The sequence below is a fragment of the Bradyrhizobium xenonodulans genome (assembly GCF_027594865.1).
GTDB classification, from domain to species: Bacteria; Pseudomonadota; Alphaproteobacteria; order Rhizobiales; family Xanthobacteraceae; genus Bradyrhizobium; species Bradyrhizobium xenonodulans.
Window position 1 is genome coordinate 3,631,392 of record NZ_CP089391.1, and the last position, 106,497, is coordinate 3,737,888.

At 64.9% G+C, this 106,497-nt stretch carries 124 protein-coding genes (2 of these 124 running past the window's edge); 72 read left to right on the plus strand and 52 right to left on the minus strand.

Annotated elements, in window-relative coordinates:
• Together I3J27_RS16870 and I3J27_RS16875 are read left to right on the plus strand one after the other, a co-directional pair.
• Nucleotides 1-1,475: the 3' portion of an NADP-dependent malic enzyme gene (locus I3J27_RS16870; RefSeq protein ID WP_270171453.1), read on the plus strand. The gene continues 835 nt to the left of window position 1, outside the view; the window shows 1,475 of its 2,310 coding nt (coding positions 836-2,310); the start codon falls outside the window, past its left edge; it ends in the stop codon at nucleotides 1,473-1,475.
• Nucleotides 1,476-1,766: 291 nt separating this feature from the next.
• Entirely contained in the window at nucleotides 1,767-2,219 is a 453-nt protein-coding gene (locus tag I3J27_RS16875) for a DoxX family protein (RefSeq protein WP_270171455.1), read from the plus strand.
• A 4-nt stretch (nucleotides 2,220-2,223) separates the two neighbouring features.
• Here I3J27_RS16875 and I3J27_RS16880 read toward each other — a convergent pair whose 3' ends face one another.
• The 4 genes from I3J27_RS16880 to I3J27_RS16895 all read right to left on the minus strand — a co-directional run bounded on the left by I3J27_RS16880 (nucleotide 2,224) and on the right by I3J27_RS16895 (nucleotide 6,288).
• Nucleotides 2,224-2,775, minus strand: a complete 552-nt coding sequence (locus I3J27_RS16880; protein WP_270171457.1) for a dihydrofolate reductase family protein — start codon at nucleotides 2,773-2,775, stop codon at nucleotides 2,224-2,226.
• A 7-nt stretch (nucleotides 2,776-2,782) separates the two neighbouring features.
• Entirely contained in the window at nucleotides 2,783-3,808 is a 1,026-nt protein-coding gene (locus tag I3J27_RS16885; protein ID WP_270171459.1) for a polysaccharide deacetylase family protein, read from the minus strand.
• Nucleotides 3,809-3,972: 164 nt separating this feature from the next.
• Entirely contained in the window at nucleotides 3,973-4,542 is a 570-nt protein-coding gene (locus tag I3J27_RS16890; RefSeq protein ID WP_270171461.1) for a glutathione peroxidase, read from the minus strand.
• A gap of 90 nt (nucleotides 4,543-4,632) precedes the next feature.
• Complete coding sequence (locus I3J27_RS16895; protein WP_270171463.1) at nucleotides 4,633-6,288, minus strand: L,D-transpeptidase; 1,656 nt, start codon at nucleotides 6,286-6,288, stop codon at nucleotides 4,633-4,635.
• Nucleotides 6,289-6,497: 209 nt separating this feature from the next.
• Here I3J27_RS16895 and I3J27_RS16900 point away from each other — a divergent pair, with 209 nt between their 5' ends.
• Nucleotides 6,498-7,046 carry a CreA family protein gene (locus I3J27_RS16900; protein ID WP_270171464.1) on the plus strand — a complete coding sequence of 183 codons (549 nt, stop codon included), beginning with the start codon at nucleotides 6,498-6,500 and terminating at the stop codon, nucleotides 7,044-7,046.
• Between the two features lie 11 nt (nucleotides 7,047-7,057).
• On the opposite strand, the gene I3J27_RS16905 is transcribed toward I3J27_RS16900, so the two are convergent.
• A complete protein-coding gene (locus I3J27_RS16905; protein WP_270171466.1) occupies nucleotides 7,058-7,264 on the minus strand; it encodes a hypothetical protein in 207 nt (68 codons plus the stop codon).
• 420 nt (nucleotides 7,265-7,684) lie between these two features.
• Here I3J27_RS16905 and I3J27_RS16910 point away from each other — a divergent pair, with 420 nt between their 5' ends.
• Together I3J27_RS16910 and I3J27_RS16915 are read left to right on the plus strand one after the other, a co-directional pair.
• Nucleotides 7,685-7,849, plus strand: a complete 165-nt coding sequence (locus I3J27_RS16910) for a hypothetical protein (protein WP_270171469.1) — start codon at nucleotides 7,685-7,687, stop codon at nucleotides 7,847-7,849.
• Nucleotides 7,850-7,884: 35 nt separating this feature from the next.
• Nucleotides 7,885-8,250 carry a hypothetical protein gene (locus I3J27_RS16915; RefSeq protein WP_270171471.1) on the plus strand — a complete coding sequence of 122 codons (366 nt, stop codon included), beginning with the start codon at nucleotides 7,885-7,887 and terminating at the stop codon, nucleotides 8,248-8,250.
• A 4-nt stretch (nucleotides 8,251-8,254) separates the two neighbouring features.
• Here the strand turns inward: I3J27_RS16915 and I3J27_RS16920 are convergent, their stop codons facing one another.
• Nucleotides 8,255-8,500, minus strand: a complete 246-nt coding sequence (locus I3J27_RS16920) for a DUF6719 family protein (protein WP_270171473.1) — start codon at nucleotides 8,498-8,500, stop codon at nucleotides 8,255-8,257.
• Between the two features lie 65 nt (nucleotides 8,501-8,565).
• Entirely contained in the window at nucleotides 8,566-10,050 is a 1,485-nt protein-coding gene (pdxR, locus tag I3J27_RS16925; RefSeq protein WP_270171475.1) for a MocR-like pyridoxine biosynthesis transcription factor PdxR, read from the minus strand.
• A gap of 75 nt (nucleotides 10,051-10,125) precedes the next feature.
• Here pdxR and I3J27_RS16930 point away from each other — a divergent pair, with 75 nt between their 5' ends.
• The 5 genes from I3J27_RS16930 to kynU all read left to right on the plus strand — a co-directional run bounded on the left by I3J27_RS16930 (nucleotide 10,126) and on the right by kynU (nucleotide 15,340).
• Nucleotides 10,126-10,851: a pyridoxamine 5'-phosphate oxidase family protein gene (locus I3J27_RS16930; RefSeq protein ID WP_270171478.1), complete on the plus strand. Its 726-nt coding sequence runs from the start codon at nucleotides 10,126-10,128 to the stop codon at nucleotides 10,849-10,851.
• A gap of 52 nt (nucleotides 10,852-10,903) precedes the next feature.
• A complete protein-coding gene (locus I3J27_RS16935; RefSeq protein WP_270171480.1) occupies nucleotides 10,904-12,181 on the plus strand; it encodes an ArgE/DapE family deacylase in 1,278 nt (425 codons plus the stop codon).
• A gap of 249 nt (nucleotides 12,182-12,430) precedes the next feature.
• Nucleotides 12,431-13,240: a hormone-sensitive lipase gene (locus tag I3J27_RS16940; RefSeq protein ID WP_270171482.1), complete on the plus strand. Its 810-nt coding sequence runs from the start codon at nucleotides 12,431-12,433 to the stop codon at nucleotides 13,238-13,240.
• Between the two features lie 34 nt (nucleotides 13,241-13,274).
• On the plus strand, nucleotides 13,275-14,114 hold the full coding sequence (gene kynA, locus I3J27_RS16945) for a tryptophan 2,3-dioxygenase (protein ID WP_270171484.1): 840 nt from the start codon (nucleotides 13,275-13,277) through the stop codon (nucleotides 14,112-14,114).
• Nucleotides 14,115-14,125: 11 nt separating this feature from the next.
• Entirely contained in the window at nucleotides 14,126-15,340 is a 1,215-nt protein-coding gene (kynU, locus tag I3J27_RS16950) for a kynureninase (protein WP_270171486.1), read from the plus strand.
• A gap of 75 nt (nucleotides 15,341-15,415) precedes the next feature.
• Here kynU and I3J27_RS16955 read toward each other — a convergent pair whose 3' ends face one another.
• A complete protein-coding gene (locus I3J27_RS16955; protein ID WP_270171488.1) occupies nucleotides 15,416-16,282 on the minus strand; it encodes a ferritin-like domain-containing protein in 867 nt (288 codons plus the stop codon).
• Between the two features lie 208 nt (nucleotides 16,283-16,490).
• Here I3J27_RS16955 and I3J27_RS16960 point away from each other — a divergent pair, with 208 nt between their 5' ends.
• The 7 genes from I3J27_RS16960 to I3J27_RS16990 are packed head-to-tail and all read left to right on the plus strand — an operon-like array spanning nucleotide 16,491 to nucleotide 25,437.
• The gene (locus I3J27_RS16960) at nucleotides 16,491-18,794 is read left to right on the plus strand and encodes a NosR/NirI family protein (protein WP_270171490.1); all 2,304 of its coding nucleotides are present in this window, start codon (nucleotides 16,491-16,493) and stop codon (nucleotides 18,792-18,794) included.
• A gap of 21 nt (nucleotides 18,795-18,815) precedes the next feature.
• Nucleotides 18,816-20,765: a TAT-dependent nitrous-oxide reductase gene (gene nosZ, locus I3J27_RS16965; protein WP_270171493.1), complete on the plus strand. Its 1,950-nt coding sequence runs from the start codon at nucleotides 18,816-18,818 to the stop codon at nucleotides 20,763-20,765.
• A 33-nt stretch (nucleotides 20,766-20,798) separates the two neighbouring features.
• Complete coding sequence (locus tag I3J27_RS16970; protein WP_270172824.1) at nucleotides 20,799-22,139, plus strand: nitrous oxide reductase family maturation protein NosD; 1,341 nt, start codon at nucleotides 20,799-20,801, stop codon at nucleotides 22,137-22,139.
• Entirely contained in the window at nucleotides 22,136-23,056 is a 921-nt protein-coding gene (locus I3J27_RS16975; RefSeq protein ID WP_270171495.1) for an ABC transporter ATP-binding protein, read from the plus strand. Before I3J27_RS16970 ends, I3J27_RS16975 begins: the two co-directional genes overlap by 4 nt.
• Nucleotides 23,053-23,880, plus strand: coding sequence for an ABC transporter permease (locus tag I3J27_RS16980; protein ID WP_270171497.1), 828 nt, complete (start codon nucleotides 23,053-23,055; stop codon nucleotides 23,878-23,880). Before I3J27_RS16975 ends, I3J27_RS16980 begins: the two co-directional genes overlap by 4 nt.
• Nucleotides 23,877-24,431 carry a nitrous oxide reductase accessory protein NosL gene (locus I3J27_RS16985; protein WP_270171499.1) on the plus strand — a complete coding sequence of 185 codons (555 nt, stop codon included), beginning with the start codon at nucleotides 23,877-23,879 and terminating at the stop codon, nucleotides 24,429-24,431. Before I3J27_RS16980 ends, I3J27_RS16985 begins: the two co-directional genes overlap by 4 nt.
• Before the next feature lie 10 nt (nucleotides 24,432-24,441).
• Nucleotides 24,442-25,437 (plus strand): FAD:protein FMN transferase, encoded by a 996-nt coding sequence (locus I3J27_RS16990; protein WP_270171501.1) that lies wholly within the window; start codon nucleotides 24,442-24,444, stop codon nucleotides 25,435-25,437.
• Nucleotides 25,438-25,445: 8 nt separating this feature from the next.
• Here the strand turns inward: I3J27_RS16990 and I3J27_RS16995 are convergent, their stop codons facing one another.
• Nucleotides 25,446-26,234 carry a cobalamin-binding protein gene (locus I3J27_RS16995; protein WP_270171503.1) on the minus strand — a complete coding sequence of 263 codons (789 nt, stop codon included), beginning with the start codon at nucleotides 26,232-26,234 and terminating at the stop codon, nucleotides 25,446-25,448.
• 119 nt (nucleotides 26,235-26,353) lie between these two features.
• Here I3J27_RS16995 and I3J27_RS17000 point away from each other — a divergent pair, with 119 nt between their 5' ends.
• Together I3J27_RS17000 and I3J27_RS17005 are read left to right on the plus strand one after the other, a co-directional pair.
• On the plus strand, nucleotides 26,354-26,752 hold the full coding sequence (locus tag I3J27_RS17000; protein WP_270171505.1) for a PaaI family thioesterase: 399 nt from the start codon (nucleotides 26,354-26,356) through the stop codon (nucleotides 26,750-26,752).
• 152 nt (nucleotides 26,753-26,904) lie between these two features.
• A complete protein-coding gene (locus I3J27_RS17005; RefSeq protein WP_270171507.1) occupies nucleotides 26,905-27,516 on the plus strand; it encodes a GNAT family N-acetyltransferase in 612 nt (203 codons plus the stop codon).
• A 78-nt stretch (nucleotides 27,517-27,594) separates the two neighbouring features.
• On the opposite strand, the gene I3J27_RS17010 is transcribed toward I3J27_RS17005, so the two are convergent.
• From I3J27_RS17010 to I3J27_RS17020, 3 genes are all read right to left on the minus strand, one after another.
• Entirely contained in the window at nucleotides 27,595-27,900 is a 306-nt protein-coding gene (locus I3J27_RS17010) for a hypothetical protein (RefSeq protein WP_015686575.1), read from the minus strand.
• 85 nt (nucleotides 27,901-27,985) lie between these two features.
• Nucleotides 27,986-28,285, minus strand: coding sequence for a putative quinol monooxygenase (locus I3J27_RS17015; RefSeq protein WP_270171512.1), 300 nt, complete (start codon nucleotides 28,283-28,285; stop codon nucleotides 27,986-27,988).
• Nucleotides 28,286-28,337: 52 nt separating this feature from the next.
• Nucleotides 28,338-29,024 (minus strand): DUF2161 domain-containing phosphodiesterase, encoded by a 687-nt coding sequence (locus tag I3J27_RS17020; RefSeq protein ID WP_270171514.1) that lies wholly within the window; start codon nucleotides 29,022-29,024, stop codon nucleotides 28,338-28,340.
• A gap of 143 nt (nucleotides 29,025-29,167) precedes the next feature.
• Here I3J27_RS17020 and I3J27_RS17025 point away from each other — a divergent pair, with 143 nt between their 5' ends.
• Nucleotides 29,168-29,515 carry a GrlR family regulatory protein gene (locus I3J27_RS17025; protein ID WP_270171516.1) on the plus strand — a complete coding sequence of 116 codons (348 nt, stop codon included), beginning with the start codon at nucleotides 29,168-29,170 and terminating at the stop codon, nucleotides 29,513-29,515.
• Here the strand turns inward: I3J27_RS17025 and I3J27_RS17030 are convergent.
• Nucleotides 29,512-30,192, minus strand: coding sequence for an SDR family oxidoreductase (locus tag I3J27_RS17030; protein ID WP_270171518.1), 681 nt, complete (start codon nucleotides 30,190-30,192; stop codon nucleotides 29,512-29,514). The two genes, I3J27_RS17025 and I3J27_RS17030, sit on opposite strands and share 4 nt — an antisense overlap.
• Before the next feature lie 119 nt (nucleotides 30,193-30,311).
• Between I3J27_RS17030 and I3J27_RS17035 the strand changes: the two genes are divergently transcribed.
• Nucleotides 30,312-31,103 (plus strand): SGNH/GDSL hydrolase family protein, encoded by a 792-nt coding sequence (locus tag I3J27_RS17035; RefSeq protein ID WP_270171520.1) that lies wholly within the window; start codon nucleotides 30,312-30,314, stop codon nucleotides 31,101-31,103.
• On the opposite strand, the gene I3J27_RS17040 is transcribed toward I3J27_RS17035, so the two are convergent.
• Complete coding sequence (locus tag I3J27_RS17040) at nucleotides 31,048-31,806, minus strand: tyrosine-protein phosphatase (protein WP_270171522.1); 759 nt, start codon at nucleotides 31,804-31,806, stop codon at nucleotides 31,048-31,050. The genes I3J27_RS17035 and I3J27_RS17040 overlap by 56 nt on opposite strands.
• Before the next feature lie 70 nt (nucleotides 31,807-31,876).
• Here I3J27_RS17040 and I3J27_RS17045 point away from each other — a divergent pair, with 70 nt between their 5' ends.
• Nucleotides 31,877-32,188, plus strand: a complete 312-nt coding sequence (locus I3J27_RS17045; RefSeq protein ID WP_270171524.1) for an MliC family protein — start codon at nucleotides 31,877-31,879, stop codon at nucleotides 32,186-32,188.
• 113 nt (nucleotides 32,189-32,301) lie between these two features.
• Here I3J27_RS17045 and I3J27_RS17050 read toward each other — a convergent pair whose 3' ends face one another.
• A complete protein-coding gene (locus I3J27_RS17050; protein ID WP_270171526.1) occupies nucleotides 32,302-32,505 on the minus strand; it encodes a DUF2735 domain-containing protein in 204 nt (67 codons plus the stop codon).
• Between the two features lie 27 nt (nucleotides 32,506-32,532).
• On the opposite strand from I3J27_RS17050, the gene I3J27_RS17055 reads away from it, so the two are divergent.
• The 8 genes from I3J27_RS17055 to I3J27_RS17090 all read left to right on the plus strand — a co-directional run bounded on the left by I3J27_RS17055 (nucleotide 32,533) and on the right by I3J27_RS17090 (nucleotide 38,311).
• On the plus strand, nucleotides 32,533-32,952 hold the full coding sequence (locus I3J27_RS17055) for a hypothetical protein (protein ID WP_270171527.1): 420 nt from the start codon (nucleotides 32,533-32,535) through the stop codon (nucleotides 32,950-32,952).
• Between the two features lie 93 nt (nucleotides 32,953-33,045).
• Complete coding sequence (locus tag I3J27_RS17060; protein WP_008129886.1) at nucleotides 33,046-34,080, plus strand: glutamine synthetase beta-grasp domain-containing protein; 1,035 nt, start codon at nucleotides 33,046-33,048, stop codon at nucleotides 34,078-34,080.
• 196 nt (nucleotides 34,081-34,276) lie between these two features.
• The gene (locus tag I3J27_RS17065) at nucleotides 34,277-34,978 is read left to right on the plus strand and encodes a GrlR family regulatory protein (RefSeq protein ID WP_270171531.1); all 702 of its coding nucleotides are present in this window, start codon (nucleotides 34,277-34,279) and stop codon (nucleotides 34,976-34,978) included.
• An 18-nt stretch (nucleotides 34,979-34,996) separates the two neighbouring features.
• Nucleotides 34,997-35,677 carry a substrate-binding domain-containing protein gene (locus I3J27_RS17070; RefSeq protein ID WP_270171533.1) on the plus strand — a complete coding sequence of 227 codons (681 nt, stop codon included), beginning with the start codon at nucleotides 34,997-34,999 and terminating at the stop codon, nucleotides 35,675-35,677.
• A 32-nt stretch (nucleotides 35,678-35,709) separates the two neighbouring features.
• Complete coding sequence (locus I3J27_RS17075) at nucleotides 35,710-36,531, plus strand: tetratricopeptide repeat protein (RefSeq protein ID WP_270171535.1); 822 nt, start codon at nucleotides 35,710-35,712, stop codon at nucleotides 36,529-36,531.
• 110 nt (nucleotides 36,532-36,641) lie between these two features.
• Nucleotides 36,642-37,109 carry a hypothetical protein gene (locus I3J27_RS17080; RefSeq protein ID WP_270171537.1) on the plus strand — a complete coding sequence of 156 codons (468 nt, stop codon included), beginning with the start codon at nucleotides 36,642-36,644 and terminating at the stop codon, nucleotides 37,107-37,109.
• Nucleotides 37,110-37,166: 57 nt separating this feature from the next.
• A complete protein-coding gene (locus tag I3J27_RS17085; RefSeq protein WP_007591825.1) occupies nucleotides 37,167-37,316 on the plus strand; it encodes a hypothetical protein in 150 nt (49 codons plus the stop codon).
• A gap of 290 nt (nucleotides 37,317-37,606) precedes the next feature.
• Nucleotides 37,607-38,311: a hypothetical protein gene (locus tag I3J27_RS17090; protein WP_270171543.1), complete on the plus strand. Its 705-nt coding sequence runs from the start codon at nucleotides 37,607-37,609 to the stop codon at nucleotides 38,309-38,311.
• A 60-nt stretch (nucleotides 38,312-38,371) separates the two neighbouring features.
• Here the strand turns inward: I3J27_RS17090 and I3J27_RS17095 are convergent, their stop codons facing one another.
• Complete coding sequence (locus tag I3J27_RS17095) at nucleotides 38,372-39,235, minus strand: LysR family transcriptional regulator (RefSeq protein ID WP_270171545.1); 864 nt, start codon at nucleotides 39,233-39,235, stop codon at nucleotides 38,372-38,374.
• A gap of 126 nt (nucleotides 39,236-39,361) precedes the next feature.
• Here I3J27_RS17095 and I3J27_RS17100 point away from each other — a divergent pair, with 126 nt between their 5' ends.
• Both I3J27_RS17100 and I3J27_RS17105 read left to right on the plus strand, forming a co-directional pair.
• Nucleotides 39,362-39,823 (plus strand): GlcG/HbpS family heme-binding protein, encoded by a 462-nt coding sequence (locus I3J27_RS17100; RefSeq protein WP_270171547.1) that lies wholly within the window; start codon nucleotides 39,362-39,364, stop codon nucleotides 39,821-39,823.
• A 136-nt stretch (nucleotides 39,824-39,959) separates the two neighbouring features.
• On the plus strand, nucleotides 39,960-41,582 hold the full coding sequence (locus I3J27_RS17105) for an ABC-F family ATP-binding cassette domain-containing protein (RefSeq protein ID WP_270171549.1): 1,623 nt from the start codon (nucleotides 39,960-39,962) through the stop codon (nucleotides 41,580-41,582).
• Here the strand turns inward: I3J27_RS17105 and I3J27_RS17110 are convergent.
• Entirely contained in the window at nucleotides 41,579-42,553 is a 975-nt protein-coding gene (locus I3J27_RS17110; protein WP_270171551.1) for a glycerophosphodiester phosphodiesterase family protein, read from the minus strand. The two genes, I3J27_RS17105 and I3J27_RS17110, sit on opposite strands and share 4 nt — an antisense overlap.
• Before the next feature lie 136 nt (nucleotides 42,554-42,689).
• Here I3J27_RS17110 and I3J27_RS17115 point away from each other — a divergent pair, with 136 nt between their 5' ends.
• Nucleotides 42,690-43,466, plus strand: coding sequence for a class I SAM-dependent methyltransferase (locus tag I3J27_RS17115; protein WP_270171553.1), 777 nt, complete (start codon nucleotides 42,690-42,692; stop codon nucleotides 43,464-43,466).
• Between the two features lie 114 nt (nucleotides 43,467-43,580).
• Here the strand turns inward: I3J27_RS17115 and I3J27_RS17120 are convergent, their stop codons facing one another.
• Nucleotides 43,581-45,794 (minus strand): alkaline phosphatase family protein, encoded by a 2,214-nt coding sequence (locus I3J27_RS17120; RefSeq protein ID WP_270171556.1) that lies wholly within the window; start codon nucleotides 45,792-45,794, stop codon nucleotides 43,581-43,583.
• Nucleotides 45,795-46,053: 259 nt separating this feature from the next.
• On the opposite strand from I3J27_RS17120, the gene I3J27_RS17125 reads away from it, so the two are divergent.
• Nucleotides 46,054-46,929: an MBL fold metallo-hydrolase gene (locus tag I3J27_RS17125; RefSeq protein WP_270171561.1), complete on the plus strand. Its 876-nt coding sequence runs from the start codon at nucleotides 46,054-46,056 to the stop codon at nucleotides 46,927-46,929.
• 58 nt (nucleotides 46,930-46,987) lie between these two features.
• On the opposite strand, the gene I3J27_RS17130 is transcribed toward I3J27_RS17125, so the two are convergent.
• The 3 genes from I3J27_RS17130 to I3J27_RS17140 all read right to left on the minus strand — a co-directional run bounded on the left by I3J27_RS17130 (nucleotide 46,988) and on the right by I3J27_RS17140 (nucleotide 49,194).
• On the minus strand, nucleotides 46,988-47,236 hold the full coding sequence (locus I3J27_RS17130) for a hypothetical protein (protein ID WP_270171563.1): 249 nt from the start codon (nucleotides 47,234-47,236) through the stop codon (nucleotides 46,988-46,990).
• A gap of 93 nt (nucleotides 47,237-47,329) precedes the next feature.
• Nucleotides 47,330-48,190, minus strand: coding sequence for a dienelactone hydrolase family protein (locus tag I3J27_RS17135; RefSeq protein ID WP_270171565.1), 861 nt, complete (start codon nucleotides 48,188-48,190; stop codon nucleotides 47,330-47,332).
• 41 nt (nucleotides 48,191-48,231) lie between these two features.
• Complete coding sequence (locus tag I3J27_RS17140; RefSeq protein WP_270171567.1) at nucleotides 48,232-49,194, minus strand: alpha/beta hydrolase; 963 nt, start codon at nucleotides 49,192-49,194, stop codon at nucleotides 48,232-48,234.
• A 97-nt stretch (nucleotides 49,195-49,291) separates the two neighbouring features.
• On the opposite strand from I3J27_RS17140, the gene I3J27_RS17145 reads away from it, so the two are divergent.
• Both I3J27_RS17145 and I3J27_RS17150 read left to right on the plus strand, forming a co-directional pair.
• Entirely contained in the window at nucleotides 49,292-49,969 is a 678-nt protein-coding gene (locus tag I3J27_RS17145) for a nitroreductase (RefSeq protein ID WP_270171570.1), read from the plus strand.
• A gap of 184 nt (nucleotides 49,970-50,153) precedes the next feature.
• Nucleotides 50,154-52,175: an FIST N-terminal domain-containing protein gene (locus I3J27_RS17150; RefSeq protein WP_270171572.1), complete on the plus strand. Its 2,022-nt coding sequence runs from the start codon at nucleotides 50,154-50,156 to the stop codon at nucleotides 52,173-52,175.
• A gap of 353 nt (nucleotides 52,176-52,528) precedes the next feature.
• Here the strand turns inward: I3J27_RS17150 and I3J27_RS17155 are convergent, their stop codons facing one another.
• Genes I3J27_RS17155 through I3J27_RS17165 form a run of 3 tightly spaced genes read right to left on the minus strand, consistent with a single transcriptional unit; the run spans nucleotide 52,529 to nucleotide 55,030 of the window.
• Nucleotides 52,529-53,650, minus strand: coding sequence for an HD-GYP domain-containing protein (locus tag I3J27_RS17155; RefSeq protein ID WP_270171574.1), 1,122 nt, complete (start codon nucleotides 53,648-53,650; stop codon nucleotides 52,529-52,531).
• Between the two features lie 57 nt (nucleotides 53,651-53,707).
• Nucleotides 53,708-54,028 carry a PilZ domain-containing protein gene (locus I3J27_RS17160; RefSeq protein WP_270171576.1) on the minus strand — a complete coding sequence of 107 codons (321 nt, stop codon included), beginning with the start codon at nucleotides 54,026-54,028 and terminating at the stop codon, nucleotides 53,708-53,710.
• A gap of 3 nt (nucleotides 54,029-54,031) precedes the next feature.
• Nucleotides 54,032-55,030 (minus strand): DUF2336 domain-containing protein, encoded by a 999-nt coding sequence (locus I3J27_RS17165; protein WP_370691961.1) that lies wholly within the window; start codon nucleotides 55,028-55,030, stop codon nucleotides 54,032-54,034.
• A 399-nt stretch (nucleotides 55,031-55,429) separates the two neighbouring features.
• Between I3J27_RS17165 and I3J27_RS17170 the strand changes: the two genes are divergently transcribed.
• Complete coding sequence (locus I3J27_RS17170; protein WP_270171580.1) at nucleotides 55,430-56,377, plus strand: AraC family transcriptional regulator; 948 nt, start codon at nucleotides 55,430-55,432, stop codon at nucleotides 56,375-56,377.
• Between the two features lie 45 nt (nucleotides 56,378-56,422).
• A complete protein-coding gene (locus I3J27_RS17175) occupies nucleotides 56,423-57,013 on the plus strand; it encodes an NADPH-dependent FMN reductase (RefSeq protein ID WP_270171582.1) in 591 nt (196 codons plus the stop codon).
• 216 nt (nucleotides 57,014-57,229) lie between these two features.
• Here the strand turns inward: I3J27_RS17175 and I3J27_RS17180 are convergent, their stop codons facing one another.
• From I3J27_RS17180 to I3J27_RS17190, 3 genes are all read right to left on the minus strand, one after another.
• Nucleotides 57,230-59,311 carry a methyl-accepting chemotaxis protein gene (locus tag I3J27_RS17180; RefSeq protein ID WP_270171584.1) on the minus strand — a complete coding sequence of 694 codons (2,082 nt, stop codon included), beginning with the start codon at nucleotides 59,309-59,311 and terminating at the stop codon, nucleotides 57,230-57,232.
• A gap of 96 nt (nucleotides 59,312-59,407) precedes the next feature.
• A complete protein-coding gene (locus I3J27_RS17185; RefSeq protein ID WP_270171586.1) occupies nucleotides 59,408-60,193 on the minus strand; it encodes a 2-keto-4-pentenoate hydratase in 786 nt (261 codons plus the stop codon).
• Between the two features lie 15 nt (nucleotides 60,194-60,208).
• On the minus strand, nucleotides 60,209-60,820 hold the full coding sequence (locus I3J27_RS17190; protein WP_270171592.1) for a TetR/AcrR family transcriptional regulator: 612 nt from the start codon (nucleotides 60,818-60,820) through the stop codon (nucleotides 60,209-60,211).
• A gap of 101 nt (nucleotides 60,821-60,921) precedes the next feature.
• Here I3J27_RS17190 and I3J27_RS17195 point away from each other — a divergent pair, with 101 nt between their 5' ends.
• Together I3J27_RS17195 and I3J27_RS17200 are read left to right on the plus strand one after the other, a co-directional pair.
• Complete coding sequence (locus I3J27_RS17195) at nucleotides 60,922-61,404, plus strand: tautomerase family protein (protein ID WP_270171594.1); 483 nt, start codon at nucleotides 60,922-60,924, stop codon at nucleotides 61,402-61,404.
• A gap of 41 nt (nucleotides 61,405-61,445) precedes the next feature.
• A complete protein-coding gene (locus tag I3J27_RS17200) occupies nucleotides 61,446-62,222 on the plus strand; it encodes a crotonase/enoyl-CoA hydratase family protein (RefSeq protein ID WP_270171596.1) in 777 nt (258 codons plus the stop codon).
• A 10-nt stretch (nucleotides 62,223-62,232) separates the two neighbouring features.
• Here the strand turns inward: I3J27_RS17200 and I3J27_RS17205 are convergent, their stop codons facing one another.
• The gene (locus tag I3J27_RS17205; protein WP_270171598.1) at nucleotides 62,233-62,670 is read right to left on the minus strand and encodes a DUF1810 domain-containing protein; all 438 of its coding nucleotides are present in this window, start codon (nucleotides 62,668-62,670) and stop codon (nucleotides 62,233-62,235) included.
• 191 nt (nucleotides 62,671-62,861) lie between these two features.
• On the opposite strand from I3J27_RS17205, the gene I3J27_RS17210 reads away from it, so the two are divergent.
• The gene (locus I3J27_RS17210) at nucleotides 62,862-63,830 is read left to right on the plus strand and encodes a DUF2778 domain-containing protein (RefSeq protein ID WP_270171600.1); all 969 of its coding nucleotides are present in this window, start codon (nucleotides 62,862-62,864) and stop codon (nucleotides 63,828-63,830) included.
• Between the two features lie 80 nt (nucleotides 63,831-63,910).
• A complete protein-coding gene (locus I3J27_RS17215; protein WP_270171602.1) occupies nucleotides 63,911-64,168 on the plus strand; it encodes a hypothetical protein in 258 nt (85 codons plus the stop codon).
• Between the two features lie 129 nt (nucleotides 64,169-64,297).
• Here I3J27_RS17215 and I3J27_RS17220 read toward each other — a convergent pair whose 3' ends face one another.
• Entirely contained in the window at nucleotides 64,298-66,157 is a 1,860-nt protein-coding gene (locus I3J27_RS17220) for a tannase/feruloyl esterase family alpha/beta hydrolase (RefSeq protein WP_270171604.1), read from the minus strand.
• 461 nt (nucleotides 66,158-66,618) lie between these two features.
• Between I3J27_RS17220 and I3J27_RS17225 the strand changes: the two genes are divergently transcribed.
• From I3J27_RS17225 to I3J27_RS17235, 3 genes are all read left to right on the plus strand, one after another.
• Nucleotides 66,619-67,170, plus strand: a complete 552-nt coding sequence (locus I3J27_RS17225) for a MarR family winged helix-turn-helix transcriptional regulator (RefSeq protein ID WP_270171624.1) — start codon at nucleotides 66,619-66,621, stop codon at nucleotides 67,168-67,170.
• A 153-nt stretch (nucleotides 67,171-67,323) separates the two neighbouring features.
• Nucleotides 67,324-68,415: a TRAP transporter substrate-binding protein gene (locus I3J27_RS17230; protein ID WP_270171626.1), complete on the plus strand. Its 1,092-nt coding sequence runs from the start codon at nucleotides 67,324-67,326 to the stop codon at nucleotides 68,413-68,415.
• A 285-nt stretch (nucleotides 68,416-68,700) separates the two neighbouring features.
• Nucleotides 68,701-70,140 carry a YadA family autotransporter adhesin gene (locus I3J27_RS17235; protein ID WP_270171628.1) on the plus strand — a complete coding sequence of 480 codons (1,440 nt, stop codon included), beginning with the start codon at nucleotides 68,701-68,703 and terminating at the stop codon, nucleotides 70,138-70,140.
• A gap of 9 nt (nucleotides 70,141-70,149) precedes the next feature.
• Here the strand turns inward: I3J27_RS17235 and I3J27_RS17240 are convergent, their stop codons facing one another.
• From I3J27_RS17240 to I3J27_RS17265, 6 genes are all read right to left on the minus strand, one after another.
• Nucleotides 70,150-70,932 (minus strand): ABC transporter ATP-binding protein, encoded by a 783-nt coding sequence (locus I3J27_RS17240; protein ID WP_270171630.1) that lies wholly within the window; start codon nucleotides 70,930-70,932, stop codon nucleotides 70,150-70,152.
• On the minus strand, nucleotides 70,920-71,975 hold the full coding sequence (locus I3J27_RS17245) for a dihydrodipicolinate synthase family protein (protein ID WP_270171632.1): 1,056 nt from the start codon (nucleotides 71,973-71,975) through the stop codon (nucleotides 70,920-70,922). Before I3J27_RS17245 ends, I3J27_RS17240 begins: the two co-directional genes overlap by 13 nt.
• Nucleotides 71,976-71,981: 6 nt before the next feature.
• Complete coding sequence (locus I3J27_RS17250; RefSeq protein WP_270171633.1) at nucleotides 71,982-72,803, minus strand: GNAT family N-acetyltransferase; 822 nt, start codon at nucleotides 72,801-72,803, stop codon at nucleotides 71,982-71,984.
• Entirely contained in the window at nucleotides 72,790-73,827 is a 1,038-nt protein-coding gene (locus I3J27_RS17255) for an NAD-dependent epimerase/dehydratase family protein (RefSeq protein ID WP_270171635.1), read from the minus strand. Before I3J27_RS17255 ends, I3J27_RS17250 begins: the two co-directional genes overlap by 14 nt.
• Nucleotides 73,828-73,850: 23 nt before the next feature.
• Complete coding sequence (locus I3J27_RS17260; protein WP_270172825.1) at nucleotides 73,851-74,621, minus strand: ABC transporter permease; 771 nt, start codon at nucleotides 74,619-74,621, stop codon at nucleotides 73,851-73,853.
• 84 nt (nucleotides 74,622-74,705) lie between these two features.
• On the minus strand, nucleotides 74,706-75,353 hold the full coding sequence (locus tag I3J27_RS17265) for a TetR/AcrR family transcriptional regulator (protein WP_270171636.1): 648 nt from the start codon (nucleotides 75,351-75,353) through the stop codon (nucleotides 74,706-74,708).
• A gap of 100 nt (nucleotides 75,354-75,453) precedes the next feature.
• On the opposite strand from I3J27_RS17265, the gene I3J27_RS17270 reads away from it, so the two are divergent.
• The 5 genes from I3J27_RS17270 to I3J27_RS17290 all read left to right on the plus strand — a co-directional run bounded on the left by I3J27_RS17270 (nucleotide 75,454) and on the right by I3J27_RS17290 (nucleotide 78,967).
• Nucleotides 75,454-76,458 (plus strand): ABC transporter substrate-binding protein, encoded by a 1,005-nt coding sequence (locus I3J27_RS17270; RefSeq protein WP_270171639.1) that lies wholly within the window; start codon nucleotides 75,454-75,456, stop codon nucleotides 76,456-76,458.
• A gap of 299 nt (nucleotides 76,459-76,757) precedes the next feature.
• Nucleotides 76,758-77,456, plus strand: coding sequence for a septum site-determining protein MinC (gene minC, locus I3J27_RS17275; protein WP_270171641.1), 699 nt, complete (start codon nucleotides 76,758-76,760; stop codon nucleotides 77,454-77,456).
• Nucleotides 77,457-77,475: 19 nt separating this feature from the next.
• Entirely contained in the window at nucleotides 77,476-78,291 is an 816-nt protein-coding gene (minD, locus tag I3J27_RS17280) for a septum site-determining protein MinD (RefSeq protein WP_270171643.1), read from the plus strand.
• Complete coding sequence (gene minE, locus I3J27_RS17285) at nucleotides 78,288-78,572, plus strand: cell division topological specificity factor MinE (RefSeq protein WP_270171645.1); 285 nt, start codon at nucleotides 78,288-78,290, stop codon at nucleotides 78,570-78,572. Before minD ends, minE begins: the two co-directional genes overlap by 4 nt.
• Before the next feature lie 209 nt (nucleotides 78,573-78,781).
• A complete protein-coding gene (locus I3J27_RS17290; RefSeq protein ID WP_128920679.1) occupies nucleotides 78,782-78,967 on the plus strand; it encodes a hypothetical protein in 186 nt (61 codons plus the stop codon).
• A 22-nt stretch (nucleotides 78,968-78,989) separates the two neighbouring features.
• Here the strand turns inward: I3J27_RS17290 and I3J27_RS17295 are convergent, their stop codons facing one another.
• Both I3J27_RS17295 and I3J27_RS17300 read right to left on the minus strand, forming a co-directional pair.
• A complete protein-coding gene (locus I3J27_RS17295; RefSeq protein WP_270171650.1) occupies nucleotides 78,990-79,241 on the minus strand; it encodes a hypothetical protein in 252 nt (83 codons plus the stop codon).
• A 127-nt stretch (nucleotides 79,242-79,368) separates the two neighbouring features.
• Nucleotides 79,369-79,758, minus strand: a complete 390-nt coding sequence (locus I3J27_RS17300; RefSeq protein WP_270171652.1) for a hypothetical protein — start codon at nucleotides 79,756-79,758, stop codon at nucleotides 79,369-79,371.
• Nucleotides 79,759-79,888: 130 nt separating this feature from the next.
• Between I3J27_RS17300 and I3J27_RS17305 the strand changes: the two genes are divergently transcribed.
• A complete protein-coding gene (locus I3J27_RS17305; protein ID WP_270171654.1) occupies nucleotides 79,889-80,674 on the plus strand; it encodes an SDR family NAD(P)-dependent oxidoreductase in 786 nt (261 codons plus the stop codon).
• Here the strand turns inward: I3J27_RS17305 and I3J27_RS17310 are convergent, their stop codons facing one another.
• Together I3J27_RS17310 and I3J27_RS17315 are read right to left on the minus strand one after the other, a co-directional pair.
• Nucleotides 80,675-80,905 (minus strand): DUF6894 family protein, encoded by a 231-nt coding sequence (locus tag I3J27_RS17310; RefSeq protein ID WP_195798389.1) that lies wholly within the window; start codon nucleotides 80,903-80,905, stop codon nucleotides 80,675-80,677. It abuts the gene before it with no gap.
• Nucleotides 80,906-81,272: 367 nt separating this feature from the next.
• Nucleotides 81,273-82,334, minus strand: coding sequence for a hypothetical protein (locus tag I3J27_RS17315; protein WP_270171658.1), 1,062 nt, complete (start codon nucleotides 82,332-82,334; stop codon nucleotides 81,273-81,275).
• A gap of 359 nt (nucleotides 82,335-82,693) precedes the next feature.
• Here I3J27_RS17315 and I3J27_RS17320 point away from each other — a divergent pair, with 359 nt between their 5' ends.
• The 3 genes from I3J27_RS17320 (at nucleotide 82,694) to I3J27_RS17330 (ending at nucleotide 84,567) form a co-directional block, all read left to right on the plus strand.
• On the plus strand, nucleotides 82,694-83,290 hold the full coding sequence (locus I3J27_RS17320; RefSeq protein WP_270171660.1) for a L,D-transpeptidase: 597 nt from the start codon (nucleotides 82,694-82,696) through the stop codon (nucleotides 83,288-83,290).
• 111 nt (nucleotides 83,291-83,401) lie between these two features.
• Nucleotides 83,402-84,388 (plus strand): hypothetical protein, encoded by a 987-nt coding sequence (locus tag I3J27_RS17325; RefSeq protein WP_270171662.1) that lies wholly within the window; start codon nucleotides 83,402-83,404, stop codon nucleotides 84,386-84,388.
• A gap of 17 nt (nucleotides 84,389-84,405) precedes the next feature.
• Nucleotides 84,406-84,567: a hypothetical protein gene (locus I3J27_RS17330; RefSeq protein ID WP_270171664.1), complete on the plus strand. Its 162-nt coding sequence runs from the start codon at nucleotides 84,406-84,408 to the stop codon at nucleotides 84,565-84,567.
• Between the two features lie 53 nt (nucleotides 84,568-84,620).
• On the opposite strand, the gene I3J27_RS17335 is transcribed toward I3J27_RS17330, so the two are convergent.
• Both I3J27_RS17335 and I3J27_RS17340 read right to left on the minus strand, forming a co-directional pair.
• Complete coding sequence (locus tag I3J27_RS17335) at nucleotides 84,621-85,052, minus strand: COG4315 family predicted lipoprotein (RefSeq protein WP_270171665.1); 432 nt, start codon at nucleotides 85,050-85,052, stop codon at nucleotides 84,621-84,623.
• A gap of 182 nt (nucleotides 85,053-85,234) precedes the next feature.
• Nucleotides 85,235-85,693 (minus strand): MarR family winged helix-turn-helix transcriptional regulator, encoded by a 459-nt coding sequence (locus I3J27_RS17340; RefSeq protein ID WP_270171667.1) that lies wholly within the window; start codon nucleotides 85,691-85,693, stop codon nucleotides 85,235-85,237.
• Nucleotides 85,694-85,796: 103 nt separating this feature from the next.
• Here I3J27_RS17340 and I3J27_RS17345 point away from each other — a divergent pair, with 103 nt between their 5' ends.
• The 5 genes from I3J27_RS17345 (at nucleotide 85,797) to I3J27_RS17365 (ending at nucleotide 90,155) form a co-directional block, all read left to right on the plus strand.
• Nucleotides 85,797-87,719 (plus strand): FAD-binding monooxygenase, encoded by a 1,923-nt coding sequence (locus tag I3J27_RS17345; protein WP_270171669.1) that lies wholly within the window; start codon nucleotides 85,797-85,799, stop codon nucleotides 87,717-87,719.
• Between the two features lie 153 nt (nucleotides 87,720-87,872).
• On the plus strand, nucleotides 87,873-88,889 hold the full coding sequence (locus I3J27_RS17350; protein ID WP_270171671.1) for an SH3 domain-containing protein: 1,017 nt from the start codon (nucleotides 87,873-87,875) through the stop codon (nucleotides 88,887-88,889).
• Between the two features lie 170 nt (nucleotides 88,890-89,059).
• Nucleotides 89,060-89,338 (plus strand): hypothetical protein, encoded by a 279-nt coding sequence (locus I3J27_RS17355; RefSeq protein WP_306417063.1) that lies wholly within the window; start codon nucleotides 89,060-89,062, stop codon nucleotides 89,336-89,338.
• A gap of 218 nt (nucleotides 89,339-89,556) precedes the next feature.
• Nucleotides 89,557-89,763: a hypothetical protein gene (locus tag I3J27_RS17360; RefSeq protein ID WP_306417064.1), complete on the plus strand. Its 207-nt coding sequence runs from the start codon at nucleotides 89,557-89,559 to the stop codon at nucleotides 89,761-89,763.
• Nucleotides 89,764-89,834: 71 nt separating this feature from the next.
• The gene (locus tag I3J27_RS17365; protein ID WP_270171678.1) at nucleotides 89,835-90,155 is read left to right on the plus strand and encodes a hypothetical protein; all 321 of its coding nucleotides are present in this window, start codon (nucleotides 89,835-89,837) and stop codon (nucleotides 90,153-90,155) included.
• Here the strand turns inward: I3J27_RS17365 and I3J27_RS17370 are convergent, their stop codons facing one another.
• From I3J27_RS17370 to I3J27_RS17380, 3 genes are all read right to left on the minus strand, one after another.
• On the minus strand, nucleotides 90,156-90,737 hold the full coding sequence (locus I3J27_RS17370) for a TetR/AcrR family transcriptional regulator (RefSeq protein WP_270171680.1): 582 nt from the start codon (nucleotides 90,735-90,737) through the stop codon (nucleotides 90,156-90,158).
• The gene (locus tag I3J27_RS17375; protein ID WP_014495640.1) at nucleotides 90,737-91,081 is read right to left on the minus strand and encodes a DMT family transporter; all 345 of its coding nucleotides are present in this window, start codon (nucleotides 91,079-91,081) and stop codon (nucleotides 90,737-90,739) included. The genes I3J27_RS17370 and I3J27_RS17375 overlap by 1 nt, the downstream gene beginning before the upstream one ends.
• Nucleotides 91,082-91,297: 216 nt before the next feature.
• Nucleotides 91,298-91,963: an O-methyltransferase gene (locus I3J27_RS17380; RefSeq protein WP_270171686.1), complete on the minus strand. Its 666-nt coding sequence runs from the start codon at nucleotides 91,961-91,963 to the stop codon at nucleotides 91,298-91,300.
• Between the two features lie 99 nt (nucleotides 91,964-92,062).
• On the opposite strand from I3J27_RS17380, the gene I3J27_RS17385 reads away from it, so the two are divergent.
• The 3 genes from I3J27_RS17385 to pdxY all read left to right on the plus strand — a co-directional run bounded on the left by I3J27_RS17385 (nucleotide 92,063) and on the right by pdxY (nucleotide 94,294).
• Nucleotides 92,063-92,695 (plus strand): TetR/AcrR family transcriptional regulator, encoded by a 633-nt coding sequence (locus I3J27_RS17385; protein WP_270171688.1) that lies wholly within the window; start codon nucleotides 92,063-92,065, stop codon nucleotides 92,693-92,695.
• A gap of 102 nt (nucleotides 92,696-92,797) precedes the next feature.
• Nucleotides 92,798-93,439: an FMN-binding negative transcriptional regulator gene (locus I3J27_RS17390; protein WP_270171690.1), complete on the plus strand. Its 642-nt coding sequence runs from the start codon at nucleotides 92,798-92,800 to the stop codon at nucleotides 93,437-93,439.
• A gap of 48 nt (nucleotides 93,440-93,487) precedes the next feature.
• Nucleotides 93,488-94,294, plus strand: a complete 807-nt coding sequence (gene pdxY, locus I3J27_RS17395; protein WP_270171692.1) for a pyridoxal kinase — start codon at nucleotides 93,488-93,490, stop codon at nucleotides 94,292-94,294.
• Nucleotides 94,295-94,298: 4 nt separating this feature from the next.
• Here the strand turns inward: pdxY and I3J27_RS17400 are convergent, their stop codons facing one another.
• On the minus strand, nucleotides 94,299-95,600 hold the full coding sequence (locus tag I3J27_RS17400; RefSeq protein ID WP_270171694.1) for a hypothetical protein: 1,302 nt from the start codon (nucleotides 95,598-95,600) through the stop codon (nucleotides 94,299-94,301).
• Nucleotides 95,601-95,915: 315 nt separating this feature from the next.
• Here I3J27_RS17400 and I3J27_RS17405 point away from each other — a divergent pair, with 315 nt between their 5' ends.
• From I3J27_RS17405 to I3J27_RS17420, 4 genes are all read left to right on the plus strand, one after another.
• Nucleotides 95,916-96,080 (plus strand): Flp family type IVb pilin, encoded by a 165-nt coding sequence (locus I3J27_RS17405; RefSeq protein WP_211385809.1) that lies wholly within the window; start codon nucleotides 95,916-95,918, stop codon nucleotides 96,078-96,080.
• 47 nt (nucleotides 96,081-96,127) lie between these two features.
• Entirely contained in the window at nucleotides 96,128-96,331 is a 204-nt protein-coding gene (locus tag I3J27_RS17410) for a hypothetical protein (RefSeq protein ID WP_270171698.1), read from the plus strand.
• Between the two features lie 149 nt (nucleotides 96,332-96,480).
• Nucleotides 96,481-96,741 carry a hypothetical protein gene (locus tag I3J27_RS17415; protein ID WP_270171700.1) on the plus strand — a complete coding sequence of 87 codons (261 nt, stop codon included), beginning with the start codon at nucleotides 96,481-96,483 and terminating at the stop codon, nucleotides 96,739-96,741.
• 278 nt (nucleotides 96,742-97,019) lie between these two features.
• The gene (locus tag I3J27_RS17420) at nucleotides 97,020-97,166 is read left to right on the plus strand and encodes a hypothetical protein (RefSeq protein ID WP_270171702.1); all 147 of its coding nucleotides are present in this window, start codon (nucleotides 97,020-97,022) and stop codon (nucleotides 97,164-97,166) included.
• A gap of 8 nt (nucleotides 97,167-97,174) precedes the next feature.
• On the opposite strand, the gene I3J27_RS17425 is transcribed toward I3J27_RS17420, so the two are convergent.
• Nucleotides 97,175-97,738, minus strand: coding sequence for a bifunctional transcriptional activator/DNA repair enzyme AdaA (locus tag I3J27_RS17425; RefSeq protein WP_270171704.1), 564 nt, complete (start codon nucleotides 97,736-97,738; stop codon nucleotides 97,175-97,177).
• A 126-nt stretch (nucleotides 97,739-97,864) separates the two neighbouring features.
• Here I3J27_RS17425 and I3J27_RS17430 point away from each other — a divergent pair, with 126 nt between their 5' ends.
• Both I3J27_RS17430 and I3J27_RS17435 read left to right on the plus strand, forming a co-directional pair.
• Entirely contained in the window at nucleotides 97,865-98,281 is a 417-nt protein-coding gene (locus I3J27_RS17430) for a nuclear transport factor 2 family protein (protein ID WP_270171706.1), read from the plus strand.
• Nucleotides 98,282-98,356: 75 nt separating this feature from the next.
• Nucleotides 98,357-99,277, plus strand: a complete 921-nt coding sequence (locus tag I3J27_RS17435) for a DMT family transporter (RefSeq protein WP_270171709.1) — start codon at nucleotides 98,357-98,359, stop codon at nucleotides 99,275-99,277.
• Nucleotides 99,278-99,291: 14 nt separating this feature from the next.
• Here I3J27_RS17435 and I3J27_RS17440 read toward each other — a convergent pair whose 3' ends face one another.
• Nucleotides 99,292-99,642, minus strand: a complete 351-nt coding sequence (locus I3J27_RS17440; protein ID WP_270171711.1) for a zinc ribbon domain-containing protein YjdM — start codon at nucleotides 99,640-99,642, stop codon at nucleotides 99,292-99,294.
• A gap of 168 nt (nucleotides 99,643-99,810) precedes the next feature.
• Between I3J27_RS17440 and I3J27_RS17445 the strand changes: the two genes are divergently transcribed.
• The 3 genes from I3J27_RS17445 to I3J27_RS17455 all read left to right on the plus strand — a co-directional run bounded on the left by I3J27_RS17445 (nucleotide 99,811) and on the right by I3J27_RS17455 (nucleotide 101,605).
• The gene (locus I3J27_RS17445; protein ID WP_270171713.1) at nucleotides 99,811-100,347 is read left to right on the plus strand and encodes a helix-turn-helix domain-containing protein; all 537 of its coding nucleotides are present in this window, start codon (nucleotides 99,811-99,813) and stop codon (nucleotides 100,345-100,347) included.
• A gap of 220 nt (nucleotides 100,348-100,567) precedes the next feature.
• Nucleotides 100,568-101,221, plus strand: coding sequence for a cell envelope biogenesis protein TolA (locus I3J27_RS17450; RefSeq protein ID WP_270171715.1), 654 nt, complete (start codon nucleotides 100,568-100,570; stop codon nucleotides 101,219-101,221).
• A 108-nt stretch (nucleotides 101,222-101,329) separates the two neighbouring features.
• Nucleotides 101,330-101,605, plus strand: coding sequence for a hypothetical protein (locus I3J27_RS17455; protein WP_270171717.1), 276 nt, complete (start codon nucleotides 101,330-101,332; stop codon nucleotides 101,603-101,605).
• Nucleotides 101,606-101,702: 97 nt separating this feature from the next.
• Here I3J27_RS17455 and I3J27_RS17460 read toward each other — a convergent pair whose 3' ends face one another.
• The 3 genes from I3J27_RS17460 to I3J27_RS17470 form a co-directional block, all read right to left on the minus strand.
• The gene (locus I3J27_RS17460; RefSeq protein ID WP_270171719.1) at nucleotides 101,703-102,494 is read right to left on the minus strand and encodes a transglycosylase SLT domain-containing protein; all 792 of its coding nucleotides are present in this window, start codon (nucleotides 102,492-102,494) and stop codon (nucleotides 101,703-101,705) included.
• Nucleotides 102,495-102,634: 140 nt separating this feature from the next.
• Complete coding sequence (locus I3J27_RS17465) at nucleotides 102,635-103,621, minus strand: hypothetical protein (RefSeq protein ID WP_270172826.1); 987 nt, start codon at nucleotides 103,619-103,621, stop codon at nucleotides 102,635-102,637.
• Nucleotides 103,622-103,796: 175 nt separating this feature from the next.
• Nucleotides 103,797-104,027, minus strand: a complete 231-nt coding sequence (locus I3J27_RS17470) for a hypothetical protein (protein WP_270171725.1) — start codon at nucleotides 104,025-104,027, stop codon at nucleotides 103,797-103,799.
• A gap of 152 nt (nucleotides 104,028-104,179) precedes the next feature.
• On the opposite strand from I3J27_RS17470, the gene I3J27_RS17475 reads away from it, so the two are divergent.
• Nucleotides 104,180-104,455, plus strand: a complete 276-nt coding sequence (locus tag I3J27_RS17475; RefSeq protein ID WP_270171728.1) for a hypothetical protein — start codon at nucleotides 104,180-104,182, stop codon at nucleotides 104,453-104,455.
• A gap of 127 nt (nucleotides 104,456-104,582) precedes the next feature.
• Here the strand turns inward: I3J27_RS17475 and I3J27_RS17480 are convergent, their stop codons facing one another.
• Both I3J27_RS17480 and I3J27_RS17485 read right to left on the minus strand, forming a co-directional pair.
• Nucleotides 104,583-105,098, minus strand: coding sequence for a ParB N-terminal domain-containing protein (locus tag I3J27_RS17480; RefSeq protein WP_270171730.1), 516 nt, complete (start codon nucleotides 105,096-105,098; stop codon nucleotides 104,583-104,585).
• Nucleotides 105,099-105,536: 438 nt separating this feature from the next.
• Nucleotides 105,537-106,497: the 3' portion of an ImmA/IrrE family metallo-endopeptidase gene (locus I3J27_RS17485; RefSeq protein ID WP_270171732.1), read on the minus strand. It continues 242 nt past the right edge of the window; only the last 961 of its 1,203 coding nucleotides appear in the window; its start codon lies beyond the right edge, outside the window — the gene reads right to left on this strand; the stop codon is at nucleotides 105,537-105,539.

Below are 106,497 nucleotides of genomic sequence, written 5' to 3' on the forward strand. Positions count from 1 at the left end.
TGGGCGACAAGCCGCTGATCATGGCGCTCGCCAACCCGACGCCGGAGATCATGCCGGAGGAGGCGCGCAAGGTGCGCCCCGACGCCATGATCTGCACCGGCCGCTCCGACTACCCCAATCAGGTCAACAACGTCCTCTGCTTCCCCTTCATCTTCCGTGGCGCCCTCGATGTCGGCGCCAGCGCCATCAACGAGGAGATGAAGCACGCCGCCGTCGAGGCGATCGCGCAGCTCGCGCGCGAGGCGCCGTCGGATGCGGTGGCGCAGGGATTTGACACCGGCGAGACGCAGGGCTTCGGCCCGGGCTCGCTGATCCCGAGCCCCTTTGATCCCAGGCTGATCCTGCGCATCGCGCCGGCGGTGGCGAAGGCGGCGATGGAGTCCGGCGTGGCGACGCGGCCCATCACCAATTTCGACGAGTACACCGCGCTGCTCGAGCGCTTCGCCTTCCGTTCCGGCCTCGTCATGAAGCCGATGTTCGCGAAGGCCAGGACCCAGCCGGTGCGCGTGATCTACGCCGAAGGCGAGGACGAGCGCGTGCTGCGCGCCACGCAGGTCGTGCTCGAGGAGAATCTGGCGCGGCCGATCCTGGTCGGACGTCCGTCGGTCGTCGAGGCGCGCATCAACCGTTTCGGCCTCTCGATCCGCGCCGGCAAGGACTTCGACCTCGTCAATCCCGAGGACGATCCGCGCTATCGCTCCTACGTGCAGTCCTATGTCGAGGTCGCCGGCCGCCGCGGCGTGACGCCGGATGCGGCGCGCACGGTGGTGCGCACCAACAACACGGTGATCGCCGCGCTCGCGGTCACGCGCGGGGAGGCGGATGCCATGCTCTGCGGCGTCGAAGGCCGCTACATGCACCATCTGCGGCACGTCCGCGAGATCATCGGCTTCTCGCCTGATATCAGCGACTATGCGGCGCTGGCGCTGCTGATCACCAGCAAGGGCGCGTTCTTCATCGCGGATACGCAGGTGCGCCCCAATCCGAGCGCGGAAGAGCTCGCCGAGATCGCTTCGCTCGCGGCGGTCCACGTCCAGCGCTTCAACATCAAGCCGAAGATCGCCTTCGTCTCGCATTCGGATTTCGGCAGCTACGACACCGACTCCTCGCGCAAGATGCGGCGGGCGACCCAGCTTCTGAAGGAGAAGCATCCGGAGATCGAGGCCGACGGCGAGATGCAGGGCGACACCGCGCTCTCCGCCGCTGCGCGAAAGATGGTGCTGCCGCACTCCAAGCTGGAGGGCGAGGCCAACATCATGATCATGCCGAGCCTCGACACCGCCAATGTCGCCTACCAGATGATCAAGTCGCTGGCGGACGCTTTGCCTGTCGGTCCGATCCTGATCGGCCCGGCGCGCCCCGCGCACATCCTCACGCCGTCGGTGACGGCGCGCGGCATTCTCAACATGACGGCGGTTGCGGTCGTGGAAGCCCAGGAGCGCGCGGCGCGGCAGCAGCCGACATTGTTTACGTAAGGGCGGCGTCTCTCACCCTCTCCCCCTTGTGGGAGAGGGTGGCTCGCCGCGAAGCGGCGAGACGGGTGAGGGGTATCTCTCCACGAGTCCCTCTGTCTTTTGAGACTGCGGAGAGATACCCCTCATCTGGCGCTTCGCGCCACCTTCTCCCACAAGAAAGGGAGAAGGGAAGGGCGTACGCCGCAACTTTGAATTCCTCGCAGTTAGCCATTTCCCCGTTTGTAAACCGCGGGCGGACTCTTCATAATCCCTCGCGCGTCCTGCGCTTAGCGCTTTGACAAGAGGCCGATCATGCCAGCGTTCGTGACTTTCGGGCGGATCCTGTTCGCCGTGCTGTTCATCTACACGGGCGCGACCAAGCTGTTTGCCATCCAGGCGACGGCTGATTTCATCGCCACCAAGGTCACGGTGCCCGAAGTCGTCGCGCCCTATGCCAAGCAGATCGAGACGGCGACGGCCATGACCACGCCGCAGCTTCTCGCGATCGCGGTCGGCGGGCTCGAGATCATCGCGGGGCTGATGATCGCGCTGAATTTCGGCGCGCGCTTCTTCGCGTTTCTGATGATCATCTACGTCGCGGTTGCGACCGTGCTGTTCGATGACTTCTGGAATCAGGCGCCGCCCGACAACGCCAAGATGGTGGTCGACGCGCTCAAGAACCTGTCGATCATCGGCGCGCTGTTCATGATCACTGGCTACGGCCGCACCACGCGCCCGGCCGAGGCGGCCTACGGGGACGTGTAGGCAGCTACACCCGCCGCCACGGCGTGACGGTCACATCATGCGCTGCGTCGAGCAGATACGGCGCGCCCGGCTTCAATCCGTGTGAGGCCAGCACCTCGTGCGGCGTTCGCTCCGGCACGCCGACAAAACAGCCTTCGCCGCCGGGCAGACGCAGATGCGGAGCCTCCGACAGCCAGAACGTGTCGTAGCGGTCCATGAACATGTCGAACACGACGGGGCCGCCGATGATCGCGACCGTGCCGGAGGCGACACCGGCGAAGGCGCAGGCCTCCTCGACGCTGGCGTGAACCGGATTCCACAGCGTCGCGTTCGGCATCTCGGGGTCGACGGTGAGCGCCTTGATCTTGCGGGTCAGGATCAGCCGCTTGCGCTTCGGCGAATTCGTCTGCTGCTCGTGCGAGTGGCGGCCGTGCACGATCAGCGCGGCGCGATCGAGCGCCTGCTCGAAGAACAGCTTGTCGCCTTCGAACTTCAGGCTGTCAGGCATGACATGGCGTGCGTCGGCAAGCATGCCGTCCGCGGAGACGATGACGTAGCCTTCGAAACGGAAAGACAATGGCCTTCTATTCGGAAACGGTCGTCACCACGGAATTGACCGGGCGCTGGCTCACCGTCGGCAGCTTGACGTCCTTGAGCAGCTCCTGATCGTATTCCGGCAGCGTCGACGCCGGGAATTTGGCGCGCATCGCCACCACCTTGTAGCCGCCGGCCTTCAGGCGCTTGAGCAGCTCGGGCAGGGCTTCCGCGGTGTGCTTCTGGAAGTCGTGCATCAGGATGATGCCCTTGCCCTTGGTGTCGAGCTTTTTCATCACGGTCTCGACCACCTTCTCGGGTTTGGAGGCCTTGAAGTCGAAGGAGTCGATGTCGCAGGAGAAGATCGCCGTGTTGCGGTTGCCGAGATAGGTGACCATCTCCGGCGGGTGCTGGAGCGCGGGGAAGCGGAAGAACGGCGAGGGCGAGATGCCACCGAGCGCCCACTTCACCGCGGACAGGCCTTTCTCGATCTCTTCCTTGCGCTGCGCTTCGGTGAGCTTCTTGTTGTTGAGATTGGCGTGCGACCAGGTGTGGGTGCCGACCGTGTGGCCGGCCGCGTAAACCTGCTTCAGGATCTCCGGCTCATAGGTCGCGTGCTTGCCGATCGAGAAGAAGATGCCGGTGGTGCATTCGTCGGCGAGGGCCTTCAGCACCGCGGGTGTGTTCTTCGGCCAGGGGCCGTCGTCGAAGGTCAGCACCACCTCGTGGTCGCGCAGGAAGTCGAGCTCCTTGAAGTGCTCGAAGCCGAAGCCGGGACCGCCGGTGGTGTCGATCTCGACGGTGCGGGCGACGCCGAGCGCTCCTTGCGTGTTGCAGGCCGCGCGGGCCGGCTGCGGCGCCTGTTTGGGCGGCGGCGGATTGACGAAGCCCGCTGGCGCGGCGGCCGCTGCAGGAGCGGGTGCCGGAGCCGCGGCGGGCGCTGAGGCCGCCGGTGTCACCGCCGGTGCGGCTTGCGTCGCGGCTGCGGGCTTGGCGGCTGGGGTCTGCGACCATGCCGCGCCTGCCATCGCAACAGACATTGCGCTTGCCAAAATCAGTCCTGCCGCCACACGCATGGTGATGTCCTCGAGATTGATCCCGTTGTTCTGCCGCGGCTTTTCGCCTCCGGCAAAACCATCCTGCCCCAGATGATCCTAGCCTAGATGGTGGGCCCTCGCCATTGCAACGGCTGTTTGATGCCCCGCCACAATTGTGCCCAACCGGATGGGGCCGGCGCGCGTCAACTGTCGGCCAATGCCTTGGCAACGGCCGTCTTGATCCGCGTGTCGGCAGGTTCGACGGCGGATGCAAAGACCTCCGCGATATGGCCGTCGCGGCCGATCAGGTATTTGTGGAAGTTCCAGCGCGGAACTTCCCTCGGCCGCGCCTCGGCGGCCCATTTGTAGAACGGATGCGCCTTCGCACCGACCACTACGGCCTTGGCTGCGATGGGGAAGGTAACGCCGTATTGGTGGTGCGCGGTCTCCGTGATTTCGCTGGTGCCGCCGGACTCCTGGCCGCCGAAATCGTTGGAGGGCACGCCGATCACAGTTAGCCCGCGCTCGCGAAACTCGCTCCAGATCTCCTGCAGGCCGGCATATTGCGGTGTGTAGCCGCAGAGCGAAGCGGTGTTCACGATCAGCAGCGGTTTGCCGGTGAAGGTGGCGAGACGGATGTCGTCGCCGGACAAGGCCGGGAAGGAGAACGCGTAGGCCGGGATCCGGCTCATGCCGACATCGGCAAACGCCCGCGTTGTCGGCGCAAATGTACCTGCAAGCGCCGCGGCCAGCATGGTCCTGCGATTCATCATGACGGCATCCCCGGAAATGGATCCGGGCGTACTTTACTCCGCAGGCGCGATGCGCCTCGTCAACACCGCGTTATCGGACGCGACGGAGCTCTAGTAGAGGCGGACAATGAAGTCGGTGCCTTCGCCGGTCTCGCCCTGGTTGATGCCTTGATCGGAGACGATGATCGAGCCACCCGACGTCAGCATCTCGTTGATCTTCGCCATGGTGTCGGCGGGGATCGAGATGCGGTCGAGGGCCTCGGCCGGGCTGTCCGGCATGATCACGGGCTTGGCTGCAACAGGCTTTGCGGCGACGGGGATCACGGCGGCGCCGCGCTGGCGTGTCATGCGGCCGTCATCCTCGCGGGCGGCGGCGCGGACGGAGACCGGCAGCGACACCACCGACCAATGCAGCGCATTGCTGTCGGTCTTGTCGACCTCGGCGGTGAAGACATGCGTGCCGAGCGGCCGGTCGCTCGCGGCGATCGTGACGGGCACCTCGAACAGCGGTGCAAAATTCTGCCGCACGTAGAGCTTGGAATCCTTGCGGCTGATGAAGACGGCGATCTGGCCGGCGCGCTTGGGCGCCTCCGGCTTTGCGGCCGGTGCCGGCTCGGCAACGCGGCTCTCGTCCTTCTTCGCGTCGGGCGAGGCGGCGAGCGCCGGCGCATCGGGCTTCTTGGGGGCTTCGGCCGCTTCAGTCTTGGCGGGCTCAACCTTGGTCGCCTCGACCTTGCCGGCAGGCTTGTCGTCGGTAGTCTCGGTAGTTTTGGGCGCTTCCGCGGCCTCGGCGGGCTTCGCATCGATAGTCGCGGGCTTGGCAGCTTCTTCGGTCTGCGGCCTGGCCGCCTCAGATGCGTCGGCGGTCTTTGTCTCAGACGTTGCCTCGGCGTTCTCAGCTGGAGCTGCGGCGTCCTCGCGGGCCGCTGCATTGCCGGTGGTCACATCCGACATCACGGTGTGGCCGACCGACGAGCGCAGCTCGAGCACGCTGTCCGCACTCGCAGTCTTCGTCTCAAGCGGTTTGGCTTCGGTCACCTTGGCACCGGCTGCGCCCTTGTCGGCCTTGTCGCCGACATTGGTCTGCGGCGCGAGGCTGGCGGCAGGCTGCGGCGGCACGCGCACCGAGGCAAGCAGCGGATGCGAGACGTTTTGCGGCGACATCTGGCCGGGCGTGACGATCACGCGCGCGCCCATCCTGGTCCAGTTCCACATCTTCATCGCGAACGACATCGGCATGCGGATGCAGCCGTGCGAGGCGGGATAACCCGGCAGCACGCCGGCATGCATGGCGACACCGGACCAGGTGATCCGCTGCATGTACGGCATCGGCGCGCCGCTATAGATGTTGGAGTGGTGGAATTTGTGCTTCTGGATGATGCTGAACACACCCATCGGCGTCGAATGGCCCTTCATACCCGTCGACACCGGCGATTCCGCGAACACGCCGTTGGTGTCGTAGACCGTCACCTTCTGCCGCTCGACCGAGACGACGATGACGAGCGGGCCTTGCGGCTTGGTGCCGGCTTCCTTTTCGGCGACGATCTCTTTCTTGCCGGCCACACCGCGCTTCTGCGGCTTCTGGCGGGGGATGTCGGGATGCCGTTCCTGCCGGGAAGAGTAGGATCCGTCGGAGTAGTCGCTCCAGTAGTAAAACGCTGCGTCTGCCTGGCTGGTCGTGCCGATCGCACCTGCCGCCGTCAAAATGGCGACCTGCCACAGCCGCGCTGGCGTCGCAGAAAAACGGGACCCGTTCACGCTATTCATTCCTCGAATCCACAATCCAAATCAGACATTAGTCTCTCAAAGGGAATACGCGTTCACCAGCAAGGCAGTTCTGCCATCAGCTACATTTGTCCAAACCGTAGCAAAAAAGCCTCACGGAGCGGTAAACGGCGGCCGTGTCGGCTTGCCGGTCGTCTTCCTGATCGGGTGCCTCATGCCTACATTGCGGGGACTTGTTACCGGAGAACTTCATGTCATCTCGTTTCCCCGGTCTTTCCGGCATCCGCTTGAAAGGCCTCGCTTTATTCCTCCTGGCTCTGACCACGCCTGCGACCTTTGCCGTGGCTGCCGACGAGCCCGATCTGATCTTTCGCCGCTCCACCGTGTTCAAATGGATGAGCCCGAACGACAAGCTCGCGACCTATGGCCTCGACGACCCCGAGGTCGAGGGCGTGGCCTGTCATTTCACGGTGCCGGAGAAGGGCGGCTTCAAGGGCTGGCTAGGCCTTGCCGAGGAGGTCTCGGACATCTCGCTCGCCTGCCGCCAGGTCGGGCCGATCAAGTTCAAGACCAAGATGGAGCAGGGCGACGACATGTTCCGCCAGCGTCGCTCGCTGTTCTTCAAGAAGATGCAGATCGTGCGCGGCTGTGACGCCAAGCGCAACGTGCTGGTCTACATGGTCTATTCGGACAGGCTGATCGAAGGCTCGCCGAAGAACTCGACCTCGACGGTGCCGATCATGCCGTGGGGACCGGCGGACGCGAACGTCCAGAAGTGCGGCGAGTTCTTTACTCAGTGACGCACGCGCGTTCACTCAGTGATGTGCTCGCGGCTGACGCGCGGCTTTGCCAGATGCGAGCCGGTCAGCCGCACGAACGCCTGTGGCGCCGCCTCGTAGCCGCGGTCTGACTGGTGCGACATCGCACCGACTGGTGCGACGGAGCTGCGAATGGGTTGTTCGGCGCGGTCCGTCCCCAGGTCCGCGTCGCGCGCCGTTGCGCGAACTTGCGCCATCATGATGGCCATCCCTCAAATGAACGCGCCCGGTGATGATCCGGGCGTCTCGGTTTCGATGGCTTGGGTCGCAGCCGACGCGCTCCCGGTTCGACAGGACCCAGCCTTCGTTTGGGCTTCTCTTCAGCAGAAAAACGTAAAATGCATGTGAAGTGCGGAAGGCGGACATGTGACGGTGCGCTGCACGCCAGTTGCTTCCAGGCCCGACTGGCGCTTGCCAGGCGACTTTGAGCGGCGCTGGGACCCATCTGAAAAGATTGGGGTTTTCCGCCGAATGTTTCGTCGGCCGGAACGCGACGAAACAATTCTCGCAAAGACGAAACCATTTTCCCCTTTTGGCGCATCACGCGCGAAACGACGCATGGTTATCAGCTTCACAACGACGACGGCGCACCGCCGGCCACGGAATTGAGGGACAAGACCATGCGCGCGCTCAGCTTCATCCTCGCCTTCACTTTCGTGCTCGCCAGTTCCTCGTTCGCGGGCTCGCCGGATGGCAATCTCCCGGGCGTCGGCACCTTCCAGTACAGCGGCTCGCCGGTGACGACCGCGGCGGTGCAGCCGATCGTGGTCGCGGCACGCTTCTGATCGCCAGCAATAAAAATCAGCCGATAAAGGCCGTCATGATTGTTCGTTTCTGCGCCGCCGCGTTCCTGTCCCTTCTGACGATCAGTGCCGCCGAGGCGCAGGTGCGCGCTCCCTCCAGATTGCCGGATCCCCGCAGCGAGTTCGTGCGCCAGTGTGCGCCCCGCATGCTCGGACGCTGGGAGCGTCCCGAGGCGGTCTGTAGCTGCCTGCACGATCACGCCGCTGCGGCCGTCGAGGACCGCGATCTGCGCGAGGCACTCTTGCGTGGCATCAGCGAGACCGGGGTGCCAACGATCGAGACCGATTGGGTGCCGCCGTCCAAGCAAAGCGAGATCGGGCCGACCTTCACCAGGATCGCCAAGCCAACCCTTCAGTGCATGTTCGATCCGGCGAAGTCTTGAGCCGTCACTTGGATTTCGGACCGAACCGCGAAACGCAGGCGCTGGTCCGCGCCACGCCCTTGTCGGTCATCTTGGCGCCGCGCACCTCCTTGACCTGCCCGGCGGGGCAGGTTCCGTCATCCACCTGCACGCGCTGACCGAGCTTGAGATCGCCGATATCCTGTTCACGTCCGACGGTCACGGCATGCGCCGTCGTCGCGAGCGCAACGGAGATCAGGAGCGAGAGGCAGGCGGCACGGCGGAGAAGCATGGCGAGGGTCCCGACATCGATGCCGCAATGTAGGGACGGGCTCGCGATTCTGATAGTGAACTTCGTCATACCGGCCGAACCGGTTTGCCCTTCGTGCGCAAGGCAGTGCGCGATTCCCGCGCCAACCGTTCCGCCGATGCCACGAGCTTGGGAACTGCGTGCCCGGAAAATCCCAGAACGAACCCGGGCAGGGGACGCGCGCGCGAATAGGTGTCGGCGAGCAGCCAGCCTTCCGCGCCGGCGGCCTGCTTCGCCTGCGCCGCGACCGCAAGATCAATCGACGGATCGAACCGGGCGACAAGGTGCAGCCCTTGCGACGGCACCGGCACCGACAGCACGCCATCGGACGCTGCTTCCAGTGTCTCGGCCAGCGCATCGCGCGCCTCGCGATAGAGCTTTCGCACGCGCCTGAGATTTGCGGCGAACGCGCCGGAATTGAGCATGTCGGCCACCGCACCCTCCATCAGCGTGCCGGGAAAGCGATCGAGCGCGGCGCGCGCGGCGGTCACATCGGAGATCAGGCGCTCGGGCACGGCGCAATAGCCGATGCGCAGGCCCGGAAACAGCGTCTTGGCGAAGGTGCCCATGTAGATCACGCGCTGGAGATGGTCGATCCCGGCGAGCGACATCAGCGGCGCGCCGTCATAGCGGAACTCGCTGTCGTAATCGTCCTCCAGCACGAAGGCGCCGGCCTGCCTCGCCCAGTCCAGCAGCTCGAGCCGCCGCGGCATCGACATCTGCACGCCCAATGGAAACTGGTGCGACGGCGTCACATAGGCTGCGCGCGCGTTGGACCCCGCGGTGCGTCCCTTGGCGACGCGCATGCCATGCTCGTCGACGGGAACGGGCACGGCGCGATAGCCGCAATGCACGATGGTGTTGCGCGCGGCGGGGTAACCTGGGTCCTCGCACCAGACCTGGTCGCCCGCCTTGAGGATCGCGCTCAGCACGATGCGCAGCGCATGCAGCGTGCCTGATGTCAGCATGATCTGGTCGGGGTCGCAGCGCAGGCCGCGCGCCGACAGCAGATGGTCGGCGATCGCGGCGCGCAGCTCGCGGCTGCCGCGGGGATCGCCATAATGCAGGTGCTCGGAGCCGAAGGCGCGCATCCGGCGCCCGAGGAAAGCGCGAAAACGCTGCACGGCGCGCTCGTCGATATGGGTGCATCCCAGCGAGAATGCGCCTTGCCTGGGCGCCTCGACGACGACCTTCGGCTTGTTCGGTTCGGTCGCGCGCGCAGGAATGCGCGCCGCAACGAAGGTGCCGGAGCCGACGGTGGCGTTGGCAAAGCCGTCGGCGATCAGGCGTTCATAGGCGGTGACGACGGCGTTGCGGCGGAAGCCCGTTTGCTTCGCCAGCGTCCGCGACGGCGGCAGCGGCTCGCCGGGTTTTACCAGGCCGGAGACGATCATCTCGCACAGCGCCTGATACAGCCGATGCGCGGCGGAGGCACCTAGCGTGATGTGTGGGCCGGTGAGGTCGAGCGGCAGCTCAGGCTTCGACGGAGAATGCTTGGCGGGCACCGCAGAATTGGTCGAAATTTTTTGCATGGAATTGGAACTATCGCAGACCAAATTGGCCGCTACAACTCTCCTGGAATTGTTCCAATCCCGACAGGAGCGGCCGTGAGCCAGGTTGAGACCCCGAATTCCTACCCGACGTCAGCGCGCAACCAGGTGAAGCGCCGTCACGACCGCGGCTTCTACGATCACGAGACCGTTCATCGCATCCTGGATTCCTCGATGATGTGCCATGTCTCCTATGTCATCGACGGGCAGCCCTATTGCACGCCGACCTTCTTCTGGCGCGAGGGGACGAAGCTTTACTGGCACGGCTCGAGCGCCAGCCGCATGCTGCGCAACCAGACCAAAGGCGAGCGCGTCTGCCTGACGGTCGCCCATCTCGACAGCCTCGTGCTGGCGCGTTGCGGCTTCAACCACTCCGCCGACTACCGCGCCGTGATGGCGTTTGGCACCGCCTATCTCGTCACCGACGCCGATGAGAAGGAGCGCGCGGTGATCGCGATGGTCGACCGCTTCTTCCCGGACCGCACGGCGAGCCTGCGGGCGAGCAACACGCAGGAGATCAAGGCGACCTCCTTCATCGCGATGGAGATCGAGGAGGCCTCGGCCAAGGTCCGCGCCAAGGGTGTCGCCGATGACGACGAGGACTACGAATTGCCGATCTATGCCGAGCGCATTCCGGTGCGCACCGTGCTCGGCGCGCCGGAGCCGTGCTCGCGGCTGCTCGACGGCGTGAGCCGGCCTGCGACGCTGAATGGCTATTCGGAAGGCCGGCTGCTCGAAGATGCATTGCGGGATGCCTATTTTGCACAGTACCCGAACGGCTGAAATCGGCTAGCTTGCGCACTCCTTGAACGATGCGAATGCTTGGAGTTGCCTGATGAATGCCGAAACGCAGCAGAGGATTCTCGACGCCGTCGATGCCGGCTTCGAATCCCAGCTCGCGACCACACGTGATTTCGTCGCGATCCCTTCGACCCGCGGGGCGGAGGGGCCGTGCCAGGACATGATGGGCGACCTCCTGCGCGAGCGGGGCTATGAGGTCGATGACTGGCACATCGATGTCGACGATCTCAGGGATCTGCGCGGCTACGGCCCGATCGAGCATGATTTCTCCAAGGCGCGGTCGGTGGTGGGCACCTACCGTCCGCAAACCAATGGCGGCAGGTCGCTGATCCTCCAGGGGCATTGCGACGTCGTGCCTGCGGGACCGCTGGAATTGTGGGACACGCCGCCGTTCACGCCCGTCGTCAAGGACGGCAAGATGTTCGGCCGCGGCGCCTGCGACATGAAGTCAGGCACGATCGGCGCGCTCTATGCGCTGGATGCGATCAAGGCCGCGGGCCTCAAGCCGACGGCGCGGATTCATGTCCAATCGGTGATCGAGGAGGAGAGCACTGGCGTCGGCGCGCTCTCGACGTTGCAGCGCGGCTATCGTGCGGACGCCTGCTTCATCCCGGAGCCGACCGGCGGCAAGATGGTGCGCTCGCAAGTCGGCGTGATCTGGTTTCGCCTGCGGGTGAAGGGCCATCCGACCCATGTCGCCTTCGCCGGCTCGGGCGCCAACGCGATCATGGCGGCCTATCATCTGATCCAGGCGCTGCAAAAGCTCGAGATCGAGTGGAACGAGCGCGCCAAGGCCGACCGCCATTTCAAGACATTGAACCATCCCATCAACTTCAATCCCGGCATCATCAAGGGTGGCGATTGGGCCTCCAGCGTGCCGGCCTGGTGCGACGTCGACTGCCGGATTGCCGTGTTGCCGGGTTGGTCGATCGCCGATCACCAGAAGGAGATCGCGGCCTGCGTTGCGGCTGCCGCGCGTAACGACCGCTTTCTCGCCAACAATCCGCCGGAGATCGAATGGTCGGGCTTTTTGTCGGAAGGCTATGAGCTGACGGATGCTGCGGCGCCCGAGGCCGCGTTCGGCAGGGCCTTCAACGCCGTCTACGGCGGCACCGTCCAAGATCTCGCCTTCACCGCGCTCACCGACACTCGCTTCTACGGCCTCAACCACGGCATCCCGAGCTTGTGCTTCGGCGCCAGCGGCGGCGAGATGCACGGCTTCAACGAATTCGTCGAGCTGGACTCACTGAAGAAGACGACCAAGGCGATGGCGCTGTTCATCGCGGAGTGGTGCGGGGTGGAGAAGGCGTAGCAGCGGTCGCAGATCTCGTAGGGTGGGCAAAGGCGCACTTGCGCCGTGCCCACCAGCATTCTCGTATATGAACCGAGAGGGTGGGCACGCTCCGCTTTGCCCACCCTACGGCATCTCGGTTGGGGCGACCGCTGCCCGAAACAGCGGCTTCGCCAAATCCTTTAAGCTTAAAATAAAGACTAGGATGCCGCCCTGACCGGTGGCAGACTGGCGCCCGATCGCTAGCCTGAGTCCGCCGAGGGAGCAACGATGCGCGATTGGGATGATGCTTATGCCAATTCGGCCCATATCCCGGGCTCGGACAAGATGCCGGCCCAATGGGCGGAGCGGGCCGCGGCCTACCGGGCCGGGCTGAAGGATTTTCGCGCCGACATCGCCTATGGCGCCGGCGAGCGTCAGCGCCTCGACCTGATCCTGCCCGACGGCGACAGCAAGGGCCTCGTCGTGTTCGTGCACGGCGGCTACTGGATGCGTTTCGACAAGTCGACCTGGACCGATCTTGCCGAAGGCGCGCGGCACCACGGCTGGACCGTGGCGCTGCCGAGTTACACCCTGGCGCCGGCCGCGCGCATCTCCGACATCACCGCTGAAATCACCGCCGCAATTGCGAAAGCGGCCGCGCTGGTCGCAGGGCCGATCCGGCTTGCCGGCCACTCCGCTGGCGGCCATCTCGTCACGCGTATGCTGTGCGACGACAGCCGGCTCGAGGGCGCCGTCTATAACCGCATTGCCGGCACGCTCTCGATCAGCGGCCTGCACGATCTGCGGCCGCTGCTCAGGACGAAGATGAACGAGACGCTGCGCATTACCATGGAAGAGGCGACGTGCGAAAGCGCGGCGCTGCATCTGCCACGCGGGCATTCGCCCGTGACCGCCTGGGTCGGCGGCGGCGAGCGGCCGGAATTCATCCGTCAGTCCGACCTGATGGCCAATGTCTGGACCGGCTTCGACGTGCCGACGCGCCTTGTCGTCGATCCCGGGCTCAACCATTTCACCGTGATCGACGGACTGAAGGATCCGTCGTCGCCGATCACTGCACGCCTGATCGGCCTCGACTGACGAGGCGAGAGACGATCGATCGAAAGGGCCTGTCATGACGTCCAGCGATTACGATCCCGCAAGCGAAGGCGCCGAGACCGATTTCGCCCGGCGCATGTCCTATGGCGACTATCTGGCGCTGGATGCGATCCTCGGTGCGCAGCATCCACTGTCGGAGGCGCATGACGAGATGCTGTTCATCATCCAGCATCAGACAACGGAGCTGTGGATGCGCCTTGCCCTCCACGAGCTCAGCGCCGCCCGCCGCGCGATCTCACGGGACGAGGTGTCGCCGGCGATGAAGATGCTGGCGCGGATGTCGCGCATCTTCGAGCAGCTCAACAATGCCTGGGACGTGCTGCGCACCATGACGCCCAGCGAGTACACGCGCTTCCGCTCGCAGCTCGGCCAATCCTCGGGCTTCCAGTCGCGTCAATACAGGCTGATCGAATTCCTGCTCGGCAACCGCAACCACGCCATGCTCAAGCCGCACGCGCACGATGAGGAGACGACCAAGCTGCTCGAGGCCGAGCTTGCGACGCCCAGCCTCTATGACGAGGTGCTGCGGCTCGCCGACCGCAATGGGCTCAAGATGCCTGCCGCGGTGCTCGCCCGCGACGTCCGCGAGACCCACAGCTTCAACGAGGGCGTGCTTCAGGCGTGGCGCGTCGTCTACGAGGCGCCGGAGACGCACTGGATGCTCTACGAGCTTGCCGAGAAGCTGGTCGACTTCGAGGACTATTTCCGCCGCTGGCGCTTCAACCACGTCACCACGGTCGAGCGCGTCATCGGCTTCAAGCGCGGCACCGGCGGCACCGGCGGCGTCAGCTACCTCAAGCGAATGCTGGAGGTCGAGCTGTTCCCCGAGCTCTGGCGCGTCCGCACCATTCTGTAGAGATGTCCAAGATGTCTACTCGCAAGGCCAGGCTTCGCGTCTATGACGACACCAAAGCGCTGTTCCATCTGCCTGACGGCGTGATCTATCTCGACGGCAATTCGCTCGGCGCATTGCCGTTTGGTGTCGCCGAGCGCGTCAACCGCGTCATTACGGCCGAGTGGGGCAATGAGCTGATCCGCGCCTGGAATAGTGCGGGCTGGTATGCCCAGCCGCGCCATGTCGGCGACCGCATCGCGCGGCTGATCGGTGCGGAGGCCGGCTCCGTGATGGTCGGAGACACGCTGTCGCTGAAAGTCTATCAGGCGCTCGCCGCCGCGCTCGACATGAACGCATCGCGCAAGGTCGTTCTCTCCGACACGGGAAACTTTCCGACCGACCTCTACATGGCCGAAGGCCTGATCGCCACGCTCGGGCGCGGCCATCAATTGCGCCTGGTGGCACCGGAAGAGATCGAGGCTGCGTTGTCGGAGGAGATCGCGGTTCTCTACATCACCGAGGTCGACTACCGCACCGGCCGCCGCCACGACATGGCGAAGCTGACCGCGAAAGCGCATGCGCTCGGCATCGTCACGGTCTGGGATCTCGCGCATTCGGCCGGTGCGCTGCCGGTGGACCTCGCTGGAAGCGGCGCTGATTTCGCAGCAGGCTGCACCTACAAATATCTCAACGCCGGCCCCGGTGCGCCGGCCTTCCTCTATGTCGCGCCGCGCCACGCCGACGGCGTGCGCGCCGCGCTGTCCGGCTGGATGGGGCACGCCAAGCCGTTCGCATTCGAGCTCGCCTATGCGGCCGCGGGCGGCGTCGAGCGCATGCGCGTCGGCACCCCGCCGGTGCTGGCTATGGCGGCGCTGGAGGCCTCGCTGGACATATGGAACCGCGTCGATATCGCGGAGGTCCGCACGCGCTCGCTGGCGCTCGGCGATCTCCTGATCGCGGAGGTCGAGCGCCGCTGTCCGTCTTTGAAGCTTGTCACCCCGCGTGCGCAGGAGCGCCGCGGCTCGCAGGTCTCATTCGCCTTCGACGGCGGCTATGCCGCGATGCAGGCCCTGATCGCGCGCGGCCTCATTGGCGATTTCCGCGCCCCCGACATCATGCGGTTTGGCATCACGCCGCTGTATATCGGCGAAGCCGAGGTGTTGAAGGCCGCGGACATCATCGAGGACGTCATCGTGGGCGAGGTGTGGCGACGGCCGGAGTACCAGGTCGTGAACGCCGTGACGTGAGGAGAGGGCGTCGCCCGCCGATGTGAAGGATTGAAGCGGTCGCCTTCCGGCCTTTCCTGCAAAGCGGCATGTTCGTCAGGCGGACAGGGATCGGAGCCACGCCAGACGGGCTATCGACCGGCCGGCGAGAGCCTGGAGCGTTTCGAGACGTGCCGGGCTATCCGATGTCTCTGCTCCCTCGAGATACGCATCCGTCAGTGCCTCAGCGATCGTCTCGGCATCTCGCTGCTCGAGGCTGGCCGGGAACCGCCCGAATCCATCCGCCTGGCCCGACATCGATCGCGCTTCGTCAGCCAGTTCGCGAATCCTTGAGGCCTGAACCGAGTCAAAGGCACCTTCCAACTGGTCGAGCCGGCCGGCCAACCTGCGCTCCAGGACGCCAGCATCGATTCGCTCCGCCGGTGCCTCACCCGGACGTATCGCATCGGGCTCTTGTCGGTAAGCCCGCCGGCGTGCTTTGCGCAAGGTCGCCACGTGCCCGAGCTCCTCGGCAGCCATCGCCTCCGCGGCCGCCTTGATCTCGGAGTCGGCCGCAAACGCCGCCAGGTACGACCAGAACGCAAAGGCGCGTTCCTCGTTACGGACGGCCATTGCGAGCGCGCGGTACGGCGTCATCAGCTTCGAAGCCTTGATTTCGGCCGTGGCGCTGCTGTCGAACGTCTCGGGCGCCTCCCACCGAACGAGGGTGGGGTCCGGCAGCTTGCCGCGGCGCGACTGCGACCAGCGTTGCACGCTATCGACGTGTTCGCGCTCGGCTGCCGCGAGTTCCCTGAACACGCCGACCAGGTCGGCACGATCTTGCCGTTGCATTTCTTCGGCGAGTTCCGCGTATTTTGTCGCGGCCTCCTGCTCCATGGCATTGGCGAGCGCGAACAATTCGTCGAGTGACTGCAAGGTACCAGCGGGCTCGGCCCGCAGAAGCGACGTTCGCAACAACGGCATGATCGACTTTCCTTCCGCTGTTTGTTGCAGCGCAAATTTTCACTCGCTGCTTATCACTAGATAGCCCGTCTTGACGTAAATCAACTTGCGTTGGCTCAATCCGTCCTTCTATCCGGCACCCGGCATCAACGGCGATTCCGAAACATCAAACATCAAGATTCGCTGGAATACGCGTGCTCGAGCAGGCCGTTCCGCTTTGAGGTACTCCATGGCCGGGAGTCTAATCGTCGCCAAACGAGCTAAGCCTGCATCCGCCTACGTCGTCATCCTCGCTTTTCTGGTGACGGTGTGGGCGCAAGCGGTGTATGCGGCCAGCGATCTCGCCAGTTACCTGCCGAAGGTCGCGCCTGCCGACTTCTTTCCGGCCGCCGACCGGTTCGGTTCGCCGCAGGGGGAACCGCCGATCCTTCCAGTCTACCGCGGCGATCAGTTGCAAGGATACGTCTACCTCAATTCGGACTTCGCCAACGCCACCGGCTATTCGGGAAAGCCGATCAAGCTTCTGGTCGGGATCGATCCGAAGGGCGTCATCACCGGCCTGAAGCTGGTCGATCACAAAGAGCCGATCGTGCTGGTCGGGATTCCCGAGAAGCGCATTCTCGATTCCGTCAACAAGTTGATCGGCATCGACATGGCAAGCGTGGCGCGCGGCGCTGTGCCGGCGCCCCAGGTCGACATCGTCAGCGGAGCAACGGTCACCGTGCTGGTGATCGGGGACAGCATCGTCCGTTCCGCGACCAAGCTGATCAAGAGCGGCCGGATCGGCGCGCAAGGCAATGCGGCCACCAGCGCAGCGCCACAGGCGTCGAAGGCCATCGATCCTCAAAAGAGCGAGCTTCGCGACTGGCAGAGCCTCGTCGGTGACGGCTCGGTCCGGCGCCTGTTTCTCTCGGTCGCAGACGTCAATCAGGCCTTCGAAAAATCCGGCAACGCCGCAGCAGTCGCCCATCCGGAGCAAGGCGAGCCGGACGAGACGTTCATCGATCTCTATGTCGCCGATGTTGCGGTGCCGACCATCGGCCGCAGTCTGCTCGGTGACGAAGGCTATAACCGGCTTGCCGGTCGTCTGAAGCCGGGTCAGCAGGCGCTGATCGTCGCCGGATCCGGCCGCTATTCGTTCAAGGGGGCCGCCTACGTTCGCGGCGGAATCTTCGACCGCATCGAGCTGGTCCAGGAGACCAACAGCGTCCGCTTCCGCGACCGCGATCACATCCGGCTGGGCAGCCTTGCCGCCGAAGGTGCGCCCGACTTTCCGGAAATCGCGCTGTTCACGGTGCCGCCCGAGCTCGCCCTCGATCCGGCCGAACCCTGGGTGCTGCAGCTCCTGGTCCAGCGCGTGGTCGGCGCCCGGGACAAGGCCTTGGTGACGTTCGCCATCGGCTACACGCTTCCCGACATTTACCTGAAGCGCGAGGCGCCGCCAGCGCAAGCTGCACCCGCGAAGTCGTCGGCCTTCCCGGCGGCCGGGACGCGCGAAGTCGGCACGCCGCCGGCCGCGTCTGACGACGAGCCGCTGTGGATGCGGATCTGGCGCGCCAACACCGTCAAGGTCGGCTTGACCGTGGCGGCGCTCGGTGCGCTCACCCTGATCTTCTTTTTTCAGAACTTCCTGGTTCGCCGTCCGACGGTGTACGCCTGGGTACGCCGTGGCTACCTGCTCTTCATCCTGGTCTGGCTGGGCTGGTACGCGAACGCGCAGCTCTCGGTCGTCAACGTCCTGACCTTCGCCAACTCGCTGCTGACCGGATTCAGCTGGGAATACTTCCTGTCCGCACCGCTGATCTTCATTCTCTGGGCCTCGATCGCGGCGGGCCTGCTGTTCTGGGGACGCGGTCCGTTCTGCGGCTGGCTCTGCCCGTTCGGCGCCTTGCAGGAGTTGCTCAACAACGCCGCGCAGGCGCTCAAGGTGCCGCAATTCAGGGTGCCCTGGGGACTTCATGAACGGCTCTGGCCGATCAAGTACATCATCTTCCTCGGCCTGTTCGGCATGTCGCTGTACTCGACTGCCTTCGCCGAGCAGCTTGCCGAGGTCGAGCCGTTCAAGACCTCGATCATCCTGAAATTCGGGCGGGAGTGGCCGTTCGTCGTCTACGCGCTGACCCTGCTCGCAGCGGGCCTGTTCGTCGAGCGGTTCTTCTGCCGTTACCTGTGCCCGCTCGGCGCCGCGCTGGCGATCCCCGGCCGCATCCGCATGTTCGAGTGGCTGCGGCGTTGGCCGGAATGCGGCTCGCCGTGTCAGCGCTGCGCCAACGAGTGTCCGGTCCAGGCGATCCATCCGGAGGGGCACATCAACGTCAACGAGTGCATCTACTGCATGCACTGTCAGGAACTCTATTTCGACGACCATCGCTGCCCGCACATGATCCAGGTGCGGCTGAAGCGGGAGAAGCGCCAGGCGATGTCGTCGCCATCGATGCGCGCGGGCGGCAAGGGCCCGGCCACCGTCATCACCGCCGGGGGCAAGCCCGTCGGTGTGTCATCCGTCGATGCCATCACTCCACCCGCAACCTGAAATCGAACCGAGGAGACAGTCATGAGCGAAAACGAAAACGGAAAGGGCGTCAGCCGACGAACCTTGCTGGGGACCACGGCCGTAGCTGCGGGCGTTGGACTTGCCGGCGGCGTCACGCTGAAGGACGGCGGCGCGTTCGTCTCGACGGCGGACGCCCAGACCAAAGCTGCCGCACCGAAGGCACCAGCGGCCCGGCCGGCCGTGCAGAAGGCGGAGGTCGCGCCCGGCGAGCTCGACGAATACTACGTGTTCTTCTCGAGCGGCCAATCCGGCGAAATGCGCATCGTCGGGCTTCCTTCGATGCGCGAGCTCATGCGCGTCCCGGTCTTCAACCGCTGCAGTGCGACCGGATGGGGCCAGACCAACGAAAGCCTGAAGGTCCTGACGGAAGGGCTGCAGCCGGCAACCCGCGAGCTGCTCAAGAACCGCGGCGGCACCTACATGAACGGAGATCTGCATCATCCGCACATCTCGTTCACCGACGGTACCTATGACGGGCGCTACGCCTTCATGAACGACAAGGCCAACAGCCGTGTGGCGCGGGTGCGGCTCGACGTCATGAAGTGCGACAAGATCATCGAGCTTCCGAACCAGCATACCGTCCATGGTTTGAGGGTGCAGAAATATCCGCGCACCGGTTATGTGTTCGCCAACGGCGAGGACGGGGTGCCGATGCCCAACGACGGCAAGATCCTCGACGATCCGAAACAGTATCGTTCCATCTTCAGCGCGATCGACGGCGACACGATGAAGGTCGCCTGGCAGATCATCGTGAGCGGCAACCTGGACAACGTCGATGCCGACTACCAGGGCAAGTACGCTTTCGCGACCTGCTACAATGCGGAGGAGGGCGTGACCCTGGCCGAGATGACGGCCAACGAACAGGATTGGGTGGTCATCTTCAATCTCAAGCGGATCGAGGAAGCGGTCAAAAAGGGCGACTTCAAGGAAATGAACGGCGTGCCCGTCCTCGACGGCCGGAAGGGCTCGGCGTACACGCGCTACGTTCCGGTCTCCAACAATCCGCACGGCATGAACACCGCGCCCGACGGAATCCATATCGTCGCGGCGGGCAAGCTTTCGCCGACGGTGACCGTGATGGACGTGCGGCTGTTCGACCAGTTGTTCGACGACAAGATCAAGCCGCGCGATGTCGTCGTTGCCGAGCCCGAACTTGGGCTCGGACCGTTGCATACAGCCTACGACGGCAAGGGCAACGGCTACACCACCCTGTTCCTCGACAGCCAGGTCTGCAAATGGAACATCGAACTGGCCAGGCGCGCGTTCAAGGGCGAGAAGGTCGATCCGATCATCCAGAAGCTCGACGTCCACTACCAGCCGGGTCACAACCATTCCTCGATGGGCCAGACCAAGGAGGCCGACGGAAAATGGCTGATCTCGCTGAACAAGTTCTCCAAGGACCGTTTCCTCAATGTCGGGCCGCTGAAGCCGGAGAACGATCAGCTGATCGACATTTCGGGCGACCAGATGAAGCTGGTTCACGACGGTCCGAGCTTCGCCGAGCCGCATGACGCCACCATCGTTCACCGCTCCAAGATCAATCCGATCTCGATCTGGGACCGTGCGGATCCGATGTTCGCCGATGCGGTCAAGCAGGCCAAGGCCGACGGCATCAATCTCGAAGCCGATTCCAAGGTCATCAGGGACGGCAACAAGGTGCGGGTCTACATGACGTCGACCGCGCCGGCGTTCGGGCTCGAGCAGTTCCAGGTCAAGCAGGGCGACCAGGTCACCGTCTTCGTCACCAACATCGATGCGGTGGAAGATTTGACCCACGGCTTCTGTATCGTGAACTACGGCATCCAGATGGAGGTTGCGCCGATGGCGACGGCCTCGGTTTCGTTCACGGCCGACAAGGCGGGAGTCTACTGGTACTACTGCTCCTGGTTCTGTCACGCCATGCACATGGAGATGAAGGGCCGCATGTTCGTCGAACCGAAGTCGGTCTGATAGGGGATCGGCTTGGTGCGTCTTCTTCGACATATGTTTCCGGCGGCGCTCGTCGCCGCCGGATTATCGGCCTCCGCCAACGCGGAGACACTGACGGCTGCTCCGAACCAGCCGCTACAGGCGCTGCTGGACGGCGCGCGTGCCGGCGATGTCGTCGAGCTGGCTCCAGGCGAATACCACGGCGCGATCCGGATCGACCGGCCTCTGGTGTTGGCCGGACGTCCGGGCGCCGTGCTCGATGGAGGAGCCGCCGGCAATGTCGTCACGGTGAGCGCGCCCGATGTGACCATCCGCGGCGTGACCGTGCGGGGATCGGGCCGGGATCTCCAGGCGATGAATTCCGGAATCTTTCTTCAGAAAACGGCGGAGCGGGCGACCATCGAGAACAACCGTTTGGTCGGAAACCTGTTCGGTGTCTACGTGCATGGCGCGGCCGGCTCCAGGGTCGTGGGAAACGTGATCGAAGGTCTGCGAGGCGGGCGTCTCAGCGAGGCGGGCAACGGCGTCTCGCTCTGGAATGCGCCGGACGTCACCATTGCGGACAACACGATCCGCTACGGACGCGACGGCATCTTCACGATCTCCAGCCGGAAGGACCGTTTCGTCGGCAACCGCTTCGAGCAGGTCCGCTTTGCGGTCCACTACATGTATACCAATGACAGCGAAGTCAGCGGCAACGTTTCCATCGGCAACCATGTCGGCTATGCCATCATGTATTCGAACAGGTTGGCGATCCGCGGCAATGTCTCCGATCGCGACCGTGATCACGGTTTCCTGTTCAACTACGCCAACTATTCCGAGATCGACGGCAACCGGGTGACAGGGGGCCCCCTGGATGCGGTCATTGGCAAGGTGGAGGAGGGGCCGGACGACGAACCGGGCATGATTCCGGAGGCGAAGCGTCGGCAAGTTCTCCGGAGCGGGCCGGAGAAATGCGTGTTCATCTACAACACGAACCACAACAAGTTTCGCGACAACTGGTTCGAGCGCTGCGACATCGGCGTGCACTTCACGGCGGGATCCGAGGGCAACGAGATCACGGGAAACGCCTTCGTCGGCAATCGCAATCAGGTCAAATATGTCGGCACGCGCGATCTCGATTGGTCCAAAGGCGGCCGCGGCAACTACTGGAGCGACAATCCCGCTTTCGATCTCAATGGCGACGGTGTCGGCGACACGGCCTACCGTCCCAACGATCTCGTCGATCGGGTGCTGTGGACCGCACCCTCGGCGAAGGTGCTGATCAACAGCCCCGCCGTTCAGGTGCTGAGATGGGCCCAAGCCCAGTTTCCAGCGCTGCTGCCGGGCGGGGTGGTCGACAGCCACCCGTTGATGGCTCCGCCTTTGCGCCGTGAGGCCGGGAACGCACGATGACAGGGACGGTACGAATAACCGATGTCACCAAGGAGTACGGCCGCATCAAAGCCGTGCGCGGTGCTTCGTTCGAACTCGGCCAGGGCGAATTGGTGGCTCTGATCGGGCACAACGGGGCCGGAAAGACCACGCTGATGAAGCTGATGCTCGGCCTGATCCGCCCGACTGGCGGATCGATCGAGGTGCTCGGCGACAATCCGGCCGCCGGCGAGTTCACAGGGCGTCGGCAGCTTGGCTATCTGCCGGAAAATGTCTCGTTCGATGCCGCCCTGACCGGCGGCGAAACACTGGCCTTCTATGCCAGGCTGAAGCGCGAGCCGGTGACGAAGGCGCTCGAGCTGCTCGACATGGTCGGACTGGGGGCGGCGAGTCGACGTCGCATCGGCACCTATTCCAAGGGCATGCGCCAGCGGCTTGGACTTGCGCAGGCGCTGATCGGCCATCCGAAAGTGCTGCTGCTGGACGAGCCGACGACCGGTCTCGATCCGGAGCTGCGCCAGACCTTCTACGACCTCATCGAGCGGCTTGCCGCCCAGGGCGCGACCGTCCTGCTGTCCTCGCACGCGCTCACTGAACTCGAGGAGCGAGCCGGCCGGGTGATCATCATGAACCGCGGCGTCAAGGTCGCGGACGGATCGATCGACCGGTTGCGCAATATCGCACGATTGCCGACAAAATTGCGTCTGAAGGTGGCCCCCCTTGCCCCTGACGAGATGCCGTCGTGGCTGCCGGCCGGCGCGCTGTGCCGGCGCGTGAACGGCCACGTCATCGAGATCGATGCCGCGCCGGAGCGGAAGCTCGAGCTGCTGCACCGGGCAACCGCGTCGGGAACGTCGGTCGAGGATATCGACATGCTGCCGCCGACACTGGATGAACTCTACGCGCACTTCCTGCGCCAGGCGGAGCAAGCATCATGAATCCGCTCATCATCGCACGCAAGGAGATCCACCAGGCGGTCCGGAATCGCTGGGTGCTGGCCTCGACGCTGCTGCTCGCCGGTCTGGCGCTGTCGCTGACCTTCCTCGGCAGCGCTCCGACCGGCAGCGTCGGCGTCCGCGCGCTCGATGTCGTGATCGTCAGCCTCTCCAGCCTCACCATCTTCCTGATTCCGCTGATCGCGCTTCTGATCTCCCACGATGCGATCGTCGGTGACATGGAGCGGGGGACCATGCTCCTGCTGCTGAGCTACCCGGTTGCCCGCTGGCAGGTCCTGCTCGGCAAGTTCATCGGGCATGTGGCGGTGCTCGCTTTCGCGACCTGCCTGGGCTACGGCATCGCCGCGGCGGCGCTGAGCGTTTCTGGAAGCCGGATCGGTTTCGACAGCCTTGTGGCCTTCGCCGCGATGATCGGCTCCTCCGTGCTGCTCGGCGCGGTGTTCGTTGCCATCGGCTATCTCGTCAGTGCGCTGGTGCGCGACCGGGGCACGGCCGCTGGCGTCTGCATCGGTTTGTGGCTGCTGCTGGTGCTGATCTACGACATGGCCCTGCTCGGCATTCTCGCCGTAGACCAGGGGCGCAGCATTTCCGCGTCCGCGGTGGATGCGCTGCTGCTGCTGAACCCGACCGATGTCTACCGGTTGTTCAATCTCACCGGCTTTGCCAACGTCAGCAGCTTTGCCGGCATGGCGGGGCTCGCTCAGAGCACGACGTTGTCGGGTCAGGTGCTGCTGGTCGCGCTGGTGTCCTGGACGCTCGTCCCGCTCGGATTCGCCGCGCTCGCCTTTTCCCGGAGGGAGCTATGAGAGGTCGGGCCACCGCATTGGCACTGCTGCTTCCGCTCGCGCTGCTCGGCTGCGAGGAGAAGCAAACGGCGCAAGCACCACCGCCGCTCAAGATGACCGCGGAGGTGATCGGACACTATTGCGGCATGAACGTGCTCGAGCACCCGGGGCCGAAGGGCCAGATCGTCGTGGCAAGTCTGATCGAGCCGGTCTGGTTCTCCTCGGCGCGCGACACCATCGCCTTCACCGTGCTGCCGGAAGAGCCGAAGGACATCCAGGCGATCTACGTGTCCGACATGGGCAAGGCGCCGAACTGGGACAAGCCGGGCGCGGACAACTGGATCGAGGCGCGCAAGGCTCTGTTCGTGATCGGCAGCCGCGCCAGGAGCGGCATGGGCGGCAACGAGGCCGTCCCGTTCTCGGACCGCGCCGCTGCCGAGACGTTCGTTGCCGAGAATGGTGGGCGTATCGTCCCGTTCTCGGAGGTACCGCGCGAATACGTGCTCGACTCGGACGGTGAGAGGACGGGGGCCGCCGACGAGGGCGGAGCCGACCGCGGGCCGATCAACTGAGGAGGACGTGATGACAGGCGCGATGTCGCGACGACGTTTCATCCGGATCAGCGGTGCTGCGGCCGGGCTTGCGCTTGCGCCGTTGGGACGCGCGGCAGCTTCGAATCGGGACGTGGTCGTCTGGCGCGGCACGATGCTGGGCGCGGTCGCGACGATGCAGATCCACCACGACGATCGCAGCGAGGCGGAGCGCTTGATCTCGGTGGCTTGCGCCGAGGCACGCCGGCTGGAGCGGCTGTTCAGCCTGTACCGGGACGATTCCGCCTTGGTCGAATTGAATCGGACCGGCGTGCTGGTCGATCCAGCCGCCGACATGGTCGAACTGCTGTCCATTTCGCAGCATTACGCCGAACTGACCGGTGGGTTGTTCGATGTGACGGTGCAGCCGTTATGGGAGCTCTACGCCGGCCATTTCTCTCGAGAGGATGCGGACCCTGCGGGCCCGCCACAAACGGTGATCCAGGCCGCGCTCGCGCGTGTCGGATCTGGTCGGCTGGCGGTGCGCCGCGATCGGATCGCGATGCCGCGCGGCATGGCCGTGACCCTGAACGGAATCGCGCAAGGCTACGTGACCGACAAGGTCGTCGACCTGCTGCGAGCTCACGGCATCGCCCACAGCCTCGTCGACATGGGCGAGACCCGGGCGATCGGATCGCATCCGGACGGCCGCGCCTGGGAGGTCGGCATCACCGATCCAGAGTTGCCCGGACGGATGCAGTGCGTATTGCCCGTCGTCGACCGTGCGCTCTCGACGTCCGGCGGCTACGGCTTCCAGTTCGGTCCGCAGGGGCGATTCAACCATCTGTTCGATCCCGCGAGTGGTGCCTGCGGACACCTGTATCGAAGCGTCACCGCCGTCGCCGCAACCGCGACGGCCGCGGATGCGCTGTCCACGGCTTTCAGCCTGATGGACCAAAAGCGGATTCAGGCGTTGATGTCGGTCGCCGGCATCGAACGTGTTCATCTGATCGAAGCCGCGGGAACGAGCGTCGATCTCATCGCGTGACGCCGAGTTCACTCGGGCTCACCCCACAGCGCTGTCACGATCGCATCAAGCCCATCTGTCAGCGCCGCCGGTCCCGGCTGCAAGATGATCGGCGACTTGATCTCGACGATGCGATTGTTGCGCACGGCTGGAAGCTCGTTCCAGCCATCACGCGCGCCGATGCGGGCAGGCACGACTTTCTTCCCGCACCAGGATGCGAGGATCACGTCGGGCAATGCCTCGCGCACCGCCTCGGGCGATACGATCCGATCCTTCGCCGCCTGCCGATGGCGCAGCTCCGGAAACACGTCCGCACCGCCGGCGATCCCGATCAGCTCGGAGACCCAACCGATGCCCGAGATCAACGGATCGTCCCACTCCTCGAAATAGACTCTTGGAGGCGGCGAGGGGCGGGCCGTCGCAGCGATCGCGGCAAGGCGCCGCTCGAAACCTTGCGCGAGATCCTCCGCGCGTCCGGTCGCGCCGACCAGCGCGCCCAGCGTGCGGATCATCGCCAAAATCCCGGCGACGTCGCGCTGGTTGAAAACATGGACGTCGACGCCGGCGCGGACGAGGTCGGCGACGATGCCGGCCTGGAGATCGGAGAAGGCCAGCACCAGATCTGGTTCCAGCGCCAGGATCTTCGGGATGTCAGCGGAGACGAACGCCGAGACCCGCGGCTTCTCGCGCCGCACCTGGGGCGGGCGGACGGCATAGCCGGAGACGCCGACGATGCGGTCCTGCTCGCCGAGCAGATACAGCGTTTCGACCGTCTCTTCGGTCAGGCAGACGATGCGGCGGGGCGGGAAGTGACGCATGGGGGGAGCATATGCGCAAATGTGGGCGCCGATGTCAGCACGGCCATTACCTCAGACGTCATTGCTTTGCCGCGCGAAGCCATTCACGCTGAGACAACAATGCATTGGGAGGAGATCTGATGACGCCGCTCGAGAAACTTAAAGCGATGAAGATGCCGTTCGCCGAGCTCAAGGGCGTCGAATTCGTCGAGGCCGACAAGGACCGTGTGGTGGCGCGGATGATGGTCCGCCCCGATCTCTGCACGCTCCATCACACCATTCATGGCGGCGCGGTGATGGCGCTCGCGGATTCCGTTGGCGCGGCCGCGACCGTGATCAATCTGCCAGAGGACGCCAAGGGCACCACGACGCTTGAGAGCAAGACCAACTTCATCGGCGGCGCGAAGGAGGGAACCACTGTCATCGCCACGGCTACCCCGGTCCACCGGGGGCGGCGGACCCAGGTCTGGACCACCCGGTTGGAAACCGAGGACGGCAGGCTCGTCGCCTTGGTGACCCAGACACAGTTGATCCTGTAAGACTACGGGACCTTGATTTTGTTAACGAATTAGTCGCTCCCGATGCCCGAAACTTGGGCAGGTTTCCGCCTTGAAAAACTTGTTGCGATGCACAATATAGGAAGCCTAGGGATTCGAACGCCTCCTCGAGGGACACCAAGAGGAGTTTTGACGTGGTACTTGAAGACACCGTCCGCACGCCGACCATGCCGGGCTATGTGCGGACCCTGAGCCAGCAGGAAGAATTGCCGCTTCTGCGCGATCATCTGCTGAGGCTCGATGCCGCAAGCCGGCACGACCGTTTCAACGGCTTTCTCGACGACAGCTTTATCGAGCGTTACGCCGCCCGTTGCGCCGAGGACGGAACCGTGGTCGTCGCCTACATCGTCGACGGCGTGGTCCGTGGTGCGGCCGAGCTGCATCCGCCGGAGGGTGATTCGCTGCCCGAGGTTGCCTTCAGCGTGGAAGCTTCGGCACGCCGCCAGAATGTCGGCACCGTGCTGTTCAGCCGCCTGATCGCGGAAGCGCGTTGGAAGGGTTTCAAGCGCCTGCGCATCACGACCGGCGCGGAGAATCACGCCATGCGGGCGCTCGCCAGGAAGTTCGGCGCGCATCTGCAATTCCGTCATGGCGAATCGACCGGCACGATTGATCTCGCCAAGACGCCGGAGGCCGAGCTCGCTGATCTCGCTGCCTCGCCGTTCACCGCTGGCCGCGCGCTCCTCAGCCTCAACTCGACCTGCTGGAAGATCATCTCCGCCATGTACGGCAATCGCGCTGCCTGACCATAAACGCGGACAGGAATCAAAAAGCGGACCGGCAAAACCGGTCCGCTTTCGTTTTGGGCTAAGAGATTTAAGCGCTCAGGTGCCGGTGCGCTTGTCGTTGCCGAAACGACGGACGACGCGGCGTTCGACCACCACCGAGCGCTGCGCACCCTGTTCGCCGGCAATCACGCGCGTGGCGGTGATGCGGCTGTTGGTGCGGGCCTGCTTCTTCACCTCGGCCTGCACGACATCGAGCGGCATCCCCATCAGCGCTGCGGCGATCTCGGCCTGCTGCTCCTGATCGTCGGTGATCCCGACGGCGGCGAAGATCGCCTCGTCCAGGGTCGGCGGATCGTGGCGCACGCGCCGCGTGCCATATTTGGTATTCCAGTCTGCGCTCATAACGGCCTCGTTTCGATGCCGGGATACCTAGTGCCGTCGATGTTGCATTGCAATATGAATTTGGTGTGGCATCTCAGCTATGCACTCACAGCTTCTCGAGCCTGCTTGCGTCGTAAAGTTCAAGCGTGGCCGGCCCTGTGGCAAGTGAGCGCAAGGTGCGGGCGAACTCGCCGGACGCAGGTACCGCAAAGTGGGTGGCGAGGGCGGCGCGGTCGGCCCATTGCTCGAAGAACACCAGCCTGAGCGGGTTCTCGCAGTCGACATGCACGGCATGCGAGATGCAGCCGGGCTCCTGCCGCGACCGGTGAACATGCTCGAGGCTCAGGCGGCGCGCCTCCTCGAACGTCTCGGGTCGGACCGTCACGCTGCCAGTTACAACGATCATGCGACGTCTCCCGATGTGCCGTTAGGGCGGTGATGCCTCGCGGCTGGTGCCGTTAGGGCGGTGATGCCTCGCGGCTGGTGCCGTTGACCGGAGCCTGCGGCCAGCGTTTCAGCGCCGCGCGTCCGGCCTCGGTCAGCCCGTAGATTCCCCGCTCAGTGCGTTCGAACCAGCCATACACGTTGTTAAGCATAATCTTGCCGACATCGGGACAACGTTGGCGCAACTCACGCACCTTTCGCGGCCCATCGGCCAGTTCCGACGCGCACGCCAGCGCCTGCTGGCGATAGGCGGTCATGATCGGTGCGCGCGTGCTGCCGCCCAGCACCGGATCGCCCTGGCGGCGCTGATGCTCGGCGACGAGGCGCGAGCGGACCTTCGGCTCGCGGCGCGGCGCGGCCGTCGGCGGCTTCACCAGCACTTCGACCTGGCCGCGGTCGGTCACCCCCAGCATGCCGAAGCCGAGGCGGCGGCAGAGATTGCGATAGCGCGCATCGCTCTCGCGTCCCTTGCCGCGCGCTGACATCCTTGCGGCAATCCAGACCTCGTCGCCGGCCGGCGCACGGTCGACCGCCTGGAGGATCAGCTCGAGATTGAACGCGAGCTTGAGCTCGCCGATCACCACGACCGGCGGATCGCCGGCGCTGAGGCCGACGAGATCGCAGCCGCCGATCTCACCCTTGACGGTGAAGCCGAGCTCTTCGAGGAAACGTTTGACGGGCAGGTAGAGCGTGGTTTCCAAGGAAAGCTTCCGAGTCTTGCGTTCGGATCCGAGAATCAGTTGCTGGCAGTGTAGCCCGGATCGGACTCGGAGCTCTGCGCCATTTGATCGGGAACCCATGGTGCGGCTATTCTGCGGACGGGACAGCCGGGCGGCTTGCAGCCATGACAATCAGGAACGGGCTCTATCACATCCGGATCGAGATGCTGGATGCCGTCCAGGGCGGCAACCAGGGCGTCATGGTGCTGCGCGACGGCGCCATGCGGGGCGGCGATTCATTTTTCTTCGCCTACGGCAGCTACACCTCAGCCAACGGCAAGTGGAAGGGCGAGCTGACCAACGAGGAACACTCACCCTCGTTCGACGAGCGCCCGGTGTGGGGCCGCAAGATCGTGACCATCGGCTTCAGCGGCACCTATAATGACGAGACGGCGTACGGCGAAGGCATTGCGCTCGCCGGAAAGCAGAGCATCCGTTTCAAGGGCAACTTGCGGCTATTGGTGCCGGACTAAACCCGCCCGCCGACCGGGATCAGCGCGCCGGTGATACCGCTCGCGGCATCGCTCACGAGGAACAGGATCACCTCCGCGAGCTCGTGCGGCGTCACCCATTTGGAAAAATCGGCTGTCGGCATGTCGGCACGGTTGGCCTGGGTGTCGATGATCGAGGGCAGCACCGCGTTCACCGTGACCTTGCCTTTCCACTCGCTGGCAAGTGCCTCGGTGAGGCGATGCACGCCGGCCTTCGACGCGGCATAGGGGCCCATGCCGGAGCCGGCCTGAAGCGCGCCCATGGCGCCGATGTTGACGATGCGGCCGGCGTTGGAGGAGGCCAGATGCGGCAGCGCCGCGCGCGATGTGTTGAGCGCGGTCAGTACATTGAGCGCGTGCATACGCTGCCAGGTCTTGACGTCGCCGTCGCCGACGGTCTCGAAGGCAAAGCCGCCGGCAATGTTGATCAGCGCGTCGAGCCGGCCGAAATGTTTTGCAGCAGCTTCGACCGCCGCCTTCGCCTGCGCCGCATCGGACAGGTCGACGCCGCCGATCTCGATGCTTTCAGCCGTTGCAGAGACTTGCGAGGGCGCATGATCGACGCCGGCAATGCGCGCGCCGCGTGACTGCGCAATCTCGGCGACCACCTTGCCGAGCGCTCCGAGCGCACCGGTGATGACGATGACTTTTCCTTGCACGACGCTCTCCGTCGGTTCAGTTCACGTCGACTATTGCTCTCCGTGAACTGGACTTGCAATGGCGGCGGCCCTGCAATTGGGCTATAGATGCAACTTTAGATCGTAGAGGAGGTTGTTTCATGCCTGACAATTTTCCAACCCTCGAATTTCCCGCCTCGATCGTTGACCTCAAACATCCGCTGGACAATTTTCGAGCCGCGCTGGCCGGAACGGGGCCCGTACGCATCGTGGCGATGGGGTCGTCTTCGACGGCCGGACTCGACAATGTCGTTGCCTATCCCGCACGGCTCGAACTGTATTTGAGAAAACACTTCAAGGAACACGATCAGCGTCCAAACATCCGGATCGACGTGTTCAACCGGGGCAAGGGCGGCGAAGAAGCGAACCTGGAAGTGCCTCGGTTCAACGACGACATCTTTGCTGACAATCCATCGCTGGTGCTCTGGCAGGTCGGAACCAACGCCGTCTTCCGCCAGAAGGAGTTCAACTTCAATGAGGTGGTTCGCAAAATCGCAGAGGGATTGAAACTCCTGCGCGACCATCCGACCATCGATGTCGTGCTGATCGATCCGCAATACACGACGGCCATGCAGTACGACGACAACGCCGAGCTGGCCGAAAAGATGGTTTCAGCGATCCGAGCCGCTGCGCAAGACGCCGAGGTCAACCTGTTCCAGCGCTGGGCGCTGATGCGGCATTGGCACGTCTACAACAAGGCGTCGTTCGAACAGCTCGTTGCTCCGGACGATGGGCTGCTGCTGCACCAGAGCGACTGGAACACAATGCACGTCGCCCGCGCCCTTCGATCGGCGCTCCTCAAGGCCACCGGAGCCACGCAGAAATGCGGGTGCTTGATTACGACTGCAGATAACGCGCCCGCAGCGCCTCCCGCTCCGGTGGGCCAATCTTGAGCCCGTCGCGCAGATAGGTTTCGAGATCGCCGTAGTCCTTGCCGACGGCTTCGAACGCAGCCGCAAGGTAAGAGGCCTCGACGCTGCCGATGGCATTGCGTACGTCCTCGGGCAGGTCGGTGGCCGCCGCCGCATCGCGCTTGTAGTGCTGATTGGTCAGCAGATAGTCCTCGGCGATGATGTCGTCCGCGACGCCGAGCGCATGCAGGATCAGGGCGCTGGCAAAACCGGTGCGGTCCTTGCCGGCGGTGCAGTGAATGACGAGCGGCGCGCGGTCTTCGAGGAGATGACCGAACAGCGTGCGAAAGCTCTGTGTGTTGTGGCGGACATAGTTGCGGTAGGATTCGCGCATGAGCTCGAGCGCGACCGGCGCAGTCAGCGCGCCCCTGGCGAGCTCGGTGCGCAGCGCGGCGACGACCGTCGGCTCGATCGGCAGCGAATACACGGCGATCTCGTTCACCACGCAGACCCCTGCGGCGCGCTCTTCGACGCCGCGGAAGTCGAAGGCGCATTTGACGCCCAGCGCTCGGACGATCTCGACATCGGCCGCGGTGAGGTGGCCGAGATGGTTGGAGCGGAAGATGTGCCGCCAGCGCGTGGTGCGGCCATCCGAAGTCGGGTAGCCGCCGAGGTCGCGGAAATTACTGGCGCCTTGCAGGGCGAGGTGGCGGGCAGGGGAGTCTTTTAGCGAGGAGTCTGGCATGAGATCAGCTTGGGTTATGTTTCCATCGGACGCACGGCGGGCGTCCTTGGGGTCTATACAGGGGGCGATCATGGGCAGGCACAAGGCCATTCTTTTGGCGATCACCATGCTGGCGGGCGGAATTGTCAGTGCAGGGCTCGCCGAGGCGCAGACGTTCCGGACCTATCGCTGCGCCGATGGTACGCAGTTCATCGTGGGGTTTTATGACGACGACAAGCGCGCCTTCCTCCAGATCGACGGCGAGCCCGTTACCCTCGCCAAGCGGCTGGCGGTCTCCGGGATCCGCTATTCGGGGGCGGGGATCACGCTTGTCATCGGCAAGAGCGGGGCCACCACGGTCAAGCATCTGAAGCGGCCGGCGACGGCCTGCGCGGTGGTCTGAACGGCGGCGTTGCCGCAAGAATCAAAAAGGGCCGAAACCTCGTTGTTTCGACCCTTTTTCAAGTTGCGCCGACCGCTCGAGAGAGCGCGGCTTTATCAAACCAGCCACAGGCATCACCGATCCCATTTCGGCTTGGCTTCGTCGACCGCGTCCTGGTGGTACCAGCTGTCGCTGCAGATCGAGACATTCGCGGGAAGCGACGTTTGATCGGCGGGAAGGCGGGTCTCGCCATAGCGGCGTCCGGCGAGAGCCGCGCGGCCCCCGGCGGGGAATTGGTAGATCTGTGCAGATCCGTGACTCAGACCATTGTTCATCATTGCGATTTGCTCCTGGGTCGAAGCGCCTTGGCCTCCATGGTGCGCCCGACTCGTTCGATTGTGGTTACTGGAATCCCCATATCGGCCGCGCATCCCGGATTGGAAAGTGCTGAAAAGGAAATCAGTTGCCGCCCAATTTGTAGGCAAGTGACGGTCTGCATCCCCCAAGGCAGCGGGTCGGTGACCAACGCCTGGGCCATTCCAAAGGTTGCTGGGCAGGTGGCGGGCGCTTTGCGAAAATTGCCGGACGTTGATGCGCGTTTCATCGGCAACTCCGGCACCGATCTGGCTGCTCCAGAATCAGGCGTTTTTCGCAGGCTTTTTGCGGTGCAGCTTCACGCGATGGTGCGCGGCTATGACGCACGCGGCCGCGGGCGTTTGCCCGCCACCGGACAGGTCCCGGCCGCGACGGACAACCTCCCGCGCTGCGGCCTTTTGGCACGTTAAATGCTTGTAAAGGGCCGGCCGATGATGGCCGGGTACAAAATGTGCGGGGGCCTCCAGGCCCCCAACCTTTCGCATCATCTACAGAGAGGCTCAATGACCAAGTATAAGCTCGAGTACATCTGGCTCGACGGATATACGCCGACTCCGAACTTGCGCGGCAAAACCCAGATCAAGGAATTCGCGTCGTTCCCGACGCTCGAGCAGCTTCCGCTCTGGGGCTTCGATGGCTCCTCCACCCAGCAGGCCGAAGGCCACAGCTCCGATTGCGTGCTGAAGCCGGTCGCTGTGTTCCCGGACGGCGCCCGCACCAACGGCGTGCTCGTGATGTGCGAAGTCATGATGCCCGACGGCAAGACCCCGCACGCCTCCAACAAGCGCGCCACCATCCTCGACGACGCCGGCGCCTGGTTCGGCTTCGAGCAGGAATACTTCTTCTACAAGGACGGCCGTCCGCTCGGCTTCCCGGCTTCGGGTTATCCGGCGCCGCAGGGTCCGTACTACACCGGCGTCGGCTTCTCGAACGTCGGCGACGTCGCCCGCAAGATCGTCGAAGAGCATCTCGACCTCTGCCTCGCGGCCGGCATCAATCATGAAGGTATCAACGCGGAAGTCGCGAAGGGCCAGTGGGAATTCCAGATCTTCGGCAAGGGCTCCAAGAAGGCCGCTGACGAAATGTGGATGGCCCGCTATTTGATGCTGCGCCTGACCGAGAAGTACGGCATCGACATCGAGTTCCACTGCAAGCCGCTCGGCGACACCGACTGGAACGGCTCGGGCATGCACGCCAACTTCTCCACCGAGTACATGCGTACGGTCGGCGGCAAGGAGTATTTCGAGGCGCTGATGGCCGCCTTCGACAAGAACCTGATGGACCACATCGCCGTCTACGGCCCGGACAACGATAAGCGTCTGACCGGCAAGCACGAGACCGCGCCGTGGAACAAGTTCAGCTACGGCGTTGCCGATCGCGGTGCTTCGATCCGCGTTCCGCACTCCTTCGTCAACAACGGCTACAAGGGCTATCTGGAAGACCGCCGTCCGAACTCGCAGGGCGACCCATACCAGATCGCTTCGCAGATCCTGAAGACGATCGCGTCCGTCCCGGCCGACAAGAAGGCCGCGGCCTAAGATCCTCCCGGCCCGGGCTGGGGGGCTGGCCCGGGTTGGACTTCAATCCGCCGGAGCTGCAAGGCTCCGGCGGATTTTTGCGTTCTGACGACGGTCGTTCCTGTGGCCTGCCGACCTCGGCCCGTGCGAAACTTGTCCGTCGTCATCGAAAGCGGGATACAGTACTCTTGGATGCGCGCAGGGCCGGGGACGGCTGGTGTTTGAAGGCTTCTACAAGACGAGATTTCAGCTCGGCGGCGCCGTCGGCCGAAGCGTGATGCATGCCGGCAATGGCAAGATGCTCGGCGGCAATTCGGCCTTCGCCCATATCGGCACCTATGAGAGGACCGAGGGCGGCGTCGACATCGTCATCAAGACGGTGCGCCACAACCCCGACCCGAACTACCGCGCCATGGCGGGCACCGACGATGCGACGCTGATCGCGAAGGGCTGGGCCGAGGGCGATCTCTATCATTTCAAGGGCGAGCTCAAGGAGCTGCCCGGCGTGCCTTTCCAGTCATTGATGACGCCGATCACCGAAGACGAAGTGCCGATCGCCGGCGGCGTCGGCGAGGCCGGGATCGCGGACGGCCTCTACTCGATCCATCTACGCATGCTCGATGGCGTCGACGGCGGCCTCACCGGCGTGATGCTGCTCAACCAGGGCCGCATCCTCGGCGGTGACGCCTCGTTCTACTATCTCGGCAGCTACACGGCCGCGAACGGACGCTGGAAGGGCCAGATCCTCAACCAGGAGCACACGCCGGCCAAGGACGATCCGATCTTCGGCGGCCACGAGGTCGGCATCGGCTTCTCCGGCACCTATGACGGCGAGGAGGCGGTGCTGGAGGCCACGGCGCTGGCCGGCAAGCGCTCCTTGCGCCTCACTGCCGCGCTCAAGCTGATGCACCGCGCCTGATCGCGACAGGAATAGCCCATGGACAAGGTTCGCATGCTCTCGACGCTCGGCCTGATGGGCGCGATGCGCAACCTGTCCTCCGCCTTCGAGACTGCGACAGGCATCCATGTCGATGCCGATTTCGCGCCGACGCTGGCATTGTTGAAGCGGCTGCGCGGCGGCGAGCCTGCCGATCTCGTGATCCTCACACGCGAAGGGCTCGACGAGATGATCGCCGAGGGCCGGGTCGCCGACGGCGCGGCCGATCTGGCGCGCTCCTATGTCGGCATTGCCGTGCGGGCAGCGGAGGCGCACCCCGACATCGCCAATGAAGCCGCGCTGTGCAAGACGCTGCTCGCGGCGCGATCCGTTGCCTATTCGCGGCTGGGCGCGAGCGGAGTGTACTTCGCCCAGTTGATTCAGCGATGGGGCATCGCGGCCGAGATCAATGCCAAGGCGACGATCGTCGAGCAGGGATTTACGGCGGAGCGGCTCGTGACCGGCGAGGCGGACCTTGCCGTGCAGCAGATCAGCGAGCTGAAGCAGGTCAAGGACATCGAAGTGGTCGGTCCCATTCCACACGATTTGCAGACACCGGCCGTGTTCTCTGCCGGCCGTATGGCGAACGCGAAACATGTCGACGCTGCCGAGCGGCTGCTGCGCTATCTGGCATCGCCTGAAGTCGTATCCGTGCTGCGGCAATCGGGACTCGAGCCTTGAATTTGCCGGGACGGGGACGCAACCTAGTGGCCATGCGGATATACCTCCTTGCCATCCTCTTTGCGCTGGCCGCGCCCTTGGCGGCGCAGGCGCAATCGGCCGATCTCGTGCTGTGCGACCGGGTCGCAGCCGATCCCAGCGATCCCGACAAGCCGGCCGACGTGCGGGGCGTCGGCGAGATCGCCGCCTCCGATGTCGCGACCGCGATCAAGTTCTGCAAGCAGGCAGCAAGCTCCTCGCGGCGCGCGATGTTCGCGCTCGGCCGCGCCTATGCGGCGAACCGGCAGACGGGCGAGGCGATCGCCGCCTGGCGCAAGGCGGCGGACAAGGGATCGAGTGCGGCGATGGTCGAGCTCGGCGTCGCCTATGGCACCGGCGCCGGCATTGCGAAGGACGAGGCGCAGGCGCGAAAGCTGTTCGAGAAGGCGGCGCAGGCTGGCAATCCCCGCGGCATCAGCAATCTTGCCGCGCTGGGCGGCACCGGCGGTGGCGCGCCGGCCGATCCCGCGCAGGCACGTACGCTGCTCGGCAGGGCCGCCGAGACCAATGCGGAAGCGCAGTACCAGCTCGGCCTGATGCTTGCGAACGGCAATGGCGGGGAGAAGGACGATGTCGCGGCACGCGCTTTGTTCGAGAAGGCGGCCGCGCAAAACCATCCCGGCGCACTCGAGCGCATGGGCGAGTTCGCGCAGGACGGCCGCGGCGGACCGAAGGACAAGGACGCTGCGAAAGCCTACTACGAGCGCGCCGCCGCGCTCGGCGACGAGGACGCCAAGAAGGCGCTGGAGCGCATCCGCTGTCCCTATGCGATCAAGGACAAGGCCGGCAAGCTCGTCACCACGCTGTGCTTCTGATCGACGGCGCAGGCCTGCGTCCGAGGGTTCGAAGCCGGCCTTGATCGAGCGCAACGCCAGTCGAGGCTACGTCGGCCTAAACTCGGTCTCTATGGGAATGGAGACTTGCAATGAAGCTTCGGAGATGGATGCTGGCGCTGGCCGGCCTGGGTGTGGCGACTGCCGTGGCGGCACAGGATCTCAAATCGCCATCCGCGGACCAGTACGTGCCGCGTCTCGGCGACATCATGAGCGCCGCGCAGGCGCGCCACCAGAAGCTCTGGCTGGCCGGTAAGGCGAAAAACTGGGAGCTTGCGGCCTACGAGCTGCGCCAGCTCAAGGCGAGCCTGGTCGAGGCCGCCTTGCTCTATTCGGGCATTCCCGTCGGCAACGTCACGACGCTGGAGCCGTCGCTGCGGTCGGTGTCGGACGCGATCGATGCGAAGGACGGTCGCAAATTCGCAAAGGTCCTGGGCGAGCTGACCGAGGGCTGCAATGCCTGCCACCGCTCGATGAGCCGCGGCTTCGTCGTGATGAAGGTTCCGTCCGATCAGCAGCCCTTCGCCAATCAGCAGTTTGCGCCGGCCGCAAGGCCCTGACGGAACGGATCGCGCGCCGCGCGGGTTGCATCCGGAAGCACGACAGGAGGCGCAAGCATGATCCGCAAGCTCGCATCCGGCGAATACCGGCTCTATTCGCGCAAGGTGAATCCCAAGACGGGTAAGCGCCGCAACCTCGGCACGTTCAGGAGCAGAGCTGCGGCCGAGAAGCACGAGCGCGAGGTTCAGTACTTCAAGCGTCACTGACGCCTGAGGAGGACCGTCCGGCACCGGCCAAAACAAAAAAGTCGAAAAACAACCCCATGCACAGTAGCCAAGCCGTTGAAATCACTTGGCTGCTGAAATCACCTTTGGGATGAAATCGCAAACTACGGATTTTGCGAAAAATCTTGCTCCGTCGGGCAAAACAGGGGCATGATGGCATCTTGCGGCGCGTGGGCCACGGGCAGCGCCTGCGCGGAAAAGCCGGGTGGCCTTGGTGCGGCGAGGGTGCTAGGTAGCCGCAATTCTTTTCCGATTTTTGCGGGTCATTTGCGTTGCTGGACGGGCTCTACAAGGTTGAATACGGCATCCACGATGCCTTCGGGCGCAGCATCATGTGCCTGCATGACGGCAAGATGCTGGGCGGCAATTCGGCCTTCGCGCATCTTGGCACCTATTCCGAGCAGGACGGCGAGATCGTCGCCGAAGTCATCACCGAACGGCACAACGAGGATCCCCATTACAAGCCGCTGATGGGCGCCGACGTCGCCAGGATCGGCGCACGCGGCCGGCTGAACGGCAACCAGATCCGTCTTCAGGGCAGCGCGGACACCATGCCGGGCGGCAACTTCTGGGCCATTCTCACGCGGCTCGATGATGGAGCGCTGCCGCCACGCGGCATGATCGGAGAGGGCGGCATCGCCAACGGCCTCTACGGAATGAGCCTGCATGCGCTCGATGGCGTCGATGCCGGACTCTCCGGCGTGATGCTGCTGATCGACGGCCGCATCCTCGGCGGCGATGCGTTCTTCTACTATCTCGGCTCCTATTCCTCTTCGGACGGCCGCTGGAAGGGCGAGATCCTGAACCAGGAGCACACGCCGGCGAAGGGCGAGAACCCCGTGTTCGGCGGCTATGAGGTCGGCATCGGCTTCTCCGGCACCTGCACCGAAGACAGCGGCGAGCTCGAAGGCATCGCGCTCGCGGGGAAGCGGAGCTTGCGGCTGGCGGCGTCGCTCAGGCTGATGCGAAGGGCTTGAGCTTCACTTCGCTTGATCACGTTTGAGATGTTGATGCGGCCGTCGCGGGGAGGCTGCAGATCATATCCGCTGGGCGGAAAGGCGCGCCACGAGGAATTCGATCGCGGCGCGGACCCGCCGAGGCATCGCGTCGGCGCCCCGCTTGGGCCAGACGATCTGGAGCGGGATGGGCGGGGGCTCGTGGCCGACAAGGATCTGCTCGACGATCCCCTGATCGATCAGCCTGCGCACCTGCCAGAGCGGGGCGAGCCCGATGCCGAAGCCGGATGCGACGGCTGCGTTACGTGCCGCGGCACTTTCTGACCGAAAACGACCATCGACTTCGATGCGCCGCCTTTTGTCGCCAAAGGCCCATCGGTCGTCATCACTCGCTCGCAGCACGCACGCATGACCGGACAGATCTCGCGGATGCTCAGGACGACCATAGGCGGCGAGATAGGCCGGCGAAGCGAACACGGCCCAGCTCAGTCCACCGAGCCGGCGAATCCGCAAGTTCGAATCCGGCAGGTTGCCGATGCGAACCGCAAAATCGAGCTTCCCGGCGACGAGATCGACACGCTCATCGGACAGAACGAGTTCGAGGTCGATGTCGGGATTCCGCGTCAGGAATTGACCGAGGACGGGAGCCACATATTCCGGGCCGAACAGGCTCGATGCGCCGACGCGGATTGTGCCCGCAAGGCGCCGATCGCTGGCGAGCAGATCCTCACGCGCAGCGTCGATGGTTGTGAGTGCAAGGCGGATGCGGCCGGCAAATTCGAGCCCCGCTTGTGTCGGATGCAGGCGGCGCGTCGTTCGCGAGACAAGCTCCACACCAAGATCATCTTCGAGCCGCGCAAGCGAACGGCTCACGGACTGTAGCGATCTGGCAAGACGTGTTGCCGCGGACGTCAGGCTGCCCTCGTCAATGACAGCCAGAAACACTGCATAATCTGCAAGCGAGGCCAGCGCTACTCTCCCGAAATGTGAGATAATATATCCATATCGTAGGGTATTATCATCACAAGTGCGATGTGTTGGGAATGGGCTCCCGATGATTTGGAGCGTCCCATGATGAAACCGGATTCCTGCGCAACAAAAGCCCCTCTGACGGCCCTGACGCCTCTTTACGGCACCCCGATCACACTCGATGAAGCGACGCGCGTGGCTGACGCTGCGCGCGCCGAAGCGGAACGTCACGGCTGGCCCATGGTGATCGCCATTACCGACAGCGGTGGCCATCTCGTGCTGTTGTACCGTCTCGATCAGGCGCAGCATGGCAGCGTGCTCGTCGCGCAGCAGAAGGCAAAGACCGCCGTCGATTTCAGGCGGCCGACGGGCGCGTTCGAATCCGCGCTGGCAGAGGGAGGCCTTCACTGGCGACTGCTGGGCATGACCAACCTCACTCCTCTGGAGGGCGGAGTTCCGATCCTCCGTGACGGCGGGGTCATCGGAGCGATCGGCGTCTCGGGCATGCAGTCGACCCAGGATGTGCAAGTCGCCGCATCAGGTCTTGCGGCTTTCCGAGCGTGACGGCTCGATGCCGGCCGCGGCGCGGAACGGCAGCTCCGCGCGCCCGGCAGCGGCGGAATCCGTACCCCGCCGGGCTTCCCCTGACAGCCCGCATGGCCTATGACGCTGCAACGCAAAATTCCCCCGAAAAGACCTCATGATCCGCCTCGACAACGTCAGCAAGCAAGCCGGCCACCAGATCCTGTTCATCGAAGCCTCCGCCGCCCTCAACAAGGGCGAGAAGATCGGCCTCGTCGGCCCCAATGGTGCCGGAAAGACCACCCTGTTCCGGATGATCGCCGGCGAGGAACTGCCCGACGAAGGGCAGGTCTCGACCGATCGCGGCATCACCATCGGCTATTTCAACCAGGACGTCGGCGAAATGTCCGGCCGCAGTGCCGTGGCCGAGGTGATGAATGGCGCAGGTCCCGTCAGCGAGGTCGCGGCCGAGTTGCACGAGCTCGAGGTCGCGATGGCCGACCCTGACAAGGCCGACCAGATGGACGAGATCATCGCGCGCTATGGCGAGGTGCAGCACGCGTTCGAGGAGCTCGACGGCTATGCGCTCGACGGCCGCGCGCGCGAGGCGCTGTCCGGCCTCGGCTTCAGCCAGGAGATGATGGACGGCGACGTCGGCAAACTCTCGGGCGGCTGGAAGATGCGCGTGGCGCTCGCCCGTATTCTCTTGATGCGTCCCGATGTCATGCTGCTCGACGAGCCGAGCAACCATCTCGATCTCGAAAGCCTGATCTGGCTCGAGAAGTTCTTGCACGATTACGAAGGCACGCTGCTGATGACCTCGCATGACCGCGAGTTCATCAACCGCGTGATCTCCAAGGTGATCGAGATCGATAGCGGCTCGCTCACGACCTACAGCGGCGATTACGAGTTCTACGAGCAACAGCGCGCGCAGAACGAGAAGCAGCAGCAGGCGCAGTTCGAGCGTCAGCAGGCCATGCTCGCCAAGGAGATCAAGTTCATCGAGCGCTTCAAGGCGCGGGCCTCGCACGCGGCCCAGGTGCAGAGCCGGGTCAAGAAGCTCGACAAGATCGAGCGCGTCGAGCCGCCGCGCCGCCGCCAGACCGTCGCGTTCGACTTCCCGCCGGCGCCGCGCTCGGGCGAAGACGTCGTGGCGCTCAAGAATGTCTACAAGGGCTATGGCAGCAAGCGGATCTATGACGGCCTCGATTTCATGATCCGCCGCCGGGAGCGCTGGTGCGTGATGGGCGTCAACGGCGCCGGCAAGTCGACGCTGCTCAAGCTCATTGCCGGTGCGAGCGAGCCGGACGAGGGCACGGTGTCGGTCGGCGGCAGCGTCAAGATGGGCTATTTCGCCCAGCATGCGATGGATCTGCTCGACGGCGAGCGCACCGTGTTCCAGTCGCTGGAGGACCAGTTTCCGACCGCGGGGCAGGGCTCCTTGCGCGCACTCGCCGGCTGCTTCGGCTTCTCCGGCGACGACGTCGAGAAGCGCTGCCGGGTGCTGTCAGGCGGCGAGAAGGCGCGCCTCGTGATGGCGAAGATGCTGTTCGACCCGCCGAACTTCCTGGTGCTGGACGAGCCGACCAACCATCTCGACCTCGCCACCAAGGAAATGCTGATCACGGCACTGGCGGATTTCGAAGGCACCATGCTGTTCGTCTCGCATGACCGCCACTTCCTGGCGACGCTGTCGAACCGCGTGCTGGAGCTGACGCCGGAGGGCATCCACCAGTTCGGCGGCGGCTACACGGAATATGTCGCGCGGACCGGGCAGGAGGCGCCGGGGCTGCGGAGCTAGTTCTTGCTCTCGGTGGCGATGGCCGCGATCTCGTTGGTCCAGATCCCGCCGGAGTAGCCCCGCGGGAGCCGCGCGAACAATTCGGACGTGTCGATGCCGGTGGAGAATTCGCCGCCGCTGTAGGGGCCGAGCACGAACACCGCGCTGTTGGCGTCGGCCATGCGATTGAGGAAGCGGTCGGGCCAGCCCCATAACCAAGGGGCGGCGTTGATCGGCACCAGCACCATCGCGTTGCGGCACGAGGCTGGCACCAGGCCGGTCCAGCCATAGCCGATATAGCGGATCAGACAGCTTCGGATCGCCGCGCGCGATGTCGTGCGGACGTCCGGCGTGAGACGGCGGATCGCGTCGATCGGCTCGTCACCACCATAGACCATGATCATCCGACGTCGCTCGGCCGGCAGCGCGGTCAGCACGGCGGCGAGCTTTTCGCCTTCGTTCGCGTCGCGGCTCTTCACGTTGATGAGGAGTTGCCTGTCGGGGAAGGCGGCGAACACCTCGGACAGCGTCGGCATCATCCCGATGCCCTTGCCGCGAAACGGGAAGGTCTTGCCGCCGTCGGCGGTATAGCCGTAGCCGATGTCGAGCATCTTCAGCTTCGCCATGCTCTGCTCGCGCGTGACGCCCTGGCCGTCGGTCCGGCAGTCGACGGTCCAGTCGTGGAATACGACGAACTCGCCATCGGTCGTCGGGTGCACGTCGAGCTCGACGATATCGGCGCCGGCCTCGAAGCCGGCGCGCATCGAGCGGAGGGTGTTCTCGAGATAATCGTGCGTCGGCGGCAGCATCCGCGCGGCGGTGCAGGTATCGTTCTTCACATCGCGCTCATCGAAGCGTTGCGCGATGCCGCGATGGGCCAGCAACACCGGCTTGCCGTCGCGATGCGGTGCCAACAGGCTCGTGTTGTTGAGATAGATGCCCACGGCGACGGAAAGGATGGTCGCTGTCGCGAATCTGAGTGCTTTGCCCACCAGTTATTTCCCATTCCGTGATCAGCGTCGGAGATGTTTGAGGTCGATTTGCGGCGTGAAACGGTCACGGCCGCGCAAGCCTCGCGCAACCCTCGCGGGCGATTGTCCGCGCGGGGCGAGGGCTGCGGAACCGGGCATGATCACCAAATTGAGGCAAGTTTCCACGGCGCCTTTGCCGTGCAAGATTTGCGGCGGGGAGTCCGCCCTGTTTGGCGTGGTCGATTTCGCCAAGCATTGCAGCGAAGCGCGCGTCAGGCGGTTTCCGCTGACGGGAGCGCCGGTCTATTACCACCGCTGCCAGCTTTGCGGATTCCTGTGTACCGACGCCTTTGACGATTGGAGCGAGGCGAACTTCAAGACCGAGATCTACAACGACGGGTATGTCGAGGTCGATCCCGACTACAAGGAGGTTCGACCGATCGGCAATGCGAGACTGGTGCAGGATCTTTTTGGAGCGCGGAAGGCCGAGCTGCGCGTGCTCGACTATGGCGGCGGCGACGGCCTGCTGAGCACGACGTTGCGCGGCTCCGGCTTCCTCGAGGCGCAGACCTTCGATCCCTTCGTCGCCGACTTCGCGGAGCGGCCGCAGGAGAAATTCGACATCGTCACCTGCTTCGAGACGCTGGAGCATATGCCCGATCCGATGGCGGGCATCGGCTCGATCGTATCCAGCACGAAGGAGACCGGGCTCGTGCTGTTCTCCACGCTGCTGCAGCCGCCCGATTTCGAGCTGCACGGCGTCAATTGGTGGTATGTCGGCCCGCGCAACGGCCACGTTTCGATCTTCAGCCGCACAGCGCTCGTCCGCGCCTGGCAGCACTACGGCTATCAGACCGCCTCCTTCAACGACAACCTGCACATGGCTTTCCGCGCGTTGCCCGAATTTGCCCGGCACCTGCTGAAGCAGGCATGACGGACATCCGACGCGCCGATCCCGCCGAGAGCCCGGCGAGACTCTTGCGGCCGCACGGCATAGGCGCTGGTGTGCGCCTATGCCGCCGTTGGGGTGGCGAGCGACCTTCCGCCGCTACCGCAGGATCTCGCGCAGCACCTCGCCATCGACCTGGTGCGGCCTGACGCCCAGGATCTGCATGATGGTCGGGGCCACGTCGACATTGCGCATGCGCCGGATCGTCGTGTTGTTGCGGATCTGCGGGCCGGCGGCGATGAAGGTCGCGCTCATCACCGGCAGCCTGGGATCGTGGCCGTGGGCGCCGTAGAAATTCGGCATCGACAGCGTGGTCGTCGCCGCGTTGAACGCCGCATCGCCGAGCCGGGCGATGCCGGGGTTCTGGATGCCGTCGAAATTGTAGCCGGGCGCCATCAGCGCGAACACGTCGCCAAAATCCTGGCCGATGGTCTTGCTGGTGCACTGCCCGAGTCCGGCCTCGCATTGGAGCGGGCGGGTCTCGACCACCGTGAAGAGCCGCCCGCCTTCGAGCGAGCCGTTGAATTTCGGGTTCGGGTCGACCGCATTCTTCACGGCGTCGGTGATCTGCGTCACCAGAGCCTGGTAGGTCGCAGGATCGACGGTGCCACCCTGTTCGCGTTGCTGGAGGTTGACGTAGATGTTGACCGCCGGACCCGAGGTGCGGATCGCGACCTTGGTGGTGTCGATGCCGGCGTTCTTCAGGATGTTGGTCATGCTGACCGAGGTGTGGAACGGCGCAAAACCGTGGTCCGACACGACGATGACGTTGCTGTCCGGCCCCGCCGCCTCAGTGATCTGCTTCACCGCCTTGTCCGCGGTCTGGTAGGCGAAGCGGATGTAGGATTTGTAGCGGGCGACCTTGGCAGGGTCCTGGCCGGCGCCGATCGAGTTCGGGTCCTTCGGATTGGTGCCCTGGCGCGGGTCGGTGAGCAGGAACTGGTGCTCGGAGCCGTCGGGCTGCTCGATATAGACCATCACGAGGTCGGCGTCGGGATGGTTCTTGATCGCGCGCTCGCCGATGTCCGCCTGGTAGCGCACGAAGGTCTTGACCATGTCCTCGTACATCGCCTCGATCTCGATGTCGGGGAAATTGGTGAAGCCCGGGCTGAGCCGCTCCGGAATGCGGAAATCGGCCTGCGGACGCCAGAAGCCGATGCTGTTGTTGATGTCGTCGACGTCGGCCAGCACCGGCGCGTTGCGCGGAATGAAGTTGGCGCCGTAACGGGCGAAGCGCACCACCGACAAATCAGGCGCGAGCTGCGAGACGAAGTACGCAGCGCCAACCTTCGCCCCGCTGCCGTCGAAGAAGAACGGCGCGTTCTCGCCGCCGAATTTGACATAGGCCGGTCCCGTCGACGGCGGCGCGAACGGTCCTGCCGTAATGCCGCGCGTGGCGTCGAAGAAGACCAGGGTGTCGTAGTTCACCTTGTTGTCGTTGGTGGTGTCGAGCGCCGCAACGCGGATCGCATATTTGAGGTCGAGCGTTGCCGCGCTGGTGCAAGTTGAGGTCGAGGCTGACGCGCACGAGAACGTCTCGATCGGTGTCGCTGTCGCCAGCACCGGGCTGAACGAGAAGCGGCCGGCCGACTGGAGCGCCGTGGCCACCGCCGGATCGGCGGTGAAGTCGCTCTGGGTGAGCGTAAAACCCTGGGCACCGAGGCCGCCGAATGCGCCGAACGGCACGGTGTAGTCGGTGACGCGGATCGGCTGGGCCGGTTGCACCACCGTGCCGTTGATCGAGATGTCGGCGCCGTCGCCGCCTGGCCACGTCGCGGTGACCACCTTCTTGCCCTGCTGGCGCAGCTGCACCCAGAGCGGCGAGGCCGTCGGGTGCGGCGAAGGTCCGAGCGGGCTCTCGCGATAGCCGCCGATCGGCGCCGCGAAACCGCTGAGGCTCGACGTGACAGGCCCGACGATCGCCTGGAAGGTGTTGGAGGGAATGTCGTTGTGGACGGCGGTCGAGCCGGTGGCGATCTCGATATGCGAGACCGCGGTGAGCGACGGTGAGGCCGTGATGTTCTGCACTGCCACCGCGCCATGGCGGCTCAGTCGCGCCAGGCCGCCATCGCGCGGCAGCACGCCTTCGTCGATGAATTGCTGGATGAAATCGGGCTTTGCACCGTCGAGCGAGATCAGGACCACCGGCGGCGACCGGTGTCCGTGATGGCCGTGACCGTGACCACGGAAATCGCCGGAATCGCGGCCGCGACCGTTGTCATCCTGATCGGCGTGGACGGGCGCTGCTGCACCGACCAGCGTTGCTGCGAGCGATACCGACGATATGAGGGAGAAGAGCCTTTTCTTGTCCACGTGCTGCCCCGTGATTTTTCTTGCTGCACAATCAGTGCGCGCTTCATTTGAAATGACACGTGGAGTATCGAGCACGGCCGACGACGCGCGTATGACGCCTGAGCGACGCATGCGCGTCGTTGCGTGAATGCTGTCGCGAGAGTCCAACCGATCTCTCCGTCACGCCGGCGATGGGAACTCGTCGGCGCAGGCCTGCGCCCGTGCGGCTTGAACGCTGCGAACTCGTTCGCTACGCTTGAGAAAATCAGGGGGAGGGCGCGTGAAGCAGCTCAGGGTCGGCGACATCACCGTCGACGCGGTGATCGAGCGGGAGGGGCCGTGGCGGCGGCCGCAAGATTTTTTTCCGGCTTATGACGACAGCGTATTCAAGCGGCATCTACCGACCATGGAGCCGGAGGTGTTCGACGCCGCGCGCGGCATGATGGTGATCACCTATCAGACCTTCGTGGTGCGGACGCCGCGTTACACCATTCTGGTGGACACCTGCACCGGCGAGGACAAGGGCCACCCGCCGCCGTTCGATTTCCCGGGCAAGGCGCGCTGGCGCAACGAATTGTTCGCGCTCGGCATCGGCTTCGGCGAGATCGACTACGTGTTCTGCACGCATCTGCATATCGACCACACCGGCTGGAACACGACCCAGCGCGACGGACGCTGGGTACCGACGTTTCCGAACGCGAAATACGTCTTCCACAAGGGTGAGTATGCGGCCTGGGAGGCCGAGCATGCCAAAGGCAACAATCCACCCGGCACGGTGTTTCGCGACAATTGTCTGCCGATCGTCGAAGCCGGGCAGGCGCTGCTGGTGGATGACGACTACGCGCTCGATGACACCGTCACGCTGACGCCGACGCCGGGGCACTCGCCGTGTCATTGCTGCGTGAACATTTTTTCGAAAGGGCAGCGCGCTGTGGTCGCCGGCGACCTCATGCATCACCAGATCCAGTGCCGCGAGCCGGACTGGTCGGCGAGGCCGGATTGGGACGCAAAACAATCCGCGGTGTCGCGGCGAAAATTCTTCGCCTCGGTTGCGGACACGGACACGCTGATCCTGCCGGTACATTTTCCGGCGCCGACGGCCGGATGGATCAGGCCGCTGGATGGGGCGTTTGATTATCGGTTCAAACGGGAGTGAGGTGCTGTCTTCACCTCGCCCCGCAAGCGGGGCGAGGGAGGAGAGGAATCGCAGCGCCTTACGCGCCCATCTCGCACTTCTTCATAAAGCTGTTCTTGGCGGCACCGGCGAGCGGCTTGCCGTCGGCGCTGACGGCCTTGGGCATGCAGGCGTCGGCCTTGCACTTCTTCATGAACGAGGTCTTGGCGGCGCCGGCCAGCGGCTTGCCGTCCTTGCCGACCGCCTTGCTCTCGCAGGTGTCCTCCGCGAAGGCCAAACCGGCTGCAAAGGTGGCAACGATCGCAGCGAGGAAAATCCGCTTCATCATGGGTGTCTCCCTAAACCAAAAAGATGGCGCGTGAATTGGAGACTGGAATCGTGGCGCAATCAAGCAGGATCGGCGCCGACGTGTCTTCGCGGTTCAATTTTTCCAGCGGTCGAGGGTGGCAACGGCCTTGACGAGCACGTCGTTCATCGCCGCCTGATTCCCGGGCGTGGACTGCCGCCGGGACGAGGGCTCGTCGAAGCCGTGGGTTGCCCCACGATAGACGGTGACGTCGATCGGGCTTCCGGCCTGCCGTGAGCGGTCGGCGAATTGCTGGCAGGTCTGCGGCGAGACCTCTTCGTCGTCGGCGCCGAGAAACATCGCGATTGGTGCGGCGCTGGAGATGATCGGCGCCACCAGTGCTTTCCGTCCGCAGCCCGGATAGAACGCGAGGGCGCCGCGATAACCGGCTGTCTTGTCGCCCTGCCGGATCATCACGTTCAGTGCGGTGCTGCCGCCATTGGACCAGCCCTGGAGAAAGGCCCGGCTTCCGATCACGTCGCCGCGTCCGCGCAGGTAAGCGAGCGCGCCCTCGGCATCGAGCGGGCGCACGGTCAGCTCATTGACATCGGCACGGTCAGGATCGTCATGGGTGTAGCGGCCGAAGCCGTGCGCCTTGCCGCGTGAGCCAAAACTGTCCGGAAGCAACGCCACGTAACCGTGCGCCGACCAATATTCGCCCCACATCCTGTGGCGCCTGGACAGGGTGGCGGCGCTGCAGGGCGAGGCGATACCGGCGCCGACCGACGTGCAGTCGGAACTGTCGTTGCTGGAGTAGGGACCGCCGCGGCCGTGCAGCATGACGACTGCAGGCCAGGGGCCCGGCGTCGTTGGCTGGAACAGGTACCCGACGAGCGCGGTGCGGTCGTCGGCGCTGCGAAAATACACCGTCTGCGGCGCGGCGGAGACGGCCGCGACCGGCAGCAGCGAGGCGATGAGGCCGATGAACAGACGCATGAGATGAGCTGGCAATTCGGTCGAGCCTGATCGCAACGTGATCAGACGCCGCGCGCGAGTAGGGCCTTGAAGTCTGCCCGTGCGCGCTGCGCCTCGGCGCGCGCGACGTCGGAGGCATCACCGAGGCCGAAATAGCCGTGGATGAGGCCGGGGCCTTCATGGTGCTTGACCGGGACGCCGGCGACTTCCAGCGCCTTGGCGTAGGCGGCGCCCTCGTCGCGCAAGGGATCGAACCAGGCGGTGGTCACGATCGCCGGCGCGACACCCGCAAGCGATGCGGCGCGCAGCGGCGAGACGCGCCAATCCGCGGCATGACCGGGATCGGCGAGGTAGTGGCCGGAAAACCATTCCATCGTGGCCCGCGTGAGGAAGTAGCCGTCGGCATTCTCCGCGCGTGACGGATAGCGCGCGTTCTCACGCGCGTCGGCATAGAGGCCGACGACGTCGGTCACGGGGTAGACCAGGAGTTGTGCGGCGAGCTTGATGCCGGCATCGCGGCAGGCGATTGCCGTCGTGGCGGCGAGATTGCCGCCGGCGCTGTCGCCGGCCACACCGAGGCGTTTTGCATCGCCGCCAAATTCCGCGACGCGGTTGAAGATGTCGCTTACCGCGGCGAAGGCGTCCTCGAACGCGCCGGGGAAGCGCGTCTCCGGCGGACGTCGATAATCGACGGAGACGACGACCGCGCCGGTCTCGATTGCAAGGTTGCGCGCCTGCCGGTCATGGGTTTCGAGATCGCCCGCGACCCAGCCGCCGCCGTGGAAGAACACCACGGTCGGCGCGGGCGCGGTGCCATTCCGGTAGAGACGCGCATCGCGCGGGCCGGCGCCGCCTTTCACCTTGATATCCTGCACGGTGTCGACCGGCGGGGGCGGCACGGCCGCGCGCGCGGCAGCCAGTGCACGCAAGGAATCGCGGGCGCTCTGTGGCGTCATCGTGGTGGGATCGCGCAGCGGCAGCAGCGGAATGATCTGGGCGACGACGGGATCGAGCGGCGCGGCCATGGTGTGTCCTCACAGGGTTCTTGGTCTTGCTTGCGGGTTAGCATAGATTCTGCGCGCCGCATCGGCAACCGGTGGAACGGGCAGGGAGGTCTTTGAGGTGGAATTCGAAACGCTGGTCCAGTCGCGCCGCAGCGTGCGCGGTTTCAGGAACGAGCCGGTGCCGCGCGCGGTGATCGAGGCGATCATCGAGAGTGCCAAGCGCGCGCCGTCGTCGATGAACACCCAGCCCTGGCATGTCCATGTGCTCACGGGCGGCCCGCTGGAAGAGGTGCGCCGGCGCAACATGGAAGAGATGATCGGCGGCGCCATAGTCAAGCGCGACATCGTCAGCCATGGCGAATACCAGGGCATTCACCGCACCCGCCAGGTCGACATCGCCAAGAAGCTGTTCGGCGCGATGGGGATCGCGCGCGACGACAGGCCGATGCGGCAGGACTGGGTGCTGCGCGGCTTCCGCCAGTTCGACGCGCCGGTCTCGCTGGTGCTGACCTATGACCGCGTGCTCGACCCCGGCGCGGTCTGCCATTTCGATCTCGGCGCACTCTGTTACGGCATCGTGCTGGCGGCCTGGGACCGCGGCCTAGGCTCGGTCATCAACGGGCAGGGCATCATGCGCTCCGACATCGTGCGCGAGGTCGCCGAAATTCCCGAGGACGAGGTCATCATGACCTGCGTCGCGATGGGCTATCCCGACGACGGCTTTGCGGCGAATGCCGTTCGCTCCGATCGCGAATCGAATGGCGACTTCGTGCGCTACGTCGGCTTCGCCGACTAGTGCAGATTTGATCCAGATCAAATGCGCGGACACGATCGGTATCATTCGCCCGCAGTGCCGTAGTCGTACGGTGTCGATCCGCGGCACGAACGCAACTGTGCCGCGCGTTTCATAACCGAATGGCAATGTCGAATCCGTATTTCATTCCTTTGCGACGCGTGATGCGTCGAACAAGGATATTGCCATGCTCTCGTTGTTTTCCAAGGCAAGTCACAAGCAACCAGCTCCGTCGATCGTTCCGGAAGTACATGACGAAACGCCGGCCTTCCATGAGGCCTGCGCGATTCGCGTTCTGGAGAGCGATGACCGGCTGCAAAATATTTCCACAGATGACTTCGTCGTAGCAGGCGCACGCGCGCCGCTCGCCCTCGCGTTCATCTCGCCGCACTGCGATTTCGCGCGCGTGGTGGCGTCGCTGCAGCGGCTGGCGGGCTCGACGCCGGTGATCGCGATGTCGACCGCTGGCGAACTGTGCTCAGTGGGGCAGTCGCTCTACAAGCCGACGGGCACGAACTGGTCGTCGGTGGTCGTGCAGGTCTTCCCGGCCGATCTGTTTCAGTCCATCAGCGTCCATGGCGTCCGGCTCCACAATGACGACATCCGCATGGGGGAGCCGTCGAAGGCACATGACGCGCGCATCGAGGCGATCACACGCGAGCTCGGCGCGATCAGGACGCCGTTCGCCATCGACGTGCGCGACACGATCGCCTTCGCGCTCGTCGACGGCGTCTCGGCGTCGGAGAACTATTTCATGGAGGCCGTGTACAGGAGCGGCAGGTTTCCGTGCGCCTTCGTCGGAGGCTCGGCCGGCGGCAAGCTCGACTTCAAGAACACCTATCTCTATGACGGCCGGCAGGTCCTCGAGAACCACGCTCTCATCGCCTTCCTGAAGCTGGCGCCGGGACGTGCCTACAGCATCTTCAAGACGCAGAATTTCAAGAAGACCGGAAAATCCTTCGTCGTCATGGGGGCCGATCCGGACCGCCGCACCGCCTCGGGCGTCATGGATGCGGATGCCAACGAGATCAGGCCGTTTGCGGCCGCGGTGGCGAAGGCGCTGAACACGACGCCGTCCAACCTGATGGCGATGATGACGAAGCATTCCTTCGGCATCGAGGTCGGCGGCGATCTGTTCGTGCGCTCGGTCGCCGGCATCGATGCGGAGAGCGGTGTCGTCTCCTTCTTCTGCGATGTCAATTCGGGCGACAGGCTCGAACTGCTGGAAGCCACCGATTTCGTCGACCAGACCCGGCGCGACCTCGAGACGTTCCTGCGCGGCAAGCCGCCGGCGATCGGCGCGATCCTCAACGACTGCATCCTGCGCCGCCTCAACAACGAGAGCCAGCTCCGTAACATGGGCGGCATGTGGCCGATGCCGGTCGCGGGATTTTCGACCTTCGGCGAGCTGTTCGGGATCAACATCAACCAGACGCTGACTGCGATCGTGTTCTTCGACGTCAGGGAAAAACCGCTGAACGATCCCTTCATTGAGACGTTCCCGATCCACTACGCGCATTTCGTCGAATATTTCACCCGCACGCACCTCAACCGCATGGTGCTCCTGAACCGGATCAAGGACGGCATCGTCCATCGCCTGACGGAATATCTGAGTGCCAGCGCCACGCTGAGCGGGAAGGTCGAGGGTGCGTTGAAGCAGACGGCCTCGATCAACGCGATCGTGGAGGAAATCCGCTCCGTCATCATGACGAGCGCGCAGTCGGCGGCGAAGGCGACCGACACCACGGCACTGTCGCAGGAGTTCACCGGCCTCACTCAGGCCATGAACGGCTTGCGGGACATCCTGAAGATCATCGACACGATCGCGGGGCAGACCAACCTGCTCGCGCTGAACGCGACCATCGAGTCGGCGCGGGCCGGCGAGGCGGGACGGGGTTTCTCGGTGGTGGCGACCGAGGTGAAGAAGCTCTCGCAGGACACCAGAAACAGCCTCACGCGCACCCACGCCTCGATCGGAGGCATGGAAACCTCGCTCGAGTCGCTTGGAGCCAATATCGAGAACACCCGGGGCCAGCTGATCCAGACCCAGGAAGGCTACAACAGCATCGTGACGCAGATCGAGGAGATGTTCAAGAATCTTCAGATGGTCAACACGGTGCTGGCGGACCTCGAAAGCTTCGTGCGGGACCGCAACGGGGCATTGACGAGTGCCATGAACGACATCGAGACGTTGAAACGGATCGGGTAGGCGGCAAAGTCGGGCGCCTCGCAAATTTCGGTGACGACCTCTCAGTTCGGTCTTGCAATCCCGTCGCGCTGGCAGGAACAATGTGCCTCGTGAGAGGTTTGTTGCTGGCGCGAGGGAATTGACATGCGGCGGCTGGCTAGCCTGGTTCGGCGGTTCTTCGGTCCGCGAGTGCGGCGCCCGATTGATGATGATCCAAGTCTTCCCTTCACTCCCGAGGAGTTTGGCCGGCTGATCCGCAGCGGCAGGCACGAGGACATGAAGCTGCTGGCTGATGGGCTCACCGGCCGGTCCTCCCCGCGACGCGCCAGTTATCGCGCGACGCATTAGGTCGGGTCAGGGCAGGGTTCTTGCGCTCAGCGCGTGAGGGCGACCTGCTTGAATGAAGCCACCAGCGCCTTCTCCAGCTTGCCGTTCATTCCACAGAGAATGTTGTAGGCTTCCGCGCGCGGCATCGTCGGCTTGTAGTGCCGATGCTCGATCAGTGCGGCGAAAATGTCGGAGATCGTGAGAATGCGCACGATGTCGTTGATGCTCTCGCCGCAGAGTGCATCGGGATAACCGCTGCCGTCGAGATATTCGTGATGATGGCGCACGGCGTCGAGGACCTCCGGCGAAATCCTGTCGTGGCCTTTCAGAAAATCATGGCCCGCGACGGGATGAGTCTCGATCATCGCGCGCTCCTCGGGATCGAGCCGCCCCGGCTTGTCGAGGATGGCCAGCGGGATCCGCGCCTTGCCGATGTCGTGGAACATCGCCGCCGTATACAGGCGCTCCAGGTCAGTGCGCCCGACCCCGAGGCTCAGGCCGAAGTTGACGGCAACGCCTGTGACCAGCAGGCAATGCTGATAGGTGCCCTCGTGGTGCCGCCGCACCGTCGTCAGCCATTCCGACAGGCCGTGCTGGGTGATGCGATCGGCGATCTGGCGGCCGGCTTCCCTGGTGCCGTCGACATCCAGGGGCTGGCCGAGGGTGACGGCCGTGAACATCGATGCGATGGCGGTTGCCGCGGCCTCGACGGCATTGTCGGGCCGGGCCCGGTCGCCCGACGAAGCGGACGCCGTGTCGGCAGGATCAGTCAATGCCGCCAGCAATTTGATCCGGTTGACGGCCCCGGGCAGGACCTGCGTCGCGCCGAGCGCGTAGGCCTGCGACACCCCGACATGAGAGGTGTGCTCGAGCAGGAAGATGCGCTTCCGGGCCTTCGCCAGCCTGGCGGCTCTCTTCTTGATGGCGGCGATATTGTCGACGTCACGCAGATCGGCACGGATGACGACGGCGAATGGCGCTTGCGATATCTTGGCTTCGGAGTCCAGCCGTTCGCCCGCGACGGTAAAATTCTCTCCCAGGATCGAGCAGATGCCCGACAATTTGTCGGATGTATCCGCCAGCACATGAATGAATGGGCGGGCCGCGTTCCTCTCCCGGATGCCGCCGTCGCGATCGACGGGGCTTTGGATGGCTCGCGGGCTCTGCACGGTCTGACCTGGGACTTTGACTTGACTGGGTTCAATGCGGGGGATGAATGATCGGGGCTACTTGCTCTGGGCCGCGATCTCGGCCTGAAGCTTCGGCCTCTTCTTGCTGTCCGCGCTGACGAAATGAACGCCGGCCATGGTGCCGTCGATCCAGACCAGCTCGCAGCGCCGGTAGGCAAGACCGGTCGACGACAGCAGCATGAAGAACTCCTTGGCCTGGAGCACGTCCAGCGTGCCCTCGACCTCGATCTTGGCGCCGTTCTGCGAGACGTCCAGCAGCACGCAACTGCGGCGCCACGTGCCGTCGGAGCCCATCAGGTTGACCGGCTGCTTGTGGTCCATTTTCACGCGAGATGCTTTGCGACCGTCGAACTTCATCGGCTAACCCCCATTTTTCGCGCCGCGATTTCCCGGATCGCTTGTGTTGGCGCTTGCTGCGATTTCCCCCCAGCGCACCGTCCATTGGCTGGTCGACAGAAGAAGCGTCTCGAAGATGTGCTGCGCGCGTTCGCGCTCGGCAAAGGACAGCCGCGTGTCGCTGCGGTTGCTCACGATCGCAAGCGTGGTCTGCCAGCTCAGCCGTGAGGCGCGGCAGGCCGCGACGAGACCTTCGCAATCGTCGTCGGCCATCACGTGCTCGACGATCTCGATCGGGGCGCCCGACAGAACCGACAGTGCCGTGAACAGATTGGCGGTCTCGCCGCGGATCGCGAAGCGGTTCACCGTGGAATCGTTGAGCTTGCCGACGCGGTTGAGGGCGACGATCTCCGGCCGCGCGTTTGCATAGTCGGCCGAGGAGGGCGGCTTCGGTGGCGCCGGCGCGGCTGCTTGCGTGGGCGAAGCGGCCGACGCAGTGGGCTTGGCCTTCGCTGCGGGCGAGGCGGAGAGCAGCCTCCGCACGACCGGGTCGGGTGTGCCGGGCCGGAGCACCAGGGCCTTCGCTATCTCGCCGTCCTCGTCGGCCCTGGCGATCAGCGCGGCATACGAAGCGTCGGAAAACCGGGTCCCCGGATTCCTGATCAGCGCGAGGCAGATCGGAGTGCCGCGCTGGATCAGCGCTTCGGTCACGGCCGGCTCGATGAGGTTGCGCGCCGCGATCGCGCGTTGATGACGCTCGCCGCCCGAGGCTGCGACCTCTGCGAGATCGGCTGCGGTGAGCGCCTCCGATTTGAGCAGGACAGGACACGCCACGTCCGGGTCGTCGTGTGAGGCGAGACGCCGCAAGGTCTCCGGCGGAGCCACCTTGAGCTCGGCAAGGGTGGCGCTGAGCTGAAGCAGTGCGCGGGTCTCGACCCGTTCCGTCAATCGCAGCAGGACGCCGTCGACCACACCGGAGAGCAGCTCCTGGGACCGGTCGCGGCTGCCGGTGAGCAGTTGCACAATGCCTTCGAGGATGCGAGCGCAGCGGTCCAGGGGACACGTTGCGACCGCCTCTTCCAATTCAACCAGAATTTCGGCAGGCGAATTTGCCATCATGGCAGGGGCCTGTACTCAAAATAAATTTCAACTATCCAACGACCGTCATTGCATCCTATACGTGTTAATTAGAAATTTAGACCTTGAGTATTCGGGTATCAAAGCACCTCTGACATTGCCGGAAACGATATCGAAATTTGGCGAGGCTCGATGCGGCGACTTGTCCTTTGAACGGGACGCTCGCCAACTGACTGCGTGTCATTAGGATGATTCTTTCGGTCTGATGGGACAACCGAAAGGGGGGAACTCAGTCGGCGCTATTGCCGGGCGCGCGTCGTTTTCTGACGCGGTTTTTCATTTGTCATGAACAGCAATGATGATGCGCCCGGGTTGGCGCCAAAGATATTTCGCTTCTCCGATGTCGACGAATTTCGGAATGCCATACGCGGCTTGAACTTCGAGTTCACGCCGTTCGTACGGAAGATTTCGGCTGAGCAGACCATTTTGTCGCTGCCCGGCTGCGACGTGAATCTGACCAGGGCGTTTCCCCGGGTGGTTGACGCGCAGCTCGTCGAGAATTGCACGGCGATCGGGTTCACGATGGACGACCTCAACGTGCCCATCCGCTTCAATGGTTCGCAACGCGCCCGGCCGGTCGTCGTCATCGGCAGCGGCGGCGCCGCCTACACCACCATCGAGGAGGTGCAGCGGATACTTGCCTCGGTGGTCTTCAGGCCGGAGGTGACGGATCGCGGCTGGCCTCGCGCAGTCTCGAGCTTCAAGATTTTCGAAACGACGGCCGCGGGCCTGAACCGTCTGCGCGGCGTGGTCCGGGAGGTGCTGGCGGCTGCGTCGGACCCCATCGATGTATCGGATGTGCCGTTGAGGGGCGCGGCCATGAAGGAGTCCCTGCTGGGCGCCGTCGACGATGCGTTCGAGACGGTCGTTCCCGCGCGATGGACCCTGCGTCCCAATGACGAGCGGAACTTCAGGATATTCCAGGACATCCGCGCGCTTCTGTCCGACGACCTGTCGCAGCCCATCTACAGCGAGGAGATCGCGCGCAAGCTTGGCCTGTCCGTCCGCACCCTGCACGACGTCGTCCGCCGCTATCGCGGCATGAGCCTGCACCGCTATTTGCGCCTGCGCCGGTTGTGGCTGGTACGCCGCCGCCTGCTTGCGGGGGCCGACAGCGTCAAGGCCGTCGCGCTGGCGTACGGTTTCTGGCATCTCAGCGACTTCTCCAGAAGCTATCGCGACCAGTTCGGCGAGACGCCGTCGCAGACGCGGGAGCGCGGCCGGGGCCGGTAGCAAATGGATGGGGCGAGCCTCTCGTTTCGTGCTAGCCTGCCGGCCATGAGCAACCGCATCCTCGTCCTCTACGGTTCCTACCGTTCCGACCGCATGGGCATCCGCCTTGCCAATTTCGTCATCGATCGCCTGCGCGGCCGCGGCGAGGAGGTCGAATTCATCGACGCCAAGGCGATCGGCCTGCCGATGCTCGACCGCATGTACAAGGAATATCCCAAAGGCTCGGCACCCGAGGCGCTCGAGAAGCTGGCGGGGCAGATCCGCGGCGCCGACGGTTTCGTCTTCGTCACCGGTGAATATAATTGGGGCATCCAGCCCGGCCTGAAGAACCTCACCGACCACTTCCTCGAAGAGTGGTTCTGGCGCCCGGCCGCAATCGTGAGCTATTCGGCCGGCCGCCTGTCCGGCGCGCGCGCCGCGACCGCCTGGCATGGCACGCTGTCGGAGATGGGCATGGTGGTGGTGTCGAGCACCATCGGCGTCGGCCCGATCGCGCAGACATTGTCGGACACCGGCGAGCCGGTCGGCGACGGCGGCAAGGCGCTGGAGCGCGCGTTCCCGCGCTTTGCCGATGATCTTTCGTGGTGGATCGAGGCCGCCAAGGCACAGCGGTCGCGCAAGGCGCCGCCGTATTGAGCGGGGCAATCGCATGCCACCCTCGGCGGCGCCCGAGCGCGCGCCTCGTCCTTCGAGATGACCGCTTCGCGGTCTCCTCAGGATGAGGCTAAGCTGCATCGGTGCTCGTTGAAACTGCTGCCGCGCACTCCTTCCTCATCCTGAGGGCCCGCCAGAGGCGGGCGTCTCGAAGGATGGCCGCAGACGAACTGCGATTATCCTGCCGTATTCGGGGGCTTACGCGGCCCTGACTTCGCCGAGGAAGCGGTCGAACTGTCCGGCGAGGTCGCGCGACTGGGTCGAGAGTTGCTCGGCCGCGCCCAGCACTTCCCTGGCCGCGGTGCCGGTGTCGTCGGCGGCACGCTGCACGCCTGAGATGTTGGTGTTGACCTCCTGGGTGCCGCGGGCCGCTTCCTGGACGCTGCGGGCGATCTCCTTGGTGGCGGAGCCCTGTTCCTCGATCGCAGCCGCAATCGCGGTGCCGATCTGGTCGATCTCGCCGATGACGTCGGCGACATTGCGGATCGCGGCCACGGTCTCGTCGCTCGCGGCCTGGATCGCCGAAATCTGCTCGGAGATTTCGGTGGTGGCCTTGGCGGTCTGGCCCGCCAGCGACTTCACTTCGGACGCAACCACCGCAAAGCCGCGGCCGGCATCGCCGGCGCGGGCGGCTTCGATGGTCGCGTTCAGCGCCAGCAAATTGGTCTGCTCGGCGATGCTCTGGATCAGCGTGACGACGTCGCCGATCTTCTGGGCGCCCTCGGCGAGCGCGCGTGCGGTGTCGCCGGTGCGGCGGGCGTTGTCGACGGCGCGCGCCGCGATCTCGGTGCTTTGCGCCACTTGACGGCCGATCTCCGCGATCGAGGAGGTCAGCTCTTCCGTGGCACTGGCAACGGTCTGCACGTTGGTCGAGGTCTGCTCGGAGGCGGCGGCGACGACCGCCGCCTGGCTGTTGGTCTGGGCCGCCGTCGAGGTCATCGACTGCGCCGTGCTTTCCATGGTGGATGAAGCGCGGGACAGGCCGCCGACGAGCTCGGTGACCTTGGCCTCGAACGCGCGCGTGAGCCCGTCGAGCGCCTGTGCGCGGCGCATCTTGCCGTCGTTCTCGGCCTGTTTCTCGGCCGCGAGCCGGTCGGCCCGGATCATGTTGTCCTTGAACACCTTCACGGCGGCGGCCATCGCGCCGACCTCGTCGGAGCGCTCGGCGCCGGGGATGCTTTCCGCGACCTCGCCGTCGGCAAGCCGCGACATCCGCGTCGTCAGGTCGACGATCGGCGCGCAGACGCGGCGACGGACGATCACGACGAGGCCGATGCTGGCGATCAGCACGGCGGCAAGGCCGAGCAGCGCGATGGTGAAGCTGGTGCGTGCCGCCGAGGAGGCGCCGGCGAGAATGTGTTCGGCGTTGTCGTAGAACGCGTCGCGGACCTCGATGATGGTGCCGAGGCCGCGCTGCGTGGCGGCGTAATAGGTGTCCATGTCGTGTTCGTACTTGCCGCTGACCGCACCGTCCTTCACCAGCTTGAGCTCGCGGCCGAACTCCTCGACATAGATCGCGTTGAACTTCTCCAGCGCCGCGGCGACGTTCGCCGGAGTTGCCGGATTGCCGCGCAGCTCCTGCAACGACATCACGATCTGGTCGTTGCGGCCCTGCGAGCGGGCGATGTCGCTCTTCTCGGCGTCGGTCGCCGGTTTCTTGCCCCCGACGAGATTCTTGTGCAGGCTGGAGTTGAAGCCGCCCACGTCGCGCAATGTCATCGCGATGTTGGCATAGCTAGCCTGCCGGTAGGCATCGCCGTTGAGGATGGCCATGCGTCGGACCTGCTCGTTGAGCAGCGCGGTCACGCCGCCGTTGAGCACGGCGTTGTCGGCGACGATCTTCTTCGCCGCGTCCTTGCGCGCCTCCGGCGGTCCCGCCATCGCCTTGTCGATCGCCTCGCGCAGCGAGGTGAATTTCGAATTGATACCGTCGATGCTGCCGCCGATGCTGTTGCCGTCGTCGAACGGGCCGGGCAACTCCTTGCGCAGCGCATTCATTCTGTCGCGGGCGCCGTCGGTCTGCTTGCGCAACTTGTCCTGCTCGGCGAGCAGCGCCGGGTCGATGGTGGCAGGACCATAGAGGATGTTGGTGGAAAAGCCGCGCTCGGGGTTGAGATAGCGCGGGATGTCGCTGACCGCGCGGACGATCGCGAGCCGTCCCTGCGCTTCGGTGATCCGCTCCATCGTCTGGTATTTCGTCACGGCGACGTAGACGGCAAGGCCGCCGCCGACGGTCGAGAGCGAGACGATGGCGGTGGTCAGGAGCGTTCCGATTTTCATGATCTGTCCGGCAATTGGCGCGGGAGAATTATTTGCTCGGAACATAGGCAGGCGACGTTAATCCCGGGTTTACGCTCTTCGCCGCCGGATCCGGCCTCAGTTGTAGGTCGCGCTCACAGTTCCCAGCGGACCGAAATCGGCGACATAGGTCTCGCCCGCCTTCGGCCGCAGCATGCCGGTGAGCGTGCCCGTGCTGATGGTCTGCCCCGCCTTGAGACCGATGCCGGTCCGCGACAGCTCGTTGGCGAGCCAGGCGAGCGGCACCAGCGGATGATCGATCGCCTCCGCCGCGCGGCCACGACGTCGCTCGGCGCCGTTGCAAGTGAGAACGACGTCCTGATTGGCAATGTCGCGGCTGCGCCAGTTGGCGATGGGCTCACCAAGCACGATCGTTCCCGACCCGGAGCCATCGGCCATGATCGCGGGCATCGGCGGAAACGCCGCGTCGTGAACGAAGCGGCATTCGGCGAGCTCGATGCCGGGATGCAGCGAGGCGACGGCATCGCCGACCTCGTCCACCGTATAGGGCGTTGCGCGCGGCGGCAGGTCGGCGCCGAGGCGTGCCTGGTACTCGACCTCCGGAATCGGGCTGCATTGCCTGGCGTGCTCGACGCTTGCGGGCGACGGCTTGATCAGGGGCGCGAACACCCGCCCGTAGATCGGCGCAGAGATGCGAAGCTGGCGCTGGAGCCCGGACTTCATGCCGGCGATCTTCCAGCCGACGACCTCCCAGCCCAATTCCTCTTCCACCATCTGCGCGATGCGGTACGCGGTGTCGGCGTCCGGTGGCACCAGCCGTCCCTCGAGGCCGCTTTGTTGCCGGCCCTCGCGGCGCAGATCGGCGAGATGGCGGGCGAGCTCGCGCTGTCGGGACAAATCCATCGGTTTCGTCTCCATCTATCCGGTCGTGCGGGCGAGGGCGGTGGACAGGACCGTCTCCAGCTCTTCGTGAACCTGATCGAGCGCAGCCGCGCTGCGGCTTGCGCGGCACATCGCGACCGTGCCTTCGATCGAGGCAACGACGAGCGTTGCGAGCCGATCGGCCCGCTCCGCGGCGAGCCCTTCGCGCAGCAGGGCGGCGCGCATGATCTGGCGCCAATCGGCGAACACGCCGTCGGCGAGGTCGAGCAGATGCTGCTGCGCCGTCTCGTCCTCCTTGCCGGAGGCTTCGCCGACATAGCGGTCGACGGCAACGGCGAGCACCGGGCAGCCGGCCTCGAAGCCGGTCGCTTCCAGCCGACGCCGCCATGATGCGACGAAGGCCCTCAAGCCGCCCATGACGCCGCGTTCGCTCATGGCCTTCTCGAGGGGAATGGACACCTGCTGGCCGGCAAAGGTCACGGCATCGGCGATCAACTGCCGTTTGCCGTCCGGAAAGTGGTGGCTGATCGAGCCGCGCGGCGTCGCCGTGTGACGAACGACGTCGCGCATGCTGGTGGCGTTGATGCCGCGCCGGCTCATCAGGTCGGCGGCGCCGGCGATCATCTTCTCACGTGTGCTGGCGGTCATGGGAGATCCTGCATGTGGCTTCCTTTCCTAGACTATGACGCTTGACATAGGCAAGCGATCCTGAATATGACACTCGTCATAGTTCGTGGGAGGGACGTCAGTTGACCATCATCACGGTAACCGCACCCGCCGGACGGCTCGGCCTGGCGCAGCGCCGACGCCTTGCCGAAAGCCTGACCGATGTCGTGCTCGAGCCTGAAATCGGCCAGCTTCTGCCGGCTGCGCGCATGGGCTTTCAGGTCCATTTCCACGATCTGCCGGCCGATTGCATGGCGATCGGCGGCCGGCTTCTGTCCGACCAGGACACGCCACGCGACATCATCACCATCACGATCGCCGTGATGAACGCGGCGTGGCCGGCGGAGGTGCGGTCCGAGGTGATCCGCAACGTGCTGGCCCGGCTCGCGGAAGCCTGCGACATGCCGGCGCCGGCCCCGACCTGGTGGGTAAATTTCGAGATCATCGAGGAGGGGAGCTGGGGATCGCGGGGCGGCGTGCTCTCGATCCTCCAGCTCCTGGAGACCGGTGTGTTCACGCCGGAGCGGGTCAACGCGATCCGCGCGGCGCTTCAGCCGCAGGCCTGACGCGCCGCCAACACCAAGCGATCAATCATGGAGAGAAGCGTATGAGCGAGGGATGCATTCGCACCGAGGTGCACGGCCACGTCCTCAAGATCATCGTCGACAATGCCGCGAAGAAGAACGCGTTCACCCCGGCGATGATGGAGCAACTGTCCGATGCGCTCACCGAGCTGCACGACAGCGAGGCCTACCGTGTCGGCGTGATCTGTGCGGAAGGTGGGGATTTCACCGCCGGCCTCGACATGCCGAAATTCTTCGGACCTGCTGCTGAGAAGCGCAACGTCAAGGAAGGCAATGTCGATCCGTTCGGACTTGCCAAGCGCTGCCGCAAGCCTGTTGTCACCGCCGTGCAGGGCGTCGTGTTCACCATCGGCATCGAGCTGATGCTCGCCGGCGACATCGTGGTGGCGGCTGCGGATTCGCGCTTCTGCCAGATGGAGGCGAAGCGCGGCATCGCGCCACTGGGCGGCGCCCATTTCCGCTTTCTGTCGCGGGCCGGCTGGGGCGATGCGATGTACCATTTGTTCCTGTGCGACGAGTTCTCGGCGGAGCGCGCGCTCGCGATCGGCCTCGTCCAGGAGGTCGTGCCGCCGGGAGAGCAGGTCGAGCGGGCGATGGCACTCGCCGCCATCATCGCGCGCAATGCGCCGCTCGGCATCCAGGTGACCAAGGAAGCGGCGGCCAGATATGTCGAAGGCGGCGAGCCGGCCGCGATCGCCTACATTCCAAAAATTCGGGACCGCGTGCTCGGCAGCGCTGATGCGAAGGAGGGCATTCAGTCGTTCATCGAGCGTCGCGCGGCGGTCTTTCAGGGACGCTGACCCGGCGCGTCTAGGCGAGGCGATCGAGCCTGGCGAGGATGTCCAGCGTCGCGCGGTCGCGGTCGCCTGCAAAATATCGGGCGAGTGCCTGATCGAAGGCGGGCTGGTCGGACACCGCGCCGAACAGCGTCATCGACGAGCGGAATTTGGCGTCGTCGGGCGCGCCGAGGATCGCGTTGATGGTCCGTCCCTCGACGGCGAGGACGAGCGCGGTGCATTCGATCAGGCGAGGACCGAGGACGGGATGGGCGAGGTAGGCTTCGGCCTCCGCCCGCGAGCCGATGGCATAGCGCTGCGACATGGCGCTGAAGCCGAGCCCGGCGATCTGCGGGAAGACGAACCACATCCAGTGGCTCTGCTTCCGGCCCCGGGTCAGCTCCCCCAGGACGGCGCGAAAAACAGGGTTTTGGGCCTGGACGAACCGGTCTAGATCGAAAGGATCGGTCATTGGATACCCTAGGGGTGCTTTGCCGGCCGCGATTATGCCTAACTTTTGGCTCCCAATGTGGTAGCTGGTATAGAGTCTCCGGGCGGGGGTTGGGCCCCCCGGGGGTCGATTTTGGGGATCTGATGGTTTCCGACCGCGCACGCGCCGAGAGGGTGTTGTCGCGCCGCCGTATTGGGCGAGCGGAGACGATATTGCTGTCTCTGGCTGCCGTCGCGCTGGCACTGGGCGCTGCCGCGTGGGTCGCAGATATGGGCGATTCGACCCCGCTGATCACTGCCGCGCTGCCTCCGGCCAATCCCACCAACACCAATGGCCCTTCGTTCGACGACCGTTTCGCCTCGCTGTCCGGCAGCCAGCCCGCCCGTGACACCGGCCTGCGGGGACTGGAGCGCTCCGCCGTGAACGCGGTCCAGCTCAAGCTGCGCGACGCCAGGGCGATGCTGGCCCAGAAGCTCCAGGGCGACGACTGGCGCTCGACCCTGACCGAGGACGACCGGCACGTCGTTGACGAGACGAGGCCGTCGCAGCAGCGTGCCGATGCCATCCCGATGCCGCGCTCACGCCCGGCCCAGGCGGACTTCTCCGCCCAGATCGCCTCCAGCCAGGCCTATGCGGAGACCAACCCCAGGGTCGACAACCGCAACTTCTTCGAGAAATTCACCGACAAGATCAAGCTGGCCTCGCTGACGCCCGGCGACGGCCTGTTCGCCAAGGCCCCGGATCTCGCCGCCCTCGGCTACGATTCGCGGACGGCGGTCTACGACATCAAGGCCAAGGCGCTTTACCTGCCGAGCGGCCTGGCGCTGGAAGCCCATTCGGGCATGGGCGCGCTGATGGACGACCCTGACCATGTCGACCAGCGCATGGTCGGTGCGACCCCGCCTGCGACCTACGATTTGAAACCGCGCGAAAGACTGTTCCACGGCGTTCGCGCACTGCGCCTGACGCCCACCGACGGCACCAGCGCGCTCGGCCGCGTCGGGCTTCTCACCCACAATTACATGCTCGGGCCGCGCGGCGACTCCAACGGCTGCGTCTCGATCAAGGACTATGATCGCTTCCTCAAGGCCTGGGACAACGGCGAGTTCAACCGCCTCGTCGTGGTGCCGAGCCTGAGCGGATCGGCGACGGCCTCGCAGCGCGCGAGCACCGATTCCTGACATTCGATATCCGACGTCTGCCTGCTGCGGCGGGGTTGCCGTTTCCCCTTCGTTAAGCCGCCCTCGTCCAGAAGCAGCCCATGAGTGATCCCCAAAGTTCCGAGACCCCGCTGCGTACCACGTTCAAGATCAAGCTGAACGGTGATACGCTGGCGATTGCGACCGTCGGCCAGGCCTATCAATTCCTCACCAACTTCAAATCGGTCGAGTGGATGGAATTCCGCTCGCTGCATGAGGACGCGGTCGCTGCGCTCGAAGGCGCCGCCGACAACGCCATGCTCGTCGTGCAGGCGACCAACGCCGTGCGCGCGCTGTTCGTGAGTGCGAAGCTGCTCTGAGAGCGGCGCCCTTTCCATCGCCACGCCGAGCGATGTTTCCACGGATTGGGGCGCCGGTCTGCACGATCCTCATACGGCGCGCGGCAGAACCGCGCGCCGGGCTGGTTTGGCTTGTTGCAGAAGTCCCGGTCAGGGCCTGTGGTCGTCGCCGCGCCCGTCGTCATCGTCGTGGAAGTCGTGGTCGCCGCCGTGCTTGAAGCCGGGATCGATGCAGGCAAAGCTGCCGGCATCGTTGGTCAAGCCGCTGCCCTTGTAGGCCGCGATCTTCGGATAGACGCAGAGTGGCCGCGTGCCGCCGGTCGGGAAGTTCTGGGCGACGCGCGGATCGAACAATCCCCCCGCGGGATAGGGCGAGGTGGCGTTGGTGTTGGTCGCGACGATGCGGTCCGGCGCGATGTCCTTCTCGACCCAGTCGGTGATGGCCTTGAGCTGGTTCGTCGCGAAGCTCGCGGTGGCCGCGCCGCCGCCGCAATGGGCCATGTTCGGCACCATGAACAGCCGCGCGAAATCGATCGCACGGCCGCTCATGCGGCGGTCCATGTTGCGGTACCAGCGGGCGATCGCGGCGCCGGAGAAGATGCCGTCATTGACCGAGGAGGAGACGATCAGCTTGCCGCCGCGCGCCCTGAACGGCCGCAGATCGGTCGAGACCGCGGCCATGAAGTCCATGCTGCTTTCGGGATAGGCCGCCGTCCTGGTGAAGATCTTCGGCGCGTCGGTGTCGAAGTTGAATTTGAACACGAAGGCTTCCTGGCCGTTCGGTCCGTTGACGGGCGTGACCACCGGCGGCGTCTGGAAGATCATCGGGATCGCGCCGGCGCCGAGCGTCAGGTTGATCGCGGTGTTGACGCCAGGCACCGGCGCGGTGACGACGTTCCAGAGTTGCCAGCCCGCGCCGGGCGCGGTCGGCGGCGTCCAGATGCCGGCGTCCCAGAACCAGTTCGAATAGAGCCGCTGTCCCTTGCTGTTGACCGGGCCGGCATAAATCTTCTTGAGCGCGTCGACTTGCGCGCCGGTCAGGCAGGTGCCGCCATGCGGCGTGCTGCCGTGCGAGCCGGAGCCGCAGGTGTAGCTGGCGAGCGCCGGATACACCTTCTTCGCCGTGCAGGCGTGGTAATTGTCGATGATGCCGTCGACGAGGCCATCGAGCGCGTCGCAGGCGCTCAGGATCGCGGCTGAGGCCACCTGGAGATCCTGCACGGGAAACGTGTCCGGAATGAACGGCTGTCCATTGACGTCGTTGCTGGTTGCGAGCGTGCCAAGCACCTGCTCGTTCCAGGCTTCCGCGAGGCCCGCCTGCGGCAGGTTGAAGCCGGGATTTTGCGAGATCACGCCGTCGAACAGCCACGGAAAGCGCTGCGATGCCACCATGGCGTCGCGGCCCCCGTTGGAGCAGCCCATGATGTAGGAATAGGCGGTGTCGAGACCGTAGAAATAGGAGATGATCTGTTTGGAGATCGTCGCGGTCTTCTCGATGCCGTTGTAGCCGTAGTCGCGGCGCGCTTGCGCGTCGATGGCGAAATGCGCGGAGCCGCCGGCATTGGCGTCATCATCCTGATGTCCGCCGACGACATTGCTGGCGCTGTCTTCGTGGCCGCCATCGTCAGCGGCGACGGCCCAGCCCTGGCCGAGCTCGGTGCCGGCGGCGCCTTGCGGATCGGGATTGAGGCTGCCGTCGGTGCCGCCACCGCCCATCATCTCGAAGCGGCCGTGCCAGGTGTTGGGCAGGTTGAGCGCAAAGCCGATGCCGTAGGTGAAGTGATCGGGATCCTGCGTCGAGACGCGCTTGTTGATGATGCCGACCACGTTGCAATAGCCCGTCTTCTGGGTCGCGCTCAGGATCTGCGTGTTCGGCAGCGTGAGGCCGGTGAGGGCGGTGCAGGAGGCGCGCGGCGCGACGCCGCTCGGCGGAAATCCGTGCGCAATGGCCTGCGTGCCGAGCGCCGCGCAACCGGCCATGATGGTCGAAGCGAGAAGTCGTCGTTTCATCTCAAGTCCCTCCCAGTTTCACGATTGATGATCGAACAAAACGCACCGACGCGATCGCCGGCCGGCGAGGCGTTGAGTGGTCAGATTGACGTGTGAGATTGCTGTTTGGGGACATGCGCCCATAGCCGCGATGAGCGGCAGCGCAGCTTCGCCTGCGCAAAACCATGCCGCCGCGATGCGCGATGGCATGCGGATCGGCGCCACCCCCAGATGACGGCACGGACGTTCGCTCCCCTTGAACCCGCTCGTGTCGCGACAGGCTCTCGACGATCCTTAGGCGAGCGATGTTGCCGTGTCAACATGACGCATCGCGCGATATTGCCGTGCAACCTGTCGTGGAAGCTGTATGCGCAGAGCGAGGTTGCGTCCGGCTTCTCGATCGAGCCGCGTTGCGTTAGACTTCCTGTCCGAATCCTCACCCCGCCGGATGCAGCTCGACCGGCCTTGCGAAAGATGCGTCGATGCAGCCAGGCAAGGCCCAAGCCGGGAAACGGGTCACGCGACCGCGGCGCGCGCCCCGCGCGACGAAGCCGCTGCGAGCGCCGCCGCGCATCGTGTCGAGCCCGAAGCCCGCGCGGGCGAAACCGCTCGCGCTGGGTGACCTTTCCCAGCTGCTCGGCTACGGCATCCGCCGGGCGCAGCTCTGGATCTTCAAGGAGTTCAGCCGGCAATTGGCGGTTTTCGAAATCAGTCCCGCCCAGTTTTCCGTGCTCTGCGTGATCGACGCCAATCCCGGCGTCAACCAGCTTGCCGTCGCGCAGCTGTTGTCGATCGAACGGGCCGGGCTTGGCAGGCTGGTGGACCATCTGGAAGGTCGTGGCCTCGTGCGTCGCACGGCATCTACGATCAACCGCCGCTATTACGTGCTCTATTTGACCGAAGCCGGGACGACGCTACTGGGCCGGCTGCGGCCGGCGGCAGCCGAAAGCGACAAGGCGCTCGCGGCCAGGATTGGACCGCGCGCCTACAAGGATTTGCGGCGCGCGCTGTCGAGCTTTGTCGAGGATAGCTGAGCGGTCGCCCGCCCTGCCGCGGATGTCGTCATTTGGCAGGTCGCCCCATCTTTATCATGGCTTGAACTGCGTGCCGGGAGCGGGCAAACGGTCCGGGAAGACCGTAGCCTCAGGCCATCCATTTCAAGCCTTGATTTAGGGAGAGTCCCCACCATGAAACGCCGTACATTCCTCAAGGGCGGCGCGGTCGCCGGCGCGACGACGCTGGTTGCTGCACCTGCGATCGCGCAAGGCGCGCCCGAGATCAAATGGCGCCTGACCTCGAGCTTCCCGAAGTCGCTCGACACCATCTACGGCACGGCGCAGACCTTCGCGAAATATGTTGCCGAGGCCACCGACAACAAATTCCAGATCCAGACCTTTGGTGCTGGCGAGATCGTTCCCGGCCTGCAGGCCCTCGATGCCGTCAGCACGGCCTCGGTGGAGATGGCGCAGACGCCGCTCTATTTCTACATCGGCAAGGAGCCGGCGCTGGCCTACGCCACCGGCGCGCCGTTCGGCATGAATCACCGCCATCAGGAATCCTGGTGGCATTTCGGCGGTGGCGCCGACCTCACCAACGAGGCGCTGAAGCCGTTCAAGGCGCACGCCATCCTCTGCGGCAATTCCGGCACCCAGATGGGCGGTTGGTTCCGCAAGGAGATCAAGACCGTCGACGATCTCAAGGGCCTCAAATTCCGCATCGCCGGCATGGGCGGCCACGTGCTGGCCAGGCTCGGCGTCGTGCCCCAGCAGATCGCGGGCGGCGACATCTATCCGGCGCTGGAGAAGGGCACGATCGACGCGGTCGAATTCGTCGGCCCCTATGACGACGAGAAGCTCGGCTTCCAGAAGGTTGCCAAGTACTATTACTTCCCCGGCTGGTGGGAAGGCGGCGCCATGCTGCACATGATCGTCAACGACGAGAAATGGGCGAGCCTGCCGAAGCAGTACCAGGCGATCGTCAACCAGGCTGCATCCGCAGCCGGCGCGTGGATGCTGGAAAAGTACGACAGCGTCAATCCGGCTGCGCTGAAGCGGCTGCTCGCCAATGGCGCGGAGCTGAAGGCGTTCCCGCAGCCGGTGCTGGAGGCCTGCTACAACGCCACCCAGGAGCATCTGAACGAGCTCGCCGCCAAGAGCGACCTGTTCAAGCGGACCAAGGAAAGCCACGACGCGTATATGAAAGAGCTGCTGTTCTACACGCAGATCGCGGAAAACTTCTACGACAACTATCTGCTCAGCAAGATGCGCAACAAGACCTGAGCGCGATCAGGGGCGCGGTAACCACGCCGCGCCCCGCTCTTGTAGGGTGGGCAAAGGCGCACTTGCGCCGTGCCCACCACTTGCTTGTGGTGGGCACGCTGTCGCTTTGCCCACCCTACGAGTTCTGAGGGCGTAGCCCTCGCTATGCGCAGCGATGCATTCCAGCAACATCCCGCCGAAAAGCGATAGCGGGATGGGACCGCTCATACGTCTTCAACCGTACGGTTGATGTGCGCTTCCACCCATTCCTCCAGACCTTGCAGCAAGCAGGGAATGGAGTCGAAAATGACCTCAACGAACGGCATTATTGGAGCGGCTGGCAGGAGAAACCTCAGGCCGATCGCGCCGCTCCTGGCTCTTCTCCTCGCGACCACGTTCCTCCACACCGGTTCGGCGATGGCGGCCGACTATTCGGCCGGCGGCGGCGTCAACAACGCACCATCCGGCTTTGCCACAGCGGTGGGGCCGAGCTCGACCACAGAGGGTATCTTCGCCTCTGCCTACGGCTACTCATCCAGCGCAAACGGCAATGCGGCGGTTGCCGTCGGCTCCTCGTCGAACGCGACCGGCGATAACGCTACCGCAATCGGCCTTGCCGCCGCTGCAACCGGACCCTCGGCCAGCGCCTTCGGCGACAACGCGACTGCGACCGGCGAGGGCGCCACAGCAGCCGGTACACACTCCAGCGCGATCGGTGCCAGCGCAACCGCGATCGGCCAATCAGCATTCGCAAGTGGGGCGACGGCCACGGCGACCGGAGCAAGCAGCGCGGCATTCGGCACGGCTGCAACCGCGTCGGGGGCGAGCGCGAACGCCCTCGGCAACAACGCGACCGCAACCGGCGCCAGCAGCCTGGCCAGTGGCGACTTTGCGACCGCGACCGGCCAGAACAGCAAGGCCACCGGCCAATACGCCACCGCGACCGGCACCAACAGCACGGCCAATGGCGCGGCCGCCAGTGCCTACGGTCAGGGCAGCAAGGCAACGGGGACCCTTGCGACGGCCATTGGCGACACCAGCGTCGCCAACGGCAATTCCGCGACGGCGCTCGGCGGCAACTCGATCGCCACCGGCACCACCGCAACGTCGGTCGGCGTCTTCAGCAACGCCAATGGCGAGGCGACGACCTCGCTCGGGACGTCCGCCAACGCAACCGGGACCGGCGCCACCGCACTCGGCGCTTCGGCCGTGGCCAACACCGGCGGCACGGCGCTCGGCAGCAGCTCACGGGCGGATGGCACCAATTCGCTGGCCCTCGGCATCAATGCGACGGCGTCGGCAACCAATTCCGTCGCGATCGGCGCCGGCTCGGTCGCGACCGCGGCCAACACCGTGTCGTTCGGCACGGCCGGCAACGAGCGGCGCCTCACCAATGTCGCGGCCGGCGTTGCCCCGACCGATGCCGTCAACATGAGCCAGCTCTCCGGCATCACCTCCGGATTCCAGTCGCAGATCGGTTCGCTCCAGGCGCAGATCGGCAACAATCTCACCGAGGCCAGGCGCGGCATTGCCGCGGCGGTTGCAGCGGCAAGCGCACCGATGCCGTCGGCGCCGGGCAAGACGACCTGGCAGGTGCGCGGTTCGGCGTTCCACGGTGAAGGCGGCTTCGGCGTAGGTTTCGCGCACCGGCTCAACACCGCCATGCCGCTCACCGTCGTTGGCGGTTACGGCAATGGCGGCGGCACCGAGCACACGGCCTATGTCGGTGTCGGCGGAGAGTTTTGAACGTTCGCGTCAGGCGGCGGCGAGGCCCAGCCTGGCATAGATACGCCGCGCATAGGCGCCGAACGCGTCCGTGGTCTTGAGCGGGAGGTCGCGCGGGAAGGGCAGGTCGATCGGGAAATAGTCGGCCATCTTCGCCGGCCCCGCCGTCAGCACGGCGCAGTGCGAGGACAGGAACACGGCTTCCTGGATCGAGTGCGTGACGAAGATGATGGTCTTGCCGCTCTCGCGCCAGATCCGCAGCATCTCCAGGTTCATCTGCTCGCGCGTCAGCGCATCCAGCGCGCCGAACGGCTCGTCCATCAGGATCAGCTTCGGATCGTGAATGAAGGCGCGCGCGATCGCGGTGCGCTGCTGCATGCCGCCCGACAGCTGCTGCGGATATTTCTGCTCATAGCCGGCAAGCCCGACGAGGTTGAGCAGATCTCGTGCCCGCTCGTGCGCCGCCTTGATCGGCAGGCCGACGATCTCGGCCGGCAGCAGCACGTTGTCCAGGATGGTGCGCCATTTCAACAGCAGCGCCTGCTGGAACACCATGCCGATGTCGCGGGCCGGATCGAACGGGCTCTTGTCGTTGCCGATCGTCACGGTGCCGCCGTCGGCGCCGTGCAGGCCGGCCAGAATTTTCATCACCGTGGTCTTGCCGCAGCCGGACGGGCCGACCAGCGAGACCAGCTCACCTTCCTGCACGTCCATGGTGACGTCGGACACCGCCAGAAACTCGGCGCCGCCGCTGCGATAGACCTTGCGGACGCCTTGCAGGCTGATGAAGGGTTTTGAGCTCATGCCAGCCATTTGTTGAGGTTCGCCGCGACGAAGGAATCGTCGCTGAGGTCGGCATGCTCGCGGCAGACGCGGTCGATCTCGTCTTGCTGGCCGGGGCTGAGGCCCTCGGTCGGGTCGAGGCACCACAGGCCCTGCATCAGGCCCTGGCGCCGCAAAATCTCATGGCAGCCGGCGATGCAGCCGTGAAAATTGTTGGCGACGTCGAAGAAGGCACTGTTGCAATCGGTAACACGGGCATCGAGCGCGAGAAGGTCGGCCGGCACGCTGTCCTTGTGCCGCGCCGCCTTGCAGCGCTCGAATTGCTTGATGGCGCTCGCGGTCCAGACCGACCAATGGCCGAGCAGGCCGCCTTTGAAATAGGTACGCGTGGTGACGCCCTTGTCGCGCAGGTCGAACGGCAGCATCAGGTCGAGCAGGATGTGGTCGTCATTGCCGGTATAGAGCGCGACGCGGTCGAGCGCGCCGGCGGCCGCGACGCCGCGGAGCACGTCGAGCGTGCGATAGCGGTTGAACGGCGCGATCTTGATCGCGATGACATTGTCGATCGAGGCAAAGCGCTGCCAGAATCGGCTCGACAGGATGACGCCGCCGACGGCCGGCTGGAGGTAGAAGCCGACCAGCGGGATCTCGGCGGCAACCGCCGCGCAATGCGCGATGATCTCGTCCTCGGAGGCGTTTTTCATCGCGGCGAGGCTGAGCAGGCCGGCGTGATAGCCGATGTCGCGTGCGGTGCGGGCCTCAGCGGTGGCCTGCCGGGTCGGGCCGGCAAGGCCGGCGACCATCGCCAGCGGACGTTTGGTCCAGCTCGCGGCGGTCTCCGCTGCAAGCTCGAGCACGGGACGATAGAGGCCGACGTCGCGGATCGCGAATTGCGTGGTGTGGACGCCGACCGCAAGGCCGCCCGAGCCGGCATCGATGTAATAACGCGTCAGCGCGCGCTGATGCGGCTTGTCGAACTGACGCCCGGCGGTGAGCGCGAGGGGATGCGCCGGCAGCACGGTGCCCTCGGCGATCAGCTTGCGGATGTCGGCGTTGATCTGGCTGTGGTGCATGATGTCCTATCCGAATTCAGGGCCGGCGACGGCGAACGGCACTTCCTCGGCCATGGCTGTGGCGGGGCCGAACCGCATGCGCTGGAACGGGCGCTCGATGGTCCACCCCGAGGCGGTCAATCCTTCCAGGAACGCGGCCTGCGAGGCGATGGCGTCGATCAAAAGCGGACCGGTCTCGGATCGTGCGATCGCATCAACCAGGGCTAACGCCGTTGCGGCGTGATCGGCAAATAACGGGCCGATATGGCGGGCGGTCCGGCCGTCGCGAACCAGCGCGATGGCTCCATTCGCGGAGACGATGCGCGAGCCGTAGCGCTGTGCGAAGGCGGAGAGCAGGGCGCTCCGGTCGAAACCGGTGGCCCGCCGGTCCCGCGCGCGCAATGCGTCGATGGTCGCGGATGAGGATGGTGGCGCTTCCGCTCGCGAGGGCCTCACCAGCTTCAGCCGGCGCAATTGCAGCGTCGGCGTGAACCCGAGCGGGCCGTAGACGGCCGCACCGTCGGGCGTCGCGTCGAGCCAGCTCGTCAGGCCGTTCCTGCGCGCCGTTTCCAGGCAGGCATCGACGAGGCGTGTGGCAAAGCCGCGGCGGCGGTGCGTGCCTGATACCAGCACCATGCTGATCCAGGCGTTGTTGCCGGAATAGGGCAGCAGAGCGGCGGTCGCGATCAGCCGCACGCCGTCGCGGATGCCAAACACGACCCCATCGCGCAGGAAGATGCGCCAGTCGTCCTCGGTCTGGTTCCAGTGCGCTTCCGTCGACAGCGCGAGTCCGGCGATGGCATCCTCGATGCCGAGCTTGAGGACGGGCGGACCGTCAGTAGCGTCCATCGCGCACCTCGTATTTGGTGGGCTTGCCGAGGCTCGGCATGGAACGGGAGACCCAGTCCGCGGTCCAGGCGATCAACTGCTCGGTGTCGACGACCGGCAGGCCGAACAGCTCGACCGCTTTCGACGTGTCGGTCAGCCACGCCGTCGGCTCTTCCTTGCCCGTCAGCACCGGTGCGCGGCCGAACCTTGCGCCGAACTTTTGCGCGAGGTCACGCACCGCGAGGATCTCGTGGCCGCTGACATTGATCGGCGAGGTCGGCGTCGTGCAATGCGCCAGGCAGCGCAGCGCCTGCGCGGACGCATCGCCCTGCCAGATGAAGTTGACGTGGCCCAGGCTGACGTCGATCGGGGTGCCCGTCAGCACTTTTGTGGCAATGTCGTGCAGCACGCCGTAGCGCATGTCGATCGCGTAGTTGAGGCGGAACAGCCGGCCGGGCGTTCCAAACTTGCGCGAAAAATATTCGAACATGCGCTCGCGGCCGACGCAGGACTGGGCGTATTCGCCGGGCGGGTTCGGCGCCATGTCCTCGGTCGCGCCTTTGCCGTCGACGGGGACGAAGGGATAGATGCAGCCGGTCGAGAACGCCACGATCCGCGACGACGGGAAGGCCTGCGCGACCAGCGCCGGCACATGCGCGTTCATCGCCCAGGTCAGCGACAAATCGCCCTCGGCGCCGAACTTGCGGCCGGCCATGAAGATGATGTTGGGCACCTTGGGTAGCGATTGAATGGCGATCTCGTCCATCAGATCGCAATTGATGGTCTCGACGCCGCGCCCATGCAACCAGTCCTCCACGCCGGCCTCGCTGAAGCGAGCGACGCCGATGACGCGGCGATCGGGCACGGCTGACTTGGCGAGCCCGGCCAGCGTCGGGCCCATCTTGCCACCGACGCCCAAAATCATGATGTCGCCATCGACCTTCCTGAGGTCGTCGATCAGCGCCTGCGTCGGCCGGCACAGGAGATCGTCGAGCGCCGCGATGTCGGGGATGGTCTTCGGCAGTGTCTGGCGGGTGAGCAGCATGGGCGGTCCTTAGTTCTGCCGTTTCAGGTTTGTCTTGCATCGCCGACCACGAACATGCGTTCGAGGACGAGGACCAGGCCGTAGAGCGCGACGCCGAGCAGGGTCAGCAGCACGACGGCCATCACCATCGCAGGCGTATCGAGCGAGGACTGAACCTGGATCATGAGGTAGCCGAGCCCGCGCTCGGAGGCGATGAACTCGCCGACGATGGCACCGGCGACCGCAAGGATGGCGCCGACCTTCATGCCGGAGAACACATAAGGCAGCGATCCCGGCAGCTGGATCTTGCGGAACAGGGTCCAGCGCGAGCCGCGCAGCGATCTGACGAGATCGAGCAGGTCGGGCTCGACCTCGCGCAGGCCCCGCGCGGTGGTGAGCAGGATCGGGAAGAAGCAGATGCTGAAGGCGATCAGGATGTTCGGCACGATGCCGTAGGAGAACCAGACGATGAACAATGGGCCGAGCGCGACCTTCGGGATCATGTTCAAGGTCACGAACAGCGGCAGCAGCATGAGGCTCAGCAGCGGCGCCCAGCTGAAGATCACGGCCAGCGCAACGCCGACGAAGGCGCCGAGCGCGAAGCCGCCGACGATCTCGATCGCCGTGACCAGCGTGTTGGCGCCCCAGGAATAGCTCGCTGTTCCCAGCGTCTGCACCGTCGCCAGCGGGGAGGGCAGGATGAATTTCGGGACGTGGAAGGCATCGACCGCGACCTGCCACAGCACGAGCACGGCGAGGTGCACGATCAGGATGATCGCAAAGCTGCGCGAGGCGCGTGCGCCGTCTCCCGTCACCATTTGCTCCCTGTTGTCGGCAGCGACGATGCCGCCGGGGGCGAGCTTAACCGTCCCCGCGGGAAGTTTCAACCAGTTGGTTGATTACGGCCGGAGCGAATGCAGCACGAGATCGACGACATGGCGGCGGCGGGCGCGCTTGGCGGCCCGGCTCGACAGGTCCTTGCCGAAGATCGCCGACAGCGTCGGCGTATTGGAGAGATAGAAATAGCCGAGGCCGGCGATGGAGATATAGAGCTGGATCGGGTCGATCCCCTTGCGGAACACACCCGTTCGCACGCCCTCATGGAGAATGTGGGACACGCTCTTCACCAGCGGCGAATGCATGGCTTCCAGCCGGGTCGAGCCGCGGACGTGGCGGGCGCCGCCGCGGTTCTCGTCGTTCAGCAGCACGATGAAATCAGGGTTGTTGGCGAGATAATCGAACGAGGCCTCGATCAGCTTCCGGATCGCCTTTTCCGGCGGCAGGCCTTCGAGATTGAGCTGGCGCTCCTGCTCGCGGATATCGGCGTAAACCCATTCGAGCACGGCGAGATAGAGCGCGTCCTTGTCGCCGAAATAGTGGTAGACGAGCTGCTTGTTGACGCCGGCGCGCATCGCGATCTCGTCGACGCGGGCACCCGCAAAGCCGTGGCTGGCGAACTCCTGGCGCGCCGCGGTCAGCAGCTTCTTGCGGGTGGCGACGGGGTCGCGCCGCTGCGGCACGGTGTCGCCTGAACGTTTTGCGGGCATTTCCAACCAAACAGTTGACAAGTGGAGGGCGGGCTTGTTGCATTGGTATCCTCACACGGGGAGAGCGACAAGCCGGGTCGCTGGCATGAGGAGAGATGCGATGAAGCGTTTGCAGGCGGCTGTTGTGGCGCTCATGCTCGGTCTGCCGGCGGTGCCGGCGAGCGCTGGCGAGGCGGTCAATCTGATCCTGAACTGGACGCCGACGGCCGACCATTCGCCGTTCTATTACGCGAAGGCGCAAGGCTGGTACGAGAAGGCGGGGATCGACCTGACCATCGAGGTCGGCAAGGGCTCCGGCGTCTCCGCCGCCAAGGTCGGCTCCGGCGGCTCGCCCTTCGGCATCGCCGATCTCGCCACCATGCTGGTGGCGAAAAGCAAAGGCGCGGACGACGTCGCGCTGATGAGCATCTACGCCAACACCGGACAGACGTTCTACTGGCTGAAGAGCTACGGCGTGAACGGCGTGAAGGACTTTGCCGGCCACAAGATCGGCAATCCGCCCGGCGATGCTTCGCGCGTGATGTGGCCGGCCTTTGCGAAGGCCGCAGGACTCGCGCCCGATGCCGTCAGCTTCGTCAATATCGGGCCGACCGCGAAGATCGCAGGCTTGAAGAGCCACACGGTCGACATCATCAGCGACTTCTACAACGAGCACGATCTGAAGGTGATCGAGTTCGGACAGGACCTCGGCTACGTCAACTGGAAGGACATCGGGCTCAATCCTTACGGCAACTCGCTGATCGTCAACGGTGCCTATCTCCAGAAGAATCCGAAGCTCGTCGAGGAATTCGTGCGCATGTCGCAGAAGGCCTTTGCGGCCTGCGTCGCCGACGCTACGCCGTGCCTGGAGGCGCTGCTCGACCAGGTCTCCGGTCTCGACCAGGCCAACCAGGAGCGCCAGTGGGAGCGCATCAAGTATTTGATGACGGACGAGTTCACGACCACCAAGGGTCTCGGCTGGATCGACGGCGAGCGGATGAAGAAGGATTACGAGCTGGTCCAGACCTATCTCGGCATGGAGAAGCCGTTCGACGTGACGACGGTGTTCACGACGAAGATGCTGGACCCGAGCGTCAAGATGGATGCGAGCAAGGTGAAGAAGTAGGGGGCGCTCGCCCACACACCGGTGTCATGCCCCGCGCCGGCGGGGCATCCAGTACGCCGCGGCCCATCGGTTCAATCACAACCGTCTCGGAGTACTGGGCGGATTCGCCCGGTCAAGCCGGGCGGTGACAGCTGTCCGCTGGGCGTGGGCCCCCGTCGACTATCGGCCAAGGCCGTTGCGCTCGGCGAGCCCGCCCCAGCTGGCCCATCCCCCACGTAACCCCACGGAGAAATTAACCGGCCGTTAACCATATCCGCCGCATCGTTAACCATTCAATAACAGGGAACGAGTCGGCCGCTATGGAGGCTGCAGCAAAAGTCCAACGCCAAATGGTGCGCCTGCGCGGGCGCTCCTATGTGGCCTTCGTGTTCGTGCCGACGGTTCCGATCCAGGACTGGCTGCAGGAAATCGACACCACCATCGCCCGCTCGCCCGGCTTCTTCGCCGGCCGGCCCGTGGTGATCGACCTGTCCTCGGTCGATCTCAGCCAGTCCGGCATCGGCCATCTGCTCACCAGCCTTCAGGACCGCAACATCCGCGTGCTCGGCATCGAGGGCGTGGAGGAGGGCCGTCTGACGCCGATGATGCCGCCGCTGCTGTCGGGCGGGCGCAGCTGCGTGGTCGAGCCGAGTGCGCCGAAGAAGGCCGAAGCGAAGGCCGAGGCCAAGCCGACCTCGCTGCTGCTCGAGACCCCCGTCCGCTCCGGCCAGACCGTGATCTTCCCGGAAGGCGACGTCACCATTTTGGGCTCGGTCGGCTCCGGCGCGGAGGTCGTCGCCGGCGGCTCGATCCACATCTACGGCGCGCTGCGCGGCCGCGCCATGGCCGGCGTGAACGGTCACACGAGCGCGCGCATCTATTGCCAGAAGATCGAGGCCGAACTGCTTGCAATCGATGGGTTTTATCAGACTGCCGACGACATCGATGCCGCCTTGCGCGGCCGGCCTGCCCAGGCCTGGCTGCAGGGCAACACCATGCGAATTACTGCGCTGAACTGACCAGAAGGAGATATTTGAGATGGCCAAGGTACTGGTCGTGACATCAGGCAAGGGCGGCGTCGGCAAGACCACGACGACCGCCGCACTAGGAGCTGCCCTGGCGCAGCGCGGCGACAAGGTCGTCGTCGTCGATTTCGACGTCGGCCTGCGCAACCTCGACCTCGTGATGGGCGCCGAACGCCGCGTCGTGTTCGACCTCATCAACGTGGTGCAGGGCGTCGCCAAGCTCCCGCAGGCGCTGATCAAGGACAAGCGGCTGGAGAACCTCTGGCTGCTGCCGGCATCGCAGACCCGCGACAAGGACGCGCTGACCGAAGAGGGCGTCGGCAAGGTCATCGACGATCTGCGCAGCCGCTTCGACTGGGTGATCTGCGACAGCCCGGCCGGCATCGAGCGCGGCGCCTCCATGGCCATGCGCTTTGCCGACGAGGCCGTCATCGTCACCAATCCGGAAGTTTCCTCGGTGCGCGATTCCGACCGCATCATCGGCATGCTCGATTCCAAGACCGTGCGGGCCGAGAAGGGCGAGCGGGTCGAGAAGCACATTCTCATCACCCGCTACGATCCCTCCCGCGCCGCGCGCGGCGAGATGCTGACCATCGAGGACATCCTCGAAATCCTCGCAACGCCCTTGCTCGGCATCATCCCCGAGAGCCAGGACGTGCTGCGCGCCTCCAATGTCGGCACGCCGGTGACGCTGTCGAACGCCGAAGGCGCACCCGCGCGGGCCTATATCGACGCGGCGCGGCGGCTGTGCGGCGACACCGTGCCGATGCAGGTGCCGACCGAGCGCAAGGGCTTCATGGATCGTCTGCTGCGACGGAGGGCTGCATGAGCATGGGTCTGCTTCGGCTTCTCCGCGGCAACAAGGCCTCGTCTGCTCCCGTCGCTCGCGAACGGTTGCAGATCCTGCTTGCGCATGAGCGCGGCATGCGTGGCCAGCCCGATCTGCTCGGCGTGCTGCGTGAGGAAATTCTCGCCGTCGTGTCCAGGCACGTCACGCTGGATCCGACCAAGGTCATCGTTCGTCTCGAGCGCGGCGACGAGGTGTCGACCCTGGAGGTCGACATCGAGGTGCCCAACGATTTCGAGCGCAAGCGCGTGGCGGTCGCGTAGGGGACGCGGCTGACGACGGCCCATTTTGGGGTGGGTGAGAAGGCGGTCCGCCGGGCATGGCGGGCCGCCTTCGTCGTTTGGCTGTTCAAGTTCCCAGGGCGCCGATGTGATCGGCGGAGGGCGGAACGGGACCTGCGGCGAGATCGTTTTCAGAGACCCGTGGAGCGCCGAGCCGGGCGCCGCGGTGTCCTTCAAGCGGGAGAGCGCCCATGATGTCCGAGGTCCAGGTCCACACCGTCGCGCGGCAGATGCTGGAACAGCACGGTTTTGCGGCGATCGCGAAGGCTGCCGAACAGGCACAGGCTTGCGAGGGACGCGGCGAGGCCGACGAGGCCAGGGAATGGCGTCACATCGCCGACGCGATGAAGATCATACGCGGTCCGCATCAGAGCTGACACCCGCGGAGCCCGAGCGCGCTCAGCGCTCCCCGCGATTCTCGCCTTGCTGCGAAGTGCGATTCCGCGTCTGCGGCTGGCCGCGCTCGCCCATCTCCTTGCAGGGGAGCGGCTCCCACGATCCATCAGGCGCCTGCTGATAAGCGCTACACGATGACGACGAGGTCGATTTGTCCTCGCCCTTCTGGGCGTCGGAGTTCTTTGCCAGTGCCGGGGCGGTCAGCGCCATGGCGGCTGCGAATGCGCCGGCGAAAACGACATGGATAATCCGCATGAGGTTCTCCTTTTCGATTTCGAAGAGGCCCCGCATGCTGGCAAAAATTGTGACAATTGTTAGCCACGACGGCGCGTCCGCCGTCGCGTGCTTAACGCTGAGAAAACCGGCTTGCTAGCCGCCCTTGTTAGCCGCCCTTGGCGCGGATCAGGCCGGCGAGGTTGACCTTCTGCGCCTCGCACCAGCCGGGCATGCCGAGGCGGCGCTGGTCCATGTCGGTCGCCTGGGTCGCGACCGCGACCTCGGCCATCAGATCGTCGTCCTGCTTCTCGCCCATCTTGCCGCCGGTGTGCATCCAGGCGATCGCCTTGCGCACCTTTTCCGTGGTGCCGTCGGGCAGCTGCATCTGCTGCGCCTTCTGCACGAGGTCCTGATAGACGAGATCGGTGTTGGGGCACTCGACCCTGGCGGCGAAGGCCTGCAAGACCATCGTCACATAGGTCGAGCGCGAATGGTCTGCCGCCTGGGCGGGGGCGGCGAGCAGTAACAGGCCTGCCATCAGGAAACGGGTGCGCATCCTCGGTATCTCCTCCATTTTTTTGGGAGGCTAGCGTCCGGCGGGCCGCTCCGCAATGGTGCCGGGACTGATTTGTCGCGCCCCGCTGCGGTGCGCTATCGTGGCCGTCCCCGGCCATCCGGAGAGCGACATGAGCCTGTTCAGCACGCCGTTCGATCCCGCAACCGACACGGCGCTCGTCACCGGCGCGGGCAACGGCATCGGCCGTGCGATCGCGCAGGCGCTGATCGGCGAGGGCGTCCGGACCGTGTTTGCCGATGTGAGCGCGGAACGGGTGAGTGCCGCGATCGCGGCGAGCAGCAGGCCTGAACTGGCCGTGCCGTGGGTCGGCGATCTCGCGAGGCTAGAGGCTTGCGATGAACTGCTGGCCGCCGCACAGGCGGCGCTCGGCGAGGTCTCGCATTTCGTGCACAGCGCATCGCCGCCGCGGCGCGAGGCCGACCACGCGCTCGCGGTCGATCGCAAGATCTGGCAGGAGATGCACGCCGTCAATCTCGACGCCGGATTTCACCTGGCACGCGCGATCGCCAAGCGCCTGATCGCGGCGAAACGGCCCGGCTCGTTCCTGTTTCTCACCTCGCTGCATACGGGCACGCCGCGCAACCTGCCGCATTACTCGACCGCGAAGGCGGCCATGGCGATGCTGGTGAAGGAGCTCGCGAAGACGTTCGGACGTCACGACATCCGCGTCAATGCGCTGGTGCCCGGTGCGATCGCGGCCGGCGGGTTCGTGGCGGATGCCTCTTTGGCGATGCACATTCCGCTCGGGCGCCTCGGCGAAGCCGAGGACCTCGCGCCGATGGCGCTCGCGGTGCTCTCGAACAAGCTGTCAGGCTACGTCACCGGCGCAGCCTTCGTCGTCGACGGCGGATTGTCGCTGACGAACTGGTTCGAGCCGCCGATGCTGGAAGAGTAGTTAGCGCTGCCAGGCCGGCACGGGATCGAGCGGGGTGCGATAGACCTCGTTGTGATCGCGATCGGTGACGCGCACCGCGCAACCCTTCTGCTGAAGCTCCGGCTTCACCTGCGACAGCTCGGTCGCCAATTGATCGGCGCGATCGGAAGCGACCTCGATGTCTTCGAGGATGATTCCACCCTGGTTCTTGAACTCTTCACCAACCACGAGATCGAAGGAATAGTAAGGCATCCGAATTCCCCGGTGTGACGATCTGAGCTTCGGTGGAAGTCTCAGCACATGTCGAATGGTACCACTGAGTCGATATCTATCGAAGGAACGGGCCGCGGAATCTCTGTGCTTATGGCGCAGAAATGATGTGCAACGGGCGGGTGCTTTAAGATTTTATTAAATATGTCGGCGTGATCATAAGGCATGGAATTGCAGCAGAACCGGGCTCCGGGAACCGGCAGCTGCAAGAGAAGGCCGCCGGCATAGATCCCGACGGCCTTTTCTCTTGACGGAAGACGATCGAGGCATCGGTCTCCGTAGTCACCCGGACTCAACGCAACTTATCGAGTCGGACAGCTTGCGCGATGTTGCGACGGTGCGTCGGCGTCTAGCGCAACGGCATCGGCGGACGCACGACCGGTCCGTCATCATCGGCGACGGCCTGCGTCGTGGTCACAGGTGCGGCCGGCGGCGGGACTGCGGCAGCCTGTGACGGCGGAGGTGCGAGCGGTGCGGGCGCGAGCGGTGCAGGCGAATAAGCCGGCATGTAAGTGTGCGACACGACCGGCTTCGGCTTGCGAACCGGCGGCGGCGCTGGCGCCGCAGCTCGCGGCGGGAGCGCCGATGTGCGCGCGCGCGGATCGACAGGCTTGACCTCAGCCGCCGGCTTCGGTGCCGGGGGCTTTGCCATTTCGCGCGCCATCTGCTCCTGTCCGGCTTTCAGCTCGGCAATGTTCGCCTTGAGCGTTTCGATCTGCTGCGCCATCGCGGCGAGATCGCGCGTCATCGATTCCACCGACTGCGCTGTGTCGGGCAGAGCTGCGGCGGGCGCGGCTGCTGCAACCTGAGTCGCAGGCGGCGGCGCAGGTTGATCGGCTGGAGTTTGCGGCGCAGACGGCTCGACCGTTTGATCCGTCGCAGTCTGCTCCGTCGGCGCAGCCTGTGCGGCGGCGACCGGCGCGGTCTGCGATGTCGCAGGCAGCAGCGACGTCAAGGCGGGCGTCCATTGCGCAAGCATCTGCTTTGCGGTGTCGCCGTGCTTCTCCCAGGCGATGGTGGCGGCCGCGCTGCCGCCCGCGAACAGGAACGTGACGAATGCGCCGCGCAGCCACTTGCGCGCGGCGGATCGCTTCCGCCTGACCGGGCTATCGCTTGCTGCAACACGCACGGCGGTGTCGAAGGAGGGCGCCGCCGCCTGAGGCTCGGCGACAGGACTGAATTTCGGCTCCGGATTTGCTTTGGGCCCCGGCGCGAATTTCGGCTCTGCACGGCTCACGATTTGCGGCGCCAGCGCGGGCGCAACGCTGATCGGGCGCGAGGTCAGCACCATGTCGGGCGGAATCTGAACTGCGTCGTGCGGATCGTTGTCCTTGTCGTGCGGATCGTTGCCCTTGACCGTGTCCTTCACGATCTCATCGACGATTTGCCTGGAGTTCAGCGTCGCGAGCATCGCAGCTCCCTTATGAAGACCTGGTGTTTCAAGTGTAGGTCGTCCGCATTGGCGCGAGCCGATCTGTTGAGGTGAGTCCACCCAAAAACTGCTGAGGTTGGCCCCATGGCGCACGAGTCCAGCCGCGTTTGACCAAAGCAAGGCGAGGGGATGGAGATGATGCGACGCTCTTCTGCCGTTTGTGGTGATGGAACCCATTTTGTCGAACACGCGCACGTGTTCCGCGCTGCCTTGTTTCCAGCACGATTTGGGCAGAATCTGGCGAGGCTGGGGGCGCTGCCATTAGCTATCGGGGGCCGGTGGTGCCAAGATCCTTATTCGCCTTATTCGTCGTTGCCTTGCTGCCGCTCGGGGGCTGCATGCAGACGACGCTTTCTCCATCGACGGATGCGAGCATGACGGCGCGCGACCGTCAGTTGCTGGCGCATACGCCTTACGCGAAGGCCCAAGTGCCCGAGCAGTTTCTCCGCCACATCGTCGATTATCCGCGCAAGGAGCAGCCGGGCACGATCCTGGTCGATACCGATGCGCGCTATCTCTATTTCGTGCTGCCCGAGGGCAAGGCGATCCGCTACGGCGTCGCGGTCGGCGAGGAAGCCATGGCCTTCTCGGGCGTCGCGCGCGTCGGGCGTCTGGCGGAATGGCCCGACTGGGTTCCGACGGCGGACATCCAGGCGCGGCTCGGACCGTATCCGGCGCGCGTCGCCGGCGGCCCCGCCAATCCGCTGGGTGCGCGCGGTATTTATCTCTATACCGGCAACAAGGACACGCTCTATCGCATCCACGGCACCAACCAGCCCGAATATATCGGGCAGGCGATCTCGTCCGGCTGCATCCGGATGCGCAACGAGGACGTGATCGATCTGTTCGACCGGGTGAAGCTGAATTCGATGGTCGTGGTGCTGCCGCCCGGACAGAGCGCGCAGGTCGAGGCAGGCCGAAGTTGGCGCGGGTGAGGCGTGCGGGCGTGAAACGCCCGGCGCGCTGCTTGCCGACAATTTTATCTATTGTCTTGCGCGGGCCGTAACGGTTCGCCTCTAGCGTGCAGCGAGCAAGGGGTTGCTCGCATGTATCTCGTCAAGAATTCGCCGCGCGCGCTGTTCGCCGCGCTGATTCCGCTGGCCATCGTCGAAGCCGTGCTGATGGTCTTCGCCATCGCGGGCGGGCAGGTGACCGATCCCGCAGGCGTGCCTGCGCCAGATCAGATCGCGATGCTCTATGCGGGACGCATGGCGATGAACGCGGCCTTCCTGTTCGCCGGGCACATGGTGCTTCGGCAGTGGACGATCTCGAGCCGGCTCGCCTACGGTCTCATGGGCGGCGTCATGGCGGCGGCGAGCTATAGCATCGCGATCCGCAACCACATCCAGCTGGCCGCGCCCGGCGACGGTACGGTGGTGACTATCGGCCTGTTGCCGACGATCGCGGGAATGATCGGCGGCTTCCTCTATGGCCAGTTCGCCGGCCTTAGTCCGGCTGCCCGTGCGACCGGCGTAGCCTCCGCCGCCAACGCACCGGCAGCGCCGCCGCCCATCGTATTCGACGGACCGGTCCGGGTCCGCACGTCGGTCGCCGGCATCGCGATCGCGGCCCTGATGCCGACGGTGCTCGCGACGCTTCTGCCTTACACGCTGCTGCCGCTCCTGATGAACGGCTTCGCGGACAAGAGCACGGCGCATATCTTCGCGGCCGTGATCCCGGCGCAAACCTTCATGGTCATGATGGTGATCTCGGTCATTCCTTCGAGCATCTTCATGCTCTGCGTGCACCATGTTGCGCGAGCGATGAGCCGCCGCGGCGCGTGGGAATACGCGGCGATCGGCGCCGTCGCGGCATTCGCCTGTATGCTGCTGCTTGTCCTGGTCGTGCCGATCTTCGCTGCGCTGCTGGTGCCGGCGGCATTTTGCGGAGCCGTTATGGGCGCACTCTATCGCCGCTTCGCCGGCCTCGAGCCGTTGCCGTTACCGGAAGCCGTGATTGCAACCGATCCGAACGCGCTGGTCGGCGCCGATCATCCGTCGCGGCATCAGCACGGCGTCATTCTCAGCAACTGATCGCGAGGGACGGAAACATGAAAGCATTTGCAGCGCTTGGCGCGGCAATTGTGATTGCCTCTGTGGCGGCGGTCTGGTTCTTGACCGGGCCCGTGGTGGTGAATGCAGAGGTCAAACCGCTCCAGCCCAGCGCTAAAATCCCGACGTTCAAGCCGGTGCCGACGGACCTGGCGCGCTAGTCGACTGACAGCGAAGGATTTTGGACACACCGGACACGCGCGCCGTTCTCGCCTTACTCCGCGGGCCGCGCAATGCGCCATTGCAGCGTCGTGGCGTTGCCGTTGGCATCGCCCGGCGCCTTGTCAGCCGGTGAGGTATAGAGCGGGCGATAGCGGTATGCCCACATCTTGCTGCCGTCGTCGCGATTGATCACGGTGAAATCGCCGATGGCCTTGGCTTCGGCCGTTGCGGGCAGCGGGACCCAACTCTGGGCGCACTTGCCGTTGCAGTTCGACGTCTTGCCCGTGGTGTCGCGCTCGTAAGTGTAGAGCGTCATGCCCTTGAGATCGACCAGCTTGGGACCCTGCTTGGTCAGGACCACCTTGGCCGGCGCGGTGGTTGCTTCGGGTTTCGGCGGAGGAGGGTCACCGCCACCATGGCCGTTCGCGAGCGCAGGACCGGTCGAGAGCGCGATGACGGCAGCCGCAACGTGGAACCTGAGCATCCGATACTCCAGACCGGCAAAGTTAATCGCGCGTTAAGCGCAGAATGTTGCCGACCATAGCAGCCGAAGGTTAGTACCTGGTTTCGCAGGCCTACGAAACATACTGATAGAAATACGGGGTTTGGCTGCTGTTTGATGCGTCTTCTTGACGCGAACCGGTATCCACTTCGCTCGAAACCGCTTTAGGCCTCGCGCAGGGGCGCGCGGCTTAGCTCGTTGCCGGCGGCGATGGCCTTGCGCATGAGCCGCATCAGCTCCTCGCCTTCCTTCGCGCTGAGACCGCGCAGCATGATGCGCTGGGCGGACTCCACTGCCGGCGTGATCTTGCGCAGCGCGCGCCGGCCCTCGTCGGTGATCTCGAGCGCGCGGGCACGGCGGTCGCGGGGACTGGCACGGCGCTCGATGAGGCCCTTCTGCACGAGGCGATCGATCACCCCGGTGATGGTGGTGCGGTCGTAGGCGATCAGGCCTGCGAGCGTCACCTGGTCGAGCCCCGGATTGGCCTTGATGGTCGCGAGCGCGGCGTATTGCACCGGCGTGAGGTCGAAGCCGGCATCCCCGACCTCGGCCAGAAACACCGCCACCGCGATCTGCTGGAACCGGCGCGCCAGATGCCCAGGCATGTCGTTGTTGTCTTTCACCGAATTCTCCGTTGGGAGCAGGGACGGTGCGGATCGTTGACAAGTATACTGATAGTCAGCATACTGAGCAATATCCAAACAGAACGTTGCGGGAGAGGTGCTCATGCAATTCCATCTCAATGGATTTCAGCCGGGCGATCCCGAGATCGCCGATCCCGCCGCGCGCATTCAGCCTTCGGGCGCTCAGGGTCCGGTGCCCGAAGAGGTCGATGTCCTCATCGTCGGCTGTGGACCGGCGGGCCTGACGCTCGCCGCCCAGCTCGCGCAATTCCCTGACATAAAGACCTGCATCGTCGAGCAGAAGCCGGGCCGCCTGCTGGTCGGGCAGGCCGACGGCGTCGCCTGCCGCACCATGGAGATGTTCCACGCCTTTGGTTTCAGCGAGCGCGTGCTGAAGGAGGCCTATTGGGTCAACGAGACGACGTTCTGGAAGCCGGACGAGCGGGCGCCCGAGATGATCGTGCGCAGCGGGCGGGTGCAGGACGTCGAGGACGGCCTGTCGGAATTTCCGCACGTCATCCTCAACCAGGCCCGCATCCATGACGGCTTTCTCGACGTGATGCGCAAAGCACCGGCGAAGATCGAGCCCCATTACAGCCGCCGCCTGCTCGACCTTCAGGTCGATCCGGCTGCGGGGCCGGCAGACCATGCCGTGACCGTACGGCTCGAACGTGTCGATGCCGGAAACGAGGGCAAGGTCGAGACCATCAGGGCGCGCTATGTCGTCGGTTGCGACGGCGCGCGCAGTACGGTGCGCAAATCGATCGGCCGCGAGCTGCACGGCGATTCCGCCAACCACGCCTGGGGCGTGATGGACTTGCTCGCGGTGACCGATTTTCCGGATATCCGCTTCAAGGCCCTGATCCAGTCGGCCAGGGACGGCAGCCTGCTGATCATTCCGCGCGAAGGCGGCTACATGGTCCGCCTCTATGTCGAGCTCGCCAAGCTCGATATCGGCGAGCGCGTCGCGAGCCGCAACATCACCGCCGATGACGTGATCGCCAAGGCGCAGCGGATCCTGAAGCCGCATACGCTCGAGGTGAAGGAGATCGCCTGGTGGTCAGTCTACGAGATCGGCCAGCGTCTGACCGACAAGTTCGACGACGTGCCGGAGGCCGAGATCGCGACGCGCCTGCCGCGCATCTTCATCGCCGGCGATGCCTGCCATACCCACAGCCCGAAGGCCGGGCAGGGCATGAACGTCTCGATGCAGGACGCCTTCAATCTCGGCTGGAAGCTCGCCGCCGTGCTGCGGAAGCAGGGCGCGCCGAGCCTCCTGCATTCCTATTCGGCCGAGCGCCAGGCGGTGGCAAAGGAGCTGATCGATTTCGACCGCGAGTGGGCGGGGATTCTGGCGTCCGCTGCCAAGAGTGGCGGCGCCGATGCCGCCAAGACGCAGGACTACTTCGTCAGGCACGGCCGCTATACGGCAGGGACCGCGACGCATTACCGCCCATCGATCCTCACGGGGGCAGCGACGCATCAGCATCTCGCCCAAGGCCTCGTCATCGGCAAGCGCTTTCACTCCGCGCCGGTCATCCGGCTGGGAGATGCAAAGCCGGTTCATCTCGGGCATGCGTCGAAGGCCGACGGTCGCTTCCGCATCTACGCGTTTGCGCCGGCGGAAGATCCTGCGGCGGCCGGCTCGGCCATTCGTGGCTTGTGCAATTTCCTGACCGAGGCGCGGGAATCGCCGCTCAGGCGCCATACGCCCGTCGGTGCCGACATCGACAGCGTGATCGATTTGCGCGCGGTCTTCCAGCAGGACCATCGCGCGCTTGCCGTGGAGGCGATGCCGGCGCTGCTGCTCCCGCGGAAGGGGCGGTACGGCTTGATCGACTACGAGAAGATGTTCTGTCCGGATCTCAAGAGCGGCCAGGACGTCTTCGCCATGCGCGGCATCGATCGCAAGGCCGGCTGCATGGTGGTGGTGCGGCCCGACCAGTATGTCGCGAACGTGCTGCCGCTCGACGGCTTTGCTGCGCTTGCGTCATACTTCGACGGCTTCATGCTGCAAGCGAATTGACGGTGCGTTGTTGCCGTCGCGCGCTGCGCCGATGAACGGCGAATGAATATTGAACCGCGCGCGGCGCGCATCTCGATCTTTCGACGGATGCGACCATTGTGCGCGGAACGCTCATTCCGCCCGCGCGTTCCGCCTTTAGAGGAGGAATACGCCATGAAACTCAGAAGCGTTTTGATTGCCGCATTATTGCTTGCCCCGACGGCCGCGCTGGCCGCGCCGGGCATGGTCACCGTGTCGACCGGCTTGCGGGCCGGACCGGGCACGGGCTTTCCGCTGGTCGAGCGCATCCCCGAGGGATCGCGCGTCAACATCCATGGTTGCCTGCGCGGCAATGCCTGGTGCGACGTGAGCTTCTCAGACGATCGCGGCTGGGTGTCGTCGCAATACCTCGAATATCTCTATCGCAACCATTACGTCTATCTCCCCGACTATGTCGACGAGATCGACGTGCCCGTCGTCCCCTTCGTGCTGACCTCCTACTGGTCGAGCTATTATGGCGGGCGGCCCTGGTATCATCGCCACGCCTACTGGAATAGTTACTGGACCTCGCATCAGCGAGTTGCGGCGCGAATGACGATCGATCCGCGTGCGGCCCGCATCGGCCGTGCGGCGACACGTGACGCTGCGATCGCGTTGGGACGTGAGGGCGTGCGTGGCAAGGGTGATGTCAGGGGCGCTGCCACGATTACGGGCCGTGACGCTACAACGGCACGGCACGACGCCGCCGTCGCCAGGCGCGATGCTGTGATCGCGAAACGCGATGCTGCGGTGACAGCCGACCGGACCCGCGCCGGACGGACTGAACGTATCGCCCATGAGCGTACCAACGTGCAGACCCGCAATCCGCGCGACGCACAGGCGCGCATGATGCACGAGCAGGCGCAGAGCCGCGCTGCGGTGCGTGCGCAGCCAATGCCGCGTGCGCATGAAACGCCGCGTGTCTCGGCCGCGCCAGCACGTCCGGCAGCACCGCAGGCAGCACCGCACATGGCTCGGCCTAACGTCAGTCATGGTTCGCCGATGAATGCGCGTGCGCAGATGCCTGCGCCGCGTGCGGCCGCGCCTGCGATGCCGCATGGCGGCGGCGGTGGCGCTCCGCAGATCAACGCCGCGCCGCGTGGTGGCGGCGCGCCCGCCGGCGGCCCCGGTGGCGGTCACCAAAAGCACTAGCGTTGCGAACGAAAGCCCGGCCCTCGCGCCGGGCTTTCTGTTGGGCTGGATCCGGGTTCCGTGCGCGTACAATTTAAGAAAGTTCTTCGCGGGCAGATTTCATCGATCGTAATATGTGTACTCAAAGCTGTAAGCATCCACTCGGGGCAGCGGGGCACGGGAGGATGATGATGAGACAGAGCCAGGCGGAGACGCGCCGCCAAAATGTCGCGAAGAAGTCGATGACCAAGGAGGCCAAGCAACTGACCGGCCTGATCGCCGGACTGCGCAAATCCCTCGACGTGATTCACAAGGAGCGGACGAGCACGAAGCTCACGGGTGCCGAGATGGGCATGCTCGATGAGCGCCGTAACAATCTGCTGCTCACGATCGCAGCCCTGGACGATCGTCTCTCGGCGGTACAGGGACTGATTGATCTTGGCCGTCCGCATATTATCCGCGTGCACTAGGCACGGGCGCTAGCGGTTCCGTCGCGGCGGCGATGGACCCGAGCCCGGCCGCGGTTCTGCATGGCATAGGGTTGGCGTAGCACCGGGCGGATTGCCCGGATGCCTGCGCTGCCGTCGATGCCCGGTTGGAACCAAAGCACGTTGCGGCACATGGATGGCACCAAATTGCCACGCTCCCGGCGAATTGCCGCCAAAGCCCGCTGCCACGAGAGGAGCGGGTGCGGGGCAACGCAAGGGGATGCGCATTGGCCTATAAGATGATCGCAGAACGCGACAACGAGAAGTGCAGTTTTGCCCGCGAGAGCCGGTTGCTCATCGTGGCGAAGGCAAAAGTCTGGGCGAGCGAGGGGTGGCAGGTCGTCATCACCGACCAGGACGGCAAGGCCTATACTCCGCCCGAATTCGATCAGCTATCGGCGGCGTGACCGCGCGACGGGGCCAGGGGACGACATTGACTTCGCCAAATCGACCGGGGCGCGATCTGATCGCGCCCTTCATGACTCTTGCAGCGGCCGCCGCACTGACGGCGACGGTCGCATCCGCGCAAAACCTCGACGCCGGCAAGCCGCCCGCAAAACTCTTCGCGGACGGCTGCGCGACCTGCCATCGCAGTCCGCGGGGCTTGGCGAAGGGGCGCTTCAGCCTGACGCTCACCTGGTTCCTCCGGGATCATTACGCGACCAGCTCCGACTCTGCCAAGGCGCTCGCCGCGTACCTGGAATCGGTCGATGGGCCGCCTCCGCGCGCTGCGGCCAAGCCCGGAGCAAAGCCGTCCAGATCTGCGCCGCGGCCGCCCAAGCCGGAGCAGAGCCGGTAGCTATCGTTCCGGCTGCTGGCGCCGATAGGTCTGTGCGATCAGCCGGTCGTGCACGGCCCGCAGGTCGGCGCTCATGCGGGTCTGTCCCGTCGTGACATAGGACAGCCACGCGCCGTCGGCAGCGAGACGGACGACATAAAGCTCGGGCGCGGCATCGGTCGCACGGTGGCGCTTCAGGCGGGCCTTCATCCAGTCGTTCCAGAGCCGGCGCAGCGACGGATCGGTGACGACGACCATGCTCAGCGCCGCCCAGGGCGTGGCGAAGCCGAACGCCTTCCCGGTGAACACCGCATTGACATAGGCGCGCGTAAAGCTGCCGCGCGGTTTGGGATCGGCTTCGACGGCAGCGTCGATCTCGGCATCGACGCGGGCGAGGAGATCGGCGAACAGGCCCTCGATCAACGCCTGCTTGCTGCCGAAATGGTGAAACAACCCGCCCTTGGTAACGCCGGCCGCTGCCGCGACCGCCTGCACCGTGACGCCGGCGACGCCATGGTCCGTGGCGATGGCCGCTGCGCAGTCGAGCAGGGCGCGCCGCACCTGCTCGGGCTGCTTGGCGCGGGTATAGGCGCTCGCCGGCATCAATGCGCCGTGGTTTGCGAGAACAGGTTGATGACCACGACCCCTGATACGATCAGCCCGATGCCGACGAAGGCGGCGGCGTCCAGCATCTGGCGGAACAGCACGAAGGAGACGGTCGCGGTCAGGATGATGCCGACGCCGCCCCAGATCGCATAGGCGATGCTCAAGGGGATGACCCGGATCGCGACCGACAGCGCGTAGAACGAGGCGACGTAGAACAGCACCATCGCCAGCGTCGGCCACGGCCGCGTGAACTGTGCCGATTGCTGCAGGAAGGCGGACGCGGTGACCTCGAAGACGATGGCGAGGGCAAGCGCGGCGTAGGCGTTGAAGGCGGAGGTCATGATCGGCTCAGGCACATTTTCGAAAGATACCGCGCGGTAGGTATGTTTAGCACGCGGAACGTGGCTTTTGCCGGCAGGCAATATCACGTGTGAGTGACGAGCCTGCGACAGGGGCTGATGCCATGGGTTGGTCGACGTTTCGCCGCATTCCCCGACAAAACGAAGGCGCCGCACGATGCCACGTGCGGCGCCTTCGTTTTGCGAGATTCGACTGCGTCAGCCGATCCGCACGGACAGCTCGACGTCTTCGGCAAAGGGCGTGGACATGTAGCCGTTTCCAGGATCGCGCACGCGCGCCAGATAATCGGGGCTGTCATCGGCGTTGTCGGCGACGATGATCGCGCCCGGCTCGAGATGGCCTTCGACCAGATCCAGGATCTCCGGGTAGAGCGCCTTGGCGCCGTCCAGCAGCACGAGATCGATCGTATCGGGCAGATCGGCGCTGAGCGTCTTCAGCGCGTCGCCTTCGCGGATTTCGACGAGATCGATCAGCCCGCCGGCCGACAGGTTGTCACGCGCCCGCGCCGCCTTGGACGGCTCGAACTCGCTGGTGATGAGCCGGCCGCCGCCATTGTCGCGCAGGCCCGCCGCAAGGTGCAGGGTCGAGATGCCGAACGACGTCCCGAACTCGACGATCGTTGTGGCGCGGGAGCTGCGCGCCAGCATGTACAGCAGTGCGCCGGTCTCGCGCGAGACCGCGAGCGGTGCGTCCTTCAAGCGACCATAGAGGTCGCGGTAGTCGGTCTTGCTCCGCATCATCCGTGCGCGGTCGGCGTCGGAGAGGTCGGCCACGGCAGCGTGCGTTGCGCCCCATGCTGATTCCGCCTCGAGGAACAGGCGATTCAGCAATGGCGCAAGCGATGTGATGGTTGGGGTGGTCATTCAAGGTCTCCAGAATTCGCGGCGAAGCGCCGTGCTTGCGTGGAAGTCGAAATACGACTAATTCGTCGCATTTCCTATTCGCATTGCCGGGATGCCCGCATGGCCGATCGTCGAAGTCGTTCAGTTTCCTCACGAAAACAGCCGCAGCAGGCTCGCTCCAACGATCTGGTGGCCGCCATTCTGGATGCCGCTATTCAGGTTCTGGCGAAGGAAGGGGCGCAGCGTTTCACCACGGCGCGGGTCGCGGAGCGGGCCGGGGTGAGCGTCGGATCGCTCTATCAATATTTTCCGAACAAGGCGGCGATCCTGTTCCGCCTCCAGAGCGACGAGTGGCGGCGCACCAGCGAGCTTTTGCGCGATATCCTCGCGGACCGGGCGAAGCGGCCCTTGGTGCGGCTGCGCGCGCTGGTCCACGCCTTCATCCGCTCCGAGTGCGAGGAGGCTGCAATCCGCGTCGCGCTCAGCGACGCCGCGCCGCTCTATCGGGACGCGCCCGAGGCGCAGGACGCGCGGGCGGCCGGCGAGGGCATCGTCACGGCTTTCATGCGGGAGGCGCTGCCCAAGGCCTCGGATGCGACGCGCGTCCTTGCCGGCGAGTTGATCGCGACGACGTTGAGCGAGGTCGGCAAGACTTTTTCGGAAGAGACGCGAAGCGAGGCGGAGATCGCCGCCTATGCCGGTGCCATGGCCGACATGTTCTGTGCCTATCTCGAAAAGCTGGCGCGGCGCTGAGGCATTGCCGACATCGGCGTTTGCGGGCGAATTATCCTTCAGCTTTCGCCGGATCATGGGTTAGCTTCGCCCCGTCCCACATCCAGCCTCGAGCGCTGCCCCATGCACGTCCTTCGGCCCCAGTTTCGCATCGAGGAGCAGCGCGCGCTTGAATTTGCCGGGCAACGGGGCTTCGGCGTGATCGTGGCGGCGGACGAGCGCGGGCCGCGTGCCTCGCACGTGCCGTTCGTGCTGGGCGAGCGCGATGGCCACGCCATCGTCCAGATCCATTTCACGGCAAAAAATCCGCTCGTTCCGCTCGCGGACGGCGCGCGGCGCTTCCTGCTGATCGTTGCCGGCGATGACGCCTACATCTCCAACGACTGGTATTCGTCCCGCGACAACGTCTCGACCTGGCTCTACGAGGCCGTGCACCTGTCTGGCGTGGCGCATCTACGCGAGCTTGACGAGAACCGCAGGCATGGCGATACGCTGCTCGCGGTGTCCGAGGCGCGCCTGCCGAAGCAGCCCTGGGATCTCGCGCAGATGGAGCCGGGCAAGCGCGAGAGCATGCTGGCTGCGATCCGGGTCGTCGACCTCGTGGTGGATCAGATCGAGGGACAGGCCAAGCTCAACCAGCACAAGAGCGACGTGGACCATGTCGCGGTCGCCGACCGGCTGGCGCGGTCGGAGGAGACGGGGCACCGGCGGCTGGCGCGGAAGATGCAAGCGCTGCGGCCGGGACTTCGGTACGATGTTTCGTGATCCGGGCTATGCTTTCCACATCCAGCATTTAATCTTACGGACCCGCCCATGCTCGTCATCTCCATTCAAAGCCAGGTGGTCCACGGCCATGTCGGCAACAGCGCGGCCGCCTATGCCATGCAGGCGGAGGGCGTCAACGTCGCGGCGGTACCGACGACATTGCTGTCGAACCATCCGCGCTATCCGAGCCTGCGCGGACGGGTGCTGGAGACCGAGCTCGTCGCGGATCTGCTGAAGGGCGTCGAGGAGCGCGACCTCGTCGACGAAGCCGCTGTGCTCGTCACCGGCTATCTCGGCTCGCCCGGCAATGCCGCTGTGATCGCCGACTTCGTCGAGCGGGCGCTGACGCGGAATTCGAAACTTGTTTATCTCTGCGATCCCGTGATCGGCGATGACGGCCGCGTCTATGTCGCTGACGGCATTTTGGACGTGGTGCGGCACCGCCTGCTGCCGGCTGCGAACCTCGCCACGCCGAACCAGTTCGAGCTCGAGTTGCTGTCAGGTGTCCCGATCGCGGATACGCAAGGTTTGCGCGCGGCCTGCGCGGCACTGGCGGGGCAGGGCGACGTCGTCGCCACCGGTTGCGCGCTCACCGATACGGCGGACGGGCAGGTGGAGACGATCCTGTGCGCGGACGGGCAGTTGTCGCGCTTTGCGACACCGCGGCTGCCGATCCGCCCCTACGGCACCGGCGATCTCCTCACCGGCCTGATCGCGGCACATCTGGCGAAGGGCAAGGCAATGGAGGCCGCGGTGCGGCTTGCGGTCGAGACCATCTTTGCGGTGCTGGTGCGCACGCAGGAGGCCGCTACGGCCGAGATGCGCCTCGTGCCGCTGCCGGGGCGCAAGTCGTAACGGTTCAGGTCGCGCGCTTTGCGGCTGATTGCGCCGACTTCTGCGGCCTGGCCTTCTGCTCGCGCGCGATCTGTGCCTTCGCCTTGGCGCCGGCCACGACCCGCGCCTTCTTCGGCTTCACGCTGGCGACGTCCTTGCGGTCGCTCGTGCCGCGCTTCGAGATGTATTCCGCACCGTCGATGGGGCCGACATGCGGCGGATCGCGGCCGAGATAGGGCCGGCCGATGCCGAGCGCCTTGCCGTTGGCATCGACCCACTTCCACAGTATCTCGGTCGAGACCCAGCGTTGCGCGCGGTTGTTGCCGGCGGTCGAGACGATATCGGCCGCCATGCCGTGGCCGTAGCCGCCGCGCGTGCTGCCGCCGTGATAGGAGCGGTCGGAGGCGGCCTTCAGGCCGCTCGCGATCGATTGCCGATAGTCGTCGCGGAACGCGCTGGTGATGCCCGGCGACAGGCCTGCGGCTTCGGCGGCGAGCAGCGTGCGAAACAGTTTTCGCTTGAAGCTCTTGTCCATCCCGCCGATCACGTAATCCATCATCGACATGCCGGCGTGCTCGGCCGCCTTCGGGTCCTTCCAGCCAAAATCCTCATCGACCAGCTTGGTGAAGCTGCGCATCACCGTGATCGTCTTGCCCTTGCGCTTGACGGTGACGGGGCGGCGGTCCTGGACCTTGATCGAATCTTCCTTCGCGGTGCGCTGATAGAGCGCCCAGAGATAGCGATCGATGCAGGCATCCATGACGAAGCATTCGTCGAGCACGGCAATGGTGTCGGCCGGCGGCGAGGCCTTGCTCGCGGCGGGCGCAGGGCCGGTTGCGATCGCCGCGGGAGACAGCGCGTCCGTCGTGACGATGTCCGTGGGATCGGCGGATGCGAGTTTGATCACGGGCTCCGGCGCCGGAGCCGGTGCGGCCTCGCTGACAACGGGCTCTGGTTCGGGCGAGATCTGCGGCGCGGGTGGCGCTTCCGCAGGCAAGATCAGCGCAGGATCGGCCGAGGCGAGCTTGATGGTGGGCGCCTCGGGTAGCTCGGGCGGGACAGCCTCGGCGATCGCCAGACTCGGTGTCGCTGCGACAGCAGCCGCAATGTCGGCGGTCAACGCGATGCCGTCCTCGATGGCCGCAGCGCGCGGGACATCGGCGAGATCGAGGCGGGTGAGATCCTTGGCGCGAGATACCGCAGCGGCATTGGCGCCGCCGTTCTCGATGAGGGCCGGAGCGTAGGCGGACAGCGAGAGCGCCACCCAGCCGGCGAGAACGGCCGAGGGGCACGAGACCGCCACCAGAAGAGACCGCCGATCGTTCATGATCCCTGCCTCCAAACGGTTCTGTTCGAACCAATCTTGCACAGCCAGGCACGCAGCCCCTCGATTGTTCGGAGGATGGTGTGGCGGCGCAATGGCGCAAATCGGCGAAAACGGGCTTTTCGAGGGGGTGTTGCCGACGAGCAACTCGGGTTCCCTGCGGTTCCCGGGGCAGCGCGGGCTGAGGGGCCCTGCAAAACGCAACGTTCATTGTCATCAAATTGAGGCGGTTGAATTTACTCAATCTTGGATTGCGGATCGGTATCTCTCCCATGCCGGCAACGTCCGGTAGCGTTGGGAAGGACACGAGTTGTGAAATTGAAATGCTTGTTGGCCGAATTTGCCGCCGATGAATCCGGCGCCACCGCGATCGAATACGGCCTGATCGCAGCCGGTATCGCGCTCGCGATCATCGAGATCATCTATGCGCTCGGCACCAATCTCGTCGCCAAGCTGCAATCGCTGGCGACGGCGTTGAAATAGCGGCGCATCTCGCGGCAACCTTGCCGCCGCCCGTGCGTTGGTCGACCATGACCCATTCCTCGCTTCGTCCCATGGACGCCTTCGACCCCACCGAGCCCGCCATCCTGTATGATCGTGTCTCCGGCACGATCATCACCTGGACCGCCGATCAGGCTGACGATTATCGCCAGGCCAGCCGGCCGCGCGGCGATGGAACCGTGGTCTGGAAGGCTTATGTTTTCGATGGCTGGGGCAATGTGATGGGCGGCTGAGCCGCGGGCAGTCGCGCCGAGTCGCCAAATGCCGGCGCATTAAACATATCGCCATGCATGGCACGCGATATTGCGATGCAGCAATGCATATCGCAACGCAGCAAATCAGCATTACATGTGCTCCGAACCACCTTCCAGGAGCATCACCAATGAACAAGAAGACTTTGTCGATCGCAGCCGCCGCCCTCCTCATCGCGGGCTCGACTGCCACCTTCGCCGCCGAGCTGCCGGCCTATGAGGTCAATGGCATTCCGGCTTCGCCGATGCAGGTTCGCGTGCTCGGCGCCGCCCATGTCGAGCAGCAGGTGACGGCGCCCGCCACGAGCGTCACGGCACTCCAGGCCAGCGTGCTGACGCCGCGCAAGGTGAAGACCGCGACCGCGACCGTGACCACGGGCTCTGCCCGCTAAGACTGAAAATACATAGCGCTCGTCATGCCCGGGACAAGCCCGGGCATGACGAACCTTCGACGACATCGCGTGCGTGTTTCATCTCATGCTGCGCATCGATGCGCTGGCTGAGAGTCTTTCAGACGAAAATTTTCGCGTGACGGGCGGTTTGTGTACCGCCGTTCAAAGCGAGTGTGATCTCTTTAATAGTTGCTTTGCAGATCGCGGCGCCTGATGCGGGCGCCGCTTATTGGCGGCCAAGAAGCGGTTTGAGAATCGTTTTCATTATGGAGGCCGTTATGCCCGTTGCGCAAAAAGCCGTTGTTGTCGCCACTTCGCCGCGCGAGTTCATCCTCCGGCATCTCGCATTGTTCGCGGCCGCCGTGCTGTTCGTGTTCGTGCTGAGCCTGACATATGGGCTCGATCTCAGCCCCGGATTTTTCTGAGATTCGGACTATGCGCGCTTCGACGAGCGCAGGCTCGACGGCGATCGTCCATAGAGCTCGGCGAAGGCGGCGTTGAATCTGCGCAGGCTGCCGAAGCCGGCCTGAAACGCGATATCCGTCATGGTGTGATCACCGGCATCGAGCAGGCGCTTGGCGCGCTGGACGCGCAGCGTTTTTGCGAGCTGCTGCGGCGTCGCGCCGACATGGCGTTCGAACAAGCGCGCCAGATGGCGCGAGGAGATGCCGAGCCGCATCGCGAGCGTCACCACCGTGTCCTCGTCGAGCGCGCCGTCATTGATCAGCTTCACCGCGCGAGCGACCGTCGAGCGCGTGCCGTTCCAGGCCGGGCAGAACGGTGCGGTCTCGGGCCGGCAGCGCAGGCAGGGCCGGAACCCCGCAGCTTCTGCCGCGGCCGCGGTCGGATAATAGGCGACGTTGCGCGTCAGCGGATGCTTGGCCGGGCAGACCGGGCGGCAATAGATGCCCGTGGTCTTCACCGCCGTGAAGAAGCGGCCGTCATAGCGGGGATCGCGGCGCAGCCGCGCGGCGTTGCAGATCTCGAAACTCAGCATGGCCGGATGATAGCGCATGCGGGCGTGGACGGAAGGGTCGTGGGATGACCGAGTCCGATTGTGGCGAGCCGTCATGCGCGCGGCGGCCTAGAAGGCGGCCATCAACGCCAAGCAGGGAAGCGCATCGTGACCAGCCCGAAAGACATCGTCCTCAACGCCTGGAAGACTTTTTCATCGCGCGACGCAACGCGTATCGCGGCGTTGTTCACCGACGACGCCGAATGGATCGCGCAGAAGGGCAACGCCACCGCGGTCGCGCTCGATCATGCCGACCACATGATCGGCGCGCCGCAGATCGCGCGCTTCATCGCGCAGGAGATGCACAAATTGTATTCGCAGGTCGATATCGCCTTTCGCGGCGTCTATGCCGACGGCGATGTCGTGATCGTCGAGGAGCGGATGCGCGCCACGCTTCCCGGCGGCAAGCCGTACGAGAATGACTATTGCTTCGTGTTCACGGTGGCTGGCGACAAGATCCGCGAGGTCAGGGAATACATGGACACGCGCAAGGGATGGCGGATGGTGTTCGGTGAAGGGGCGTGACGATCGAGCCACCGCGTGCCAGCCCTGCAACCGCGTGGGTTGAGCCGCATCCCGCGCTGACATAGAGCTTGCCCCATGGATCAGCGAACGAGCGGCGCTGACGCTCTCAATCGAACGAACGATGCGGCGCCGGCGCTGCTCGGCGTGGTCTGCGGCCTGGCGGCGGCGCTGTTCTGGGCGCTGGGCTTTGCCGGCACGCGGCATGGCTTCAAGGTCGGCTTCACGCCGGTCGATCTCCTGGTGCATCGCTATGTCTGGTCGGGCATCGCGTTCCTGCCGCTGGTCCTGCGCGCCGGCATCTCCGATCTCTGCGGCATCGGCTGGGGCAGGGGCCTTGCGCTGATGGTGCTCGGCGGCCCCGTGATGGCGCTGATCTCCTACACCGGCTTCCTGTTCGTGCCGCTCGGCCATGGCAGCGTGATCCAGCCCTCCAGCGCGACGCTCGGCGGCCTGCTGCTCGCCGCGGTCGTGCTGAAGGAGCACGTCTCGGCCTCGCGCCTTGTCGGCGCCCTCGTCATCGTCGGCGGGCTCGGCGTGATCGGCGCGGAATCGATCGGCCATATCGGGGCCGACGGCGTGCTGGGCGATCTGATCTTCGTGCTGACGGGATTCATGTTCGCAGGCTTTGGCACGGCACTGCGCCAGTGGCGCGTCTCGGCCGTGTCGGCCGCGCTCGTCATCAACGTGCTGTCGCTGCTGCTGTTGCCGGTCTACCTCGCGACCGTCGGTCTTGCCCATGTCGCGGCGATTGGCGTTGCGGAAAATGCCATCCAGGCGCTGGCGCAGGGCGTGCTTGCCGGCCCCGCCGCGCTCTATCTGTTCGCCGTCTCGGTGCAGCGCCTCGGCGTCGCCCGCGCCGCGGTGTTCCCGGCCTGCGTGCCGGCGCTGACGCTGCTGGTCGGCTGGCTGTTGCTCGGCGAGGCGCCGACGATGTTGCAGGCGGCGGGCCTCGTCACGGTGCTGTGCGGCTTTTACCTGGCGCAAAGACAGCGGTGACCGCGCCGGGCGAATTACGCCTTCTTCACGAACTCCGATTTCAGATTCATCGCCCCGATGCCGTCGATCTTGCAGGCGATGTTGTGGCCGTCGGTGGCCTCCTGGAGGCGGATGTTGCGGACCTTGGTGCCGCCCTTGACCACCGATGAGGAGCCCTTGACCTTGAGGTCCTTCATCACGATGACGCTGTCGCCATCGCTGAGCACATTGCCGTGGGCATCGCGCACGCCGGCCTCCTGCGCGGTCGGCGCGGCCGCATCGCCCGTGGCGCTCCATTCATGGGCGCACTCCGGACAGACCCAGAGATCGCGGTCCTGATAGGCGTGCTCGGATTGGCAGTTCGGGCATTTCATCGGTTCGGTCATCGCTTGCCTCGCGCCCAAACGGGCGCGCGCACGCAGTCCGCCGGAAAAGATGGTTTTGGAGCAAATCCTTTACCATGGCGCCCGGTCGCATTTGAAGCGGGGGAACCTTAGGAATTCAGGAAAAATTCCGCGGTATCCATGTCCTGAAATGACGGGAGTGCGAAAGCCATGAGCGATCATCGCGCAGCGACCAGACATCACACGTTGAGGACCGGCATCGTCGAGTTCGACAATGGTACCGGCAGCATCATCAGCGTGCCCTGCACGATCCGCGATGTCTCCGCCACCGGCGCGCGCCTGCAGCTCAACAGCTCGGCCTGGGTGCCGGAGCAGTTTGCGGTGATCTTCACGGGCGGGCTGCGCAAGGCCTGCCGGCTCGCCTGGCGCCGCGAGAGACTGATCGGCAGCGCGTTCGCGGACGGCTATGCGAGCCAGGACGAGCAGGCCGTCATGATGACCGCGGACGAGCAGTCCCGGCACCGGCTCGGGATCGGTGCGCGCGTCAAGGCGGCGCGGCAGATGCGCGGCTACACCGAGGCCCAACTCGCCGAGCGTATCGGCGTCACACCCGCCTTCGTCACGTTGGCCGAACAGGGCGAGGCGGACATTCCGCTCTACCAGCTCATGCACGTCGCCGATCTGCTGATGGTCAGCCTCGACGGGCTCGTCGCGGGCCCGGCGCCGGAGGAGGTCGACGCGGCGTAGGGTCATTGCCTCAAGCAAAAGTCGCGAAAACAACCCCATGCACAGTAGAGAACATGCGTGATTTCAAGGCTTTGCGAACCCGGAAAATCATCGTGGCCCGGCCCTGGGAAAAATTCGGTGATCCCGAATAAAATTTGACCCGTCGGGCAAATCAGGGGCATGATGACAGAGTGGCGCCGGTGCGATCGCGAGCGTGTGCGTCGCAGGGGCGCGGGGCGACATGCCGAAGCAATCGAAACGAAAACTGAAGACCTACCAGACCTCGCTCGGCTTCTACGACCAGGCGGTCGCCGCGCCATCGATGAAGGCGGCGCTGGAGGCCTGGGGCGCAAAATCCAACCTGTTCCATCAGGGCATTGCGAGGGAGACCGACGATCCCGACATCGTCGCCGCGACAATGGCAAGTCCGGGCGTGGTGCTTCGGCGGCCCGTCGGCACCGATGGCGCGTTCACCGAAAACGCCGAACTGCCGACCGACCTCACGGGCGGCGAAATCAGGCGCAAACCCAAGCACAAACTCAAGCGCACAACTAAGCCGGGGAAGCGTCCGGCCAAGATCGCAGCCAAGCCGTCCCGCAAGCTCGACGATCAAGCGGCGCGCAAGGCCGCCGCTGCGTTCGAGAAGGAAGAGCAGCGGCGGCAAGCCGAACGCCGCAAGGAAGAGGCCGCCCGCGCCAAGGCGCGCGCGCGCCGCGACAAGGCGGTCGCAGCCGCGCAGGCGGCGCTGGACAAGGCGAGACGCGAGCACGAGGCGCGTGCGGAGAGACTGGAAGCGGAGCGCGCCGCGCTCGACGAACGCACCGAGGCCGAGCAGGGCCGGTGGGACAAGCAGCGGATGAAGCTGGAGCAGGCGATGCGCCGCGCGCGGGAGTAGGGCGCGTGGTGCTGCGGCCGCAGCGGTCGTTCAAGCAAGTCGACGGGCGAATGGGACTTGCCTTGCGCTACGTCCTTGAGCACTCTTGCAGACGAAGGAGACCAACGCATGAAGATCATGACCGTCGGGTGCGCGCTTGGAGCGGCCCTGGTGCTGTCCAGCCTGGGGACATCAGGTGCCGAAGCCCGGACGCGGAGGGCCCAGGTGGTTCCGCAGGAGCGGCTCATCGTCACGGCGCCTGTGCTCAGGCCGACGCCGTGGGATTACAATGTCGTGCCGCGCTATCGTTATCGCCCGGAAGACGACCGCGTCGATCCCTACGCCCCGCCGCTGGTGCCGTCATATGTTCGTTATGAGGGATGGCGCTGGCCGTATTGGTGGTAGCGATCGGCGGAACAGATAGCTTGTAGGATGGGTAGAGCGAAGCGAAACCCATCAACAGCCGTCGTGGCCCGATGGGTTTCGCTTCGCTCTACCCATCCTACGGGTCCGCCGCCAGCCGCAGAAATTGCCGCTTCATCGCGTTGACCCTGGCGAGATAGAACGCGACGAGGTGATCGCCGCAACGCTCGCCTGATATCAGCTGAAACTTGCGGCGCGCATAGGCCGTGCCGGGACCCGCGCCGCAGAGATGGATGATGGTGGCCAGATCCTGCTTCTGCTGCGCGCTGGGCTTCACGTCGCCCGCCAGCGAGAGCACCAGCGCGACATTGCGGTCCAGATACACCGAGGCCAGCTCGATGGCGTGGCTCGGGATCGCGCGGGTGTAGAGGCTAGTCGACCCGCAGCCGGTCTCGGTGACCGCGTTGCCGCGGATACAGAAGCGTGAGACCTCGGCGTAGGCCGGATCGGTCATCTGGAACAGCCCGACGGCGCTGGAGGCAGGCTTGTAGATCGCCAGCGGGTTAAAGCTCCATCGCCAGCGCCAATAGGTGCGCGCCACCGGATTGCCCGAACTCTCGACCTGCGCCAGCGCGGCCAGCAATTCGGGCGTGATCGTTACGGTGGAGTAGGTGCGAAAGAGCGGGCCGTATCTCTCCCACGTCTCCGCCGGCTCCTTGTCGAGGGTGTGACCGACGACGGCGAAGAGTTCGGTTGGCTTGCGGATGACGTGGTAGATGATGTTTACGAGCGTTGCGACCGCGAGCAGGATTGCGATCCCGGCCGCGATCCGAACGGCTCGAGGCGTTCGTGCGAATGTTTTGCGCGCCCATCGGATGCCCCGCCGGATCGTGCGAAGGCGAGGCAGGAGGCTCTTGCTTTTTCGTGGCATGGGACTTGAGCAGCATAGCACCAGGGCTTTGGGCCGTGAACGCTGATGCAAGGATGCCGATCGAGTCAACGGGCTGACGAGAAGTGGGCAGTTCGCGAGCTGGCGGCGCTCCGCGCCGTCGGCTCATCCGCCCTGCGAGCTCACCAATCCGGATCGCCGTAACGGTCGAGCATGTAGGGCGGGGGCATCCAGGGTCCTCGCGGCGGCCTGGGTCGCCGAGGTGCGGCTGCTTGCACGTGCGGCCGTGCAGGCGCAGCCGTGTCGCTGGTGGTCACGCTCCGCACGACGGGCTTCGCGGCTGCAGACGCGGATGAAGCGGTCAGTTGCGTTTGCAGCGCCTGGACCTGCGCGGCGAGGCGCGCATTGTCCGCCGCATCCTTCTCCTGCGCCGCCTTGAGCTGTTGAATGGTATCGGCCTGCTCGCGCTGGGTCTGCTCGTTGCGGCTTTTCAGTTGCTCGAGCTTGCCGTTGATGTTCGCAAGCTCGCCCGTGATGGCCTTGAGCGATTGCGCGAGATCGGACGATGACGGGTCAGGCGCGGTAGTGCCAGGCTTTGGGGCGCTTTCCGTTTCCTTAGGCACAGGCGGTGCGGGGCTCGGCCCATCCGCGGCGGCCAGCAGCACGACCGGCGGCTGCGCTGGGCTTTCCACTGGGGAGGCTTGCGGGGGCGCGCTCGCGGTCGGCGGAGCCCATCGTGCCAAGATCAATTTGGCCTCATCGCGATATTGCGAAGCGAAGGCGGCGCCGAGAAGGCCGATCGCCAACACGAGGCCCACCAAGGCACGCACCATCGTCCGATCTCCCTTCAAGCCTTGATCGCGAGCCCCGGCATACTGAGCGGTGCCACTCGGCGCCTTGTGTCCGGAACTCCCGGCTGCCGTCGCACCAGGGCTTGCGTGGGAGGCACGTGGACCTTCGCCGTCGCGTTCCAATCCGGAAACCAGCCGGTCCAGCCGCGCGAGGTCTTGCTCTGCGCTCTTGATCCGGTCGTAGGCCCGCGCCAGCCCGCTATCGGCGCGCGCCGCGTCCGGCTTGGTATCCGGCTTGGCGGTATCGGGCTTGGCGCCATCAGGCTTGCCGGTATCAGGTTGGGGGTCGTTCGTGTCGGGCACCGATGCGCTCTCCATCCGGTCGGGCGTCAATGGGAGGCAGTCCGATCTTGGGAAGGATAGGTCTCGCCGCTGTCCAACACAACGCGCGCGCAAAGGAAAAATTATGGCGGGCTCGGGAGCAGGGCGGAGCGCGCTGCGCGGCTCAATCGCCGCCCTCGGTTACGGTGACAGCACTGGCGTAATTCAGGGCTTAGAAGCTCGCGCCTGACGCCATCAGCACGACACCGGCGGCCATCAGAAGGATTCCCGGCCAGTTAGATCCGATCCCGAGGAATCCCAGGCCGCGGCGCGGCGGCTCCAGCGTGCCCCGAACCGGTCGAGAGGAATCCCGACCGCTCAGGGGGCCCCGCCAAATCGTGGCGCGCAGCATGTACAGGAGTCCGCCGAAGATGAGCAGCGCGCCAAGTCCCGTCAGGAACATTTTCGCCTCTCAACTTGTCGCTGCCCTCCGGTCACGGAGGCAGTACCTCTCAAAACCATGGAGGTCGAATAAGTTCCGCGAGCGTCAAGCGCCGCAGGAACGGGGGTTGGCTCCATTCGTTGCATCGAGGAGGCTTTTGCGAGGAGGACATCATGAAAGCAACGATCATCGCGCTCTCCGCCGCCGTTGTCATGGCGACAGCCCCGGCCGTGCTTGCTCAGGGCGTATCGAGCAAGACGCCAGGTCACGAGATGCAGCAAATGGGTTCCAAGAAAGGCGAGCCGGGCGCTTCCAGCTACGCTCCCGGACATAAGATGCATCACGCGAAGGCCTCGAAGAAGACCGGCCACGGCGCATCGAATTACGCTCCGGGTCAAACCACCGGCGCGAGCACGAGGCCGACCACCGGCTCGAGCACGAGGTACTGAGATCCAAGGACGCAGCGCGTAGGATGGGTAGAGCGGGAGCGAAACCCATCAATCGGTCGTCATGAGCGATGGGTTTCGCAAGTGGTCTACCCATCATACAGGCTGGCACAAATTCTGGAGCCGGCCATCAATAGCGGCCGCCGCTGCCCTTTTGCTGCGTGATCCAGTCCGACAATGATTTCGGTGTCGCTTTCGCGGTCCGGCCCGGTGATGCCTTGGGATTGTCGCGGACGCCTTTGGCCGGACGGGTGCGCAGCGCTTCCGTTGCGCCAGCGCCCTTCAAGGCAGAAGTCGATGCCTCTGCTGCTTCCTTCTCGAGGCGCAACTGTTTCAATCGCGCCATCTTGATGCGCTCTGCCTCGACTTCGGGTCGTTCGGCGAGCTGCGGCTTGTGCTGAGCAAGCTCCGCCGGGACCAGGACACCGAGAATGGTCGTCTCGCCGAGCGCCTTGCAGGCCTCTAACCGATGCAGTCCCTCGACCAGAACGAGGCGGTCTCCGTCGAGCCGAACGGAAATGGGGGCCTGTTGTCCGATGTCCAGAATGCTTTCCGCGATCTCCCCGACGATCTCGGGCTTGATGGCTTTCTTCTGCTTCGTGGGAACGAAGATCTTCTCGATCGGGAAGCGTTCCGGTTTGGGCATAACTCGACTCCGCTTCTGCCGGGTCCGTCGGAACCGATGCCGGTGGGAAGGGGAGTTTAGGAGGGAAGGGCGCAGCCGCAAAGGCAATTTTCGGCGGCGGGGCGTTGATGGGCATCGAAGCCGGAATTGAGTTGCGATTGCGGTGACAGTGCACTCAATTGGGTCGCGCGTGAAAGTCAGCCGAAGTAGCCGATCCGACGAAAGGGAGCGAGTCTAGTGCACAGTCACCGTAGCTCCAGTCTGTTTATGAAGTGAGTGCGTAGGCGTGGTAGCCGACGGCATGATCCGCCTGCCTGCCTACGGAAACGAAAGACGAGGTGGGTTACGCTTCGCTAAACCTCCGTCCGCGATGAGCTACCTCCGTTAAGGGTGCCCGCGAAACCTCCATCTTTCGGTGCGTTTCCATTGATCTCTTCCGAGATCAAGAGGCGAGTTCTTCTAGGTCTCCTGACAAAGAAACTCCTTCTCCTCCTTCACCGAAAGAAGGCTTATAACCTCGCTATTTTGTACCCGAAATGAATCTTCGATTACGTTGAAGCGAGAGGCGTCACGCCGTGTAAACCAGATCGAGGCGTTCATGCACCGCGGTGAAGCTTTGGGAGCACTCTTGCCAAAGATCATGCCAAAGGCGGCCGTCTCGGCTCGCAATTCATGGCTTGGCATCCAGTTCCCAGAAAGTGTCCGAGAGCGAGCAAACCAACGTCGGCCACTTTTGGTATGGCTTACCAGACATAGCGGTCGTTGATTGAGTTGAACGAGCCTGATGGCAGTTGCCGTTCGGCTAGTCTTAAATATTTCTGCCAGCTGTTGCACCACGCGCATACTAGGGGGCCCGAGACTTTGCGCGATCGGTACAAATAGATACGAAGGCATCAGCAATTCTGACGCAAATCGATCTGCGACACGTTCCAAATTGTTGCTTTGATCGCTAGGAAGTTCGATGTCACCTGCTTGGCAGCATAGAGTCTGGCCGCGATGATATATCCAATGGCCAAGTTCGTGACCAATAGAAAACCGCTGACGCTGAGGAGGTGCTCCTTCGTCAACGGTAATCATCGCCACGTCGTCTGAGCCAATTATTCTTGCCTCGCATTGAGTGAGGCGCCCGTATCTCACTTTGGCACCTAAGTGCCATGCAATAACCTCAATATCTATTTCCTCGGGCTTCGTAATTCCCAATTCTTGCAAAATAAAATCTGCTTTGGCTCTTTCGCCAAATTTTGGCTGCGGGCTGGATTGCTTGAATTCACGCAATTCGCAAAGGTCAAAGATGGCGCTTGTTGCATCGTCGTCTGACGATGCACGTCCATTTCTTGCGGCCAGCGTCAGCCGTCTGAATCCATCTTCTGAAGTGATAAAGTCCGCGAGTTGTTGATACGCCTGCGTCGGATCGGACAGT

What these genes read in the sequence shown, in the direction of transcription:
- I3J27_RS17450 (WP_270171715.1), top strand. Translation starts at nt 100,568, where the DNA reads ATGCCGAAGCAATCGAAACGAAAACTGAAGACCTACCAGACCTCGCTC.
- pdxR (WP_270171475.1), bottom strand. Translation starts at nt 10,050, where the DNA reads ATGCAAAAAATTTCGACCAATTCTGCGGTGCCCGCCAAGCATTCTCCG.
- I3J27_RS17250 (WP_270171633.1), bottom strand. Translation starts at nt 72,803, where the DNA reads ATGGACGCTACTGACGGTCCGCCCGTCCTCAAGCTCGGCATCGAGGAT.
- I3J27_RS16875 (WP_270171455.1), top strand. Translation starts at nt 1,767, where the DNA reads ATGCCAGCGTTCGTGACTTTCGGGCGGATCCTGTTCGCCGTGCTGTTC.
- I3J27_RS17205 (WP_270171598.1), bottom strand. Translation starts at nt 62,670, where the DNA reads ATGACCGATCCTTTCGATCTAGACCGGTTCGTCCAGGCCCAAAACCCT.
- I3J27_RS17130 (WP_270171563.1), bottom strand. Translation starts at nt 47,236, where the DNA reads ATGATGAAGCGGATTTTCCTCGCTGCGATCGTTGCCACCTTTGCAGCC.
- I3J27_RS17435 (WP_270171709.1), top strand. Translation starts at nt 98,357, where the DNA reads ATGGATCAGCGAACGAGCGGCGCTGACGCTCTCAATCGAACGAACGAT.
- I3J27_RS17410 (WP_270171698.1), top strand. Translation starts at nt 96,128, where the DNA reads ATGACCCATTCCTCGCTTCGTCCCATGGACGCCTTCGACCCCACCGAG.
- I3J27_RS17355 (WP_306417063.1), top strand. Translation starts at nt 89,060, where the DNA reads ATGAGACAGAGCCAGGCGGAGACGCGCCGCCAAAATGTCGCGAAGAAG.
- I3J27_RS17010 (WP_015686575.1), bottom strand. Translation starts at nt 27,900, where the DNA reads ATGAGCGCAGACTGGAATACCAAATATGGCACGCGGCGCGTGCGCCAC.
- I3J27_RS16920 (WP_270171473.1), bottom strand. Translation starts at nt 8,500, where the DNA reads ATGCTTCTCCGCCGTGCCGCCTGCCTCTCGCTCCTGATCTCCGTTGCG.
- I3J27_RS17255 (WP_270171635.1), bottom strand. Translation starts at nt 73,827, where the DNA reads ATGCTGCTCACCCGCCAGACACTGCCGAAGACCATCCCCGACATCGCG.
- I3J27_RS16900 (WP_270171464.1), top strand. Translation starts at nt 6,498, where the DNA reads ATGTCATCTCGTTTCCCCGGTCTTTCCGGCATCCGCTTGAAAGGCCTC.
- I3J27_RS16990 (WP_270171501.1), top strand. Translation starts at nt 24,442, where the DNA reads ATGACAGGCGCGATGTCGCGACGACGTTTCATCCGGATCAGCGGTGCT.
- I3J27_RS16980 (WP_270171497.1), top strand. Translation starts at nt 23,053, where the DNA reads ATGAATCCGCTCATCATCGCACGCAAGGAGATCCACCAGGCGGTCCGG.
- I3J27_RS17320 (WP_270171660.1), top strand. Translation starts at nt 82,694, where the DNA reads ATGCAGACGACGCTTTCTCCATCGACGGATGCGAGCATGACGGCGCGC.
- I3J27_RS17150 (WP_270171572.1), top strand. Translation starts at nt 50,154, where the DNA reads ATGCTCTCGTTGTTTTCCAAGGCAAGTCACAAGCAACCAGCTCCGTCG.
- I3J27_RS17045 (WP_270171524.1), top strand. Translation starts at nt 31,877, where the DNA reads ATGGGCAGGCACAAGGCCATTCTTTTGGCGATCACCATGCTGGCGGGC.
- I3J27_RS17190 (WP_270171592.1), bottom strand. Translation starts at nt 60,820, where the DNA reads ATGACCGCCAGCACACGTGAGAAGATGATCGCCGGCGCCGCCGACCTG.
- I3J27_RS16960 (WP_270171490.1), top strand. Translation starts at nt 16,491, where the DNA reads ATGGCCGGGAGTCTAATCGTCGCCAAACGAGCTAAGCCTGCATCCGCC.
- I3J27_RS17220 (WP_270171604.1), bottom strand. Translation starts at nt 66,157, where the DNA reads ATGAAACGACGACTTCTCGCTTCGACCATCATGGCCGGTTGCGCGGCG.
- I3J27_RS17330 (WP_270171664.1), top strand. Translation starts at nt 84,406, where the DNA reads ATGAAAGCATTTGCAGCGCTTGGCGCGGCAATTGTGATTGCCTCTGTG.
- minC (WP_270171641.1), top strand. Translation starts at nt 76,758, where the DNA reads ATGGAGGCTGCAGCAAAAGTCCAACGCCAAATGGTGCGCCTGCGCGGG.
- I3J27_RS17060 (WP_008129886.1), top strand. Translation starts at nt 33,046, where the DNA reads ATGACCAAGTATAAGCTCGAGTACATCTGGCTCGACGGATATACGCCG.
- I3J27_RS17365 (WP_270171678.1), top strand. Translation starts at nt 89,835, where the DNA reads ATGACTCTTGCAGCGGCCGCCGCACTGACGGCGACGGTCGCATCCGCG.
- I3J27_RS17290 (WP_128920679.1), top strand. Translation starts at nt 78,782, where the DNA reads ATGATGTCCGAGGTCCAGGTCCACACCGTCGCGCGGCAGATGCTGGAA.
- I3J27_RS16895 (WP_270171463.1), bottom strand. Translation starts at nt 6,288, where the DNA reads ATGAATAGCGTGAACGGGTCCCGTTTTTCTGCGACGCCAGCGCGGCTG.
- I3J27_RS17335 (WP_270171665.1), bottom strand. Translation starts at nt 85,052, where the DNA reads ATGCTCAGGTTCCACGTTGCGGCTGCCGTCATCGCGCTCTCGACCGGT.
- I3J27_RS17465 (WP_270172826.1), bottom strand. Translation starts at nt 103,621, where the DNA reads ATGGAGAGCGCATCGGTGCCCGACACGAACGACCCCCAACCTGATACC.
- I3J27_RS16935 (WP_270171480.1), top strand. Translation starts at nt 10,904, where the DNA reads ATGAATGCCGAAACGCAGCAGAGGATTCTCGACGCCGTCGATGCCGGC.
- I3J27_RS17180 (WP_270171584.1), bottom strand. Translation starts at nt 59,311, where the DNA reads ATGAAAATCGGAACGCTCCTGACCACCGCCATCGTCTCGCTCTCGACC.
- I3J27_RS16970 (WP_270172824.1), top strand. Translation starts at nt 20,799, where the DNA reads ATGTTTCCGGCGGCGCTCGTCGCCGCCGGATTATCGGCCTCCGCCAAC.
- I3J27_RS17310 (WP_195798389.1), bottom strand. Translation starts at nt 80,905, where the DNA reads ATGCCTTACTATTCCTTCGATCTCGTGGTTGGTGAAGAGTTCAAGAAC.
- kynU (WP_270171486.1), top strand. Translation starts at nt 14,126, where the DNA reads ATGTCTACTCGCAAGGCCAGGCTTCGCGTCTATGACGACACCAAAGCG.
- pdxY (WP_270171692.1), top strand. Translation starts at nt 93,488, where the DNA reads ATGCTCGTCATCTCCATTCAAAGCCAGGTGGTCCACGGCCATGTCGGC.
- I3J27_RS17200 (WP_270171596.1), top strand. Translation starts at nt 61,446, where the DNA reads ATGAGCGAGGGATGCATTCGCACCGAGGTGCACGGCCACGTCCTCAAG.
- I3J27_RS17440 (WP_270171711.1), bottom strand. Translation starts at nt 99,642, where the DNA reads ATGACCGAACCGATGAAATGCCCGAACTGCCAATCCGAGCACGCCTAT.
- I3J27_RS17415 (WP_270171700.1), top strand. Translation starts at nt 96,481, where the DNA reads ATGAACAAGAAGACTTTGTCGATCGCAGCCGCCGCCCTCCTCATCGCG.
- I3J27_RS17455 (WP_270171717.1), top strand. Translation starts at nt 101,330, where the DNA reads ATGAAGATCATGACCGTCGGGTGCGCGCTTGGAGCGGCCCTGGTGCTG.
- I3J27_RS16995 (WP_270171503.1), bottom strand. Translation starts at nt 26,234, where the DNA reads ATGCGTCACTTCCCGCCCCGCCGCATCGTCTGCCTGACCGAAGAGACG.
- I3J27_RS17270 (WP_270171639.1), top strand. Translation starts at nt 75,454, where the DNA reads ATGAAGCGTTTGCAGGCGGCTGTTGTGGCGCTCATGCTCGGTCTGCCG.
- I3J27_RS17040 (WP_270171522.1), bottom strand. Translation starts at nt 31,806, where the DNA reads ATGCCAGACTCCTCGCTAAAAGACTCCCCTGCCCGCCACCTCGCCCTG.
- I3J27_RS17460 (WP_270171719.1), bottom strand. Translation starts at nt 102,494, where the DNA reads ATGCCACGAAAAAGCAAGAGCCTCCTGCCTCGCCTTCGCACGATCCGG.
- I3J27_RS17115 (WP_270171553.1), top strand. Translation starts at nt 42,690, where the DNA reads ATGATCACCAAATTGAGGCAAGTTTCCACGGCGCCTTTGCCGTGCAAG.
- I3J27_RS17015 (WP_270171512.1), bottom strand. Translation starts at nt 28,285, where the DNA reads ATGATCGTTGTAACTGGCAGCGTGACGGTCCGACCCGAGACGTTCGAG.
- I3J27_RS17425 (WP_270171704.1), bottom strand. Translation starts at nt 97,738, where the DNA reads ATGCTGAGTTTCGAGATCTGCAACGCCGCGCGGCTGCGCCGCGATCCC.
- I3J27_RS16915 (WP_270171471.1), top strand. Translation starts at nt 7,885, where the DNA reads ATGATTGTTCGTTTCTGCGCCGCCGCGTTCCTGTCCCTTCTGACGATC.
- I3J27_RS17390 (WP_270171690.1), top strand. Translation starts at nt 92,798, where the DNA reads ATGCACGTCCTTCGGCCCCAGTTTCGCATCGAGGAGCAGCGCGCGCTT.
- I3J27_RS17050 (WP_270171526.1), bottom strand. Translation starts at nt 32,505, where the DNA reads ATGATGAACAATGGTCTGAGTCACGGATCTGCACAGATCTACCAATTC.
- I3J27_RS17000 (WP_270171505.1), top strand. Translation starts at nt 26,354, where the DNA reads ATGACGCCGCTCGAGAAACTTAAAGCGATGAAGATGCCGTTCGCCGAG.
- I3J27_RS16940 (WP_270171482.1), top strand. Translation starts at nt 12,431, where the DNA reads ATGCGCGATTGGGATGATGCTTATGCCAATTCGGCCCATATCCCGGGC.
- I3J27_RS17385 (WP_270171688.1), top strand. Translation starts at nt 92,063, where the DNA reads ATGGCCGATCGTCGAAGTCGTTCAGTTTCCTCACGAAAACAGCCGCAG.
- I3J27_RS17445 (WP_270171713.1), top strand. Translation starts at nt 99,811, where the DNA reads ATGAGCGATCATCGCGCAGCGACCAGACATCACACGTTGAGGACCGGC.
- I3J27_RS17075 (WP_270171535.1), top strand. Translation starts at nt 35,710, where the DNA reads ATGCGGATATACCTCCTTGCCATCCTCTTTGCGCTGGCCGCGCCCTTG.
- I3J27_RS17265 (WP_270171636.1), bottom strand. Translation starts at nt 75,353, where the DNA reads ATGCCCGCAAAACGTTCAGGCGACACCGTGCCGCAGCGGCGCGACCCC.
- I3J27_RS17100 (WP_270171547.1), top strand. Translation starts at nt 39,362, where the DNA reads ATGATGAAACCGGATTCCTGCGCAACAAAAGCCCCTCTGACGGCCCTG.
- minE (WP_270171645.1), top strand. Translation starts at nt 78,288, where the DNA reads ATGAGCATGGGTCTGCTTCGGCTTCTCCGCGGCAACAAGGCCTCGTCT.
- I3J27_RS17420 (WP_270171702.1), top strand. Translation starts at nt 97,020, where the DNA reads ATGCCCGTTGCGCAAAAAGCCGTTGTTGTCGCCACTTCGCCGCGCGAG.
- I3J27_RS17350 (WP_270171671.1), top strand. Translation starts at nt 87,873, where the DNA reads ATGAAACTCAGAAGCGTTTTGATTGCCGCATTATTGCTTGCCCCGACG.
- I3J27_RS16905 (WP_270171466.1), bottom strand. Translation starts at nt 7,264, where the DNA reads ATGATGGCGCAAGTTCGCGCAACGGCGCGCGACGCGGACCTGGGGACG.
- I3J27_RS17230 (WP_270171626.1), top strand. Translation starts at nt 67,324, where the DNA reads ATGAAACGCCGTACATTCCTCAAGGGCGGCGCGGTCGCCGGCGCGACG.
- I3J27_RS17105 (WP_270171549.1), top strand. Translation starts at nt 39,960, where the DNA reads ATGATCCGCCTCGACAACGTCAGCAAGCAAGCCGGCCACCAGATCCTG.
- I3J27_RS16955 (WP_270171488.1), bottom strand. Translation starts at nt 16,282, where the DNA reads ATGCCGTTGTTGCGAACGTCGCTTCTGCGGGCCGAGCCCGCTGGTACC.
- I3J27_RS17035 (WP_270171520.1), top strand. Translation starts at nt 30,312, where the DNA reads ATGCCTGACAATTTTCCAACCCTCGAATTTCCCGCCTCGATCGTTGAC.
- I3J27_RS17225 (WP_270171624.1), top strand. Translation starts at nt 66,619, where the DNA reads ATGCAGCCAGGCAAGGCCCAAGCCGGGAAACGGGTCACGCGACCGCGG.
- I3J27_RS17025 (WP_270171516.1), top strand. Translation starts at nt 29,168, where the DNA reads ATGACAATCAGGAACGGGCTCTATCACATCCGGATCGAGATGCTGGAT.
- I3J27_RS17325 (WP_270171662.1), top strand. Translation starts at nt 83,402, where the DNA reads ATGTATCTCGTCAAGAATTCGCCGCGCGCGCTGTTCGCCGCGCTGATT.
- I3J27_RS17480 (WP_270171730.1), bottom strand. Translation starts at nt 105,098, where the DNA reads ATGCCCAAACCGGAACGCTTCCCGATCGAGAAGATCTTCGTTCCCACG.
- I3J27_RS17315 (WP_270171658.1), bottom strand. Translation starts at nt 82,334, where the DNA reads ATGCTCGCGACGCTGAACTCCAGGCAAATCGTCGATGAGATCGTGAAG.
- I3J27_RS17215 (WP_270171602.1), top strand. Translation starts at nt 63,911, where the DNA reads ATGAGTGATCCCCAAAGTTCCGAGACCCCGCTGCGTACCACGTTCAAG.
- I3J27_RS17170 (WP_270171580.1), top strand. Translation starts at nt 55,430, where the DNA reads ATGAACAGCAATGATGATGCGCCCGGGTTGGCGCCAAAGATATTTCGC.
- I3J27_RS17085 (WP_007591825.1), top strand. Translation starts at nt 37,167, where the DNA reads ATGATCCGCAAGCTCGCATCCGGCGAATACCGGCTCTATTCGCGCAAG.
- I3J27_RS16975 (WP_270171495.1), top strand. Translation starts at nt 22,136, where the DNA reads ATGACAGGGACGGTACGAATAACCGATGTCACCAAGGAGTACGGCCGC.
- I3J27_RS17245 (WP_270171632.1), bottom strand. Translation starts at nt 71,975, where the DNA reads ATGCACCACAGCCAGATCAACGCCGACATCCGCAAGCTGATCGCCGAG.
- I3J27_RS17345 (WP_270171669.1), top strand. Translation starts at nt 85,797, where the DNA reads ATGCAATTCCATCTCAATGGATTTCAGCCGGGCGATCCCGAGATCGCC.
- I3J27_RS17235 (WP_270171628.1), top strand. Translation starts at nt 68,701, where the DNA reads ATGACCTCAACGAACGGCATTATTGGAGCGGCTGGCAGGAGAAACCTC.
- minD (WP_270171643.1), top strand. Translation starts at nt 77,476, where the DNA reads ATGGCCAAGGTACTGGTCGTGACATCAGGCAAGGGCGGCGTCGGCAAG.
- I3J27_RS16985 (WP_270171499.1), top strand. Translation starts at nt 23,877, where the DNA reads ATGAGAGGTCGGGCCACCGCATTGGCACTGCTGCTTCCGCTCGCGCTG.
- nosZ (WP_270171493.1), top strand. Translation starts at nt 18,816, where the DNA reads ATGAGCGAAAACGAAAACGGAAAGGGCGTCAGCCGACGAACCTTGCTG.
- I3J27_RS17300 (WP_270171652.1), bottom strand. Translation starts at nt 79,758, where the DNA reads ATGCGCACCCGTTTCCTGATGGCAGGCCTGTTACTGCTCGCCGCCCCC.
- I3J27_RS17305 (WP_270171654.1), top strand. Translation starts at nt 79,889, where the DNA reads ATGAGCCTGTTCAGCACGCCGTTCGATCCCGCAACCGACACGGCGCTC.
- I3J27_RS17295 (WP_270171650.1), bottom strand. Translation starts at nt 79,241, where the DNA reads ATGCGGATTATCCATGTCGTTTTCGCCGGCGCATTCGCAGCCGCCATG.
- I3J27_RS17380 (WP_270171686.1), bottom strand. Translation starts at nt 91,963, where the DNA reads ATGACCACCCCAACCATCACATCGCTTGCGCCATTGCTGAATCGCCTG.
- I3J27_RS17135 (WP_270171565.1), bottom strand. Translation starts at nt 48,190, where the DNA reads ATGCGTCTGTTCATCGGCCTCATCGCCTCGCTGCTGCCGGTCGCGGCC.
- I3J27_RS17160 (WP_270171576.1), bottom strand. Translation starts at nt 54,028, where the DNA reads ATGAAGTTCGACGGTCGCAAAGCATCTCGCGTGAAAATGGACCACAAG.
- I3J27_RS17370 (WP_270171680.1), bottom strand. Translation starts at nt 90,737, where the DNA reads ATGCCGGCGAGCGCCTATACCCGCGCCAAGCAGCCCGAGCAGGTGCGG.
- I3J27_RS17240 (WP_270171630.1), bottom strand. Translation starts at nt 70,932, where the DNA reads ATGGCTGGCATGAGCTCAAAACCCTTCATCAGCCTGCAAGGCGTCCGC.
- I3J27_RS16885 (WP_270171459.1), bottom strand. Translation starts at nt 3,808, where the DNA reads ATGCGTGTGGCGGCAGGACTGATTTTGGCAAGCGCAATGTCTGTTGCG.
- I3J27_RS17140 (WP_270171567.1), bottom strand. Translation starts at nt 49,194, where the DNA reads ATGGCCGCGCCGCTCGATCCCGTCGTCGCCCAGATCATTCCGCTGCTG.
- I3J27_RS17375 (WP_014495640.1), bottom strand. Translation starts at nt 91,081, where the DNA reads ATGACCTCCGCCTTCAACGCCTACGCCGCGCTTGCCCTCGCCATCGTC.
- I3J27_RS17185 (WP_270171586.1), bottom strand. Translation starts at nt 60,193, where the DNA reads ATGGATTTGTCCCGACAGCGCGAGCTCGCCCGCCATCTCGCCGATCTG.
- kynA (WP_270171484.1), top strand. Translation starts at nt 13,275, where the DNA reads ATGACGTCCAGCGATTACGATCCCGCAAGCGAAGGCGCCGAGACCGAT.
- I3J27_RS17470 (WP_270171725.1), bottom strand. Translation starts at nt 104,027, where the DNA reads ATGTTCCTGACGGGACTTGGCGCGCTGCTCATCTTCGGCGGACTCCTG.
- I3J27_RS16910 (WP_270171469.1), top strand. Translation starts at nt 7,685, where the DNA reads ATGCGCGCGCTCAGCTTCATCCTCGCCTTCACTTTCGTGCTCGCCAGT.
- I3J27_RS17400 (WP_270171694.1), bottom strand. Translation starts at nt 95,600, where the DNA reads ATGAACGATCGGCGGTCTCTTCTGGTGGCGGTCTCGTGCCCCTCGGCC.
- I3J27_RS17080 (WP_270171537.1), top strand. Translation starts at nt 36,642, where the DNA reads ATGAAGCTTCGGAGATGGATGCTGGCGCTGGCCGGCCTGGGTGTGGCG.
- I3J27_RS17475 (WP_270171728.1), top strand. Translation starts at nt 104,180, where the DNA reads ATGAAAGCAACGATCATCGCGCTCTCCGCCGCCGTTGTCATGGCGACA.
- I3J27_RS17175 (WP_270171582.1), top strand. Translation starts at nt 56,423, where the DNA reads ATGAGCAACCGCATCCTCGTCCTCTACGGTTCCTACCGTTCCGACCGC.
- I3J27_RS16890 (WP_270171461.1), bottom strand. Translation starts at nt 4,542, where the DNA reads ATGATGAATCGCAGGACCATGCTGGCCGCGGCGCTTGCAGGTACATTT.
- I3J27_RS17070 (WP_270171533.1), top strand. Translation starts at nt 34,997, where the DNA reads ATGGACAAGGTTCGCATGCTCTCGACGCTCGGCCTGATGGGCGCGATG.